Raw genomic sequence first — 113,281 nt, forward strand, 5'->3', positions numbered from 1 at the left:
GCAAAACCACATTTTGCGTTACGAAAATCTGCATTATCATTATTTTAAAATGAGAGAAAAGCAATTTGAAATTATTGAACGCCTTCTCCCTAAAGTGACATCGATCTCCATCACGGTAGATCAGGGAAAAATGATCGCTGAATTTATTCATGATTTGCGGGAGGCGATACACCCTGGGAATACAGCGTATAAATTTCTGAAAAGACTTGCTGACATGAGAAAAGAATTTGAGGAGATGCCGCTTCCTGCGACTAGAGAGGAATTTGAAGCGAGGGCCGCTCTCTTCCATCTTCTCGGCGAAATGGAACAATATTTAGTGATTAAAAGTTATTTTAAAGGAATAAAAGCGCAAAAATCACTCGGATGATTCGCATGAGCTCTTCCTTCATTGGTCAACCTAATGAAAAAGGAGGAGCTTATGCGTTTTTTCTTATGTTCGATTTTCATGATGATTTCACCGATTTGGCCGCTCGGCGAAAATCCGCTGCCAGGTGATCCGTATGTTATTGTCAACAAGCGAACAAATGAACTTGCTGTTATCCTCGACAACAAAGTAGAAGGCGTGTATAGTGTGGCGACTGGAAAAACAGATGATTTGACGCCTGAAGGAGAGTTTTCGGTAACGGTAAAAGCGGAAAATCCTTACTACAGAAAGAAAAATATTGAAGGGGGATCTCCTGATAACCCGCTTGGGGCAAGATGGATCGGATTTGACGCGAAAGGAACGGACGGGCGGATTTATGGAATTCATGGGACAAACCGAGAGGAATCAGTAGGAAAATTTGTGTCTAACGGCTGTATACGTATGCATAACGATGAGGTTGTTCATTTGTTTCAAACGATACCAGTAGGAACGAGAGTGCTGATCACGGACGACAACCGCTCTTTTGAGGAGATTGCCATCGAGCATAAAGCTCTGATAAAAAAGCAGGATATTCCCATTGAATAAGGCGCCTGCTTTTTTATCGTTATAGAAACATGACGATTCCTGAGAGTACAGTTGAAAGAATAAAAACTCCCAAAATCACGATCAAAACGCTTTTCATCAGTTTTTGAGACATGATTTTCACTCCTTAAACAATCTGTCTATATTTTAGCGTGTTTTGAATGGGCGGACAAGCGATATCTATTAGCGAAAGCAGGGATGAAAATGAACAGGCTTGACCATATCGGGATAGCCGTTTTTTCGATAAAAGATGCAAGAAGCTTTTATGAAAATGTATTGGGGCTTGCATTTCTTCATCAAGAAACGGTTGAAGAGCAAAAGGTGAATGTTGCTTTTTTTCAAGCTGGTAGCGTCAAACTTGAGCTGATAGAGCCGTTGACAGCTGATAGCCCCGTCCATTTATTTTTGGAGAAGAAAGGGCAGGGACTGCATCATATTGCGTTTTTGTGCAACGGCCTATCTGAACAGCTTCAAGCATTGTCTGACCGGCATGTTCAATTGATTGACAGGTTTCCAAGACAGGGGGCGAACGGGAAAAAGATCGCGTTTATTTCCCCTCGGGAAACAAACGGTGTTCTTGTAGAGCTTTGTGAACCGAAAGGAGATCAACAGAATGAACATGAATGAGCACATGGATCATTTATACACGAAACGCAAGCAGGCAGAAGAAGGCGGAGGACGGGAAAAGCTGGCTCAGCAGCGGCAAAAGGGCAAGCTCACTGCTCGGGAAAGGATCATATTTCTTCTAGATCAGGACAGCTTTATCGAATTACACCCCTTCATGGAAAGTCAAGTGTTAACAAGAGAACAGCGCATGTTAGGGGATGGGGTCGTGACAGGGTACGGCACAATTGACGGCCGCTCAGTTTATGTATTTGCGCAAGACTTCACAGTGTACGGAGGGGCGCTTGGCGAAACCCATGCCAGGAAAATCTGCGCTTTGATGGATCTGGCAGCAAAAAATAAGGCGCCGATTATCGGGCTGAATGACTCAGGTGGTGCGAGAATTCAAGAGGGTGTGTTATCATTAGATGGATACGGTCACATATTTTACCGAAACGTCTTATATTCCGGAGTCATTCCGCAAATATCGGTTATTTTAGGGCCGTGCGCTGGAGGCGCTGTATATTCTCCGGCACTCACAGATTTTATATTTATGGCTGAACAGACCGGCCGGATGTTTATTACCGGCCCGAAGGTGATTGAAAAAGTGACAGGGGAACAGGTTGATGCGGAGAGCTTAGGCGGAGCGGGGATACATAATGCCGTCAGCGGAAACGCCCACTTTTCCGGGCATACGGAGAAGGAGGTTCTGACAGGGGTGAGAAAACTGCTGTCTTATTTGCCGCTGAATGGCCGGACAACAGAGCCGAAGCCAGAGAAAGAGGCGTCCAGACCGTTATTAAACCGTCTTGTCCCTGCTGATACGACAAAGCCTTATGATGTTCGGAAGGTGATTAGGGAGCTGGCTGACCCGCAATCTTTTTTTGAGATTCAGCCATTTTTTGCGAAGAACATTGTCATTGGGTTTGCAAGGCTGGGTGAAAAAGCAATCGGCATCGTGGCGAGCCAGCCGAAGCATCTGGCGGGAAGCCTGACGATTGACGCTGCTGATAAAGCAGCAAGGTTCATCCGTTTTTGTGACGCATTTGATATCCCGCTATTGACTGTCGAAGATGTCCCGGGGTTTCTGCCGGGTATTCAGCAAGAGCACAATGGAATCATCAGGCATGGAGCAAAATTATTGTTTGCTTATGCTGAAGCGACTGTCCCAAAAGTCACACTCATCATTAGAAAAGCGTACGGAGGCGCCTATGTGGCCATGAACAGCAAAGCGATCGGAGCGGACCTTGTGTTTGCATGGCCGAATGCTGAAATCGCAGTGATGGGTCCAGAAGGTGCGGCATCGATTTTGTATGAAAAGGAAATCAAAGCTTCAGCTGACCCGCAAAAGACGAAACGCGAAAAAACAGCTGAATACAAAAAGCAAAACGCCGGCCCATACAAAGCGGCAGCTTGTGGAATGGTCGATGACATCATTTTGCCGGAAGAATCAAGGGGAAAACTGATTCAAGCTTTTCATATGCTTGCACATAAGACAGAAGAGAGACCGAAAAAAAAGCACGGTAACATACCGCTTTAATATGGAGGGACTTACAAATGGTGAATGAAAAACGCCTGCTGGAAGAATTTTTAGAGCTTGTCCAAATTGACTCAGAAACAAAGCACGAAGCTGAAATCTGCAAAGTGCTGAAACGAAAATTTTCTGATTTAGGTGTGGACGTTAAAGAAGACGATACAATGGATATCACGGGCCACAGAGCCGGTAACCTGATTTGCACGCTAAAAGGGACAAAACAAACAGATACGATCTATTTTACATCTCATATGGACACAGTTGTACCCGGAAACGGCGTAAAACCAGTTATAGAGAACGGTTACGTCAAAACTGACGGCACGACGATTTTAGGCGCTGATGATAAAGCGGGATTGGCTGCAATGTTTGAGGCGATTAAGGTGCTGAAAGAAGAAAACATTGAACACGGCACGATTGAATTCATCATCACAGTAGGGGAAGAATCGGGTCTGATCGGAGCGAAGGCGCTTGACCGTTCTATGATCACTGCATCCTACGGCTATGCTCTTGATTCAGACGGAAAAGTCGGAAATATCATTGTGGCCGCGCCGACACAGGCGAAGGTAAGAGCGGCAATTTTCGGGAAAACCGCTCACGCCGGGGTTGAACCTGAAAAAGGCATTTCAGCGATTACAATCGCTAGCAAAGCCATTTCAAAAATGCCATTGGGCCGTATCGATGAAGAAACAACAGCTAATATCGGCCGGTTTGAAGGCGGCACACAAACAAACATTGTGTGCGACGAAGTTCATATTCTTGCTGAAGCGCGCTCTTTAGTTCCTGAGAAAATGGAAGCTCAGGTTCAAAAAATGAAAGCTGCTTTTGAAGAGGCAGCTGCTGATATGGGCGGACGCGCAGAAGTCGAAATTGAGGTTATGTATCCGGGCTTTAAATATCAAGACGGCGACCAAGTTGTTGAAATCGCGAAAAAAGCGGCTGCTAAAATCGGACGTCCAAGCGAGCTGCAAACGAGCGGCGGCGGAAGCGACGCGAACGTAATCGCTGGTCATGGCATCCCGACGGTCAATCTTGCTGTCGGTTATGAGCAAATCCATACAAAAAATGAAAAAATGCCGATCGAAGAGCTCGTTAAAACGGCAGAAATGGTTGTTGCCATTATTGAAGAGGCGGCAAAATAAAAAAAGAAAACCCGAGTGCGATTTCCCGCATCGGGTTTTTTTAGCTCCATTTCCTAAGCGGCCAAAATAACACATCCTGTTTTTTAGCGTAATGAAGCAAGGGGTCTGACTCTGGCAATGTAATGCCGTGAGCATCAGTCACCGTATTGACTGAAATTTCCGCTTCGGCGTTTTGCAGCAGCCATGGATGATGATGGATGTCTTCGTAATAGAGTTTGTTTTGATTGGTAGTATAGAGTCTATACCGTTCTGTCAGCCAGTAATCGAGCGAATCCTTTTCTGCTGTAAAAGGCGCTGAAATGGGCCGGTATGCGGCGTGGAATGCTGCTTCTTTGTCATTTTTCCGCTTGCTGACATAGTCAATGGCATCACCGTTTTTTTCGGACTTCATATCCGCGTAAAAATAAGGCAGATGAAAGAATGTGCGAGCGCCAAGGACCGCCAGACGATGATCGGCATCTAAGCTAAAAAAATAAATGCCGGGCTTGCCTTTATACGTGACATAGGTGCGGAGGTTAAGCTCAGGAAATGCACGCGCACCGGGAATGGCAGGAAGATAACGCGCCCTCAGGTTCGTGAGCATAAAGGGAAGCATGCTGATCCAAGCTTGCCCGTTATATGTATCTAATTCTAAAACGGACGGTACCAAAGCGCGAAGGATAGAAACATCAACAGGCCAGTGGGCAAATAAGACATCATTCCAGGTTTGTCTCATAATCCAGATTCCATCAGGTACAGAAATATTTTTTTGCTGAAAGCGTTCCGTCAACGTATATGCTCCTTTCGGTTGGAGGTGAGTAAAGGTATTCCCGATTTCCTTCTTTTTAAACGATACGGCTATTTTTTAGGATGGCCATTTCTGCTTCAGCCATGATAAACAAGACTGTTTGGCGCGGTATGCTTTGCAAGTAACAAAAAACAACCCCGGCTTTTCGCACGGGGTTGCTTTTTTATTTCACCGACTCAGTAAGAGCGGCTGTTTTTTTGCTTTTATGATGCGTCATCTGAAGGACGATGTTTTGCACTGTCAAAAACAGTCCGCTTGTAAACCAGTACAGCGGAAGGGCTGCCGGAACATTAAGCGAGAAAATCGTCATCATCACAGGGAAGATGAACACCATCAATTTTGCGGATTGCTGTGCCGCAGGGTTTTGCGGGACAGCGGAATATTTCGCGCTCAGTTTTTGAGCGATATAGGCTTGGACAAAATACATAATCCCTGCACTAAGGGACATGAGAATATCAGATTGCCCTAAACTGAACCATAGAAACGAGTGTGACGCAATTTCAGGTGTTGAGCGAATCGCGTAATAAAGCCCAATCATAATCGGAGACTGAATCAGCATTGGAAGACAGCCCATCGCAAGCGGGTTGATATTATGCTCCTGATACAGCTTCATCATTTCCATTTGCAGCTCTTTTTGCTTTTCCGGGTCCTTCGTCTTTTTCAACTTAACCTGGATACTGTCAACCTGAGGTTTAATAACGGCCATTTTCTCTTGGAAGATGCGCTGTTTTTTGAACTGATTGACAAACAAAGGCAATACAACTATACGCACAATAATGGTTACGAGGATAATAGAGAGTCCGTATTCTCCGTGAAACAGCCCGGCAACACCCTTAAGCAGAGCGGAAAACGGTTCGATTAAATAATCGTGGAAAAAACCTACGTTGCTGAGGCCTCCCACCTGATTAGTCGCTGCAAATGCAGCATTGCCCGAGCATAATACGATCAAAAAGATACCCATAGCCAAAAGTTTTTGATATGTTTTTAACAATTTTGTTCTCCTCCTTTTTATAAATGCGGTTTATAAAAGAAGAGAACCGGCGTCTTCCTCATCGTTCACAGGCGAATTCATGCGGAAGACTTTACGTATCCAAGTTGTAATGCGATGATATATAATAATAAGAAAGTCTGTTCGGTTAATGTGAAAGACCGTCTGATGTTCATCTGTTCGTTTTGATTTCCATTGCTCGCCCGCACGGCACTCCCGTAAGAGAAATGCAATCCCGATTGCCGTTAGAGCAGGAAGAATAATTGTGAAAAAATCGACTAAGAATAAAACGTCATTTATCGATTCCACAAACATTGTCATCACATCCATTCAATAGCTTCATTTTACTATATGTACAAGCTGTTGTCTAATGACCGAAAAGGAGATTTGTTTATGCCGGGAAAGAGCCGAATTATTTTCCATATTGATATGAATAGCTTTTATGCGTCGGTTGAAATGGCATATGATCCGGCTCTCCGGGGAAAGCCGGTCGCAGTTGCCGGAAACGTAAAAGAGCGAAAGGGCATTGTGGTAACATGCAGCTATGAAGCAAGAGCGCGCGGCGTCAAAACAACGATGCCGGTTTGGCAAGCGAAGCGCCATTGCCCTGAGCTCATCGTTCTTCCGCCGAACTTTGACCGCTATAGAAACTCTTCACGAGCGATGTTTACCATTCTTCGTGAATATACTGACCTGGTGGAGCCTGTCTCCATCGACGAAGGCTATATGGACATGACCGATACACCATACAGCAGCCGCGCTCTGGAGACGGCAAAAGAAATCCAAAGCAGGCTGCAAAAAGAGCTGCTGCTCCCGTCAAGCATAGGGATTGCGCCGAATAAATTTCTCGCTAAGATGGCGTCTGATATGAAAAAACCGCTTGGAATCACGATTTTAAGAAAGAGGCAAGTGCCTGATATCCTGTGGCCGCTTCCTGTTGGAGAGATGCACGGAGTCGGCAAAAAGACAGCGGAAAAACTGAAGGGACTCGGCATCCATACAATCGGAGAGCTAGCTGCAGCTGATGAACACTCGCTGAAGCGCCTGCTTGGCATCAACGGTCCGCGCCTTAAAAATAAAGCAAATGGCATTCACCATGCGCCGGTTGACCCGGAGCGCATTTACGAATTTAAAAGCGTCGGCAACTCATCGACACTTTCCCATGATTCCAGTGATGAAGAAGAGCTGTTAGGCGTTTTTAGAAAGCTTGCCGCTTCTGTGAGTGACCGTTTACAGCGCAAGGAAGTCATGGCTTCGAAGCTTTTTATTATGATTAGATATGCGGATTGGAAAACCATCACAAGAAGCACTACGCTGAGAAACCCGATTGATCAAAAAAATGACATTTTGAAAGAAGCAGAGCACCTCTTTTTTAAACACTGGAATAAAAATCCTGTCAGACTGCTTGGCATTACCGGAACCGATTTGGTAGAAAAAGAGCAGGCCTATAAGCAGCTCGATTTGTTCAGCTTTAATGAAGATGCGAAGGATGAGCCCATTCAGCAGATGATGGAAAAGTTGAATAAAAAGTACGGTACCAAACTGATCAGAAAAGGGGCAACGTTAAAAAAAGAGGAGAGCAAAACAAAGGGAACAAGCTTTAATAAAGATTTTTTTCAAGATGAAAAGAAAAGCTGAATCGCTTGAAAAAAAGGGTGAATGTATGGTAATTTCTTTATTATAAATATCATTTTATTTTAATTTAAATTTTAAAATGATTAAACGTTTGCAGAAGGGACGTTAGAATATGTCAAAACAACAAATCGGCGTTATCGGACTTGCGGTCATGGGTAAAAATCTGGCTTTAAATATCGAAAGCCGGGGATTTTCTGTTTCTGTTTACAACAGATCAAGCAGTAAAACTGAGGAGTTTTTACAGGAGGCAAAAGGAAAAAATGTTGTTGGCACTTACAGCATTGAAGAATTTGTCCAATCCTTGGAAACACCGCGCAAAATCTTATTAATGGTTAAAGCGGGAACTGCAACAGATGCGACAATTCAATCTCTTCTTCCTCATCTAGAGAAGGATGATATTTTAATTGACGGCGGTAATACATACTATAAAGATACACAGCGCCGTAACAAAGAACTCGCTGAAAGCGGCATTCATTTTATCGGAACAGGCGTTTCCGGCGGAGAAGAAGGGGCGCTTAAAGGACCTTCTATCATGCCTGGCGGACAAAAAGAAGCACATGAGCTTGTAAAACCGATTCTTGAAGCCATTTCTGCAAAAGTTGACGGAGAACCTTGTACGACATATATCGGTCCGGACGGCGCCGGCCATTACGTAAAAATGGTGCACAACGGAATTGAATACGGAGATATGCAGCTGATCTCTGAATCATATTTCATTCTGAAACAGGTGCTGGGCCTTTCTGCTGATGAGCTTCATGAAGTTTTCGCTGAATGGAATAAAGGTGAGCTTGATAGCTACCTGATTGAGATTACGGCTGACATCTTCACAAAAAAAGACGAAGAGACAGGCAAACCGCTTGTTGATGTGATTCTTGATAAAGCAGGCCAAAAAGGAACAGGAAAATGGACAAGCCAAAGCGCACTTGACTTAGGCGTTCCGCTTCCGATTATTACTGAATCTGTATTCGCACGCTTTATCTCAGCTATGAAGGAAGAGCGTGTAAAAGCGAGCGGACTTCTTTCAGGACCAGAAGTGAAGCCTGTTACAGAAAATAAAGAAGAGCTGATTGAAGCGGTCAGAAAAGCGTTGTTCATGAGTAAAATCTGTTCATACGCGCAAGGATTTGCCCAAATGAAAGCTGCTTCTGAAGAATACAACTGGGATCTGAAATATGGTGAAATCGCTATGATCTTCCGCGGTGGTTGCATCATTCGCGCGGCATTCCTTCAGAAGATCAAAGAAGCTTACGATCGCGAGCCTGAGCTTGACAACCTGCTTCTTGACAGCTATTTCAAGAATATTGTAGAAAGCTATCAAGGAGCGCTTCGCCAAGTGATTTCACTTGCAGTTGCCCAAGGTGTGCCAGTGCCATCATTCTCAAGCGCATTAGCCTACTATGACAGCTACCGCACAGCCGTACTGCCTGCAAACTTAATCCAAGCACAGCGCGACTACTTTGGCGCTCATACTTATGAGCGTACTGACAAAGAAGGCATCTTCCATACTGAATGGATGAAGTAATCAATAGAAACCCCCGAAGCTCTTAAGCTTTGGGGGTTTTGTTATTAAGGAGATTGTTATACCTTTGTTCAGCGTAAAAAAGCCGAAAATGCTTGTAAACATTTTCGGCTTTTTTCTTCTTATTATATATTCCACCAGTGTAAGCCGTCTTTCGCCAAAAGATCATCAGATTCTTTCGGTCCCATTGAGCCTGATTCGTAGTTAGGAGATAAGGTTTTGTTTGCTGCCCATGTTTCAGAAATAGAGTCGACAAAGCTCCAAGAAAGGGCAACTTCATCCCAGTGTGCAAAGTTTGTTGCATCGCCAAGAAGACAGTCGTGAATTAGTTTTTCATATGCTTCAGGGGTGTTCAACTCGTCATTGCAATTGCTGCAATAATCGAGTTTGATTGGCTGTGCGTGTGCTGCTCCGCCAAGCTTTTTAGCATTTAAGTAAAGCGTAATGCCTTCGTCAGGCTGAATATGAATGACAAGCAAGTTCGGATTCATGTTGTTTTCATTACCGTAGTACAGGTTCATCGGAATGTCCTTAAATTGAACGACAATTTTTGTGGACTTTTCTTTCATTCGTTTTCCGGTTCTGATGTAGAATGGAACACCAGCCCATCTGAAGTTGTCGATCAAGAGCTTGCCGGCAACAAAGGTTTCTGTATTGGAGTCAGGAGCGACATTATCTTCATCTGTATAAGCAGGAACCGGTACACCGTCAATTTCACCAGCTTGATATTGTCCGCGCACAAAGTATTCATCCACTTCGTCTTTTGCAATAGGACGCAGTGCTCTCAGCACCTTCACTTTCTCGCTGCGGATTTCTTCTGTGTTCAATTTGATAGGCGGCTCCATTGCAAGAAGGGCAACCATCTGCATAATATGGTTTTGCACCATGTCGCGAAGGGCGCCTGATTTTTCGTAATATCTTGCGCGGTCTTCAACGCCTAGTGATTCGCTAGATGTGATTTGAATGTTTGAAATGTAGCGGTTTGTCCAAAGCGGTTCGAAAATCGCATTGGCAAATCGAATCACTTCAATGTTCTGAACCATTTGTTTGCCTAGATAATGGTCAATTCTGTAAATTTGATCTTCCGTAAATGCTTCGCGGATTTCTTTATTCAATGCCTGTGCGCTTGGCAGATCATGGCCGAACGGTTTTTCGATGACAAGGCGGGACCAGCCGGTTGTAGCTGTTACACCCTCTGATTTTAATGTTTTTGCAATCGTTCCGAAGAATTCAGGAGCCATTGCCAAGTAGAACATTCTGTTGTTAGGAATTTGATATGTATCTTCCAGCTGGTTAAGCAATACGTTTAGCTCTTGATAAGAACCAGGGTTTGTCACGTCAAACGGGTGATAGTAAAAATGAGACGTGAAATCATCTATATGCTTATCTGCAGATGAGGAAATGGATGTTTTAACAGTTTGGCGAAGATCCTCATTAGACCAAGGTCTTCTTCCAACTCCTACCACTGCAAACTCTTCTCCGATTTGTCCGTTTTGATATAAACGGTGAATAGACGGATACAATTTTCGTTTTGCTAAATCTCCAGTTGCACCGAATATGACAATTACTGCTTTTGGTTGTTGGTTTGTTTTCACTAAAAGTACCTCACTTTATTCGAAGCTTTATTTTAGTACACCCCGTATATTTCCTTCATTTTAAATCTAAAATTCAACGAAAGCAAACATTTAAGCCCTTTTTTAAGCAGAATGCTGAAAAAATGTTTCTAGCACGAAAGGATTGTTCTTTTCAGAGGCAAGATTCACATTTTCCGCTTGATCCTGTATTCTTGTAGGTATCTGGTTCTAGTAGGAGGAAGGAAACGTGGAATTACTTTTTTTAGGGACGGGAGCCGGCATCCCCGCCAAGGCGAGAAATGTAACGTCGGTGGCATTAAAATTGCTTGAAGAAAGGCGTTCGGTATGGCTTTTTGACTGCGGGGAAGCCACACAGCATCAAATTTTACATACAACGATTAAACCTCGTAAAATAGAGAAAATCTTTATTACACACATGCACGGCGATCATGTATACGGACTTCCGGGGCTTCTGGGGAGCCGTTCCTTTCAAGGCGGAGAGGACGAGCTGACAGTGTACGGACCTAAAGGGATCAAGGCGTTTATTGAAACAAGCCTTGCCGTCACGAAGACCCATTTGACATACCCGCTTGCGATCCAGGAAATTGAAGAAGGAATCGTGTTTGAGGACGATCAGTTTATTGTCACAGCGGTATCTGTTATTCATGGAGTGGAAGCTTTCGGGTACCGTGTGCAGGAAAAAGACGTACCGGGTTCCTTGAAGGCTGATGTATTAAAAGAAATGAACATCCCGCCCGGACCTGTATATCAGAAAATCAAAAAAGGCGAAACGGTAACGCTTGAAGACGGACGAATCATCAATGGGAATGATTTTCTGGAGCCTCCTAAAAAGGGAAGATCTGTTGTGTTCTCCGGTGATACGAGAGTAAGTGACAAACTAAAAGAGCTTGCGAGGGATTGTGATGTGCTTGTTCATGAAGCAACCTTTGCTAAGGAAGACCGTAAACTTGCTTATGATTATTATCACAGTACAACGGAACAAGCGGCTGTAACAGCGAAAGAAGCAAGAGCGAAGCAGCTCATTTTAACCCATATCAGCGCAAGATATCAGGGAGATGCTTCTTTGGAGCTTCAAAAAGAAGCGGTTGACGTTTTCCCCAATAGCGTGGCGGCATATGATTTCTTAGAGGTAAACGTCCCGCGAGGCTGAAGGCGGAGCTCTTATTTGACAATTTGTGATGACGTTGTATAATAAAACGTAATCATTACGCTTTATAAGGAGATGTTAATTATGAGAGTAAATGTTACTTTAGCCTGCACTGAAACGGGAGACCGAAATTACATCACAACAAAAAATAAACGCACCAATCCAGACCGTTTGGAGCTGAAAAAATATTCACCGCGTTTAAAGAAATATACCCTTCACCGTGAAACAAAATAATATAAAAGACCGGGAATCCCTTACGGCCCGGTCTTTTTTTACGTTAATTGACTGCCTGGTAAAGAGGAGCGGCCTGCTGGCACGCTGCGCACCATACGTCATAAATAGCCAAGTGAACGATATGAGGTTCATCATGATGGATGTTGTGGGAGCTGTTTTTAGCTTGAATCCAGCCGCTTTGGTTAGATAGAGACAATATGCTGCTGTGCAAGTTTTGCCACTCCTGTTCAGCAGCGAATTTCTCAGTCCGTTCTCCTGATGACAACACAAGAAGAGGCATGTTTCCTAAGTGGACTTGCCGCTTTTTGAGCTCCTGCAGACTTTTTGAAAACTCTGCATGTGTGCCCTCAAGCATCATCTTTCTCGTATGTGATCTGTGCATTTCTTCGGGTATAAAGGTAAAGCTAGCGCAATCGCCTAAAGCTGGGTCAAGAAGGACCATGCCGATAATATCATACTTGTTTTTGCAGGCCCATAAACCGGTGATGACAGCTCCGTATGAGTGTGAAACAGCCAAATAAGGAGGTTTTACATCTGCTGCTTTAAGCAAACTCTCCAATTCTTTCACTTGTTGATCAGCTGTTCGTTTAGCTCTGCTTTGCCCGCTTTTTCCTATGCCTGCCCGATCATATGTGAAAATGCCAAATTCATCATCAATGTCCGCCATTAATGGTTTCCACGTCTCAGAAGAAGTACCATAGCCGGCCTCAAAGACAATCGTTACACCGCTTGATCCTTTCCGGTGCTGTGTATGAAACGCACATCCGTCAATTGTATATGTCTTTTCCATCCAAGCTGATTTCATTGGAGTCATCTCCTCTAATTGGTTCTACTAGGGAGACGGAGAACCTTAGCCGATCGTTTCTCTAAAAATAAAAAAAGAGATATCCTCTACAGGATATCTCTTATGGGCATTACCAGCCTCTTTCGTATTGAACAGGGGCCGGAATCTCTGTATTGAGCTGTTTCGCAGCAGTTCTTGCAAAGAATGGATCCCGCAAAAGCTCTCTGCCGATAAAGATGAGGTCGGCACGTCCGTTTTGCAGAATTTCTTCAGCCATTGAACCGTCTGTAATCATGCCGACGGCACCAGTAGCCATGTCCGCCTGTTCACGGATTTTCTCAGCGAAGCTGACCTGATAGCCAGGGAATACGTTAATGTCTGCATGAACAAGGGCGCCTGAGCTGCAGTCAATTAAGTCAACACCCTGCTCCTTCATCCATTTTGCAAAACCGATGTGATCGGCAATGTCTAAGCCTTTATCAGTGTAGTCAGAAGCAGATACACGGACAAATAAAGGACCATCCCATACTTGTTTGACTTCATCAATGATCTCTCTCAAGAAACGATAGCGGTTTTCAGGTGAGCCGCCATATTCATCTGTGCGATGGTTGGAAAGCGGAGACAAAAATTCATGAATTAAATATCCGTGCGCCGCATGAATTTCAATCACATCAAAGCCGGCTTCTTTTGCGCGGGCAGCCGCTTGCTTGAACTCCTGTACTGTTTCTTTTACTTTTTCTGCTGACATTTCTACAGGTGTTGCTGATTGTTCGTCAAACGCAATCGCCGATGGAGCGAAGATATCTCCTTCAAGCTCTGCTTTACGTCCAGCATGGGCAAGCTGAATGCCGATTTTTGAGCCTTGTTCTTTGACCTGCTCAGTCAGTTTGGCAAAGCCTTCAATATGCTCGTCGCTCCAAATGCCTAAGTCTTGGTCAGTGATTCGTCCTTGAGGGTTAACCGCTGACGCCTCTACAATAATCAGTCCGACCTGGCCGATTGCGCGCGATATGTAATGTGCCATGTGGAACGGTGTTAATTTTCCGTCCTTTTCATGAGAAGAATACATGCACATTGGCGACATGACAATGCGGTTTTTTAACGTCATATCTTTAATTGTAATAGGTGTAAATAATTTTCTGGCCATTTCTTTCGCCTCCCGTAAGGTTTTTAGAGATTGATTATATCAAGTCATTTCTTTCCCGTCATATAAACTGCTCAAATGAACCGCTTTTGTCAAACATTTCTGTATAATAGACGAGAAATCAGTTTATTTTTCAGTATAGAAGCATTTTTATTCATAGGAGGGGCGGAATCAATGAATTGGCAGACGAAGGACGAATTGCTGGCACTTTTAACTTCTCTTGTGCAATACGAAAGCATCACCGGTTCAAAGGGCGAGGCAGCGCTTGCAGAGTATCTTTATTTTATTTTGAAGGACAAGCCCTATTTTCAAAAGCACCCTGATGATGTAACACTTCATCCGATGGACGATGGCAGATCTTTTCTTACGGCTCTAGTCAAAAAGAAGAATGTCAAAAAGACAGTGCTTCTGCTGAGTCATTTTGATGTCGTTGACATAGAAGATTACGGCGAATTTAAACATATGGCTTGCAAGCCTGCTGAGCTTTTGAGCTCCTTTTTAGAGAAAAAAGAGCTGCTCCCGGAACGTGTGAGAAGAGATGCCGAAAGCGGAGACTGGCTGTTCGGAAGAGGGACGATGGATATGAAAGCGGGGCTTTGTGTTCAACTGTCGATGCTGGAGAGGGCAATGAACGGGCATTTTGAGGGCAATCTGCTGTTGATAACGGTTCCGGACGAGGAAGTGAATTCAAGAGGCATGATTGAAGCGGTTCCTGCATTGAAGGAAATGGAGAAAAAGCATGATATCACATTAACCGCTTGCCTGAATGCCGAACCGATGTTTGAAAAATTTCCCGGCGATCAGCAGCAATATTTTTATACAGGAAGCATTGGCAAGGTGCTTGCGGGTTTTTTCTGCAAGGGGATTGAGACACATGTTGGAGAGCCGTTTTCAGGCCTAAACGCAAATTTAATGGTATCTGAGATTAACCGTTTGCTTGAACTGAATGCTGATTATTGCGAAAAGGTTGATGGCGAGGTCACTCCGCCGCCGGTAAACTTAATGCAAAAGGACTTGAAAGAGGCATATTCAGTCCAGACACCGCATACAGCTGTCACATTATTTAATGTGCTGTCAATGAAACGCTCAGCTAGTGAGCTGCATCAGATGCTGCTTAAAACAGCAGAACAGGCGGCGGAGGAAATCATGTCGAACGTTCGGAAGAAAACACAGGATTTTCAACAATTTGAGCCATTTCAGCCGATTGAGCGGGACGTCACTGTTTTGACATTTGATGAGCTGGTCTCGCGTGCAAAAAAGTGTGCGGGGATCTCGGAAACAGAGCGGGCTCTAAATTATGCCTTTGCTAACAGGGGCGAGCTTGGAGACAGGGATTTTTCGACGAAAATTGTTTCTGAGCTTGCTTCGCTTTGTAAGGAGGATGCGCCGCTCATCGTTCTGTTTTATAGTCCGCCGCTTTATCCAGCTGTTTCTTCAAAGGATGATCAATTGATCAGAAATACAGCTGATCAGCTTATGCAGTACGCGGCTGAGCGATACGGCATTGCATTACGGGAGGTTCAGTACTTCCCCGGACTTTCGGACTTGAGTTATCTTCAGCTGAAAAAGCAGGAGGTTGATGCATACACAAGCAATATGCCGCTCTTTAACAGAGGATATTCATTGCCAAGCGGTAAAAATCAGGCTTTATATGTCCCAGTTTTAAATGTCGGTCCGGCTGGTAAAGACCCGCATAAATGGACGGAAAGATTGTATATGCCTTATTCCTTTGAAGTGCTTCCCGATTTGCTTTCATTTACGATCTCCGCGCTATTAAAGCAATCAGAATCTGCCGGCCAGCTGCTGCGGGAAAAATAAAAAACAGAAGACACTGTGCCTTCTGTTTTTGTCCTTACATCTAAGAATGTCTCTCTAAGGCGGCACCGGCAAACTGTTCTTTGATTTCTGCGCTCCGTTTAGCTGTTTCTTCAATACAGTGAATAATTGCTTCTTCAAAGCGGGAGTCCTGTAAAGCGCGAAGACCTGCCTCTGTAGTGCCCCCAGGACTGGTGATTTCTTTACGCAGCTTTTCCGGCTGTTTGCCGCTTTGAAGGAGCATATCTGTTGCCCCTGCCATTGTCTGCAAAATGAGTGCTTTTGCCGTTTCTTTATCTAATCCTACTTTTTGTGCTGCTTTTTCCATCGCCTCAATATAACGATACACATAGGCCGGGCCGCTGCCTGCGATTGCAGTGACAGCGTCAAGATGCCGCTCCTCAACCAGTGTTGCATCACCGATTGTTTCCAATAGAGCTTTTGCGGCAATAATATCATTCTTGCTTGCTTCCGTGCTTACGGAAAATCCGGTTGCTGATTTTCTGATTGCCGCTGATGTATTAGGCATGACGCGAATGACTGCGAGCTTTCTGCCAAAATAATGCTGAATGGTTTCGATGGTAAGGCCTGCAAGTACTGAAATGACAAGCTGGTCCTTGATATACGGCCGGATGCTGTCGATGCTTTCCGCCGCGTCTTTCGGTTTGAAAGCGAGGATAATGATATTGGTGTGAGTGAAAAACTCATTTTTATCTCTGCATGGACGCACGCCGTACGTTTCCTTTAATTCAATCAGACGCTCGTCATTTGAGCGATTTGTAATATAGATATGTTCTGGTTTTGTGATGCCGCTTTGCAAAATGCCGTTGATCATTGCTTCTGCCATTGACCCGGCGCCGACAAATCCTATCTTTTTCATTGATATCCTCCTTCTATCAGAACAACAAAAAACCTTTTCATCACGTAAAGGACGAAAAGGTTCGCGGTACCACCCTCATTAGCACAAATTGTGCTCAGCTCAAATCCCCGTAACGCGGGAAACGTTTAGGTTTTCCTAACCGCGACTTGAGGGCAGGTTCTACAAACAAGCGGGCCGCAACACCTTTCAGCCGGGGGTATCGCTCTCTTAGGCCATTGCCTTGTATACTATTCCTCGTCATAGCGTTCCAATGGTTCTCGTTTTAGTTTGTTGTTCATTATGCAATGGCGGACAAGCTAATGTCAATAGCTTTTTCAAAAAGGTTTGTTCTCATTCTGCAATAATGACACAAGACCGAGAAAAAGCTAAAATATGAATAATGAATGAAGACAAGGAGCGAAAGGATGACAACTGAAGATGTAATTGCGATCCGCGTCCCGACGCCGTTTGCTGTCGGCGATGTTATCGTTTACCTCGTAAAAGGTGATGCGCTGACACTTATCGATGCCGGGCCGAATACAAAAGAGGCTGCCAGAGCCCTACAAGAGCAGCTTGCCGCTGTAAATGTGAAAATATCAGATATCGAGCAGGTTGTACTGACTCACCATCATGCTGACCATGCAGGCTTGCTTGATGTCTTTTCAGATGAAATCGAAGTGATTGGGCATGCGTTCAACGAACCTTATATCAGCCGAAATCAAGCCTTTATGGATTGGCAAAAACGTTTTTTTCAAAAGCTGCTGCCTGAATTAGGCGTTCCATTTGATACGGGGAAGGTAGAAAAGCTGATTCGATCAGCGTACGCATTTTCCTGTACGAGATCTCTGACAAAATCAATTAGAGAAGGTATGGGCATAGATGGGCTTGAGGGCTGGTCTGTATTGGAGATGCCTGGACATGCTGAATCGCATATCGTTCTGTTCCATGAAAAAAGCGGAAGGATGCTTGGCGGCGATCTACTGCTGGCAAACAGCTCGTCTAATCCGATTTTGGAAGCACCGAAAGCGGGTGACGTCAGGTCAAAGCCTTTAGTGGATTATCAGCGGTCATTGCGAAGGCTGTCTCAACTTGATCCAACAATCGTATTTCCTGGTCACGGCGAGCCTATCACCAGTGTACAAGCGCTGATTGAGAAGCGTTTTGACAAGCAGAGGAACAGGACGGAGGATGTGCGTCGCATGCTGGATGAAAAGCCGATGACCGCTTTTCAGGTCTGTCAGCAGCTTTTTCCTGCTGTATATGAAAAGGAATTGTTTTTAACGATGTCAGAAACGGCAGGTCACCTTGATGTGTTGGAGGCTGAAGAAGCCATCACGTCATATTGGGAAGGAAATACCGCATACTTTAAAACAATGAAGAGGTGAAATGGGTGAAACATATAGCGGGAAAAAGGATTTGGATAACCGGCGCTTCAGGAGGGCTTGGTGAAAGAATCGCATACTTATGCGCGGCTGAAGGAGCCCATGTCCTTCTGTCGGCTAGACGCGAGGATCGTTTGATAGAAATCAAAAGGAAAATAACCGAGGAATGGAGCGGACAGTGTGAGATTTTTCCTCTGGATGTCGGCCGCCTAGAGGATATCGCCCGGGTCCGCGATCAGATCGGCTCGGTTGATGTACTGATTAACAATGCGGGCTTCGGTATATTTGAAACGGTTTTAGACTCTACATTGGATGACATGAAAGCGATGTTTGATGTGAATGTCTTCGGCCTGATCGCCTGTACAAAAGCGGTGCTTCCGCAAATGCTTGAGCAAAAAAAGGGCCATATCATCAATATCGCCTCTCAAGCGGGGAAAATCGCAACACCGAAGTCGAGCCTGTATTCCGCGACCAAACATGCCGTGTTAGGTTACTCAAACGCTTTGCGGATGGAGCTTTCGGGAACCGGCATTTATGTGACAACAGTCAACCCGGGACCGATTCAGACGGACTTTTTTTCCATTGCTGATAAAGGCGGGGACTACGCCAAAAATGTCGGCCGCTGGATGCTTGATCCTGATGACGTGGCAGCTCAAATTACAGCTGCAATTTTTACGAAAAAGCGGGAGATCAATCTTCCGCGTTTAATGAATGCCGGCACTAAGCTGTATCAGCTGTTTCCAGCTCTTGTAGAAAAGCTGGCAGGACGCGCGCTCATGAAAAAATAATGATGGAACTGCCTGTGGTGGAGTGGCTTGTTTCTCACGAGGCAGCTTTTGATAGTGGAAGGGAGAGATTGTTGAATGTCAGTTCATTCAGAAGTCCTTCATGCTCTGCTTAAAGATCCGTTTATTCAGAAACTGATTGATGCAGAGCCTGTATTCTGGGCAAATTCAGGCAAGAAAGAGGGGCCAATACCCCGTGCAGATGATTGGGCAACCGAGATAGCGGAAGCGGAAAAAAGAATGCAGCGGTTTGCACCTTACATTGCCGAGGTGTTTCCTGAGACGAAAGGCGCTAAAGGAATCATCGAGTCTCCGCTTTTTGAGGTGCAGCATATGAAGGGAAAGCTGGAAGCGGCATATCAACAGCCATTTCCCGGAAGATGGCTTTTAAAGTGCGACCATGAGCTTCCGATTTCAGGATCGATTAAAGCGAGGGGCGGGATTTATGAAGTGTTAAAGCATGCTGAAAATCTCGCGCTTCAAGAAGGGATGCTTCAGGAAACCGATGATTACCGCATCTTACAGGAAGAGCGGTTTACCGGGTTTTTCTCCCGCTATTCGATTGCTGTCGGTTCGACAGGAAATCTAGGTTTAAGCATCGGCATCATCGGCGCGGCACTCGGCTTTCGCGTGACAGTGCATATGTCCGCCGATGCTAAGCAGTGGAAAAAGGATCTCCTCCGCCAAAAGGGAGTCACTGTTATGGAGTACGAAACAGATTACAGCGAAGCGGTGAACGAGGGGAGACGGCAGGCGGAACAAGATCCATTCTGTTATTTTATTGATGATGAACATTCTCGTCAGCTGTTCTTAGGATATGCTGTTGCCGCAAGCCGATTAAAAACACAGCTTGACTGTATGAATATAAAGCCAAGTCTTGAGACGCCCTTGTTTGTGTATCTGCCGTGCGGAGTCGGCGGAGGACCGGGCGGTGTAGCATTTGGGCTGAAGCTTTTATACGGAGATCATGTTCATGTGTTTTTCGCAGAACCAACTCATTCACCTTGTATGCTGTTAGGGCTTTATTCAGGACTTCACGAAAAGATCTCCGTCCAGGATATCGGCCTGGATAATCAGACTGCTGCTGACGGACTTGCCGTAGGGAGACCGTCAGGATTTGTCGGCAAGCTGATTGAACCGCTTCTGAGCGGCTGTTATACGGTAGAGGACAATACGCTTTATACTTTGCTTCATATGTTGGCTGTATCTGAAGATAAATATTTAGAGCCCTCGGCTCTTGCCGGCATGTTCGGGCCGGTTCAGCTTCTTACGACAGAAGAGGGAAGGCACTATGCTCAGAAATATAAGATGGAACATGCCGTACATGTCGTCTGGGGAACGGGAGGAAGCATGGTTCCAAAAGATGAAATGGCTGCGTATAACCGAATCGGTGCTGATTTGCTAAAAAAACGAAATGAAAAATAAGCAGACAGTGAAAAGGTTTTCCGTTACAATCTTTGTAAGGGTTTTAACCTACAGAGAGTCAGGTGTAAACAGTGAAAAATAAAGAACTTAACCTACATACTTTATATACACAGCACAATCGGGAGTCTTGGTCTGGTTTTGGGGGGCATTTGTCGATTGCTGTATCTGAAGAAGAGGCAAAAGCTGTGGAAGGATTGAATGATTATCTATCTGTTGAAGAAGTGGAGACGATCTATATTCCGCTTGTTCGCTTGCTTCATTTACATGTCAAGTCTGCGGCTGAACGCAATAAGCATGTCAATGTTTTTTTGAAGCACCCACATTCAGCCAAAATTCCGTTTATTATCGGCATTGCTGGCAGTGTCGCAGTCGGAAAAAGCACGACGGCGCGGATCTTGCAGAAGCTGCTTTCGCGTTTGCCTGACCGTCCAAAAGTGAGCCTTATCACGACAGATGGTTTTTTATTTCCTACTGCCGAGCTGAAAAAGAAAAATATGATGTCAAGAAAAGGATTTCCTGAAAGCTATGATGTAAAGGCGCTGCTCGAATTTTTGAATGACTTAAAATCAGGAAAGGACAGCGTAAAGGCCCCGGTGTATTCCCATCTAACCTATGACCGCGAGGAAGGTGTGTTCGAGGTTGTAGAACAGGCGGATATTGTGATTATTGAAGGCATTAATGTTCTTCAGTCGCCCACCTTGGAGGATGACCGGGAAAACCCGCGTATTTTTGTTTCCGATTTCTTTGATTTTTCGATTTATGTGGATGCGGAGGAAAGCCGGATTTTCACTTGGTATTTAGAGCGTTTTCGCCTGCTTCGGGAAACAGCTTTTCAAAATCCTGATTCATATTTTCATAAATTTAAAGACTTGTCCGATCAGGAGGCTGACGAGATGGCAGCCTCGATTTGGGAGAGTGTCAACCGGCCGAATTTATATGAAAATATTTTGCCGACTAAATTCAGGTCAGATCTCATTTTGCGTAAGGGAGACGGGCATAAGGTCGAGGAAGTGCTGGTAAGGAGGGTATGAAATTGTGCATCATATTGAACTGTATGTCTCTGATTTGGAGGCGTCTAGGCGGTTTTGGGGCTGGTTCTTAAAAGAACTTGGTTATAAAGAGTATCAAAAATGGAGCTCAGGCATCAGCTGGAAGAAAGATCGTTTTTACCTAGTGATTGTGCAGGCGAAAGAGTCATTTCTAGAGCCGAAATACCATAGATGCCGAGTCGGTCTGAACCATCTCGCATTTCATGCTGAATCCAAGCTTCAAGTCGATCAGATGACTGAAAAATTGACGGCAAAAGGTTATCGTGTGTTGTACCGAGACAGGCATCCTTTTGCCGGAGGAGACGGGCATTATGCAGTCTTTTGTGAGGATCCAGACCGGATTAAGGTAGAGCTCGTTGCCCCAAGCTGTTAATCGTGATCTTCGGACAGGCTGTTCAGCTTTTTCTCAATGCGATCCAGCTGCGCTTTTCGGTTTTTCGCATACTTGAAGCCTGTAACAGCCGCAAAGACGACAGCGGCAAATATAATAAATACAAACAGCTGAAACATCACATCACCTATATTCATGTTCTTCACCTCATGTTTGCGGGAGAGATTCATTCTCTTCCGTTTTTTATGTAAAGCGGCTTTTCCAGACGGGAACGGTGTTTTGTGGTCTCCATTTTCATTTGCCGATAGGCGAACGCTAAAAATGGCAGGCCGAGCAGGGTAATGCCGCTCAGGACAGAAAAAATATAAATCGGCCGGCCAGCGCCAAACAGGTCTATACATATCCCCCCGACCCAAGGGCCGATGACGTTTCCGAGCTGTGAAAAACCGATTGCCCCGAAATAAGTGCCTTTTAATCCTGGTTTTGCAATCTGGTCTACATACAAATCCATCATAGAGAATAAAAGCACTTCGCCGATTGTAAATGTGATGACAATCATCACAATTGATGGAACACCGTGTGATACGGTGAAAATGGCCATGCTGATGCTAACCATCACATTACCGAGCATCAGAGAACAAAGCGGCGAAAACCGTTTTGCAAAATGGACAATGGGAAATTGCGTCGCCAACACAACGATTGCGTTTAATGTCAGCATCAGCCCATACAGCTTCGTTCCATTGCCGATCAAGGGGTTCTGCGCCATATACTGAGGGAATGTGGAACTGAATTGTGAGTAGCCGAAGGTGCATAGCGTAATGCCGACCAAAGCAATGGTAAAAAGATAATCCTTTTGCGTGACCATAAACGCTTCCCGCACGCTCATATTTCGGGACTGGGCTGGTGCTGATAAGGATGGATGTTTTTTAAATTGGAGGGCAAGCACAATTCCGTATAGTCCGTAAATGACTGCAGGCACCAAAAAGGGCGTAGTCGATTGCGATGAGCCGAAATATAGGCCAAGCACAGGTCCGAAGACAACGCCGATATTAATAGCCGCATAGCGTAAATTAAAAACTAGCAGTCTCGTTTTTTCTTCTGTCATATCAGACAACAAGGCCTTTGAAGCGGGCTCAAACAGTGATTTGCAAAGACCGTTTAATGCGTTTACTACAAAAAACACCCAGAGATTAGATGCTGCCGCAAAGCCTGCAAATACCAGCATCCATCCGAAAATCGATACAAGCATCATGTTTTTTCTGCCGAATTTATCTGAGATATATCCGCCGTAAAAGCTTGCGAGGATGCCGACTGATGAGCTCGCGGCAATGACCAGCCCTGCATAGGAAGCTGATGCGCCTTGGACGGCTGTCAAATAAATCGCTAAAAAAGGAATGCTCATCGATGTTGCCATTCTGCCGAAAATGGTTCCGATTATAATTGTCCAGCTGATCGGGTGGATATCTTTCCATTTCTTCATGAATTATATTCTCTCCTGTATGTATGATCTTTCTCTATCATATATGAAAAAATTTCCTTCTCCAATAGATCGTTCAAAATATTTCGTTATTGACATGTAGTATGCCTGATTGTATGGATGGCAATATACTATGCGTTGAGGATGCGTGTGGCTGACGGAGTTTACATCTTGAAATTGAAGAAGGAAAATGACGGGATGTCCGATGAAAAGCAAAGCGATTGGTCAGTGAGAGTGTGTTAGTTTAAGCCGCCAGGACGTAGATCATATCGGCAGTGAAACCGGCTATGAGTCAAGATGTACGCTGAAAACCGGCATGGGCCGCATGACAGAACAAGAGAGCACATCTCTTCGAAAAAGTGTATACGCGTGATCATGGACAGCTTATTCCGTTTTGCGCGAGCACTGAGGGGAATTTTACGCCAGGCCATATGAATCTATGGAGCGTGAGAAAATCCTGCTTTTTTCTGTAAGCCTGAGACTGTTTATTTGTTTCAGGCGGTGTTTTCAAAGGGAAGCCGCATCAGCGGCTGAAAGAACTGACAGTCATGCGTTTAAGAGAACAGACCTTGGTTTGTGACATAGTCATAAATGATATCTTCTATATGCGCATGCAAATCCTCATCCGGTTCTTCATTCCGTCTCTCTTGTAGAGCCGCTTTCAGGCTTTGTTTTTCATACGGGCTTAACGGGTCTATAGCAACGTTTCTGCCGTATTGACGCAATGCCTGTCCCATCATTTTTTCGACAAATTTCTCCATCATGACTCTCCTATCCTTATGCTTCGCTTTTATTCTACTAAATGTTTTTCTTCTCTCAAACCCTTGGATCATATTTTCTGTCAGACAAGAATCATTTACCAGTATAAAACGAACATACTTTCGCATATAATGAAAAACGAACATAAGTTCTTTTTAGAGGTGTGTATGATGAAAGAAAAAGTGATTTTTCTCGTTGACATGCAATCGTTTTATGCATCTGTAGAGAAAGCGGAAAATCCACATTTGAAAAATAAGCCTGTCATTGTTTCGGGTGACCCTGAAAAAAGGGGCGGAGTGGTATTGGCTGCCTGCCCGCTGGCGAAACAAAAAGGTGTGGTGAATGCTTCACGGCTGTGGGAGGCGCAGGAAAAGTGTCCTGAGGCTGTTGTGCTCCGGCCGCGTATGCAACGGTATATTGATGTATCACTGCAAATTACGGCCATTCTCGAGGAGTATACAGACCTTGTGGAGCCTTATTCTATCGATGAACAGTTCATGGACATTACAGGCAGCCAGAAGCTGTTTGGGACGCCGATGGAGATCGCGAAAAGCATTCAGGGCAGAATCATGCGGGAGATCGGCGTTTATGCGCGGGTCGGAATCGGCCCTAACAAAGCGCTGGCCAAAATTGCGTGTGACAATTTTGCCAAAAAGAATAAGAACGGTATTTTTACCTTAACGAAAGAAAATATGAAAACCGAAATGTGGACGCTCCCGGTGGGCAGCATGTTTGGCGTCGGGAGCCGCATGAAGCATCATTTAAATCGAATGGGCATCAGCACGATCGGCGGGCTCGCGGCTTTTCCGCTCGATCTTTTAAAAAAGAAATGGGGCATTAACGGCCACGTGCTGTGGATGACGGCAAACGGAATCGACTATTCCCCTGTGTCAACTTCGTCTCTGGACGGGCAAAAGGCGATAGGCCATGGAATGACTCTCCCGAGAGACTACGAACACTTTGACAAAGAAATCAAGGTCGTATTGCTTGAGCTGAGTGAAGAAGTGTGCAGGCGAAGCCGAAACGCCGGGGTCATGGGGCAGACGGTGTCAGTGAGCTGCCGGGGTGCTGATTTTGATTGGCCGACGGGCTTCAACCGGCAAGTGAAGCTGGCAGAGCCGACTAATTCTACGCAGGATGTATATGAGGCTGTACGCCGGCTGTTTCTTACATTTTGGGACGGGAAACCTGTCCGCCGTCTCGGTGTCAATCTGTCTCAGCTCTCATCTGATGACATATGGCAGCTCAATTTATTTCAGGATTATGCAAAGAAAATGAGCCTAGGCTATGTGATGGATGGCATTAAAAATCGATTCGGCGACACAGCAATCATCAGGGCGGCGTCACTGACAGCGGCAGGCCAGGCATTTGAACGTGCGGCTAAAATAGGGGGGCATTATAAATGAACGACCATTTAAAAAGGGGCAACCTGCTGTGGGAAGGGAGCAGGATGTTTCTGCCGGAACATAAGCAAAACCTGCTGGAGAGAAAGCGACTTAAACAGAAGCTGCAAAAGCCGATCCTTGACCCCGATAAGCTGGAAGAGATGAATCAAACGCTTTGCGTCGCGATGGAGTTTGCTCAGGATATCACTGTCAGCTGCTTTCAGGACGGTGAAATTGTCCGCTGCACCGGGAAAATCTGCCGGTATGAAGAGTTTGAAAAAGCAGTATGGATAAAAGGAGACGAGGATCATCTTTATAAGCTGAAACTTGATCAAGTGCTTGATATTGTGCTGTAAAGTCTTTCCTCCTGCTTGGGGGAGAAATAGGCGTAAAATGATCAAACATTGTTCCCTCGGCAGTCTGGAAACGTATGATAAAGGAAAGAAGGCATTTACAATTCCAGCCAGGCAAAATATAATTTTTATATTGTGAGAAAAAGAGCTGACATTCGTTTTGCCAGACGGAGGGAGATCAAATCGTAATGGATATTCGAACAATCATGTCTTCAGATTATGAAATGGTAACGTCTGTACTGAATGAATGGTGGGGCGGCAGACAGCTGAAAGAAAAATTGCCGAGACTATTTTTTGAGCATTTTCAGGACACAAGCTTTATTACATCCGAACATAACAGCATGACGGGATTTTTAATCGGATTTCAATCGCAATCGGATCCTGAAACGGCGTACATTCATTTTTCCGGTGTGCATCCGGATTTCAGAAAAATGCAAATTGGGAAACAATTGTATGATGTATTTATCGAAACAGTAAAACAAAGAGGCTGCACCCGGGTAAAGTGCGTCACTTCACCTGTGAATAAGGTATCAATCGCATATCACACAAAATTGGGGTTTGATATTGAAAAGGGCACCAAGACGGTAAATGGCATCTCAGTGTTTGCAAACTATGATGGTCCGGGCCAAGACAGGGTACTGTTTGTCAAAAACATATGAGGGGGAAATATGATGGATTTTTTATCAAAAACACCTGAGCCTCCTTACTATGCAGTCATTTTTTCTTCTGTCAAAAGCGAAAATGACACAGGATATGGAGAAACAGCGGAGCGGATGGTATCACTTGCGGCGGATCAGCCTGGATTTTTAGGCGTGGAAAGCGTACGTGAAGCGGATGGAAGGGGCATCACAGTTTCCTATTGGGACAGTATGGACGCAATTAACCATTGGAAGCATCACACTGAACATCAAGCGGCAAAAGAAAAAGGAAAAAGCCTTTGGTACGAGTCGTATGCAGTCCGCGTCGCAAAAGTCGACAGACAGCGGCTGTTTCAGGAGAACACGAATGATTGAATTTCTCCAGCATAAGGAAGCCGCTATAGCGCGTGAGATTTTAGCCATACAGATCCCCGCCTACATAAAGGAAACAGAGATTATCGGTTTTGACGGTATTCCCGCTTTACAAGAGAAGGTGAAGGATATTCAAGCATCCCATGAACGGTTTGCGGGATATCGGAAAAACGGCAAGCTGATCGGTGTCATTTCATATGAGAAAAACATGCATCATCTCACCATTTGCAGGCTTGTTGTGCATCCTGACGGTTTCAGAAAAGGAATTGGACGAGCACTTCTGCAATTTGTCATTGATCATAATGAAGACGCTGAGAAAATCGAAGTAGTCACAGCCGAGAACAATACCCCGGCCGTGTCACTCTATACACAGGCTGGATTCCAAAAGGCAGAAACCGTCAAAGCAGCGCAGGGTCTATTGCTGTCGGTCTTTCATTTGTATCCGAAAAGAAAAGTTGAGGTCATTCTCTACAACGAAAAATGGGCAGAATGTTTCGATGAAGAAAAAGAACGGCTGAAACTTGTGTTCGGGCCGGAGATTATCGCTGTTCATCACATCGGAAGCACATCAATACCGAACATGGCAGCGAAGCCAATCATTGATATGTTAATTGAAGTCAGAAGCATTGAAGCCGTGAGCCAATTTGATGAACAAATGAAGGCTAACGGCTATACACCAAAAGGTGAGAACGGCATAGCGGGCAGGCGTTATTTCCAAAAGGGCGGAAATAAACGCACTCATCATGTCCATATGTACGAACAGGGAAACCCTGCTATTGAAAGGCATCTGTTATTCAGAGATTATCTCAGATCTCATCCAAACATAGCGAAAGAATACGCCGTTCTCAAAAAACGGCTGGCGGCCCAGCATCCTGACAGCATCAATCAGTACATACAAGGGAAAGATGAGTGGATCAAGACTGCAGAAGAAAATGCGAAGCGGTGGAAAAAAGGCAGAAACAATGCGAATGGCAGTGTTGTATGCTACAATAGCGAAAATGATGAAAACGGGGGTTTCACCTTATGAACATACATGTGACAGATGCAGCAAAACAGGCACTGCAGCAGGCGTTTGACGCCAACCCGGGGAAAAAAGCCCAGCTTCGTTACGATGCAGAAGGATGCGGCTGCGCGGTAAGCGGTGTCCCGACAATCTGGCTGGCAGAAGAATTAACGGGACAGTGCGAGCAGCTGGAAACGAACGGCATTCCGCTGTATATCCAATCGTCACAAAAAGTGTTTTTTGACGATCAAATGACGATCGATTACAATGAAAAAGCCAAAACATTGGCGCTGAAAAGCCCGGCTGAAATGCTCAGCCCCAGAATGAGCATATTAGTAAAGTAGGAGACGCGAAACGTGGAACAAAAGCTGAAGGCAATGAAGAACACAGCACAAAATAAAACGTGGGTATCCTTCCTGAATCAAAACCATCCCTATACCTTGCTTCACTGGTCAATTGGAGGAGCAGAGTCCATCAAGAAAGATGTCTGGCTATTGCAGGATGAAATGACCTTCGAGACGCAGGAGTTTACAACGATAGATCTTGCGATTGAATGGATCAGAGAAAATATGGATGGCATTACCGACGTTCTGTAACATAAAAAAGCGAAAGAGCCGAAGAGGCCTTTCGCTTTTTTATTCTGTTGAATCATTCATGTTGTCTAAAAACTCCTGCACTGTTTTTCGGTACGTATCCCGATTTTTGGTATATGACATGGCGTGTTCACCGTTCTCGGCAATGTACAGCGCTTTCGGCCCGCGTTTCTTTTCATAAAGCCGCTCGGTTGAAGAAACAGGAATGTAGTCATCATCCTTACTGTGAATAAAGAGGACCGGCTTTTCGATTTTATCAATGACAGCAAGCGGAGATACTTCACGTGCGCGATAGCCGCCTCTCAGCTTCAAAAAGAAGTCGGCGATAGGAAGCAGGGGCCAAGACGGGAGCCTGTATTCCGCTCTCAGCCGGTAGGCAAGCTGTTCATCAAAACATGCGAACGGACAATCGGCAATATAAAAATCAGCGCCATCGCTGCAGTGTGCACCAGCGTAAAGCAGGGCGGTCACAGCTCCCATCGACTCACCGTGAATTCCGATCAATCCGCGATGATTTGTTTTGTTTTTGAGCCAGCTGACAACTTTATTGAGATCATCCTTTTCGTAAAACCCGTAGCTGGTCGTCTTTCCGCCGCTTTGGCCATGCCGGCGGTGGTCGTAAATGAGCACATTCCAGCCGAGATCAAGAAATAAATGCATATACTTAAGAGAATTCAGCACATTCATGGTTACCCCGTGGCAGATGATGATGGTATTTGGTGTGTCATGCGGTGCGACATGGTATCCTTTTATGTCGTACCCGTAAGCGGAGGGTATCACAAAAGCGGTTTTCTCCATTTGCTCAAATGATTCAAACACATCATGTCCGTTGTCTGTCTCTCTTTTGATAATGTCTTCATCCGTTTTTTTCTTGATGAATAGAATCATATTTGAAAAAACAATTCCGATTGCGATGACAGCTGTTACGAGAGCGCCAATGGCCAAAAGGATTTTCTTCAAAAGTCACAGCACCTTTCAACTAAATATATAGGCAATTCGTGTTTGAAATCATTATACCTAAACACTGCTCCGCTGAGAAAGTGACCAGAAGAGAGTCTGCTTGTTCAGTGTATATGCTCCGTGATAAACTGTCTTCAAAACAAAACATGGGGGAAGTCTGAATGAAAAAACAAAAATCCGCTGACAAACACCAGCTAAAAGACGGCCTTCAATCCGATATCAAAGCAAAGCTTATGGAGATGAAGAGCCAATTGAAGGAAGAGGATGAAAAGAGGCAGGAAAGAGAAAAAGCAGAACAGATCAGAAAGAAAAAAGAGATCGAAAAAAATAAGAGCTTTGAAGAACTCCTAAATGAAAGCCAAATGGATTGGCATCAATATAAATAAACCAGCACCTGTACAGGTGCTGGTTTTTCTGCTATGAGCGATGAGTTTTGTAAATGTCTTGTTTCGTATGAGATTGGAGCGCTTTGATTTCCTCTTCGGTTAAACGCCGTGCATTTGCTGCCTGAATATTTTCCCGTAACTGCTCAATCTTACTGGCGCCTGTAATCACTGAAGCGACAGCCGGCTGTGCTAGCAGATACTGCAGCGACTTTTCTGTCATGGAAAGATCGGGAGCCACTTCCTCCATTGCCTTGCGTGCATTTGTCAGTTCCTCGAATGAATAGGACAAGTACCCGTTTTGTTTCATGCTGTCTGAAGCTTGATCAAGCGGTTTTTCAGTTAAGAGTCCTTTGGCAACAGGACCTCTGGCGACTACGCTGATTTGATGTTCCTCTAAAAGCGGGAGCCATTCCTCAGGGCGTCTGTCAAACAGGCTGAATTGCATCATAATGCTGACGATGTTTGATTTTTTCACATATTCTTTAATCACATTCGGGCGGATGGAAGAAATGCCGTAGTAGCGGATGACACCTTCTTGTTTTAATTCCTCAAACGCTTCGATCGTTTCATCAATGTTGTCCTCTATCGTGCCGCCGTGAAGCTGATAAAGGTCGATATAATCTGTTTTCAGACGTGTAAGGCTCTTTTTTACCGCCTCTTTTATGTAAGCTTTTGAAGGGTCCCAATACCAGCCCTCGCTTCCGTCATCCCAACGGTTTCCCGCTTTTGTTGCCAGAATAATATCCTGGCGTCTGTTTTGGATCGCATCACCGACCATTTCTTCGTTGCGTCCCCGGTCATACAAATCCGCTGTGTCCAAATAGTTGATGCCGAGCTCGATCGCTTCATCCAGAATGGACAATGCTTTGTTTTTTTCAGTTCCAAGAGACATACAGCCGAGTCCGACTTCACTAATGTCTAAATCAGATGTACCCAATTTGCGCTTTCTCATGTGCACACTCCTTTTTTAGGCTTTGTATTGACCGTAATATAAAGGAGCTAAAGTTTCAACTTTTATGGCTTTGAGATCCAATCTTTAACATATTGAAATGTGCGTCCATACTCTTTTAACTTCGCCCGAATTTCCCATGCTTTTCCGACTAAGACAACACCTTTTGGCATGCGGTGCACTTTCACGAAGAAGCCCCCTTTTGCTCTAGTATGATAAAATGTATGGGGCATCATATAGAGACAGAACGGGAGATGAAGAAATGAAATCATTAGAAGAAAAAACAATTGCCAAAGAACAGATCTTTTCGGGTAAAGTCATTGATCTTTATGTCGAGGATGTAGAGCTGCCAAACGGCAAAGCCAGTAAACGTGAAATTGTGAAACACCCTGGAGCAGTAGCGGTACTAGCCGTCACAGATGAAGGGAAAATCATCCTGGTCAAACAATTCCGTAAGCCGCTTGAGCGGACGATCGTTGAAATTCCGGCCGGTAAGCTTGAAAAAGGTGAGGAGCCGGAGTATACGGCACTTCGGGAACTTGAAGAGGAAACCGGTTATACAGCAAAAAAACTGACAAAAATAACTGCGTTTTATACATCACCCGGATTTGCAGATGAAATCGTTCACGTTTTTCTTGCTGAGGAGCTTTCTGTGCTTGAAGAAAAACGGGAGCTTGATGAGGACGAGTTTGTTGAAGTGATGGAGGTGACGCTTGAAGATGCGCTAAAGCTGGTTGAATCGCGTGAAGTATACGATGCTAAAACAGCCTACGCCATTCAGTATCTTCAGCTGAAAGAAGCGCTCCAAGCACAAAAATGAAAAAGATTTACGCGGATTTGCACATTCATATCGGCCGGACCTTTACAGGAAGGGCTGTCAAAATAACAGGCGCCAAAACATTAACACTGGACAGAATTTTGGTTGAAGCCAGTGAACATAAAGGAATTGAACTCCTCGGCATTATCGACTGTCATTCTCCGGAAGTCATTCTAGAGCTTGAGGAAGGCATTTCATCTGGAAAATATCGCGAGCTTGACGGGGGAGGAATCCGTTATCGCAGCACGACTCTTTTATTGGGGAGCGAGCTGGAGATTTATGATGAAGCCTGTAGCGGACCGATCCATGTGCTCGTATTTATGCCGACGCTGGCTGATATGAAACAGTTTTCAAACTGGCTGTCAGCCCGGCTGAAAAATATTCATTTAAGCTCGCAGCGGATTTATGAAACGGGCTTAAACCTGCAAAAAAAAGTGCAGGATATGGGCGGCCTGTTTATCCCCGCCCATATCTTTACGCCGCATAAAAGCTTATATGGAAAAGGGGTTAAATCAAGCTTAACTGAGGTTTTTGATCCATCTATGATAGACGCGGTGGAGCTTGGATTAAGCTGTGATACAGACATGGCATCACACGTATCGCAATTGAATCCGTATCCTTTTTTAACAAATTCTGATGCGCATTCGTTGGGGAAAATCGGCAGAGAATATAATGAACTATATGTGCAGTCAGCTGATTTTACTGAATTTGCTCTTGCATTAAAGGGACAAGATGACAGGAAAATTATCGCAAATTATGGCTTGGACCCGTTATTGGGGAAATATTATCAGACGGCTTGCGAAGCGTGCGGAGAGCCTGCTGTAAGCGGGGAAACAGCGTGCGCGAATTGCGGAAATGCCAGATTTACCAAGGGAGTCAGCGAAAGATTGCGTGAATTGAGTGATCAGCTTGAAGTTCGCGTCCCGCGTCCGCGATATGTACATCAGATCCCGCTGCAATTTGTTCCGGGTGTAGGCCCGAAAACGCTGGACAAACTAAAAAAAGCCTTCGGAACAGAAATGGCTGTTCTTCATGAGGCTGCAGAAGAAGATTTGGCTCGCGTTGTCCCGCCGAAAACCGCGGCGCTTATCGTAAAAGCGAGATCCGGAAAACTGGAATTGAAAGCCGGAGGAGGAGGAACCTACGGTAAAATTAAACCGTGAGCTAAAGATTAACTCAGTTCCTCCTGTACTTTTCTTTTTGTGCGTATAAAGGTAATCAGCTGGATGATTTCATCTTCACTCAGCGGCTGGCCATCAACAGAAATGGTAAAGTCAAGGCTGCTCCACGTGGCCAATTCTATGGCCTGAGGAGCAGTCTGCTTTTGTTTCTCGCGGCCTAAAAGTTCATCGCAGGTTGTGTCAAAGAGGTCAGCCAGCATGGCAAGCGCTTCAAGTGAAGGCCGTCGGTAGCCTGACTCGTAGCCGGCATATGTGCTTTTTGCGATACCGAGAAGGTCAGCTGTATATTGAAGCGACCAATTTTTCTTTTTTCTCAATTCAGTTAAACGATCTAGATTCATGAACTTCCGCTCCTTTTTCACCTTGAGCTGATTATATCATATAGGTATTAGGAAGTGTACGCGAATTGAATAATAATGTCTTGCGTATTTTATTTTCCGTGTCTATAATTGCATTAAAAGTATGCGAAAAGCGAATACCTTCTCGCAACCCATCTTTAGATACAGTGAAGAGGTGCATGGTATGAAAAAATTATTGATGTTGACAACTGGGGGAACGATTGCTTCAGTTGAAGGGGAAAATGGGCTGGCTCCCGGAGTCAAGGCTGATGAATTATTAAGTTACGTATCAAAACTTGATAACGATTACACAATGGAAACTCAGTCGCTTATGAATATAGACAGCACCAATATGCAGCCTGAATACTGGGTGGAAATAGCGGAAGCCGTTAAGGAAAATTATGATGCCTATGACGGGTTTGTTATTACTCACGGTACAGATACAATGGCCTATACATCTGCCGCACTATCGTATATGCTGCAGCATGCCAAAAAGCCGATTGTCATCACCGGCTCGCAGATTCCGATCACGTTCCAAAAAACCGATGCCAAAAAAAATATTACAGATGCCATTCGATTTGCCTGTGAAGGCGTGGGCGGCGTTTATGTTGTGTTTGACGGCAGAGTCATTCAGGGAACACGTGCGATCAAATTAAGAACGAAAAGCTACGACGCATTTGAAAGCATCAATTACCCATATATCGCTTTTATCAATGAAGACGGGATCGAATACAACAAACAAGTAACGGAACCTGAGAACGACACCTTCACAGTTGACACTTCACTATGCACAGATGTATGTCTGCTGAAGCTGCATCCAGGCTTAAAGCCCGAAATGTTTGATGCCCTGAAAAGCATGTACAAAGGAATTGTCATTGAGAGTTATGGCAGCGGAGGGGTGCCGTTTGAAGGCAGAGACATTTTGTCAAAAGTGAATGAACTGATCGAAAGCGGCATTGTCGTCGTCATTACGACTCAATGTCTTGAAGAAGGCGAAGACATGAGCATTTACGAGGTTGGCCGCAGAGTCAACCAAGACTTAATTATCCGATCAAGAAATATGAACACAGAAGCAATTGTGCCAAAATTGATGTGGGCGCTAGGTCAGTCTTCGGATCTTCCTGTCGTCAAGAGAATTATGGAAACGCCGATAGCTGATGACGTTGTCCTGTAAAATGTAAAAACGATAACCAGCAAAGAGAAAGAAGGTTAAAGATTATGTTAAACGGCCAAAAAGAATATCGCGTGGAAAAAGACTTCCTTGGGGAAAAACAAATTGAAGCAGATGTTTATTACGGAATTCAGACGCTCCGTGCTTCTGAAAATTTCCCGATCACAGGATACAAAATCCATGAGGAAATGATTAACGCACTGGCGATTGTGAAAAAAGCTGCGGCTCTTGCCAACATGGACGTGAAACGGCTGTATGAAGGAATTGGCCAAGCTATCGTACAAGCCGCTGACGAGATTCTGGAAGGCAAGTGGCACGATCAGTTTATCGTCGATCCGATTCAGGGCGGTGCCGGAACTTCTATGAACATGAACGCGAATGAGGTTATCGGAAACCGGGCGCTTGAAATCATGGGCCATAAAAAGGGAGATTATATCCATTTAAGTCCAAACACACATGTGAACATGTCACAGTCTACGAACGATGTGTTCCCGACTGCTATCCATATTTCCACATTGAAGCTCTTAGAAAAACTGCTGAAAACAATGGAAGATATGCATAGTGTGTTTAAGCAAAAAGCACAGGAGTTTGACTCTGTTATTAAAATGGGCCGGACACACCTTCAAGATGCGGTTCCGATCCGTCTTGGCCAGGAATTCGAAGCTTACAGCCGTGTTCTCGAGCGTGATATCAAACGAATCAAGCAATCGCGCCAGCACCTGTATGAAGTCAACATGGGCGCAACTGCTGTTGGTACAGGGCTGAACGCTGATCCTGAATATATCAAACAGGTAGTAAAGCACCTTGCTGATATTAGTGGGCTTCCTCTTGTCGGCGCTGACCATCTTGTTGATGCGACACAAAATACAGATGCCTATACAGAGGTATCAGCTTCATTAAAAGTCTGCATGATGAACATGTCGAAGATCGCAAACGACCTGCGCTTAATGGCGTCGGGACCGCGCGCCGGACTTGCGGAAATTTCTCTGCCTGCACGTCAGCCGGGTTCATCTATTATGCCGGGGAAAGTCAATCCGGTTATGGCGGAGCTGATCAACCAAATTGCGTTCCAGGTTATCGGAAATGACAATACAATCTGCCTTGCTTCAGAAGCCGGCCAGCTTGAGTTGAACGTCATGGAGCCCGTGCTTGTCTTTAATTTGCTTCAATCCATCAGCATCATGAACAACGGCTTCCGTTCGTTCACTGACAACTGCTTAAAAGGCATTGAAGCCAACGAAAAGCGGTTGAAGCAATACGTAGAAAAAAGCGCAGGCGTGATCACAGCTGTCAATCCGCATCTTGGGTATGAAGCGGCAGCTAGAATTGCCAGGGAAGCAATTATGACAGGGCAATCTGTCCGGGATCTTTGTCTGCAGCATGATGTGCTGACTGAAGAAGAATTGGATATTATTTTAAACCCATATGAGATGACCAAACCAGGTATCGCAGGGAAAGAACTATTAGAAAAATAAAATTTGTATAAAATACAGCTTATTCATCTCCGAATAGTCGGATGAATAAGCTGTTTACAACATAGGGATGAGGAAGTATAGTATACGTGTTGCACTATATATTGAAAGCGTTTTAGCTTTTACATGAAGGGGGACTTCTTTTGAAGGATGTAAGATTGCCAACACTATTTGAAATTATTATTGTACTAGGAGTATTTTTAGCACTTGTTCTATCGTTTACAGTCTTTCTCGACTTGCCGATACAGCTGGCGCTTTTTGTTTCATGGTTTATTGCAATGCTTTTAGGTATTAGACTCGGTTATTCTTATAAAGATTTACAAAATGCGATTGTACATGGGATATCAAATGGCCTTGAAGCCGTACTGATTCTCGTTTCAGTTGGGGCGCTCATCGGAACATGGATTGCCGGAGGCGTTGTGCCGACTTTGATTTATTACGGACTGGAATTTATTCACCCAAGTATCTTTTTACTGGCAACGTTAATTATTTGTTCCATTATGTCTGTGGCAACAGGAACGTCATGGGGAACAGTCGGAACTGCCGGCATTGCCATGATCGCAATTGGAGAGGGGTTAGGCATTCCGCTTCCTCTAGTAGCGGGAGCTATTCTTTCAGGTGCTTATTTTGGGGACAAGCTGTCTCCGCTGTCTGACAGTACAGTTCTAGCTTCTTCACTATCAAAAGTCGATGTATTGGCTCACGTGAGAGCAATGCTTTATTTATCAATACCTGCTTATGTCATTACAGCTATACTCTTTACAGTTGTTGGATTTATGTACGGCGGGAAAAATATTGATCTTGATAAAGTTGAATTCTTAAAATCATCTTTGCAAAACACGTTTGACATTCATATTTGGATGCTGATCCCGGCAGTTCTCGTCATAGTCTTATTGGCGATGAAAAAGCCATCTATGCCGGTTATCGTAATTGGCGCTTTACTCGGTGCAATCTGGGCTGTTGTTTTCCAAGGAATGGATATTGCCCATGCGATTGCAACTGCGTACAACGGCTTCTCTATTAAAACGGATGTTGAATTTTTGAACGGCTTGTTAAACCGCGGTGGAATTGTCGGTATGCTTGATTCTCTCGTCGTCATCATCTTTGGCCTTGGTTTTGGCGGTCTGCTTGAGAAACTCGGCGTGTTAAAAGTCATTGTTTCAACGTTTGAAAAGAAATTAACTTCAGCCGGCAATGTCACATTGTCTACACTGATCGTAGCGTTTTTAGCAAACATCTTCGGCTGTGCGATGTATGTATCTCTTATTTTGACTCCGAAAATTATGGAAGACAGCTATGATCGCTTACATCTGGACAGAAGAGTGTTATCACGTAACTCAGAGGTCGGGGGAACATTGACTTCGGGGATGGTTCCTTGGTCTGATAATGGGATTTACATGGCTGGTATTTTAGGTGTTTCTACCTTCTCTTATCTGCCGTTTATGTGGCTCAGTTTTGTAGCAATAGGTCTTGCAATTATCTATGGTTATACAGGAAAATTTATATGGTATACGAAAAACAATACAGTTAAAGCCGAAAAACTAGGCTAATAGGGGAGGATCACTGAATGATAGCGAAACACATGATTCGGACACTGATGATCGAAACGCCTTCGGTTCCCGGAAATCTTGGAAGGGTGGCTACGGCCATCGGCCTTCTGGGCGGGGATATTGGTGAAGTGGAGACGGTAAAAGTCGGACCCAATTACACAATGCGGAATATTACCGTTCAAGTGGAGAATGAAGAACAGCTTCAGGAAGTGATCGCGGCTGTACAGGCCCTCGGAGAAGGGATCAGGCTTCACACCGTATCTGATGAAGTCCTGTCCGCACATGAAGGCGGAAAAATCCAAATGAAAAGCAAAATGCCGATCCGTTCACTGGCAGAGCTGGGACGTGTCTACACACCAGGTGTTGCGGACGTGTGCCGACTGATCGAAAAAGAACCTGAAAAAGCTTCTATTTATACAACGATCAGCAATTCTGTTGCAATTGTAACGGATGGAACCGCAATTTTAGGCCTTGGGAATATCGGCTCTGTGGCTGGCATGCCTGTCATGGAAGGAAAGGCTGCTTTGTTTGATCAGCTGGCGGGTATTAGCGGCATTCCGATACTGCTTGATACGAGTGATCCTGAAGAAATCATCAAAACAGTAAAACATATTTCTCCGGGCTTTAGCGGCATCCTTCTTGAGGATATCGGTTCGCCGCATTGTTTTGAAATCGAGGATCGCCTAAAAGAGGAGCTGAACATCCCTGTTATGCACGATGACCAGCATGGTACAGCTGTAGTGACGCTGGCAGCTGCCATTTCGGCATGCAGGAGTGCGGGGGTTGACCTGAAGGAAGCGAAAGTGGGGCAAATCGGCCTTGGCGCAGCAGGCGTGGCCATCTGCCGGATGTTCATGGCTTATGGTGTGAATGCTGTGTACGGAACAGACAAATCAGAGTCAGCAATGAATCGTCTCGAACAATACGGCGGACAGGCAGTTTCCAGTATTGAGGAGCTCATGGAAACATGTGATATTGTCATTGCTACAACGGGCGTTCCGGGTTTAATAAAACCGGCATTTGTACGTTCTGGTCAAGTGATTTTGGCTTTATCGAATCCGAAGCCGGAAATTGAACCGGAGGCCGCGCTGCAGGCTGGCGCCGCATATGCAGCTGACGGGCGTTCTGTTAATAATGTACTCGGTTTTCCGGGGATTTTTAGAGGAGCGCTTAACGCAAAAAGCACGGAGATTAATCATGATATGCTTGTCGCAGCAGCAGAGGCCATCGCAGCTTGCACTAAACAAGGTGATGTTGTCCCTCAGCCGCTTGATTCAAAAGTCCATCATGCGGTAGCAGCAGCTGTCGAGCATGCAGCTCTTACAGCAGTGAAATAAATGTAGCTAAACAGCACCTGTCGTACTAGGTGCTGTTTTTTTCTTATCTGTGTTCAATTTTGTTATCATTACTATGAAAATAAAAAAGGGAGTGATCACATGGCAAAAAGCCAAGCGAAAAAGAAGCGGGAGCATCGATTGAGAAACGGCGGACGTGCCGTCTTATTATCAAGAGGCAGCACACCATCTTTCAGCACACATGAAAGAATGACAAAAAGCAAAAAAGAGATTTTGAATAAACGGAAGCATAAGAATCCTTATGATCATACAGCAGTTGATGATAAGGATTTTTTTGTGCCCCAAAAAGCCGCCTAGCACTCATCTCTATCGTTTCTTTTTGAAAAAGGGCATGTTTTTCTGTTTCTTTCATACAATCTATTAAATCAAATCACTAGAGCGGGCGGGAGGAAACGGTATGCGAAAAATCTCTTATAAGGACATGTTTCTCAGGCATGTCAAAGATCATCTCTCTCTTTATATATTTGTGTCAGTGCTGTTTTTCATGGGTGTCATCTTTGGCGCGATTATTGTCAACAGTATGACCATCAGCCAGAAAGAAGATTTATACTACTACTTAAGTCAATTTTTTGGACAGCTTTCGGATGGAAAACAGGCAAGTTCAGCTGATATGTTTGGGCAAAGTATCTTTCATAATGCAAAGTATTTAGGCCTGATGTGGATACTCGGAATTTCCGTCATTGGGATGCCGATTATTTTCATTATGATCTTTCTGAAAGGGATCGTCGTCGGCTTTACTGTCGGGTTCCTAGTCAATCAGATGGGAGTAAGCGGGTTTTTCCTATCATTTGTCTCCGTTTTGCCGCAAAATGTGCTGCTGATTCCGGCTTATCTCATTATGGGCACATGTGCAATTGCGTTTTCTTTAAAGTTAATCAGACAGCTGTTCGTGAAACGAAGCCTGCATGACGCGCCGATTCAATGGTTCGGGCGGTATGCCTTTGTGCTGCTGGTCATTCTGTTTTTAGCGCTGATCTCATCTCTGTTTGAAGCATACTTATCTCCTGTTTTAATGGAAAAGCTTACATCTAGACTTTTTTAAAATCATTATTAAAAGAAAACCATTTTATTTATCAGTTTATAATAATTATAGTTGGAACTCTGCGCGTATTTTGTTATAATGAGTCATGGAATGCGGCGTAGGAGGGAAAGACATGGAAAACCGTATTGATCGTATTAAGAAACAACTGCACTCATCCAGCTATAAACTTACGCCACAGCGTGAAGCGACAGTAAGAGTGCTGCTTGAAAACGAAGAAGACCATTTAAGCGCAGAAGATGTATACCTCCTCGTAAAAGAGAAATCTCCTGAGATCGGTCTCGCTACAGTATACCGTACGCTTGAATTATTAACTGAATTAAAAGTCGTAGATAAAATTAACTTTGGAGACGGTGTGTCCCGTTACGACCTTCGGAAAGAGGGAGCAGCTCACTTTCATCACCACTTGGTGTGCATGGAGTGCGGAGCCGTTGATGAAATTGAAGAAGATTTGCTTGAAGACGTGGAAGAAATCATTGAACGTGATTGGAAATTTAAGATTAAAGATCATAGATTGACGTTTCACGGCATTTGCCACCGCTGTAACGGAAAAGAAACTGAATAGACGGTGCCGAGCGCGAACCTTTTCTCATGGGGAAAGGGTTTTTTGCTGTTTCTATGTATAAAACCTTTCTGATTTGGCATATGGTTTATATAACTGGAACCATAGGGAAAGGATCGATTAGGACATGGGAAGATTCCTGAAAACAGCTGTCGATGCATTGAAAGTTTTCATCCTGTTTACCGGTTTTACCGCTTTGTTCTATTATGCTATGATATGGGTGAATCAAGAGTATGAAAACTATCATCGGTATGATAAACCGGAAGGCTCCGCTGTAAAAGTTGTTGAAATGGATCAGGATGAAAAAGGCGGATGGTTCGACCGGTTGATCTTTTTTTACCAAAACGGGGAGTAGATCAAGAGTGAAAGATCAAATAAAGGATTTCATCCACTACGTCATGGTAGAGAGAGGGCTCTCTCAAAATACGATCGTATCCTATGAACGTGACTTGAAAAGCTATTCTCTCTACTTAACAGAAACCCTTCATGTTACAGATTGGAATCACGTTACCCGCATACATATTATCCAATACTTAAAGCATTTGAAGGACTCGGGGAAATCCGGCAAGACATCGGCGCGGCATTTGGCATCCATTCGCTCTTTTCATCAATTTCTGCTCAGGGAAAAAGTAACGGATAAGGACCCTTCCGTTCATATCGAAACACAAAAGACGGAACGGGCGCTTCCGAAGGTGCTCGCACTCAATGAAGTCGAGCGATTATTGGACACGCCTAAGCTGACGAGCCCATTCGGCTATCGGGATAAAGCAATGCTGGAGCTGCTTTATGCGACAGGCATACGAGTCAGTGAAATGATTGAGTTGAAAACGGCAGATGTTCATTTATCTATGGGGTTTATCCGATGCTTTGGCAAAGGAAGAAAAGAACGGATTGTGCCAATTGGTGAAGCCGCCGCTTCCGCCATTGAGGAATATATGACAAAAGCCAGGGGAAAACTGTTAAAGAACAATGTGTCTGACGCCCTCTTTTTAAATCATCACGGCAAACAGATCAGCCGCCAGGGATTTTGGAAGAACCTGAAAAAAATCGCGTTGGAAGCCGGCATTAAGAAAGAGCTGACTCCGCATACGCTTAGGCATTCCTTTGCGACGCATCTGCTTGAGAACGGGGCAGATTTAAGAGCGGTGCAGGAAATGCTCGGTCATGCGGATATATCCACGACGCAAATTTATACGCATGTGACGAAAACAAGGCTGAAGGATGTGTACAAGCAGTTTCATCCGCGAGCATAGCCGCAGGTGGCTGCGGCTTTTTTGTTTAGAGCGACAGAAAATATTGAAGTTTCTCATTATTTCCAAATACATTGTCAACGGGAATGAAAACGGTTTATACTTGAGTTGTCAGACCTCTTAGCGATACAATAGACGTATAGAAAAAAAGGAGGCTTTCAAGATGCCTGCATACAAATATAATCGTGTGTTTTTAATTGTGATGGACTCAGTCGGAATCGGCGAAGCGCCGGATGCCGCTGACTTTAATGACGAAGGCGCTCATACGCTCGGTCATATTGCCGAGCATATGAACGGATTACATATGCCGAATATGGCAAAGCTCGGCCTTGGTCTTATCGAAGATATCAAAGGTGTAGAAAAAACAGAACATCCGCTTGCGTATTATGGAAAAATGCAAGAAGCGTCAAACGGAAAAGATACGATGACCGGCCATTGGGAGATTATGGGTTTATACATTGATAAACCATTTAAAGTGTTCCCGGAAGGCTTTCCTGATGAATTGCTTCAAGAGCTGGAAAAGAGATCTGGCCGCAAAATTATTGGAAACAAGCCGGCTTCCGGCACAGCGATTTTGGATGAGCTTGGTCAGGAGCACATGGAGACAGGGGCTTTAATTGTTTACACGTCTGCTGACTCTGTTCTGCAAATTGCCGCTCACGAAGAGGTTGTGCCGCTTGAGGAGCTGTATCGCATTTGCGAAACGGCGAGAGAGCTAACGCTTGATCCGAAATATATGGTTGGCCGCATTATTGCACGGCCGTTCGTCGGAGAGCCGGGTCAATTCAAACGGACGCCAAACCGCCATGATTATGCGCTGAAGCCGTTTGATCGCACTGTCATGAATGAATTGAAAGACAGCGGCTTAGATGTGATTTCAATCGGAAAAATCTCTGATATTTACGACGGAGAAGGCATTACTTCTTCACGCAGAACGGTTTCTAATATGGACGGAATGGACAAGGTGATCGATACGCTGGGAGAAGACTTTACGGGTCTGAGCTTTGCGAACCTTGTTGATTTTGACGCGTTATTCGGACACCGCCGTGACCCTGAAGGCTACGGACGCGCGCTTGAAGAATTTGATGCGCGGCTTCCGGAAGTGTTTGAAAAAATGAGAGAAGACGATCTGTTAATTATTACAGCCGACCACGGCAATGATCCGATTCATCATGGGACTGACCATACACGCGAGTATGTGCCGATTCTCGCTTACAGCAAAAAACATAAGAAAGCGCAAATGCTGCCGCTTGCAGATACATTTGCTGATATCGGTGCAACGATCGCTGATAATTTCCAAACGAATAAACCGAAATACGGGAAAAGCTTTTTATCTTTATTACAATAGGGGGACTGTTTCTTGAAGGACAGAATTGAACGCGCAGCCGCTTTTATTAAACAAAACCTGCCGGAATCTCCGAAGATCGGCCTTATTTTAGGCTCAGGTCTTGGCATTTTGGCTGACGAAATCGAAAATCCGGTCAAGCTGAAATATGAAGATATACCTGAATTCCCGGTATCTACTGTTGAAGGGCATGCCGGACAGCTTGTGCTTGGCACTCTTGAAGGAGTTTCCGTCATTGCAATGCAGGGCCGCTTTCATTTTTATGAAGGCTACTCAATGGAGAAAGTCACATTCCCTGTACGCGTGATGAAAGCGCTCGGTGTGGAAGCGTTGATCGTGACAAATGCCGCAGGCGGTGTCAACACTGAATTCCGTGCGGGAGACTTAATGATTATTACCGATCATATCAACTTTATGGGAACAAACCCGTTAATCGGGCCAAACGAAGCAGATTTCGGCGCCAGATTTCCAGATATGTCTTCAGCCTATGACAAAGATCTGTCCAGCCTGGCTGAAAAGATTGCGAAAGACCTTAATATCCCAATTCAAAAAGGCGTGTACACTGCTGTGACAGGACCTTCTTACGAAACACCGGCAGAAGTCCGTTTCTTAAGAACGATGGGCTCTGATGCTGTCGGCATGTCTACTGTTCCGGAAGTCATTGTGGCGAATCATGCGGGAATGCGGGTTCTTGGCATTTCCTGCATCTCTAACGCGGCAGCCGGAATTCTGGATCAGCCTTTAAGTCACGATGAAGTGATGGAAGTGACCGAAAAAGTAAAAGCTGGATTCTTAAAGCTTGTTAAAGCGATCGTCGCTCAGTACGAATAAAAATGAATCAATGCAGGACCAAAAGACAGCTGTGTCTGATATCACACAGCTGTCTTTTTTATGCCCAAAATTCGAAACATTTTCCATCAGTGGCGTATAAAACCATCCCGCTTGGAAAAAATAAAAAGGATTATGAAATGGAGGGCTTTTGAGATGAAACGTCTTTTATCCACTTTGTTGATTGGTATAATGCTGCTTACATTTGCACCGTCTGCATTTGCAAAACAAGACGGAAAACGTACATCGGAGCTTGCTCATGAAGCGAAGTCTGCGGTGCTGATAGAACGTGACACGGGAAAAGTGCTTTACAACAAGAACAGCAATGAGAGACTGGCGCCTGCAAGCATGACGAAAATTATGACGATGCTTTTGATTATGGAAGCTTTAGATAAAGGCAAAATCAAAATGAGTGATAAGGTCCGTACAAGCGAGCATGCGGCGTCAATGGGCGGCTCACAGATATTCCTTGAGCCCGGCGAAGAAATGACTGTCAAAGAAATGCTGAAAGGCATCGCAATCGCTTCGGGAAATGACGCTTCCGTCGCCATGGCTGAATTTATTTCCGGCTCTGAAGAAGAATTTGTGAAGAAAATGAATAAAAAAGCAAAAGAGCTGGGATTGAAAAATACATCCTTTAAAAACCCAACAGGACTGACCGAGGAAGGACACTACAGCTCTGCTTATGACATGGCAATCATGGCTAAGGAATTATTGAAATACGAATCAATTACGAAGTTTACCGGCACGTATGAAGATTATCTGCGTGAAAATACAGATAAAAAGTTTTGGCTTGTAAATACAAATCGCCTTATCAAATTTTATCCTGGTGTAGACGGCGTAAAAACAGGCTATACAGGCGAAGCGAAATATTGTCTGACTGCTTCGGCTAAAAAAGGAAACATGCGGGCCATAGCGGTTGTATTCGGAGCGAGCACGCCTAAAGAAAGAAACGCGCAAGTGACAAAAATGCTTGACTTCGCCTTTAGCCAATATGAAACGCATCCTTTATATAAACGAAATCAAACAGTAGCAAAAGTAAAGGTCAAAAAAGGGAAACAAAAATTGATCGAACTCACTACATCTGAGCCGATTTCAATATTGACGAAAAAAGGCGAGGATATGAACGATGTGAAAAAAGAAATCAAGATGAAGGACAATATTAGTGCTCCGATTCAAAAAGGCCAAGAGCTTGGCACTCTTGTTCTGAAAAAGGATGGAGAAGTACTCGCTGAAAGTCCTGTTGCTGCAAAAGAAGATATGAAGAAAGCCGGGTTTATCACATTCTTGAAGCGGACGATGGGAGACTGGACAAAATTTAAGTAATTATGCCGAATGACCACTAGTTTTGTCACGGTGAAGGAATTCATTCCGTCGAAATCGAAACACTCATTATCCGATCATATCAAGGAGGAATGAGCATGAGCCTTGGAATTGACATGAATGTCAAAGAATCTGTGCTTTGTATTCGATTAACAGGCGAACTCGATCACCATACGGCTGAAACCCTGAAACAAAAAGTGACTCAATCATTGGAGAAGGATGATATTCGCCATATCGTGCTGAACTTGGAGGACCTTTCCTTTATGGACAGCTCGGGGCTTGGCGTTATTTTAGGAAGATACAAGCAAATTAAGCAAATTGGCGGGGAAATGGTCGTTTGCGCTATCTCTCCTGCGGTGAAGCGATTGTTTGATATGTCGGGTCTGTTTAAAATTATCCGATTTGAACAATCTGAACAGCAGGCACTCCTGACACTGGGGGTGGCATCATGAAAAATGAAATGCACCTTGAGTTTTCTGCCCTCAGTCAGAATGAATCGTTCGCCCGTGTGACAGTTGCATCATTTATAGCTCAGCTGGACCCGACAATGGATGAACTGACTGAAATCAAAACAGTCGTGTCAGAGGCTGTCACGAATGCGATTATCCATGGATATGAAGAGAACTGTGAAGGAAAAGTTTACATTTCAGTGACGCTGGAAGATCATGTCGTATATATGACCATTCGTGATGAAGGCTTAGGCATTACAGATCTTGAAGAAGCCCGTCAGCCTCTATTTACGACTAAGCCTGAGCTTGAGCGCTCTGGAATGGGCTTTACCATTATGGAAAATTTCATGGATGATGTCAGTATCGATTCATCGCCTGAAATGGGAACAACGATTCGCTTAACAAAGCACTTATCAAAAAGCAAAGCGCTTTGTAATTAAGGAGATTTGTTATGGATGTGGAGGTTAAGAAAAACGGCAAAAACGCTCAGCTGAAGGATCATGAAGTAAAGGAATTAATCAAACAAAGCCAAAATGGCGACCAGCAGGCAAGAGACCTCCTCATAGAAAAAAACATGCGTCTTGTTTGGTCTGTCGTACAGCGGTTTTTAAACAGAGGATATGAGCCTGACGATCTCTTCCAGATCGGCTGCATCGGGCTGTTAAAATCTGTTGACAAATTTGATTTAACCTATGATGTGCGTTTTTCAACGTATGCAGTGCCGATGATTATCGGAGAAATCCAGCGATTTATCCGTGATGACGGAACTGTAAAGGTATCACGGTCATTAAAAGAGCTTGGAAACAAAATCCGGCGCGCGAAGGATGAGCTTTCGAAAACACTGGGAAGAGTGCCGACGGTGCAGGAGATCGCTGACCATTTGGAGATTGAAGCTGAGGATGTTGTACTGGCCCAAGAGGCGGTAAGGGCTCCATCTTCGATTCACGAAACCGTTTATGAAAATGACGGAGATCCGATTACCCTGCTCGATCAAATCGCTGACAACTCAGAAGAAAAATGGTTTGACAAAATTGCGCTGAAAGAAGCGATCAGCGATTTGGAGGAAAGGGAAAAATTAATCGTCTATCTCAGATATTATAAAGACCAGACACAGTCTGAGGTGGCTGAGCGGCTCGGGATCTCTCAGGTGCAGGTTTCCAGGCTTGAAAAGAAAATATTAAAACAGATCAAGGTTCAAATGGATCATACGGATGGCTAGTCTGCAGTGCAGGCTAGCTTTTTTGTGTGCAAAAGCGTGGTAATTTATGGTCTTTTCGAGCGGATGAATGAGAACAAAATCGAACCACATACTACATATATAACCACCGAAAGATGGTGATCAATGATGGAACGACGAATATTTATCCGGCTTCGCCACCGGGTGCTGGCACATCCAGGGGATATTATTACCGTTGGAGATGCCGCGCAAATAGAAGGGCAGCTTCAGCTGAAAAAGAAACTTTCGGCTATGCCGCTTTATCAGGTGAGCGAAAAAGATAAAAATATCGTAATTCTGGATATCATACAAGTCCTCAGAGCCATTCATTTACAAGATCCGACACTTGATGTTCAAACCGTAGGCGGAGCAGAAACCATTGTTGAAATTCAGTATCGAAAGCGAAATTTATCAACGGTTCTATTCATCGGTGTCTGGCTGCTTCTGTTTATTGGATCGTGTCTTGCCATCATGAACTTTCATGAGGATGTAAGCATGAGAGATGTTCATATCGCACTATATGAAATCATAACCGGAGAGAGGAATGACTATCCATATTTGCTTCAAATCCCATACAGCATCGGTTTGGGACTGGGGATGATCGTGTTTTTTAACCACATATTTAAAAAGCGCCTAAATGAAGAGCCCAGCCCGCTGGAGGTTGAGATGTTTAACTATCAGCTTGATCTCGATCAATATGTGGCCATGCATGAGAATCAAGAAACCATAAAGGATCTGCATGATCGTTAGTGTATTGTTCATTATTTTTGTCGGGCTCGGCGGAGGCATAACGGTGGGGGCGGGTTTCGTTGCTTTTTTAACCGTAATGGGAATCATTCCGCGGCTGATGCAGCTCACCAAAACAATGAGATTTGTTCAGGCTTATGAAGCGGCTGTTATTCTTGGCGCGGTTTGCGGGGGATGGGAGACGCTTCATATGAATCATCTTTATCTAACAAAATGGATAGCTGTGCCGGTCGGGCTTCTGGCAGGTTTGTTCGTCGGGATGCTAGCGGCTGCTCTTACAGAGGTTTTAAATGTCCTGCCGATTTTGGCGAAACGAATCGGGCTCAGAAGTAAAATCATTATTTTATTAATGGCCATCGTGATTGGGAAAATCGCGGGATCTTTATTTCACTGGCTGTACTTTATTGACCATTCATAAGGAGGTTTCAAGATGACAAACATAAAAGAAAATTACAAATCAAAAGTGAAAACATATCAGCCTAAGCCGCCTTACGTCTGGAACTGTGTAAAAGCCTTTTTAGTGGGCGGACTGATTTGTGCAATCGGGCAAGGTCTGCAAAATTTTTATATCCATTTTTTTGATTTCAATGAAAAAACTGCGGGGAATCCAACAGCTGCAACGCTGATATTAATCTCTGCCCTGCTTACAGGTTTTGGTATCTATGACAGAATCGGACAATTCGCAGGCGCAGGTTCAGCCGTACCTGTCACAGGTTTTGCCAACAGTATGGCAAGCGCGGCTCTTGAATATAAAAGCGAAGGATTAGTGCTTGGAGTAGCGACAAATATGTTTAAACTGGCAGGAAATGTTATTGTTTTCGGAGTTGTAGCTGCATACATCGTTGGAATGATTCGGTTTGCTTTTGAGAAACTGATGTCATAGGAGGAGAAGAAAATGAAATTAACAGGAAAGCAAACCTGGGTATTTGAACATCCCATATTTGTCAACTCAGCGGGAACGGCAGCAGGACCAAAGGAAAAAGACGGACCGCTCGGCTCTTTATTTGATAAAACCTATGACGAAATGCATTGTAATCAAAAAAGCTGGGAAATGGCGGAACGGCAGCTGATGGAAGACGCTGTTAATGTTGCACTTCAAAAAAACAATCTGACAAAAGATGATATTGACCTATTGCTGGCAGGCGACTTGCTGAACCAAAACGTGACGGCTAACTATGTCGCAAGACACTTGAAAATCCCATTTCTTTGTATGTTTGGCGCCTGTTCAACATCAATGGAAACAGTGGCTGTCGCATCAGCCTTAGTTGATGGCGGGTTTGCCAAAAGGGCACTCGCTGCCACTAGCAGTCACAATGCAACTGCGGAAAGACAGTTTCGCTATCCGACAGAATACGGAGGCCAAAAACCGGACACTGCTACCTCCACTGTAACCGGAAGCGGTGCAGTTGTCATCAGTCAGACAGCGGGTGATATCCAAATCACAAGTGCGACTGTCGGGAAGGTTTCTGATTTAGGAATTACAGATCCTTTTGATATGGGATCGGCTATGGCTCCGGCTGCAGCTGATACGATTAAGCAGCACTTTAAAGATCTCAACCGGACAGCGGATGACTATGATCTAATCCTGACAGGTGACCTGTCAGGCGTCGGTTCTCCAATCGTAAAAGACATTTTAAAAGAAGATGGATATCCAGTCGGCACAAAGCATGATGATTGCGGGCTTCTGATTTACACTCCGGATCAGCAGGTCTTTGCCGGGGGGAGCGGCTGTGCTTGTTCAGCGGTTGTCACCTACTCTCATATTTTTAAGCAGCTGAGAGAAGGAAAACTAAACCGTGTATTTGTCGTGGCGACCGGGGCGCTATTAAGCCCGACGATGATCCAGCAAAAAGAAACCATCCCGACTATCGCCCACGGGGTTGTATTTGAGCGTGCAGGAGGTGCATCTTAACATGGACTACCTTTTGGCTTTTGTCTGCGGCGGGGCCATTTGTATCGTCGGCCAGCTGCTCTTGGATATTTTTAAATTGACGCCAGCTCATGTCATGACATCATTTGTTGTAATCGGTGCAATATTAGATGGTTTCGGCATTTACGATAAATTTATTGAATTTGCCGGAGGAGGCGCCACCGTTCCGATCGTCAGCTTCGGTCACAGTCTTCTGCACGGTGCCATGCATCAGGCGCATATACACGGATTTATCGGAATCGGCATGGGGATTTTTGAGCTGACCTCGGCCGGTATCTCAGCCGCTATTCTCTTCGCCTTTATCGTAGCTGTTATTTTCAAACCGAAAGGATAATGCCGACATGACGACAAAACGCAAGGTCATACTGGTAACAGACGGGGATGTTTATGCCGCTAAAACAATTGAATACGCCGCAAGCAAAGTGGGAGGCCGATGCATTTCACAATCAAAAGGGAATCCTTCCACCCGCAGCGGCGCCGAGCTTGTCAAGCTGATCGCCTCAGCACCGTATGATCCTGTATTTGTCATGTTTGACGACTCCGGCCTTCAAGGAGAGGGTCCGGGAGAAGCCGCTCTAACCTATGTCGCAACCCATCCGTCTATTGAAGTGCTCGGTGTGATTGCGGTCGCGTCAAAAACACATCAGGCTGAATGGACCAGGGTCGATGTAAGCATTGACCGCAATGGAGAAATAACTGAATACGGCGTCGATAAAGTCGGGGAAAGGGAATTTGATGACCACAGAATGAGTGGAGATACAGTCTATTGCCTTGATAAACTTGATCTCCCGCTTATTGTCGGTATCGGGGATATCGGCAAAATGGGCAGAAAAGACGATATCTCAAAAGGGTCGCCAATCACCATGAAAGCGGTCGAGTTTATTTTAGAAAGGAGCGGGTATCATGCCGGACCACAAGGAAGAGAAAATTCGGGTTTATCGGAATCCAGCTAAAAATGAAGAGTATTTCAAAAACCGTGTTGGGATGGGGACGAGCTATGATGTAGGTGTTCGCAAGCTCACGATTTTAGATAAAGAGATCCAGCTTTACTATCTAAATGGATTATGCGATACAGCCTATATTATTCATTTAATGAGAGAGCTTGTTGCCATTAACAATCGGAAAGAAGACCCTGATGAGCTGGTCGACATCGTCGAAAACAGGCTGCTTAACGCCCAGGTCGAAAAAGTAAAAACCTTGGATGAAACCACCGACCAAGTGCTGTCCGGGCTCGTCGCTGTCATTGTTGAAGGTGCAGGCTTCGCATTTATAATTGACGTCAGAAGCTATCCGGGCAGAAACCCGGAAGAACCTGATACGGAAAAGGTAGTCAGGGGAGCCAGAGACGGATTTGTTGAAAATATCGTCGTCAATACGGCCCTTCTCAGAAGGCGGATCAGAGACGAACGCCTTCGAGTCAAGATGACTAAAGTTGGTGAGCGGTCAAAGACGGATTTAAGCATTTGTTATATAGAAGATATAGCTGATCCGGATCTGGTTGAGATCGTAGAAAAAGAAATTGCATCCATTGATGTCGATGGATTAACAATGGCAGACAAAACTGTCGAGGAATTCATTGTTAATCAAAGCTATAATCCTTTTCCGCTCGTGCGCTATACAGAAAGACCGGATGTGGCCGCAAATCATGTTCTAGAAGGCCATGTCATCATTATAGTGGACACATCGCCGAGTGTGATCATTACCCCGACGACTTTATTTCACCATGTGCAGCATGCTGAAGAATATAGGCAGGCGCCTTCAGTCGGGACCTTTTTAAGATGGGTAAGATTTTTCGGTATTCTTGCTTCTACTTTATTTCTTCCGATCTGGTTTCTCTTTGTGCTTCAGCCTGATCTGCTCCCGGACAACATGAAATTTATCGGTTTAAATAAAGATACGCATATCCCGATCATCCTGCAGATATTTTTAGCTGACTTAGGAATCGAGTTTCTCAGAATGGCTGCCATTCACACACCGACGGCTTTATCGACAGCAATGGGTTTAATTGCCGCTGTTCTGATCGGGCAGATTGCGATTGAGGTCGGCCTTTTTTCTCCTGAGGTGATTCTGTACGTCTCACTTGCGGCGATTGGAACCTTTACGACGCCTAGTTATGAATTAAGCTTGGCAAACAAAATGAGCCGTCTTGTCCTCATGATACTCGTTGCTTTATTTCATATAAAAGGGCTCGTCATCGGATTTACAGTGCTAATTATTGCCATGGCAAGCATCAAATCCCTTCAGACACCGTACTTATGGCCGCTGATTCCCTTTAACGGAAAGGCGCTGTGGCAGGTTCTTGTCCGCACAGCGAAACCTGGCGCAAAAGTAAGACCCAGCATCGTTCACCCCAAAAATCGCTTAAGGCAGCCTACCAATTCATAATCGCATTGAAACTGACTGAAGAGTATGATAATGTATGTCTTAATTATGAAGGGACAGTCCATAAAACTGTCCTTTCATCCATAAGCGGAGAAAGAGGGAATGACATTGTTCTTACACGGCACAAGCAGACAAAATCAACATGGTCATTTAGAAATCGGAGGTGTGGATGCTCTCTATTTAGCGGAGAAATATGGTACACCTCTTTACGTATATGATGTGGCTTTAATACGTGAGCGTGCTAAAAGCTTTAAGCAGGCGTTTATTTCTGCAGGGCTGAAAGCACAGGTGGCATATGCGAGCAAAGCATTCTCATCAGTCGCAATGATTCAGCTCGCTGAGGAAGAGGGACTTTCTTTAGATGTCGTATCCGGAGGAGAGCTATATACGGCTGTTGCAGCAGGCTTTCCGGCAGAACGCATCCACTTTCATGGAAACAATAAGAGCAGGGAAGAACTGCGGATGGCGCTTGAGCACCGCATCGGCTGCATTGTGGTGGATAATTTCTATGAAATCGCGCTTCTTGAAGACCTATGTAAAGAAACGGGTCACTCCATCGATGTTCTTCTTCGGATCACGCCCGGAGTAGAAGCGCATACGCATGACTACATTACAACGGGCCAGGAAGATTCAAAGTTTGGTTTCGATCTTCATAACGGACAAACTGAACGGGCCATTGAACAAGTATTACAATCGGAACACATTCAGCTGCTGGGTGTCCATTGCCATATCGGCTCGCAAATCTTTGATACGGCCGGTTTTGTGTTAGCAGCGGAAAAAATCTTCAAAAAACTAGACGAATGGAGAGATTCATATTCATTTGTATCCAAGGTGCTGAATCTTGGAGGAGGTTTCGGCATTCGTTATACGGAAGATGATGAACCGCTTCATGCCACTGAATACGTTGAAAAAATTATCGAAGCTGTGAAAGAAAATGCTTCCCGTTACGGTTTTGACATCCCGGAAATTTGGATCGAACCGGGCCGTTCTCTCGTGGGAGACGCAGGCACAACTCTTTATACGGTTGGCTCTCAAAAAGAAGTGCCGGGTGTCCGCCAATATGTGGCTGTAGACGGAGGCATGAACGACAATATTCGTCCTGCGCTTTACCAAGCTAAATATGAAGCTGCGGCAGCCAACAGGATCGGAGAAGCGCATGACAAAACGGTATCAATTGCCGGAAAGTGCTGTGAAAGCGGAGATATGCTGATTTGGGATATTGACCTGCCGGAAGTAAAAGAAGGCGATCTTCTTGCCGTTTTTTGTACAGGCGCTTATGGATACAGCATGGCCAACAATTATAACCGTATTCCGAGACCCGCCGTTGTATTTGTCGAAAACGGTGAGGCTCATTTAGTCGTGAAGCGAGAAACATACGAAGATATTGTAAAACTTGATCTGCCATTTAAAACAGGTGTAAAGCAATAAAAAAAGAAAGCGCCGATTTTTCGGCGCTTTTCCTATTTGAATATAGATACAATCGCATTCCAGATAGATACGAAGAAATCAATGACTTTCTGAATGAAGTTTTTGCCTTCATCTGATTCTATGAATTTCGTAATCTTATCTTTCGCTTTATCAAGCTGGTCACTGACCTGTCCCCAGTCAATGTCAGCGTTTTTCATCTTATTGAATAGGGAGACAAGCTGGTTCTTTTGGCTGTCAGTAAGTGTGACGTTTAAATCAGAAGCTGCGTCATCCACTTGTTTTTCGATGTCAGCTTTATTATCAGGCACCCCGTTTTTAGCAAACTCTTCTTTGATTTTTGCAATCAGGGCTGCCGCATTTTCGTTACCGATTTTGTCTCCAAGCTCTGATGTCGTGACAAGCTCTTGGTTGGCGACCTGCTTAACATCCTCCGAGATCGCTTCGTCTGAAGAAACTTCATACGCCTTAATCAATCCAGTTAAAGCCGCAGTCCCGGATACTTCAAACGGCGCTGTAACGTACACCTTCGCATCTTTAACACCGGCTGTCATTAGTGCATTCAGGTACATTTCATCCGTGATGCCGCTGATATTATGGGTCTCAACATTCAATCCGGAGCCTTTTTTGGCAATGGTGATTGACGATGAAGAAATCGCTCTCGATCCGATTTGCGCGTTCGATATATATTTTCCTAAATATTCATGTTCTTCCTTATTGGTCACGGTTACCGTTGTGGCATTATCAGGGACATTCATTTCATCAAGCACTTTTTGTTTGTCGGATTCTGATAAATCAGCACCCAGTGTTACAATGACATCTCCAACTGCGGCATCCGCGAGACTGACCTTCGGAACCGTCAGCAGCAAAACGGCCGCTGCCAGCATTCCAATCCAAATTTTCTTCAAAGCAGTTTGACCTCCTTCAATTTCACAAGCAGCTGGATAGTGCTGCTTTGTGAGGACCTGAATCATGAAAAATACAGTTCCGTTAGGTTAGACGGAGATAAAGAGATTCAGGTTTCATTTTTATTTTTTAGTAAAGCCCGGGAGATTCGTTTTCCCCCGAAAGGTGTGGTATAATAGCCGCGACAAGGAGAGACAGGCTATAACCTATCATACATAATCTCCTTTGAAAATTAAAATAAAGAAAGTAGGCATACAATTGAAAACAGGTTACTTTTTATTAGAAGACGGGAACAAAATTGAATTTGAACTTTATCCTGAAGCTGCACCTGGAACTGTTGCAAACTTTGAAAAGCTTGCGAACGAAGGCTTTTATGACGGGCTTACATTCCACCGAGTGATTCCTGGCTTCGTCAGCCAAGGCGGATGCCCGCACGGAACTGGTACTGGCGGTCCGGGATACACAATCAAATGTGAAACAGAAGGCAACCCGCATACACATGAGGCGGGCGCACTTTCTATGGCACATGCCGGAAAAGACACTGGCGGCAGCCAATTTTTCATCGTTCATGAGCCACAGCCTCATTTGAACGGTGTTCACACTGTATTCGGTAAAGTAACAAGCGGATTAGAATTCGCGAAAAACATGTCTAATGGCGACGTCATGAAAGAAGTTCGCGTAGAAGGCTAATTGGCAGGCAAAAGGCTTCCTCATATAGAGGGAGCTTTTTTATTGGGTAAAAATGTTCAATAAAAAACCGCCGAGTGCTGATGGCGGTTGGCAAAACCAGGTGTTTAGTTAGTGAGACATCGCAAGCCCCCGTAATGAATAGATTAAAAAGTTTTGGTGACGTTCTGATCAGTAAATTGATGATTAATCATTTTAGCCTTGCTTACAAAGTTATTTTCAAAGACAATTCCTGTGTTTAAACCTCCGGAGCCAAACACAGATTTCGACAAAGTTAAAGGCCTGATCATAAAAGCGCCGCCTACGTTAATTACACTGTTCCCGGAAACGTTGTTTATATTAATAGGATAATCAATCATACTATCAAGTCTCCTTTCATATCATTCTATTTTTTATATGTATTAGTGCTAGAGTTGATTAGCGTAAACTTATCGGCAAAAATATTTAGGAGATGCCTGTTTTCATTGATTTAAAAAAACTCGAAAAAAGCGCCTCCTTTAAAGCTTCCGGAAGACTAGCTATCTGTCTATTCTTTTAACTACTCTGAATGCGGCAGCTGCTTTTCTGGCGAATGTAATAGGATCATCCTGTGCTGACTCAAAATGCATATACATTGCACCCGGCTCACTAAATAACTAGTGGTTATGCAATGCAGTAATCGTCATGCGCCGCTATCCTAGTTCGGTGAGCAAAGAATTTACCTCTTCATGTACGAAACTAAGTGAAATACTTTATCATTTCGAACCTCAAACATGTTGTTGAACGACTGAAGGTGAAATTGTGCTGATTATACAAAAAGTGGATTGGGAATGATAAAAGAACAAAAAAGTTTAAGGGAAATCCGTGCAAGTTTTGACGGGTTTGCTCGAACAGTACGGATATGCCGTCTTGTTTATTGTCTTGATGTTAGAGCTTCTAACTTTACTTGGACCGGGAGAGTTTGCCGGTGTTCTCGTGTTTCAAGAAAAGTTAAACTGGGTGCTAAGCATGTTAGCGGCCGGATTGGGGAGCTGTGTGGGAGTGATGTCGTATTGGATCGGGTATAGACTGGGCCCAGCTGCAATTCAGAAAGCTTTTGCGTCGAGAGGTGTTCTATTAGCCGTTATTGTTCTAACTTTTCTTTGGACGGTATTCAAAGGGCAAGGTTGGAAAATCGAACTCTCTTTCTTATATTTCCTAGTCATTGGTGGAGAGCTTTATGAAGAGGGAATCAGACGGCTCTTTCATTCCCTTCATCCTGTTCACGCTCCTTTGGAAAGTCATGTATTATATCCATTCCCAAGCGAACAGACGTTAACGGCATTTGTCATTTTTGGTTTTTGTGCTTATCTTTTTGTTCGTCATTCTCACAAGGCGTGTCTGCAAACTGTTGCGTTTTTTTGTTTATTATCGTTTTATTCCTCATTGGGCTGAGCCGTGTGTACGTTAATGAGCAGTATCCGAGTGATGTTGCTGCGGGTTACGCCTTCGGCGGTGTTTGGCTGGGTTTAAATGTTTTGGTCATGGAGCTTTTCCGTTTCTCCAGAAGATTTACCAAGCTGAGAAACGAACCCAATTAGTATGTAATCAAAATTAAGTAAACTTTAAAGTAGTACGGGTCATTGGGATTGATATTTTGTAGTAAAATAAATCAAACAAACGTGATGTAATGAAAAGGAGATCGCGATATGAACAACAAAGGCTGTATAAAATGCGGTAGTACTGAAGCCGGACAAAAAGAAATAGCTACAACCGGCACGGGATTATCAAAGCTGTTTGACGTGCAGCATAACCGATTTCTAGTGGTTTACTGTAAGAACTGCGGATATTCAGAGTTTTATAATAAAGAGTCTTCAACTGCCGGGAATATATTGGATTTATTTTTTGGAGGCTGATCCATGTTTTTTTTCGAGCTTGAATGATTTTAAACATATCATGAAAGCAAAAACGGGATGCGGTTATCACCTGTGAAATAGGTTGCTGCAAACATTCCAGTAACCTTTATGACGTGAATTGTTTTTTGTCAAGTGCCATGGGTATCATGGACTGGGAGATCAATGGAATGCAGTAAATGAACAAACTGCTCGTAACCTCATGCTTTATATACGATCTAAAGATTTTGCATATGAGAACTCTCTTTCTTCTGAGTCCATCGCTTCTGAATTATGCGATTCATTTCTTTCAATATTTTCAGGCCTAGTTATGGTCGACAAGAAAAAAATAGGCATGATGTGGGTAGAAGATGAAGATTAACAGTTTGTAAAATCACTTCAATGGTCCTAATGGGATTTTTTTTCGATTCGTGATAACATAAATTGAAGACCGTTGTTTATTGGAGGAAATCAGTTGAAATCAGAAAATGTTTCGAAGAAAAAATCAATATTAGAATGGGCAAAAGCAATTGTGATTGCTGTCGTTCTCGCTTTGCTCATCCGCAACTTTATTTTTGCGCCGTATGTCGTTGATGGTGACTCTATGTATCCTACACTTCACAACCGTGAAAGGGTCTTTGTCAATATGACAGTCAAATACATCGGCGAGTTTGATAGAGGAGACATCGTCGTGTTAAACGGAGATGATGTTCACTATGTCAAACGTATTATCGGCCTTCCCGGCGATACGGTTGAGATGAAAAATGACCAGCTCTATATCAACGGGAAAAAGGTGGACGAACCTTATTTGGCGGCTAATAAAAAGAGAGCGAAACAGGACGGTTTTGACCATTTGACCGATGATTTCGGCCCGGTTAAAGTGCCTGATAACAAGTATTTTGTGATGGGCGACAACCGTCGGAATTCAATGGACAGCCGTAACGGTCTTGGCCTCTTCACGAAAAAACAAATTGCGGGTACGTCAAAGTTTGTTTTCTACCCGTTTAACGAAATGCGCAAAACAAATTAGGATCAAGCAGTTTCCCATTGGGGCTGCTTTTTTTATATCTTTTTTACGGTCATCCCCTAAAAACAGAACATAAATTCGTATATCTATAGAAAAGAAATTTTTGCAGAAATGTGAAACATATTCCCGTTATGCATCGTTATATTAATAATTTACGAGAATTTACGGTTTTTTATTCATGAAAAAAAGGAATAACTCATATGAATGAATAGATTCATATTGGCTGGAGGTTTAGAAATGGGAAGAATAAAAACCAAGATTACCATTCTGTTAGTGCTTTTGCTTTTACTTGCAGGCGGTTATATGTACATAAATGATGTTGAGCTGAAGGATGTTCCGACAGCAATTGGACAAACCTTGTCCTCGGAAGAAGAGGAATACACCATCCAGGAATATAAAGTGACGAGAATTGAGGGCTCAGAGTATCATGGAGTAGCAGAAAACGGAACGAAAATCATCTTCAACGGAAAAAAATTAAATCAGGATTTATCTGATATAAAAGAAGGTGACAAGATTAAGGCATACTTCAGCAAATCAAAGCGGATCGACGGATTAATCAAGGTTGCAAAAGTGAATGATTAAAAAACATCACCTTTCGGATCGAAGGGTGATGTTTTGTTTTTCTCAAATTGTAAGTTTATTTCATTGCGTACTTTAAAAAGGATCGCTATAATAGCCAATAAGGACAAATGAATAAAGATTGTATCCTTCGGGGCAGGGTGGAAATCCCGACCGGCGGTAGTAAAGCACATTTGCTTTAGAGCCCGTGACCCGTGTGCATAAGCACGCGGTGGATTCAGTTTAAGCTGAAGCCGACAGTGAAAGTCTGGATGGGAGAAGGATGATGAACCGCTATGCAAATGGTTCAAAAATGCATAGTGTTATTTCCTATTGCGTAAAATACCTAAAGCCCCGAATTTTTTATAAATTCGGGGCTTTTTTGACGGTAAATAACAAAAGAGGGGAGGGAAACAAATGGAAGAGTATTATATGAAGCTGGCCTTAGATCTTGCGAAGCAGGGCGAAGGACAGACCGAATCCAATCCGCTCGTCGGCGCTGTTGTCGTAAAGGACGGACAAATTGTCGGAATGGGCGCCCATTTAAAATATGGTGAAGCTCATGCAGAAGTTCATGCCATCCATATGGCTGGAGCACATGCAGAGGGTGCCGACATTTACGTTACACTCGAACCGTGCAGCCATTACGGAAAAACACCGCCATGTGCAGAATTGATTATCAACTCTGGCATCAAAAGAGTGTTCGTGGCGATGAGAGATCCTAATCCGCTTGTGGCTGGAAGAGGGATCAGCATGATGAAAGAAGCCGGCATTGAGGTAAGGGAAGGCATCCTGGCAGACCAGGCGGAGAGGCTGAATGAAAAATTTCTGCACTTTATGAGGACAGGCCTCCCGTACGTCACGCTAAAAGCGGCTGCCAGCCTTGACGGCAAGATAGCTACCAGCACGGGTGACAGCAAATGGATCACGTCAGAGGCTGCAAGACAGGATGCTCAGCAATACAGGAAAACACACCAAAGCATTTTAGTCGGAGTTGGCACAGTGAAAGCCGACAATCCGAGCTTAACCTGCAGACTGCCGAATGTAACAAAACAGCCGGTTCGGGTCATACTTGATACCGTACTCTCGATTCCTGAGGACGCTAAAGTGATTTGCGATCAAATAGCGCCGACATGGATTTTTACGACGGCACGCGCAGAAGAGGAAAAGAAAAAACGGCTTTCAGCTTTCGGAGTGAACATATTTACACTTGAAACCGAGCGCATTCAAATTCCCGATGTTTTGAAGATCCTAGCGGAAGAAGGCATCATGTCGGTGTATGTGGAAGGCGGTTCAGCTGTTCACGGAAGCTTTGTCAAAGAAGGCTGTTTTCAAGAAATCATCTTCTATTTTGCCCCTAAACTAATCGGAGGAACGCATGCTCCCAGCTTAATCTCCGGTGAAGGTTTTCAATCAATGAAAGATGTCCCCTTATTACAATTCACTGATATAACCCAAATCGGCCGTGATATCAAACTGACGGCAAAACCGACAAAGGAATAGGATGGTGACCATGTTTACAGGAATTATCGAAGAAACAGGCACAATCGAATCCATGAAAAAAGCAGGGCATGCAATGGCCTTAACTATTAAATGCTCAAAGATTTTAGAGGATGTTCATCTTGGCGACAGCATTGCAGTGAACGGCATTTGTCTGACTGTCACTGATTTTACAAAAAATCAATTCACAGTGGATGTTATGCCTGAAACAGTCAAAGCTACGTCACTGAATGATTTAACAAAAGGAAGCAAAGTAAATCTGGAAAGAGCGATGGCGGCAAACGGCCGTTTCGGAGGCCATTTCGTCTCAGGCCATGTCGACGGAACTGCGGAAATCACACGAATTGAAGAGAAAAGCAACGCAGTTTACTATGATTTAAAAATGGACCCGTCATTAACAAAAACATTGGTTTTAAAGGGATCAATTACTGTGGATGGCGTGAGCTTAACCATATTCGGCCTGACAGAAGACACAGTGACGATCTCCTTAATACCGCATACGATCAGCGAAACGATCTTTTCAGAAAAAACGATCGGCTCTAAAGTGAATATCGAATGCGATATGATCGGAAAATATATGTATCGATTTTTGCATAAAGCCAATGAAAATAAGACCCAACAAACCATTACAAAAGCCTTCTTAAGCGAAAACGGCTTTTAGAGAGGAAGATTTGCATGTTTCATCCGATAGAAGAAGCACTGGACGCTTTAAAAAAAGGCGAAGTCATCATCGTTGTAGATGGTGAAGACAGAGAAAATGAAGGAGACTTTGTGGCTCTTGCCGAGCATGCAACGCCGGAAGTCATTAACTTTATGGCGACACATGGGAGAGGACTGATCTGCACGCCGCTCAGTGAGGAAATCGCAGACAGGCTTGATCTTCACCCTATGGTTGAGCATAATACAGACTCTCACCACACTGCATTTACCGTAAGCATAGACCATCGTGAAACGAAGACAGGTATCAGCGCTCAAGAAAGATCTTTTACCGTTCAAGCATTGCTGGACAGCAAATCCGTGCCATCTGATTTTCAGCGTCCGGGGCACATTTTTCCACTGATTGCGAAAAAAGGAGGTGTCCTGAAAAGAGCGGGCCATACAGAAGCTGCTGTTGATCTTGCTGAAGCTTGCGGATCTCCAGGAGCCGGCGTCATTTGTGAAATTATGAATGAAGACGGAACGATGGCGAGAGTGCCTGAGCTCATTGAAATTGCGAAAAAGCATCAATTAAAAATGATCACCATTAAGGATTTGATTCAATACCGTTACAATCTGACAACACTTGTCGAGCGTGAAGTTGACATTACGCTGCCTACTGATTTTGGGACATTTAAGGTTTATGGATACACAAATGAGGTAGATGGAAAAGAGCATGTCGCATTTGTGATGGGAGAGGTGCCGTTCGGAGAAGAACCGGTATTGGTCCGGGTGCATTCAGAATGTCTCACAGGTGACGTGTTTGGGTCTCATCGCTGTGACTGTGGACCGCAGCTGCACGCCGCGCTGAACCAAATTGCCGCAGAAGGCCGTGGAGTGCTTCTGTACTTGCGCCAAGAAGGACGAGGCATCGGTTTAATCAATAAATTAAAAGCTTATAAGCTTCAGGAACAAGGTTATGACACCGTAGAAGCCAATGAGGCGCTTGGATTCTTGCCGGATCTTCGCAACTATGGCATCGGAGCACAAATTTTACGCGACCTCGGTGTCCGGAATATGAAGCTTTTGACGAATAATCCGCGAAAAATCGCAGGCCTTGAAGGCTACGGACTCAGTATTTCAGAAAGAGTGCCGCTTCAAATGGAGGCGAAAGAACACAATAAAAAATATTTGCAAACCAAAATGAACAAGCTAGGTCATTTACTTCATTTCTAATCACAAATATCACAAAAAAGGATGGGAATCATATGAATATCATACAAGGAAATTTAGTTGGTACAGGTCTTAAAATCGGAATCGTAGTAGGAAGATTTAATGATTTTATTACGAGCAAGCTGCTGAGCGGAGCAGAAGATGCGCTGCTCAGACATGGCGTAGACACAAATGACATTGATGTGGCTTGGGTTCCAGGCGCATTTGAAATACCGTTTGCTGCGAAAAAAATGGCGGAAACAAAAAAATATGATGCTATTATCACATTGGGCACTGTCATCAGAGGCGCGACGACACATTACGATTATGTCTGCAATGAAGCTGCAAAAGGCATCGCGCAAGCAGCAAACACTACTGGTGTACCTGTCATCTTTGGAATTGTAACAACTGAAAACATCGAACAGGCTATCGAGCGTGCCGGCACAAAAGCGGGCAACAAAGGTGTAGATTGTGCTGTTTCTGCCATTGAAATGGCAAATTTAAACCGCTCATTTGAATAATTTGCTGAAAACAGTTTAAAAATATGGCGAAAATGATATAATGTGAGAAAACGGATCACCTATTCGTATCCGTTAATAGCAGACTGGACATTTTGGATATAGAGGGGTTTTTATGTTAATTCGTTATAAAAAATCGTTTGAAAAGATTGCGATGGGGCTTCTTTCGTTTATGCCGAATGAAAAAGACCTTAAGCAGCTTCAGCAGACAATTAAGGACTACGAAACGGATACAGACCGCCAGCTCTTTCTTTGGAAAGAGGACGAGGATATCGTCGGAGCAATCGGAGTCGAAAAAAAGGATTCTGAGGTTGAGATCCGGCATATCAGTGTGAATCCTTCTCATCGCCATCAAGGAATCGGAAAACAGATGATGGATGCTTTAAAGCATTTATTCAAAACGCAAGTACTGGTTCCAAATGAATTAACGCAGAGCTTTTTCGAACGTTGTCAAGGTCAGCAGGATCAAGACATTTCATACAATAATTAAGCAGAGGCTGTCATCAGCCTCTGCTTTTTTTTCTGCGTTCTATTTCTCTTTCACGTTCACGGATGACGTCAGTCCGATCCCGCAAACGGTGTTTGTCGATCAGAAATATGTTCCTGAGTGCACTGGGCTGCCCCCATGTATACTTTTTTTTCCTGCATTCGATCCTGCATGCTTCCTCCAGTTTCTCATCTTTGATTGGCAGCATAATGCTTTTATAGGCAGAGCCGGTTTCGATTTGTTCGTAAACCGATTGCATAAGTTCGAGCAAACGGCCATGATCGAGCCCTAAGTCTTCGACTGCCCGATGTTCTGCTTGAAGAATCCGGATGCTGTTCGCCATCAGTCTTTTTGCCCCGGCTGTATTCTGCCTTCTGTGATGATATAAAGCAACTGCAAGCTGAATAAAGCCGACCCAATAGCGTTTTCGTTTCTTTGGCGGATCTTCCTTCCAATATTCTTCTAATATTTCATGGCATTCAAAATAATCCCGTGTCGCATGAAACTCAACGAGATAATCTATATAAGCTTTCGGATACAAGGTGCTTCCTCCTTTAATGTGCTTTTAGTGTACCATAGAAGGGATAAAAGGAAAAAAGAACGCCCGGCCTCTAGTGCTTCTTAGAAAGGAAAACCAGAAGCAAAGGCTTTTTCTCCCGCTTCTGCGCTCCGAGCAAACACCTCTTGTGTTTTGAATATTCTGTACAAACTCCTTCAAAACAGGATATGAAATAGTATTGGACGAGAGCTTTTTGGTGGCTTATACTATAGGGTAGCCAGTTTTTCCGGCAATGAGAGTGATACTTGAAAATGGTGAGATGATGGAAGAATATCAAGTGAAAATTGATACGTTTGAGGGCCCATTGGACCTGCTGCTTCATTTAATCAATCGTCTTGAAATTGACATATATGATATACCTGTGGCGAAGATCACTGAACAATATTTATTATATGTACATACGATGCGCGTGCTTGAGCTCGACATTGCCAGCGAGTATTTGGTTATGGCTGCCACGCTGCTCAGCATTAAAAGCAGAATGCTGCTCCCGAAGCAAGAGGAGGAGCTTTTTGAAGATGAATTACTTGAAGAAGAAGATCCGCGGGAGGAACTGATTGAAAAGCTGATTGAGTACCGAAAATATAAAGATGCGGCGAAGGATTTAAAAGAACGGGAAGAAGAAAGACAAAAATCGTTCACGAAACCGCCGAGTGATTTGAGTGAATATGCAAAAGAAGTAAAACAGTCTGAGCAAAAGCTCTCTGTCACGGTCTATGATATGATCGGAGCTTTTCAAAAAGTGCTGAAACGCAAAAAAATAAACAGGCCGATGGAAACAACAATTACAAGACAGGACATACCAATCGAAGCCAGAATGAACGAAATCGTGCACAGCTTGAAATCTAGAGGAACGAGAATTAACTTTATGGATCTGTTTCCATATGAGCAAAAAGAACATTTAGTAGTGACCTTTCTAGCTGTTCTTGAGCTGATGAAAAATCAGCTGGTCCTCATTGAACAGGAGCACAATTTTTCAGATATTTACATTACGGGGAGTGAATCCATTCATGGGGCTTGATATCGTGAATTGGAAAGCTATTGTGGAAGCCCTTCTTTATGCGGCAGGCGATGAAGGGCTTACAAAAAAGCAGCTGTTAACAGTGCTTGAAATCGAAGAGCCTGAACTGAACACGATCATGGCGGATGTGGCGGACGAATACCGCGGAGATACACGAGGGATTGAACTTATTGAGTATGCAGATACGTACATGCTCTCTACCAAAAAAGACTTTGCGCCTTACTTGAAAAAACTGATTGAAGTGCCGTCAAAGGGCCTTTCTCAAGCATCTTTAGAAGTACTGGCCATTGTTTCATACAAACAGCCAATTACGAGAGCAGAAATTGAAGAAATCAGAGGAGTAAAATCAGAGCGGATTTTACACAGTCTTGTCGCGAAGGCGCTATTGTGTGAAGTAGGGCGTGCCGATGGTCCGGGGCGGGCCATTTTATACGGTACTACGCCGACTTTTCTTGAACAATTCGGTCTGAAAACGCTGGACGAGCTTCCGCCGCTGCCTGAAAATGCGGAAGAAGACGTTCTTCAAGAAGAAGCAGATTTATTTTTTGAAAACTTTAACCAAACCTTCGAAGATATAAAATAGAAGTTTAATGAATCGCGCTTTTTCATCATCATAAGATATAAGGAAGAAGCTATCATGAAAGAAGCAAAATGTGAGAGACAAATACATGAGGGGAAGATACCAAACGAAATGGGACATTCGATTGTGCGAGCGCAGACTCAAAAAACAGGCGAATTCTTATCAATGGTTGTCAATACCGTGAACGATTACCTAAATCAAACGACGCTTGAGTCCTTACAGGCTGAATTGCCTATTGAAAAAGGATACTGCTGTGATGTGCTTAGCACTCTGAGAAGAATGGCAGTATTTTGTGAAGGAGGCGCAGAAGCGTGCCGCCGTCTCCTGATGCAGGAGCCTTTTCAGGAAGCCAGAGCGGAAAAAACACTTTATAATGTGTATCACCAATGCATTGAAGAGTTCTTTATGCCGAAAAAAGACACGTGGTGTGAAAATAGCCGGGCGTCTTATACCGGGGTCAGCGCAATTGAGTTTTATCATGCTGTTCCTGCGTCGCTTGAGCAATTATTATTGCCGTTGAGCGCGGCCTTTCTGAAGATGAGGGAAGAGCTGGCTCATTACGAAGCGTCCGGATCAAGCATGGCGCCAATCAGATAACGTTTACTCTCCCTTTTTCAGGGAGAGTTTTTTTATGTTTGCTTCCAGAAATATAATTGTTATTCATAACTGATGGACATGCGCATAAACTTGTACAAACCACCACAAGGACGTGAGCAAACATGCGCATTTTCAAAAAAGCAGTATTCGTGATCATGATTTCTTTTCTTATTGCAACCGTAAATGTGAATACAGCACATGCTGCTATAGATGTCAGTGCAAAAAGCGCGATCATTATTGACGGTGCGTCAGGCAGAGTGTTATATGCCAAGGATGAGCATCAAAAAAGGCGGATCGCGAGCATCACAAAAATTATGACCGCCGTCCTCGCCATCGAATCCGGCAAAATGGATCAAACAGTGACGGTTTCGGCAAATGCTGTCAGAACAGAAGGCTCCGCCATTTATTTAACAGAAGGTCAAAAAGTGAAGCTGAAAGATCTTGTGTATGGCCTGATGCTAAGATCAGGAAACGATGCCGCTGTCGCGATTGCTGAGCATGTCGGTGGGAGCCTCGATGGGTTTGTTTATATGATGAATCAAAAAGCCGAGCAGCTTGGTATGAAAAACACCCGTTTTCAAAACCCGCACGGATTGGACGACCATGAAAATCATTATTCAACAGCCTATGACATGGCCATTTTAACTAAGTATGCTATGAAGCTGAAAGACTATCAAAAGATTTCAGGCACAAAAATATACAAAGCGGAAACGATGGAAAGCGTATGGAAAAACAAAAACAAACTGCTGACCATGCTTTATCCGTACAGCACAGGAGGAAAAACAGGCTATACAAAACTTGCAAAACGGACACTGGTCTCTACGGCTTCAAAGGACGGCATTGACCTGATAGCCGTCACCATTAATGACCCTAATGATTGGGATGACCATATGAAGATGTTTAACTATGTGTTTGAGCATTATCAAACCTATTTAATTGCAAAAAAAGGGGATATTCCAAAGCTGAAAGGCACATTTTATGAATCGAAGGCTTTTATCAAACGTGATATCACCTATTTGCTGACCGAAGAGGAAAAAGAAGATGTGAAAATTAATACCACACTGCTCAAGCCGAAAAAAGCATGGGAAAAAGATGCCTCGAAAATCCCTGACATCGTAGGGCACATGGAGATCATGTTCAACGATGCAACCATCGCAAAAGTGCCGATCTATTATGAAAATGAGCGGCATCAAAAACCGAAGAAACAATTTTTTGAAACGTTTAAATCAATCTTTCTGAATGCGGCAGGCGGAGCAAAATGGTCAATATAATTTGGGTCAGTTTAACCGTGATCGGACTCGTTTTTGCGATGTGCAACGGAACTCTGCAAGATGTAAATGAAGCCGTGTTTAAGGGTGCGAAAGAAGCGATTACGATCTCATTTGGATTGATGAGCGTGCTTGTTTTCTGGCTTGGCTTAATGAAAATCGCCGAGCAGTCAGGGCTTTTGGATATTTTCAGCCGGATGTGCAGGCCTTTTATATCTAAACTGTTCCCTGATATACCGCCGGATCACCCGGCGATGGGCTATATTTTATCTAATCTTATGGCGAATTTCTTCGGCCTCGGAAATGCAGCAACTCCGCTTGGCATTAAAGCAATGGAACAAATGAAAAAGCTGAACGGAAACCGATCGGAAGCAAGCCGGTCGATGATTACTTTTTTAGCTGTTAATACGTCCTGCATCACACTCATCCCGACAACGGTGATCGCTGTCCGAATGGCTTATTCCTCCAAAACGCCGACAGATATCGTCGGGCCAAGCATTTTGGCAACGCTTATTTCCGGAATCGGTGCCATTATCATTGATCGGTATTTTTATTACCGCCGCAAAAAGAAGGGAAGGTGAGCGGATGGAAATCATCAACTGGCTGTCTTTAGCCATGATTCCAATCATTATTGCCGGAATTCTTCTTTATGGAACGATCAAAAAGGTTCCGACATATGAATCGTTTGTCGAAGGCGGAAAAGAGGGGATAGAAATCGCCTTTTCCATTATCCCCTATTTAGTCGGAATGCTTGTCGCTATAACTGTTTTCAGATCATCAGGCGCGCTTGATTTTATAATGGATCTTTTAAAACCGGCTTTCTCCGCTATCGGCCTCCCTGCTGAAGTAGTGCCGCTTGCTCTGATCCGCCCGATCTCCGGTACGGCCGCACTCGGAATGACGACCGATTTAATTGCAGTATACGGGCCCGATTCCTTTATCGGCAGGCTGGCTTCCGTCATGCAGGGATCTACAGATACAACGCTTTACGTACTGACTGTGTATTTCGGAGCAGTCGGCATTAAAAAAATGGGTGATGCATTAAAGGTGGGACTTCTTGCAGATTTAATCGGCGTAGTTGCATCTATCATCATCGTTACGTTATTATTTGGGAGCGCCTGAAAACGGCGTTTTTTTTAGATTTGGCATAGGAATTTGAAAAAGCTTGTTTGTTAAGGTTGAAAAAAGTAAGATAATACTTGAGGTGAAAGACATGGAAAGACTGCAAAAAGTGATTGCTCATGCCGGAGTTGCGTCGCGCAGAAAGGCAGAAGAGCTGATTAAAGAAGGAAAAGTAAAGGTGAATGGCAAAGTAGTAACAGAGCTAGGTGTTAAGGTCACCGGTTCTGATCAGATTGAGGTAAACGGGTTAAAGGTTGAACGCGAAGAGCCGGTTTACTTTCTCTTATATAAACCAAGAGGCGTTATTTCCGCAGCGCAAGATGATAAAGGACGCAAAGTGGTGACGGACTTTTTTAAAAATATTCCGCAGCGCATTTATCCGATTGGGCGTCTGGACTATGATACGAGCGGTCTTTTGCTTTTAACCAATGACGGCGAATTCGCCAATAAGCTAATGCATCCTAAGTATGAAATAGACAAAACATACGTGGCGAAGGTGAAAGGAATCCCGCCTAAAGAGCTGCTCAGAAAGCTGGAGCGCGGAATTAGGCTGGAGGAAGGCAAAACAGCGCCTGCTAAAGCGAAGCTGCTGTCTTTGGATAAGAAAAAGCAGACAAGCATTATTCAGCTGACGATCCATGAGGGACGCAACAGACAGGTGCGCCGCATGTTTGAAGCGATCGGACATGAGGTAATCAAGCTGAAGCGTGAGGAATACGCGTTTTTAAACCTGCGAGGCCTGCACACGGGCGATGCCAGAGAGCTTACGCCTCACGAAGTAAAAAGGCTCAGAGCACTGGCGGATCACGGTAAAAACGCTTTCTAAATTTCACATAACCTTCAAAAAGTAAGAAATGTGAAATGAACGTGCAATGATATAATTGAATGGATCTGCAATAGGGGGAAGGGGGCAGTGGACAATGAAGAAAAAAAGGCGTTTATTCATTCGGACCGGCATCCTTCTCGTTTTAATCTGCGCACTCGGCTATACCATTTACAACGCTGTATTTGCCGGCAAAGAGAGTATATCCGAAGGGTCCGACGCACCGAATTTTGTCCTAGAGGATACGAATGGGAAACGTATCGAGCTCAGTGACTTAAAAGGGAAAGGTGTTTTTTTGAATTTCTGGGGTACATGGTGTGAACCGTGCAAAAAAGAGTTTCCTTATATGGCAAACCAATATAAGCATTTTAAAAGCCAAGGTGTTGAAATTGTCGCTGTAAATGTTGGGGAGTCAAAGATAGCAGTACATAATTTTATGAAATCCTACGGAGTCAATTTCCCGGTTGTTCTGGATACAGATCGCCAAGTGCTTGATGCCTATGACGTATCTCCGCTTCCGACAACCTTTTTGATCAATCCGGAAGGAAAAGTTGTCAAGGTGGTGACCGGCACTATGACAGAAAGCATGATACACGATTATATGAATCTCATAAAACCCGGAGAGACTTCGGGATGAAGCAAGTCAAATGTGAATGCGGACATATAAACCCGGTCGGAACCGTTTTATGCGAATCGTGCGGAAGAGCTCTTCAGGAAACTCAACCTCCGCTCGCTGATATGAGATATGACGGAAGCGCAAGACGTTCGCAAACCTATAACAAAACGATCATCGACAAAATTTGGAATTTCTTTTCCTCGGTTAAGGTGGGAATATGGCTTATCGTCATAACCCTTGCCGCATCAGCGTTCGGCACCATTTTTCCCCAGGAAGCCTATCTGCCTCCGGGCGCACAGGCTGATACTTATTACAAGGAGCAGTACGGCACGTTTGGCCAGCTTTATTATTTGCTCGGGTTTCATCATTTATATGGTTCTTGGTGGTATTTGCTGCTCATTGCCTCGATCGGCATTTCACTCGTGATTTGCAGCCTTGATCGGGTCATTCCGTTGTACAGAGCGTTAAAAAACCAAGGCGTCAGAAGGAGCCCGGCTTTTTTAAGAAGGCAGCGCTTGTTCAGTGAAACAGTTACTGTACTGAACGGGGAATCGAAAGAAAAGATAGTTGCTCTATTAAAGAAAAAACATTATAGAATCAGAGAAAAAGAGGGCAGCATTCTTGCTGAAAAAGGACGCTTTTCCCGCTGGGGCCCGTATGTCAACCATATTGGATTGATCATCTTTCTGATTGGTGCGATGCTGAGATTTGTGCCTGGCATGTACGTCGATGAGACGCTTTGGGTCAGAGAAGGCGAAACCGCAGCAATTCCGGGTACAGACGGAAAATATTATTTGAAAAACAATCAATTCAGTGTAGAGACCTATAACAGCAAAACAGAAAAAAAGGTATTTGCAGATGCCATTGACAGAGTCGGGGACGGTAGAGTGGCAAAGAACTTTCAAACCGATGCCGTACTCTACAAGAGAGAAGGAAAAATTGTTTATGGCGAGAAGCCGAAGCTGAAAAAAGTAACAGAAGAAGACATCCGTGTCAATCAGCCGCTGCGTTTTGATTCTTTTTCCGTTTACCAGGTGGATTACAAAGAGAATCAGCTTGACCAAATGGTGTTCCAGCTGATTGATAAAAAAACAAAAAAATCCTTTGGGAGCCTGAAGATCAACCTTCTGGATCCAGATTCGGTCTATGATCTTGGCAACGGTTACAAGGTGGAAATCGCCAGCTACCTGCCAGACTTCTATTTTAATCAGGACGGAGAGCCGAGCACAAAAACAAAGATCCCTAACAATCCGGCTTTTGTCTTTAATATTATAACGCCGGACAAACCGAAAGGCGAAAAGAGCTTTGTCGCCATCCAAGAAACCATCGAAGGATCAGGCAATAATAAATACAAGCTGAAATTTGACCATGTCGAAACGAAAAACATTACTGGACTTACAGTCAGAAAGGATCTGACACTCTGGGTGCTTGCTGTCGGCGGAGCCATTTTTATGATCGGTGTCATTCAAGGTATGTACTGGCAGCATCGAAGAATTTGGCTGCACTCACAGGACGGCGCAGTTATGGTGGCAGGGCATACCAATAAAAACTGGTTTGGCCTGAAGAAGGATTTAGCATTTATACTGGCTGATTCCGGACTGACTGAACCGGCGGACCAAAAAGAATTAATCAAAACACAGAAATAGGCGAAAAGGGAGTGATGTCATGGCAGAGCTGAGCGGAAATTTTCTTTATGCGGCCTTTCTTGTGTATTTAATCGCTGTCCCAATCTTCGGCGGGGCCATACGCGGGAATAAAGATAAAAAGGGCAGGCCAAACCGATGGGCCAACATTGGAATCACCCTTTCTATTGTCGGTTTTTTCTGCCACCTTGGATATTTCATCACAAGGTGGGCTGCCAGCGGCCATGCGCCTGTCAGCAATATGTTTGAATTCACCACCGCTTTTGGCATGATGCTTGTTTTGGCGTTTATCATTCTTTATTTTCTCTATAGATTGCCTTCATTAGGCCTGTTTACGCTGTCAATTGCTTTATTGCTGATTGCCTACGCCAGCATGTTTCCGACAGATATCTCGCCTTTAATTCCTTCGCTCCAAAGCAACTGGCTGTATATTCATGTAACAACGGCCGCGCTTGGGCAAGCTATACTTGCCATCAGCTTTGTCGCTGGTGTCATCTTTCTTTTGAAGCATGTAGACCAGACAAAGCCAAGCAAAAAGACCTTCTGGCTTGAAGCGATTATGTTTATCCTGGTCACAACCGTCGCCTTTATTGCAATCACATCAGCATTTCGTCTTGCAGGCTATGAAGCGGAGTTTAACTGGGTGGACAAAAATAAAGAAAAAAGCGTGATGGTGTACGAAATGCCCGCGCTTGTCGGTCCGCATCAGGGAGAGCTTTTGACCGAAGGAAGAATGGAACCGCTTGTTGATCTTCCCGCGCTTTTCTCAGGCAGAAAAGTGAACACTGTCATTTGGTCATTTGGAGCAGGTCTTGTGTTGTATGGGGCTCTCCGTCTGATCATCAGAAAAAGAATCAGCGCTCTATTACATCCGCTGGTGAAAAACGTCAATCTTGATCTGGTGGATGAGGTTGGGTACAGGGCCGTATCAATCGGATTTCCGATCTTTACACTCGGCGCGCTGATCTTTGCAATGATTTGGGCTCAGCTCGCCTGGACCAGATTTTGGGGCTGGGACCCTAAGGAAGTATGGGCGCTGATCACGTTTTTGTTCTATGCCGCTTACTTGCACTTAAGACTGTCAAGAGGCTGGCACGGTGAGAAGTCAGCATGGCTGGCCGTAATCGGTTTTGCTATTATTATGTTTAATTTAATATTTGTAAATCTTGTGCTTGCCGGACTTCATTCTTATGCATAGTCCTTTGAAAGCGACACAGTTCTCAAACTTTCTCACGATTTGATAAAATGAAAGTAACAGAAGGAAAGCAGGGGGAAAACATGGACCAAACGAACGAAACAAAAATATTAGTAGTTGATGACGAAGCCAGAATTCGCCGCCTTTTAAGAATGTATCTTGAACGTGAAAATTATGCTATAGATGAAGCGGAAAATGGTGATGAGGCCATTGCCAAAGGGCTTGAAGCCAATTATGACTTAATTTTGCTTGATCTGATGATGCCGGGGACTGATGGAATTGAAGTGTGCCGGCAAATTCGTGAAAAAAAAGCGACACCCATTATTATGCTGACCGCAAAAGGAGAAGAAGCAAACCGGGTGCAGGGGTTTGAAGCGGGAACAGATGATTATATTGTTAAGCCGTTCAGCCCGAGAGAAGTCGTGCTGCGTGTAAAGGCCCTTTTGAGAAGAGCATCCCAAACCTCTTATTTCAATGCCAATACACCGACGAAAAATGTGCTCGTGTTTTCACATCTGTCCATAGACCATGACGCTCACCGCGTAACAGCTGATGGTACAGAAGTGAGCCTGACGCCAAAAGAGTATGAGCTTCTATATTTCTTAGCGAAAACGCCTGACAAGGTGTATGATCGGGAAAAGCTTCTGAAAGAAGTGTGGCAATATGAGTTTTTTGGTGATTTACGGACAGTGGACACTCACGTCAAACGCTTGAGAGAGAAGCTGAACAAGGTTTCTCCGGAGGCTGCGAAAAAAATTGTCACCGTATGGGGTGTAGGTTATAAATTTGAGGTCGGCGCTGAATGAAATTTTGGAAAAGCGTAGTAGGCAAGCTGTGGTTTACGATCCTTTCACTCGTCTTGATCGTATTGTTCATTTTAACGGTTCTTTTGCTGGAGTTTATTGAAAACTACCATGTGGAAGAAGCCGAGAATGATTTAACACAGCTTGCGAATAAAGTTGCTGTCATCCTAGAAAATCACGAGGACCAGGCACTGGCAAGGTCAATCACTTGGGAGCTCGCTGATAACTTAACAAGCATTGCCATCATCCAGGATGAGAAGAACCACTGGTATTCTCCGAATGATAAAAATCGCCTGTCGTCTATTACGGTTGAGCAAATACAGCATGACAAAGACTTAAATAAAGCTCTCAAAGACCATAAAAAAGTAAGCAAACGGACGGGACTGAGCGATACAGACACGGATAATGAACGCCTGATTGTAGGTGTCCCGTATGAAAAAGACGGAAAGAAAGGCATGGTCTTTTTATCCCAGTCTTTGCTTGCCGTTAAAGATACAACAAAACATACGACCCGCTATATTTTTCTTGCCGCTGGAATTGCGATTGTGCTGACCACATTTTTCGCATTCTTTTTATCAAGCAGGGTCACGTACCCTCTCCGAAAAATGAGAGAAGGCGCGCAGGATTTGGCGAAGGGCAAGTTCGATACAAAAATCCCGATTTTAACTCAGGATGAAATCGGTGAACTGGCGACCGCTTTTAATCAAATGGGCCGGCAGCTTAACTTTCATATCAATGCGCTCAATCAAGAAAAAGAGCAGCTTTCTAACATTTTGAGCAGTATGGCTGACGGGGTTATTACCATTAATATTGACGGTACGATTCTTGTGACCAACCCGCCGGCTGAACGTTTTCTTCAGGCTTGGTATTATGAACAGAACATGAATATCAAAGAAGGCGACAACCTTCCGCCTGAAGCAAAAGAGCTGTTTCAAAACGCTGTCAGCACTGAAAAAGAACAAATGATTGAGATGACGCTGCAAGGCAGATCATGGGTGCTTTTGATGTCGCCGCTTTATGCGGAATCGCACGTAAGAGGAGCGGTTGCCGTACTGCGTGACATGACAGAAGAACGCCGCCTTGATAAGCTGCGGGAGGACTTTATCGCAAATGTCAGTCATGAGCTGAGAACACCGATCTCCATGCTTCAGGGATACAGTGAAGCAATTGTTGATGACATTGCAAGCTCTGAAGAAGACCGGAAAGAAATTGCCCAAATCATTTATGACGAATCACTCCGAATGGGCCGTTTAGTTAATGATTTGCTTGATTTAGCCCGAATGGAATCAGGCCATACAGGCTTACATTATGAAAAAATCAATGTGAATGAGTTTTTAGAAAAGATCATCCGGAAGTTTTCCGGTGTTGCGAAAGAAAAAACTATTGCTTTAGATCATGACATTTCTCTCACAGAAGAGGAATTTATGTTTGATGAAGACAAGATGGAGCAGGTATTTACCAATTTGATTGATAACGCGCTGCGGCATACTTCAGCCGGCGGCAGTGTCTCCATTTCAGTCCATTCTGTGAAGGATGGATTGAAAATTGATATCAAAGACTCCGGGTCCGGCATACCGGAAGAAGATCTGCCATTTATCTTTGAGCGGTTTTATAAGGCAGATAAAGCGCGGACAAGGGGCAGAGCAGGAACCGGGTTAGGGCTGGCTATCGTTAAAAATATCGTGGAAGCCCACAACGGATCAATCACTGTGCACAGCCGAATAGATAAAGGAACAACATTTACTTTTTATATTCCGACAAAACGGTAAAATCGAGTCTGAATTTGCCGAAGAATCTTGTTCCATAAGAAACACCCGCTGACTGAGCGGGTGTTTTTTTAATAGCCAACATTAATAAAATTTAAGGATATGTTAATATAAATTCCCTTCCAAATTCCAGTTACTCGTAATATAGTTGTAATGTAACTTTTCAAGCTATTCATACGACAAAAAAGTGAACGGAGGGGTTTCAAATGGAAGAAACCTTTCAATTATTATATGATACATATCATCAAGATTTGTACCAATTTTTATTTTATATGGTAAAGGATAAAAACCAGACAGAAGACCTTCTTCAAGAGGTTTATATCCGGGTATTAAATTCTTATCATACGTTTGAAGGAAGAAGCAGTGAAAAAACATGGCTATTGTCTATCGCACGCCATGTTGCGATAGACTGGTTCCGTAAACAGCAAACAATCAGACAGCGTATACTCGGTACATTTGACTGGGATACACAGGATGTCAGGGATCAGCAATTGCTACCGGACGAACTTGCGGTTCAACATGAAAATGTCCGGGAAATTTATGCTGCGCTTGATCAATGTACAATCGATCAAAGAGCTGTGATTATCTTGCGGTTTATTCAGGGATATTCAATACAGGAAACAGCCAAGGCTCTGCGCTTCTCGGAAAGCAAAGTAAAAACGACCCAACACAGAGGGCTCAAAGTACTTCGGAAACATATGGAGCTTTTGAGGGAGGAGCTAATGGATGATGAAGTCAGAATGGAACGAAGAACAGATAAAGGAGTTGTTAAGTCAACTTCCGGCAGTTAAAGACCATCGTTCGCCTCAGGATATTTACAAGCGGCTGACGATGGCAAAGCGTAAAAATAAGCCCGCTGTCAGGTGGATTGGCCCCGCGTGTGCCGCTGCAATTGCGGTTTATATCGCCTTCATTATTTCTCCTCATTTCTTTGATCAGGCACAGCCTCAACAAAAAGAAGCGTCCCAAGAGAACGCAGTAACGAAAACTGAGACAGAAGACAGCCCAAAAGCTGCATCGTCCTTGGATCATACATCGTTTGTTGTACCTGAAAAGGAACAAGACAATTACATCACTGTAGCAGTTGCTGATGCCGATACATCCGCAATCATACCCGTCAGCATCCAAAAAACAAATGCAGACCAAACGATCCAGGATATGCTGTTTGAAAGTAGTGAATTGGGCATCCTTGATCATGCCATTACAATTCCAACCTTCATAGATGAAGTAGAAATAAAGGAAAAACCAAAGCAGAAGGAATTAAGTATACGAGTCCATCAGCCAGCTACGGCATTTTCTGTAAAAGATGATACACTGTTAAAAAAATTGCTTAAAGAATCCTTAAAATGGAGTCCTTATGAAAAAGTCAAATTTTTATCGGATCAAAATGAGACTGGGGTTCGGATTGGCTCATATGGCACTTTTACGGAAATTTCGATTCCCAAACAGTCAAAACGATCCTACTACTTGTACCAAAATAAACAAGGACAAGACTTTCTCGTTCCGTCAAATCATTCTTTTGATACAGTAAAAGAAGCGATTAAGGAAATGGAATCGAGCAGCCAAGAAGATACGACACCTCTTATTCAAGCGGGTGCTGTCCAATCTGTAACGAAGAAACAGAAACACTTATATATCCGCTTTTCAAAGGACTCAGAAGTTGAGGATTCTATTGCCGGTATTTTAATGATTGAGGGACTTCTTTTAACCGCAAAAGAGTTTGGCTTCACAGAAGTGACCTTTGCGGAAACCAGAACGAAAAAAATCGGCAAATATGACGTATCAGATGCAATTCCGGTGCCAGCTGCTCCAAATCCGATTTCCTTAAACTAAAAAGAGCCCTTTAAGGCTCTTTTTTAGTTGCTATTCATATAATAGAAATTTTCAAAAAAAAGTTGTACGTGTATAATAAAACAAGGTAACGATTGAAAGGATTTGAGATGAGTGAACGTGTTAACGATTAAAGGAGTTTCCATTGGGGAAGGGATGCCGAAAATCATCGTTCCGCTGATGGGAAAGACGGAAAAACAAATTCTGAATGAAGCAGAGGCTGTAAAATTACTGAATCCGGACATTGTTGAATGGAGAGTCGACGTATTTGAAAAAGCTAATGACAGAGAAGCGGTCACAAAGCTCATTTCTAAGCTTCGTAAATCTTTAGAAGACAAGCTATTTCTATTTACATTCAGAACCCACAAAGAGGGCGGGAGCATGGAGATGGACGAAAGCTCCTATCTTGCTTTGCTGGAATCGGCAATCCAAACAAAAGACATCGATCTGATAGACATCGAATTATTTTCAGGAGATGCAAATGTAAAGGCGTTAGTATCGCTGGCGGAAAAAAACAACGTCTATGTGGTGATGTCAAATCACGACTTTGAAAAAACACCTGTAAAAGATGAAATTCTTTCCAGACTTCGAAAAATGCAGGACTTAGGCGCGCATATTCCAAAAATGGCTGTTATGCCGAATGATACTGGAGATCTCCTAACACTGCTTGATGCGACGTATACAATGAAAACAAAATATGCAGACCGCCCCATTATTACAATGTCAATGGCTGCAACAGGGCTCATCAGTAGGCTGAGCGGTGAGGTTTTTGGATCGGCTTGTACTTTTGGAGCTGGAGAAGAGGCGTCCGCACCAGGTCAAATACCTGTTTCTGAGCTAAGGAGTGTCTTAGATATTTTGCATAAAAACACACGGGGATAGAAATAAAAAAACTCAAGCTATATAGATAGCTTGAGTTTTTTTGATTATGGCAGATCAATGAGTTTCACAGACACAATATCAGGGACATTTGTTAGTTCTTTCACAATTTTATCTTCCAGATGTCTGTCAAAGGAAAGCATCATGATGGCTTCTCCGCCTTTTTCCTTACGGCCAACCTGCATAGTTGCAATGTTAATATCGTTATCTCCGAGAATACGTCCTACTCGGCCAATGACACCTGTTGTATCTTGATGCTGGATATACACCAAGTGACCTGTCGGATAAAAATCAATATTAAATCCATTGATCTCGACAATTCGTTCTCCGAAATGAGGAATATACGTAGCCGTTACAGTAAAGGTGCTGCGGTCTCCTGTCACTTTTACGCTGATGCAGTTATCGTATCCAGATTCAGAAGAGGAAATTTTTTCACTGAAGCTGATGCCGCGTTCTTTTGCGACACCCCCGGCATTGACCTCATTAACAGTAGAGTCAACGCGCGGTTTTAAAAAGCCTGACAGAAGGGCTTTTGTAATGAACGATGTTTCAAGTTTAGCAATTGTGCCTTCATATTGAATGGCAACATCCTGTACTGGTTCTTTCATGCACTGTGATACAAGGCTGCCAATTTTTCCTGCAATTTGATGGTAAGGCTTAATTTTAGCAAATTCATCTTTTGTCATGGCAGGCAGGTTGATAGCTGACATGACAGGCAGGCCTTTTGCGAACTGCAGAACTTCTTCTGACACTTGGGCGGCGACATTGAGCTGTGCTTCTTTCGTTGATGCTCCCAAGTGAGGAGTGGCAATGACTAATGGATGATCAACAAGTTTGTTGTCAACTGGCGGTTCGACTTCGAAAACGTCAAGAGCCGCTCCCGCAACATGCCCGTTTTCCAAAGCTTCGAGAAGTGCTGCTTCATCGATAATTCCGCCTCGCGCACAGTTAATTAAGCGAACGCCTTTTTTCGTTTTTGCAATCGTTTCTTTATTCAATAAGCCTTTTGTTTCTTTTGTTAAAGGCGTGTGAACGGTAATGATATCCGCACTTTCAAGCACTTCTTCAAATGTACGGCTGTTTACGCCGATTTTTTTCGCTCTTTCTTCCGTTAAGAAAGGATCAAAAACGTGCACTGTCATACCGAACGCTCTCGCACGCTGTGCAATTTCACTTCCGATTCGGCCTAATCCTACAATACCAAGCGTTTTTCCATAGAGCTCTGAACCCACATAAGCTGTGCGGTTCCACTCTCTGGATTTCACTGAGATATTAGCCTGCGGAATGTGTCTCATTAAAGAAGAGATCATTGCAAATGTATGCTCAGCTGTCGAAATGGTGTTGCCGTTCGGAGCATTGATCACGATTACCCCGTGTTTCGTAGCCTCATCAATATCGATATTATCGACACCGACACCGGCTCTTCCGACAATTTTTAAAGAAGTCATTTTGTTGAAAAGGTCTTCTGTTACTTTTGTCGCACTTCGCACCAAAAGAGCATCAAAAGTATGTAATTCATCTTCTGCATCTGCTACGTTTTTTTGAACGATTTCAATAAAGTCTGATTCAATAAGTGGCTGTAAACCGTCGTTGCTCATTTTGTCTGAGACCAATACTCGAAACATCGTTAGATTTCCTCCTAAATTGACAAACTAAATATCTGATAATTTAACATATTCTCAAAAGAGTGTCAACGTGTATTGACGCAGTAAAGGATAAAAGTAAAGCCTAATAAATCAATGATCTGACAGCTTGCAGGTAATATATTTAATTTGAAGCAATTCTCTATACAGCCAACCAGTTATCGTTTATAATGTAATTAAATTTCATATGATCAATCTTCGGGGCAGGGTGAAATTCCCTACCGGCGGTGATGAGCCAATGGCTCTAAGCCCGCGAGCTGTCTTTACAGCAGGATTCGGTGAGATTCCGGAGCCGACAGTACAGTCTGGATGGGAGAAGATGGAGGTTCATAAGCGTTTTGAAATTGAATTTTTCAAACGTTTCTTTGCCTAGCCTAATTTTCGAAACCCCGCTTTTATATATGAAGCGGTTTTTTTATTGGCTGGAAAAGAACCTTTCCGTTTTCGAGTAAGATGTGATCGAAAAGGAGAGAATGAAGTGAAAGTAAAAAAATTAGTTGTGGTCAGCATGCTGAGCAGCATTGCATTTGTTTTGATGCTGTTAAATTTCCCGTTTCCGGGTCTTCCGGATTATTTAAAAATCGATTTTAGCGACGTTCCCGCAATTATTGCCATTCTGATTTACGGACCTTTGGCGGGTATTGCCGTAGAAGCGATAAAAAATGTTCTTCAGTATATCATTCAGGGAAGCATGGCCGGAGTTCCTGTAGGGCAAGTTGCGAATTTTATTGCAGGAACACTCTTTATATTACCGACTGCTTTCTTATTTAAAAAACTCAACTCAGCAAAGGGCTTGGCTGTCAGCCTGCTTTTGGGAACTGCAGCGATGACCATTTTAATGAGTATTTTAAATTATGTTCTGATTCTTCCGGCATACACGTGGTTTTTACATTCACCGGCATTATCCGACAGCGCGCTAAAAACAGCAGTCGTCGCAGGTATCCTGCCGTTTAACATGATAAAAGGTATTGTAATTACGGTTGTATTCTCACTAATTTTTATCAAGCTTAAGCCATGGATTGAGCAGCAGCGAAGTGCACATATCCATTAAATAAAAAAGCTCCCGTTCGGGAGCTTTTTTTAGTTACTTCTATTCAAATTTAAGCGGGTCGCCTTCAAATGGCTCATCCGCCACTTTGATGGAATCAGTAGGGCATCCTTCAAATGCGTCAATCATATCTTCTTCCAGTACCTCAGGAACTTCGACAACACCTTTGTTTTCATCAAGCGTTACGAACGCGATGCCTTCATCATCGTAATCGTAAATGTCTGGTGCAGCAGCTCCGCAAGCGCCGCATGCAATACATGTATCTTTGTCTACGATTGTGTACTTTGCCATGAATAAAACCTCCCAGATTGTTCTTGGTGGAACAAATGGATCAATCTTTATATTTAATCAATTTAACACCTATTCCTCTTACTTATTGTAATGATGTTGCTGCCACATTTCAACAGAAAAATGATTGAGAATGCTTATCACATAAGGGGTTATCTACATAACATCCCCCTTAATGATGACTTTAAACGTCGATTTCTGTTTGAAATCTGTTAAAATAAAAAGAGCAAATCAACGATTTTTGTCAGGAAGAATGTAGGTGGATAGGTTGTCATTAAATTACTTCGATATTATGGTTCTCGATTGTCTTTGCAAAATAAACGGGGAACGGTCGGGAAGCGCTGTTTTTCACCTATTCAAAGGCAAGAGATCGTCACAGACCATTCAAGATGCCGGCTTATTTCAGACTGCAAAATACTTTGGAATGGCGGCAAAATGTTCGAGAAGCGATATTTCTGCGTCGCTTGACAAGCTTGAAAAGCATTCATATCTCGCGCCAATGTCTGAATCAGATACATACAAAGTGACAGCCAGCGGCGCAGCAGTTTTGAGACATGCCCTTAGCGAGCGGCCTTGGCCCGTTCATTGTCACGGCGCTCATTATCAGCAGGCTGCCGGCGTGCTTTGGAAAAGGCTTTCGCTGCTTGTGCAGGTCCTATCCCATAAACAGCAAGGGAGCAGGCAGTATATCCCTGTCACAAAGGATCATAAGACACTTCACTGGGTAAAGAAATACCTGTCCCGGCATACGGATCATATAGAGATGGCAAAAAGCCTTTTTGCCATGCTTGAGGCGCATTTGAAAAAGATTGAAAACAAAGCAGCGCAAATTTTTGTCTACTCCTTAACCTCGCACCATCGGATCGGTTATACGAGCAGGCAGCTTGCTGATACGCTGAAAGAAGACGAATGGTATGTCTATATCATGTTTTGGGCTTCGGTACATTATTTTATTCATTCTCTTCCGGAGTGTGAAGATGCTTTGTTAAAGGATCTCCTTTCTGATGTGCACTTAGATAATGCCCTGACAGAGTCGACGAGGAAAACATGGCAGATGGTCAAACAAGGGTTTCCGATACAGCGAATTGCTGAAATCAGAAAGCTGAAAACAGCGACGATTGAAGACCACATTGTCGAGATTTCTCTCCATGAGCCTGCGTTTATGATTAATGACTATGTATCAGCAGAAGACCAGCTTCAAATCGCAGAGTTTGCCAAACGGATGCGGACGAATAAAATCAAACAAATTCGCGACGGGCTGGAACAGCGGTTCAGCTACTTTCAAATCAGACTGGCATTGACAAAGCAGGTGCAGCAATATGACTAAATTACAGCAAACGTTATATCAGTTTTTTGGTTTTACTTCCTTTAAAAAAGGGCAGCAGGACATTATTGAAAGCATACTCAGCGGGAAGGATACCATTGCAATGCTCCCGACTGGGGGAGGGAAATCGCTTTGCTACCAGCTGCCTGGTTATATGCTTGACGGCATGGTATTAATCGTTTCTCCACTGCTTTCTTTAATGGAGGATCAGGTGCAGCAGCTGAAAGCCCGGGGGGAAAAGCGTGCTGCAGCTTTGAACAGCATGCTTAACAGGCAGGAAAGACAATTTGTTTTAGAACATATTCATCGATATAAATTTTTGTACTTGTCTCCTGAAGCTTTACAGTCTCCATATGTATTGGAAAAATTGAAAAGCGTCCCGATCAGCCTATTTGTTATTGACGAAGCGCATTGTATTTCTGAATGGGGACACGACTTCAGGCCTGATTATTCAAAGCTCGGACAGCTGAGAAAAAAACTTGGACACCCGCCCGTTCTGGCATTGACCGCCACGGCTACAAAGGAAACGCTGCAAGATGTCATGAACCTGCTGGAGCTGCAGCATGCTGTACGCCATCTCAACTCAGTCAACCGCCCAAACATCGCACTGAGGGTTGAAAATGCGGCGGATACTGCCGAAAAAATAGATAGGGTCATTCAGCTGGTTGAAAACCTGCAAGGTCCGGGAATTGTTTATTGTCCGACACGGAAATGGGCTGAGGAATTAGCGGGTGAAATTAAAAGCAAAACGAGCAGCAGAGCCGACTTTTACCATGGCGGTTTGGAGTCAGGGGACAGGATTTTAATTCAGCAGCAGTTTATTCATAACCAGCTTGATGTGATATGTTGTACGAATGCGTTTGGAATGGGTGTCGATAAACCCGATATCAGATATGTGATTCATTTTCACCTCCCGCAGACGGCAGAAGCTTTTATGCAGGAAATCGGCAGAGCGGGCCGCGACGGAAAGCCGAGTGTCAGCATTTTGCTGCGGGCGCCAGGGGATTTTGAATTGCAGGAACAGATTATCCAGATGGAGAGTGTCACAGCTGAAGAAATCGCCGACGTGATCCGTGTGCTAGAGAAGACGGAGGAGCGGGATGAGAGAAGGCTTCGTGACGTATTACTTCAGTATGGCGTCGGAGAGACACAGGCCCGTATGATGATTCATCTCTTTATGCAGGGGAAAACATCAGTTGAACTGATGAAGAAAGAAATTTCATATCGCATGGAGCTGAAGCTGGAAAAAATGCACCGTGCATCATTTTTGCTTCAGCGTGATGGCTGTTTAAGGCAGGCACTATTAACCTACTTTGATGAATCATACGAGCCTGATGACGGAAACCTCCCGTGCTGTTCACATTGCGGTTTTGATTTATCCTTGTATGAACAAAAAGGGGAACGGAGTAAAATGGCGCCATTAGACAGCTGGAGTTCGGAATTGCACCGGATATTCAGCTTGCAGACTGTAGGTGAGCTGAACTGAAACAGCAAAAAGATTATATTCAGCATATGACTGACCGTGATATGCTGAAGCAGTTATATTTGACGCAGCTACTCATCATCTTTGCCGCTGCTGCAGCAGGACTGTTCTTTTTTGAGGATGTACGGGACGTATTAAAGCTCTGGGACATTCGCGATATGCGAATCATCTGGTATGGTGTTTCTATAGCTGTTATTGTTATTTTAGCCGATATGGCAGTAATGAAATGGTTTCTGTCTCATTTATATGATGACGGCGGAATCAATAAAAAAATATTCAGTAAGAGGTCAATCCCTCATATTATATTTTTAACGCTTCTGATTGCTTTCGCGGAAGAAATGTTATTCAGAGGAGTGCTGCAGACTCATATCGGTTTATGGGCGGCCAGCCTTATATTTGCCGCTCTGCACTTTCGGTATTTGTCAAAATGGCTGTTATTTATTATGGTGACAGCAATCAGCTTTTTGCTCGGTCTGATGTATGAATGGACCGGCAACTTATTTGTTCCGATGACGGCGCATTTTATCATTGATGCCGTGTTTGCCTGTCAGATTCGTTTTGAACATGTGAGGAGGGATAAACATGACGAACATGTCGAGAGTAGAGAGAAGAAAAGCCCAGAATCTTTATGAAGATCAAAACGCCGCATTGGCGGACGATTATGTCGATGATGGAGAAAGCCTTCCGACAAGACAATCTGTAAAAAATCAAAGAGAACAGAAAAAAAAGCAAGGCAAAACAAAAACGCCATTATTCACAGTACTCGCAGTAATATTTGTATTTGTGCCGGTTATCGTTTTAGTCACCTTATTTTATCTAAAGAGCCACCCGGATAATCATGACGATTATGAAGATGTTTTTATTGACAGCAGCCAAAGCAAATATGAGGTTGTCCCGAAATCAGAGGATAAAAACGATACCGCAGACACTAAAGAGACCGCACTGCAGAAGGAGTCAAAAAAAGAGCTTAAAGATTCCAAGCCAAAAGAGCCGGCAAAAACCGCTGATGATAAGAAACAGACTGCTGTAGCAGAAAAAGAAGACTCGGCAAATAAGGAGGAAGCAACCGCCGCGGCTGCTTCCTCTTCCCAATCAACAGTACAACAGCAAGAACAGCCGGCTGAGCCAGTTCAAAATGTGCCGAATCGCGTTGTCAAGCACACCGTCCAAAAGAAAGAAACGCTATACCGCATTTCCATGAAGTATTATAAAAGCCGGACAGGAGAAGAAAAAATTCGAGCGTATAATCATCTGAATGGAAATGATGTTTACACCGGACAAGTTTTGGACATCCCCTTAATGGATGAATAGGGTATTATTTTTATTTTACGTTCATATATTGTAGCAATGAAAATGGACAAGGTGTGAAGCGTATGGAATCCTTATGGAATCAGCTGGATCAGTTTACAGACGCGCCGACCAAACAGATGCTCCAAGCGCTGGTAAAACGAAAACAAAAATTCGAAAATTATGCAGCACAATGCCGCAGATGGCGATGGGCTTCACTTATCTGCCTAGGCTTATTATGTGTTATGATCATGATCAAAAGCCCGGAGCCTCAGCTTATACTTCAAGAAATACTTAGCCATACCTTTTATTTATTTTGGATGCTGGCAACCGCTTTTGCCTACTGCACTTCATATTATTTCAAGAAAAAGGAAGAAAAATCCGAGACTGATTTCCATAAACTGAGATGTGAAATTATTCAGAAAAGCACTGATCTCTGGCCGCAGCCCGATAAATGGAAGGCGAGAGAGTCTGTTTTTCATATGATGAAGCACAAATATGACATTAATCTATATTTTGAAAGTAAATAAAATGGGGCGTTTTCTCAAACGATAGAAACGTCTTTTTTTTATTGTCCGTCTTATTGATAAGTTCTAAAAAGAATGGAGAGTTTTTTATGAAGCTATCAGTGAAAATTGCCGGTGTACTAACTGTTGCGGCAGCGGCAATGACGGCAAAAATGTATGCAACAGCAAAAGGCAATCATTTGAAGACACATACGTTTCCTTTATCAAAGATGAAGGGCAAGCCGCCTCTGACAATCTTTTTTATTTCAGACATTCACAAACGTCTCATCGATCAAGACCTTTTAGAAAAAGCGCGAAGCCATGCCCCCCACTTGGTTATAATCGGCGGTGATTTAGCTGAGGGCGGGGTGCCCAGTGCGAGAATCGAGGAAAACATCAAAAGGCTCGTACATTTCGGGGTCCCTATCGTGTTTGTGTGGGGGAATAATGATTATGAAGTCAGGCAGCATAAGCTGTATTCCATATTTAAAGCGCACGGCGTCATCGCTCTGAGAAATGAGTCAGTCCCGTTTTCATACAATGGGCATACGATTGCGATTGCGGGGGTTGATGATATCAGGATGGAGATGGATCATTATGAGGAAGCCATCAAAGAACTTGATGAAAGCCAGCTGAATATTCTGGTTTGCCATAATCCGGAGATTCATGAACAAATCAATGAAGATGACGGTATTGATGTGATATTCAGCGGACATACCCATGGAGGCCAGATCAGGTTTGGAAAATTCGGTCCTTATGAACTGGGGAAAACAGGTATTGTTAAAAACGCGGCATATCTGATCAGCAACGGCTACGGCACGACAAAAGTGCCTCTTCGTTTAGGTGCTGAGCCTGAAACTCACATTGTGACTCTTTGCGGGCCAGAATAACTTCTAAAAAGCAAAAATCCGTATGGCAATAAAAACTGCATTGTGCTTGTCTTACTAGTGAACTCAGTGTAAACTGATAACAATTAAGAACCTATGACTCATCATCTCATATAATGTGTTATATGATTTGTGTGCAAGTAGAGGCAGGAGGGAACGTTATGCGGCTTGAGCGTCTGAATTATAATAAGATCAAAATCTTTTTAACCCTCGATGATTTGACAGACCGGGGATTGACAAAAGAAGACCTCTGGAAGGACTCATTCAAAGTCCACCAGTTATTTAAAGATATGATGAATGAAGCAAATACAGAGCTCGGCTTTGAAGCGAATGGACCGATTGCAGTGGAAGTGTATTCTCTCCAAGCACAAGGGATGGTCGTGATCGTAACAAAGAACCAAGACGCCGATTCAGAAGACGATGAGTATGATGATGATTACATCGAAATGCAAGTCAAGCTTGATGAAAGCGCGGACATCATATATCAATTCCATTCCTTTGAAGATATCATTCAGCTTTCAGAAAGCTTACAGCGAATCGGTATCACAGGGGGAACTGTCTACCACTATGACGGGCAGTACTTTTTAAGCCTTGAAGATCTAGGGTCACATACGGCTGAAGGGGTTGTGGCGGTTCTGGCTGAATACGGCAATCCGACAACTTTAACGATTTATCGCCTGCAAGAGTATGGTAAGCTCATTATGGACGGTAATGCCGTAGAAACGATACAAACTCATTTTTCATAAGAATGCAACGGAAAACTGCTGATTTCAGCAGTTTTTTTTCGTTAAAAAACATGGAAAAACATAACGTTTATTCTATGCACAGATCATATGAAGGTGTATACTATTCTCTGAAAGGGAGCATGTGAGAAACAGAAGATTCTAGGAGGTTAACTCAAATGGCAGCCGATCGAAACACCGGTCATACAGAAGAGGACAAACTTGATGTATTAAAATCAACCCAAACCGTAATACATAAGGCTCTGGAAAAATTGGGATATCCCGAAGAGGTATACGAATTGTTAAAAGAGCCGATGAGATTATTAACGGTAAAAATACCTGTTCGTATGGACGACGGTTCAGTAAAGATTTTCACAGGATATCGTGCGCAGCACAATGACTCTGTCGGTCCAACGAAAGGCGGGATACGTTTTCACCCGAACGTAACAGAAAAAGAGGTGAAGGCGCTTTCAATTTGGATGAGTTTAAAATGCGGCATAATTGATCTTCCATATGGCGGTGGTAAAGGCGGAATTGTTTGTGATCCAAGGGATATGTCGTTTAGAGAGCTGGAGCGTCTGAGCAGAGGGTATGTCAGAGCGATCAGCCAAATTGTCGGCCCGACAAAAGACGTGCCGGCACCGGATGTATTTACAAACTCACAAATCATGGCTTGGATGATGGATGAGTATTCAAGAATTGATGAATTTAATTCGCCTGGATTTATTACAGGCAAACCGCTTGTGCTTGGCGGATCTCACGGGAGAGAATCTGCGACAGCAAAAGGTGTTACCATCTGTATTAAAGAAGCGGCTAAGAAGAGAGGCATCGATATTAAAGGTGCGCGTGTCGTTGTCCAAGGCTTCGGAAACGCGGGAAGCTATTTGGCAAAATTTATGCATGATGCGGGGGCAAAAGTTGTCGGCATCTCAGATGCGTATGGCGGACTTTATGATCCGGAAGGCCTTGATATCGATTATTTACTCGACCGACGCGACAGCTTCGGTACCGTAACAAAGCTTTTCAACGATACCATTACCAACCAAGAGCTGCTGGAGCTGGATTGTGATATTCTCGTTCCTGCTGCGATTGAAAATCAAATTACAGAAGAAAATGCCCATAATATCCGGGCTAAAATTGTCGTTGAAGCAGCGAACGGACCAACAACGCTTGAAGGAACAAAAATTCTTTCAGACCGGGACATTCTGCTTGTACCAGACGTGCTGGCAAGTGCCGGTGGCGTAACAGTTTCTTATTTTGAATGGGTTCAGAATAACCAAGGCTTCTACTGGAGTGAAGAAGAGGTAGAAGAAAAATTAGAAAAAATGATGGTCAAATCATTTAACAATATTTACGAAATGGCTAACAACCGAAGAATTGACATGAGGCTCGCTGCATATATGGTCGGCGTTCGCAAAATGGCTGAAGCTTCGCGTTTTAGAGGCTGGATATAAGTTGATGATTTGCATAAAAATAAAAAATCTCCTATGATAAAATAGGAGATTTTTTTATTCGGAAATAGAAAATATGAAGTGAAATGCCAATCGCAGGAGTTGACAGAAATGATTCAAGAAAAAGCAATTATTATAGGCGGAGGACCTTGTGGACTATCTGCTGCCATTCACCTAAAACAAATTGGCATTGATGCCCTCGTCATCGAAAAAGGCAATGTCGTTAACAGTATTTACAATTACCCGACGCATCAAACCTTTTTCAGTTCAAGTGAAAAGCTCGAAATCGGAGATGTGGCATTTATTACAGAGAACAGGAAGCCTGTCAGAATTCAGGCTTTATCGTATTACCGGGAAGTCGTTAAACGGAAAAACATCCGTGTTAATGCGTTTGAAATGGTGCGTAAAGTGACGAAAACGCAAAATAACACATTCGTTATTGAGACGTCAAAAGAGACCTACACGACGCCATATTGTATCATCGCCACAGGCTATTATGATCATCCAAACTATATGGGCGTACCCGGTGAGGATTTGCCGAAAGTATTTCATTATTTTAAAGAAGGCCACCCGTATTTTGATAAAGATGTTGTTGTCATCGGCGGGAAAAATTCAAGCGTGGACGCCGCCCTTGAACTCGTGAAATCTGGGGCGCGTGTCACAGTTTTATATAGGGGCAATGAGTATTCTCCGAGCATTAAGCCGTGGATTCTGCCGGAATTTGAAGCTCTCGTCAGAAACGGTACAATCCGTATGGAATTTGGAGCTTGTGTCGAAAAAATCACCGAGAATGAAGTTGTGTTTCGCTCCGGAGAGAAAGAACTCATTACCATTAAAAATGATTTTGTATTTGCCATGACAGGCTATCATCCCGATCATCAATTTCTTGAAAAAATTGGTGTTGAAATTGATAAAGAAACAGGGCGTCCATTTTTCAACGAAGAAACGATGGAAACGAACGTTGAAGGTGTCTTTATTGCCGGTGTTATTGCTGCGGGAAACAATGCAAATGAAATATTTATTGAAAACGGCAGGTTTCACGGGGGGCATATCGCAGCGGAAATCGCCAAAAGAGAAAACCATTAAAGATGAGGAGCATATGATGCATTCGTATGCTCTTTTTGTTTTTTTAAGTGCAGACAGATGTAAAATTTTAAACAACATGGTAGGATAGATGTAGGAATATAAAGGAAAGAGGTTGCCTGATGTTTGCAATCATCTCTGCAGGAATTGCCCCCGGCATCGCGTTATTAAGTTATTTTTATTTAAAAGATCAGTATGATAATGAACCTGTACATATGGTGCTACGGTCGTTTTTTCTCGGGGTTGTTCTTGTATTTCCCATCATGTTTATCCAGTATGTACTTGAAAAAGAGAATGTAGGAGGCGGAAGCTTTTTCGTTTCTTTTTTATCTTCGGGGTTTTTGGAGGAATCATTAAAATGGTTTATACTGATGATCAGTGTTTACCCGCACGCCCACTTTGATGAGCATTATGACGGGATTGTGTACGGTGCAAGTGTATCACTCGGTTTTGCAACCCTCGAAAATATTCTTTATTTAATTGGCCACGGCGTGGAGCATGCGTTTGTCAGGGCGCTGCTGCCTGTTTCATGCCATGCCTTGATTGGCGTTATAATGGGATTTTACCTTGGAAAAGCCCGTTTTTCCGCTGATAAGGCGCGTGTAAAGTGGCTTACTCTTTCTTTAGTTGTCCCATCCCTTTTGCATGGATCATATGATTTTATCCTAACAGCGCTTAGCAATTGGATTTATTATATGCTTCCATTTATGGTATTTTTATGGTGGTTTGGTTTGCGTAAAGCGAAAAAAGCCCGTTCCGTTAATATGATGCAAGTATAGAAGCCGCACAGCAACCGTGCGGCTTTTTTGTGTGCAGTTTTTATGTTCTGAGGGATAACAAGGAAAGAGTGTATAAAAATAACCTCGTTACAGAAAATACGATTACACTTAAAAATTTGCAGTAGGAGGCTTGAAAAGATGAAGTCCAAAGGATCGATTATGGCATGTCTCATCCTTTTTTCCTTTACAATAACGACGTTTATTAATACTGAAACGATCTCTGCCTTTTCGAATCAGGTCATTCAAAGAGGGGCAACAGGGGATGATGTGGTCGAGCTTCAGGCGCGTCTTCAATACAACGGATATTATAACGGAAAAATTGACGGGGTTTATGGATGGGGGACGTACTGGGCAGTTCGAAATTTTCAGGATCAATTCGGGTTAAAAGAGGTTGACGGCCTTGTAGGAGCTAAAACAAAGCAAACCTTAATATGTAAATCAAAATACTATCGTGAATATGTCATGGAACAGCTCAATAAAGGGAATACATTCACGCATTACGGAAAAATTCCGCTAAAGTATCAGACGAAACCATCAAAAGCAGCAACACAAAAGGCAAGACAACAAGCAGAAGCACGGCAGAAACAGCCTGCGGAAAAAACAACGCAGAAGCCTAAAGCGAATGCGAATAAACAGCAAAACAATACACCAGCAAAAGCAAGAAAACAGGATGCGGTAGCAGCGAACATGCCTGGTGGATTTTCCAACAACGATATCAGGCTGCTTGCTCAAGCGGTTTATGGCGAAGCCCGGGGCGAGCCGTACGAGGGGCAGGTTGCTATTGCAGCAGTCATTTTAAACCGTTTGAACAGCCCGTTATTTCCAAATTCAGTAGCGGGGGTTATTTTTGAGCCGCTTGCCTTCACAGCAGTAGCCGACGGACAAATTTACATGCAGCCGAATGAAACGGCACGAGAAGCAGTGCTGGATGCCATCAATGGCTGGGACCCATCAGAGGAAGCACTTTACTACTTTAATCCGGATACGGCTACAAGTCCGTGGATTTGGGGGCGTCCGCAGATTAAAAGAATCGGTAAACACATTTTCTGTGAGTAGCAGATATGAGAAAGCATAAAAAGAGGTGTGATAAATGATCAGAGGAATTTTAATCGCCGTGCTTGGTATTGCAATAGTCGGTACAGGCTACTGGGGATACAAAGAACACCAGGAAAAAGACGCAGTTCTTCTTCATGCTGAAAATAACTATCAGCGGGCGTTTCATGAGCTTACCTATCAGGTGGATCAGCTTCATGATAAAATCGGAACAACACTTGCCATGAACAGCCAAAAATCACTGTCGCCTGCATTGATCGATGTGTGGAGGATTACATCAGAAGCTCATAACAGCGTCAGTCAGCTGCCGCTTACATTAATGCCGTTTAATAAAACTGAAGAGCTATTATCAAAGATCGGCGATTTCAGCTATAAAACGTCAGTCAGAGATTTGGACCAAAAGCCGCTTGATAAAAACGAGTATACATCACTAAATAAGCTATATCAGCAGTCCGAAGATATACAAAATGAATTGCGTCATGTTCAGCACCTTGTCATGAGCAAAAACCTTCGCTGGATGGACGTAGAAATGGCTCTGGCTTCTGACGAAAAACAAAGTGATAATACGATTATCAACAGCTTTAAAACAGTCGAAAAAAATGTTGGTGCATTCTCCACTGGCACTGATCTTGGCCCGAGTTTCACCAGTACGAAAAAAGAAGAGAAAGGCTTCAGCCATCTGAAGGGAAAACAAATTTCCGAACAGGAAGCAAAACAAATTGCTGAGCGCTTTGCCCCAGATGACAATTATTCAATTAAAGTGGTAAAGAGCGGAAAAAAAACAAATCGCGATGTATATAGCATCAGCATGAAAGACCCAGACCATAAAGCAGTGATTTATATGGATATTACGAAGAAGGGCGGGCATCCGGTATACTTGATCCAAAACAGAGAAGTGAAAGATCAGAAAATCAGTTTAAATGACGGATCGAACCGAGCGCTTGCATTTTTAAAGAAAAACGGATTTGAAACAGATGATTTGGAAATTGATGAAAGTGCCCAATATGATAAAATCGGTGTATTTTCATATGTTCCTGTTGAAAATAAAGTCCGGATGTACCCCGAGGCAATTCGTATGAAAGTGGCCTTGGATGACGGTGAGGTTGTCGGCTTTTCAGCAAGAGACTTCCTCACATCTCACAGAAAAAGAACCATACCTAAGCCTGCAATTACTGAAGCAGAGGCAAAGTCTAAATTAAATAAAAATGTACAAGTGAGAGAAACAAGGCTCGCTTTGATTACAAATGAACTAGGTCAAGAAGTGTTATGCTACGAAATGCTTGGGACAATTGAAAATGACACATTCAGAATGTATATCAATGCCAAAGACGGATCGGAAGAAAAGGTTGAAAAACTAAAAAATGCAGAACCTATATATAAAGACCTATAAAAACAGGAGGAAAGGACTAAATGTCTTTTCCTTTTTTTCATTACGTGCTTTAATAAAAACGTGAGTATATTGAATGCGAAAGAGTGAAGTCAATGATAGAGATTGGAGAAAATGTACTTTTAGAATATATAGAAGAAAATGAATTGAAAAAGGCAAAAAGCAAGGCGGTCAGCATCGAAAACAATGAACTTTTGATCGCGTATCCTGTTGATGTAGTTACAGGGCGAACTGTGATTTTACATAACGATATGGAAGTAACGGTAGAGTTTGTGGGAAAAGACGAAGTTCCTTATCGCTTTATAAGCCGTATAAAAGGTAAAGTGAAGGACAAACTTCAAATGATCTGTCTTGAAATGCCTCCCCGTGAAAAAATGAAAAGAATCCAGCGCCGCCAATATGTAAGAACTGATGCGGTATTAGATGTGCAAATTCAGCCGGGAAATGAAGAAGAGATCCGCACACTATCCTATAACATCAGTGCAGGCGGCATCGCCGTGGTTTTAGCTGATGGCCTTTCTTTTCAATCGGGGGAATCATTGCGCCTGATCATCCGTCTTCCTGAAGAGGAGCACACACGTCAAATAGAAACAGAAGCAGTTGTCAGACGAATCTTTAATGACCCCAAGTCAGAAAAACGAAAAATGACTTTAGAGTATTCAGAAATTGCAGCAGGTGACCAGCAGGCTTTGCTTCAATACTGCATCAGGCGCCAGTTAAATAAGAGAAGAAAGGCCCGAATGGAATAAACATCGGCAAACACTTCCATACTATTTGTAATGGAGGTGCTCCAATGAAAACATTTGAACGGCTGCTGATCAAATTATTGTTCATTCAGGCCATCATTTTACTTGGTGTCCAATTTCTTTTTCACTATCAGCATATTGAACCATACGTATCAAAAGTGATTCAATATGAAGGGGTGGATAAAATGGAGGAAAACAATAGGATTGAAACCTTCAAACATTAATTATTCATCAATTTTTCACCCTTTTTCATAAAGTTCGTGATACAATCCTTAGAGGAGAAAAGAGCAAGGAGAGGAATTATGGAAAAGAAATTATCGATTGCAATCGACGGCCCGGCAGCTGCGGGGAAAAGCACCGTTGCCAAAATTGTGGCTGAGAAAAAATCGTACATATATATTGATACAGGAGCGATGTATCGGGCGATTACGTACGCGGCTTTACAGGAAAACGTTGATCTGACAGATGAAGAAAAACTGGCTGAGCTGCTAAAGCGGACAGACATTGAGCTGATTACAACAAAAGATGGACAAAAAGTGTTTGTAAACGGCACCGATGTAACTGAGGCGATCAGAACAGATGAAATCAGCAACCAAGTTTCAATTGCGGCCAAGCACAGAAGTGTCAGAGAAGAAATGGTGAAACGCCAGCAGCAGCTTGGGGAAAAAGGCGGCGTCGTCATGGATGGTCGTGACATCGGGACGCATGTGCTGCCAAATGCAGAAGTAAAAATCTTTCTTTTGGCATCTGTGGAAGAGAGAGCGAAACGCCGTTATGAAGAAAATGTGAAAAAAGGCTTTGATGTCAACTACGAAACATTAATTGAGGAAATTGCAAGAAGAGACAAGCTTGATTCAGAGCGCGAAGTATCTCCGCTGCGTAAAGCAGAAGACGCTCTTGAAATCGACACGACATCGCTTTCCATTCAAGAGGTAGCTGATAAAATCCTCGAGGCTGTGGAGCAAAAGTCCCGCTGAGGATGGCAAATGCCACTTTTTTTGAATTTTTCAACGAAGATAGAATGTTATTGCTTGACAAACCTGTCCTTTTATTAGAAGTTAATACTAATAAAACTTTTTATTGATCATTCAAAAAACTTTTTTGGATGATTCTTTAATACATATTCGGCTAAAAGCGGGCATGTTATATGTTCAGCTTTCAAACCGTTTTAATTAAGCTGTGTAGGTTTGGACCAAGGAGGTTATTCAAATGACAGAGGAAATGAATCAAATTGATGTTCAAGTGCCAGAGGTTGGAGATGTAGTTAAAGGGATTGTGACAAAGGTAGAAGACAAACATGTAGATGTAGAAATTATCAATGTCAAACAATCCGGTATTATTCCAATCAGTGAATTATCAAGTCTTCATGTAGAGAAAGCATCGGATGTTGTTAAAGTAGACGACGAGCTTGACCTGAAAGTAACAAAAGTGGAAGACGATGCTTTGATTTTATCTAAACGTGCTGTTGATGCAGACCGCGCTTGGGAAGACCTTGAGAAAAAATTTGAAACAAAAGAAGTGTTTGAAGCTGAAGTGAAAGATGTCGTGAAAGGCGGCCTTGTCGTTGATATCGGCGTTCGCGGTTTTATTCCGGCATCACTTGTTGAAGCACATTTCGTTGAAGACTTCACTGACTATAAAGGAAAAACACTGTCACTGCTCGTTGTAGAGCTTGACCGTGATAAAAACCGCGTGATCCTTTCACACCGTGCTGTTGTTGAAAGTGAACAAGCGAATAAAAAACAAGAACTTCTTCAGTCTCTTGAAGTTGGAAGTGTACTTGATGGCAAAGTACAGCGCCTGACTGACTTTGGCGCGTTTGTTGATATTGGCGGCATCGACGGACTTGTACACATTTCACAGCTTTCCCACTCTCATGTAGAGAAGCCGTCTGACGTTGTTGAAGAGGGACAAGAAGTAAAAGTGAAAGTGTTATCGGTTGACCGTGATAATGAACGTATTTCTTTATCGATCAAAGATACACTGCCTGGACCTTGGAACCAAATCGGCGAAAAAGTGAAGCCTGGCGATGTGCTTGAAGGAACTGTACAGCGTCTTGTAAGCTTCGGTGCCTTTGTTGAAATCCTTCCAGGTGTTGAAGGTCTCGTTCATATTTCTCAAATTTCCAATAAACACATCGGCACGCCGCATGAAGTCCTTGAAGAAGGACAGACTGTAAAAGTGAAGGTTCTTGATGTGAATGAAAATGAGGAGCGCATTTCATTAAGCATGCGTGAACTTGAAGAAACGCCTAAAGCTGACCAGGAAGATTACCGTCAATATCAAGCGAAGGAAGAAACAAGCACTGGCTTCCAGCTTGGAGATCTGATCGGAGATAAGCTGAATAAACTAAAATAATTGGTGATAAACGTGACTCGAGCAGAACGAAAAAGACAACACATCAATCATGCCTTGTCCATCGGCCAGAAGCGGGAAACAGGTCTTGATGATATTACGTTTGTTCACGTCAGTCTGCCCGATCTTGCATTAGAACAAGTAGATATTTCCACAAAAATCGGCGAACTTTCAAGCAGTTCGCCGATTTTTATCAATGCAATGACTGGCGGCGGCGGAAAACTTACATATGAGATTAATAAATCGCTTGCGCGAGCGGCTTCTCAGGCTGGAATTCCCCTTGCTGTGGGATCGCAAATGTCAGCATTAAAAGATCCATCAGAGCGTCTTTCCTATGAAATTGTTCGAAAGGAAAACCCAAACGGGCTGATTTTTGCCAACCTGGGAAGCGAGGCAACGGCTGCTCAGGCAAAGGAAGCCGTTGAGATGATTGGAGCAAACGCACTGCAGATCCACCTCAATGTGATTCAGGAAATTGTGATGCCTGAAGGGGACAGAAGCTTTAGCGGCGCATTGAAACGCATTGAACAAATTTGCAGCCGGGTCAGTGTACCGGTCATTGTGAAAGAAGTCGGCTTCGGTATGAGCAAAGCATCAGCAGGAAAGCTGTATGAAGCTGGTGCTGCAGCTGTTGACATTGGCGGTTACGGGGGAACAAATTTCTCGAAAATCGAAAATCTCCGAAGACAGCGGCAAATCTCCTTTTTTAATTCGTGGGGCATTTCGACAGCTGCAAGTTTGGCGGAAATCCGCTCTGAGTTTCCTGCAAGCACCATGATCGCCTCTGGCGGTCTGCAAGATGCGCTTGACGTGGCAAAGGCAATTGCGCTGGGGGCCTCTTGCACCGGAATGGCAGGGCATTTTTTAAAAGCGCTGACTGACAGCGGTGAGGAAGGACTGCTTGAGGAGATTCAGCTGATCCTTGAGGAATTAAAGTTGATTATGACCGTGCTGGGTGCCAGAACAATTGCCGATTTACAAAAGGCGCCCCTTGTGATCAAAGGTGAAACCCATCATTGGCTCACAGAGAGAGGGGTCAATACATCAAGCTATAGTGTGCGATAAATGATAAAAGCCCAAAACCATATGTGGTTTGGGCTTTTTGTATTATGATTTTCGCTTTTTGAATCTTCCGTTTTGTTCAAGGCTTGTCGCTCCGTCATAGTGAATGGACTGGTCGCGATCTGATTCGACTCTGCCTGAAGCTTTGAGTTTTTTCTCTTGTCTGTCTTTTCCCATGATCATACTCCTTAATGTGAGATCGATTGTTTAAAAAATGTGCTTGAACTCCATACTGGGAATATGGAGGAAGTAAAATGGAACAATTTTATTACTATTGGTCAATGTGGTTTCTGTGGGTTCTGACAACATTTATTTTTGAAAAGACGAAAAGACGAATTGCCGTCTCTGTCTTTATTTTAACTAATATTATTCTAAGCATACATGACATCGCTTTATATTTTTCCCTGAATGCTGCATATTTGATGTTTTTCGTTTGCGGATGTGTCTATGCCGGGTATTTGGGAATGTATCGTTTTCGTTACATCATGGTCTATCTGACGCTTGTTGCCGCGTATGCGTTTGTTTATCTTTTTGCATTATATGACCCGGTTTGGTTCATCATAAAACCTGAGTGGGCTGCTGTTATATTAATAGTGCTTTTAACAGCTTCTGTTGAAAGGAATTTTGAGAAGCAGCTTGTCTTATTTGTCCTAGGGATGTGCCAAGGCGAACTGGTGTATTCATTTGTGATCCAGAAGTTGGCCGGGGCTATGGCTGTCGGCGGCTTTCAATGGCTGAATGCGTGTTCTGCGGGGATGATATTGCTGTTTGGCATATCTAAATACGAACACCTCGCAAGCCAGATTGGTCAGAAAAGCAAAAGATCAAACAAAGGAGCTACCAAAATGTCATGAGTGATTACATCTATCCGATTATTGCTGGGGTCATTGCCGGAATTGCGACAAGGCTTTATATGCTGAAAACGGATTACCGCCAGTATCCGACCTATGTTCATGGGAAAGTGATTCACATCGCACTGGGGTTGATAGCGGCTGGTTTAGGTGCAATTATTATGCCGGCGCTTTTGCAGGAGGAATTTACGGCCATCACATTTTTAACATTGGCAGCGACGCAATTTAGAGATGTCCGAAACATGGAGCGGAACACATTGACGCAAATGGATTCGTATGAACTTGTCTCAAGGGGAAGCACATATATTGAGGGGATTGCCATTGCGTTTGAAAGCAGAAATTATATTGTGATCTTTACAGCGCTTTTGACAACCTCTGCGTATGTGTTTTTATCCATCTGGGCTGCAGTCATAGCGGCTGTCGTTTGTTTTTTACTGGCCATGAAGTTTATGTCGGGCAGTGTGTTGAAGGATATTGTAGATATCGAGTACATAAAGCCGCGCTTTGACGGTCCGGGACTGTTTGTTGATAATATTTATATGATGAATATCGGGCTTCCAGAGAAACAGGAACTGATTTTAAAGCATGGCATGGGCTTTATTTTGACGCCGAAAAACTTTAATTCAGCAGCGACGATAGCAAATTTAGGGCAGCGTCAGGCCATTTTATTTGATGTTTCCAATGTGCTCGGGGTTTATCGGGATTCAGGAGAGCCATCTTTGACACCAATTGCAAAACGGGATTTAAATGATGGGAGAGTGGCAGTATTTGTTCTCCCGCAAATTCACCATCCCGAAACGGCTGTTCAAATTATTAGCAATGTTCCAACCCTGGAAAATGCGATTAGAATGCCGACTGAATTTATCAAGAATCAGGATAAGGTGATAGGATGAGTGAATCTCTTACGAAAGTGATTTTGTCTGTAATCACGACAAATCGAAATCGGGTTGCAGGGGGAGCACCTGTCTTTTTTTGCAATGACCAAAAGGAGATGGAGCTTTTCGCTAAAAATCTTGAGGCGATCCTTGATGGAATAGCTCACAGAATCGGAGATGACGTGTATTTGATCGTGAAACATTTTTAAGAATAGTTGTGATCCCAGTAAAAACTGATATAATAAATGAGTTAAGCCCTTCCTCTGAAGGGTTTCTTTTCATAAAAGTGAATGAAATGATTTTAATAACCGGTTGAAAATTTATGTAAAAATGAAAGCGGCTGGATTGAAAGGAAGGGTACTATGGGTAAACCTGTCGTAGCCATTGTCGGGAGACCAAATGTAGGAAAATCCACAATCTTTAACCGGATTGCGGGAGAAAGAATTTCAATAGTAGAAGATACCCCTGGCGTGACAAGGGATCGGATATACAGCTCGGCTGAATGGCTGAATTATGATTTTAATTTGATTGATACGGGCGGTATTGATATCGGTGATGAGCCGTTTTTAGCGCAGATTCGCCAGCAAGCTGAAATCGCCATGGATGAAGCGGACGTGATTATTTTTATGGTGAACGGCCGTGAAGGCGTGACAGCTGCTGATGAAGAAGTGGCGAAAATTTTGTACCGCACAAAAAAGCCTGTTGTTTTAGCGGTTAATAAACTGGATAACACAGAAATGAGAGCGAATATTTATGATTTTTATTCGCTAGGCTTTGGCGAGCCGTATCCAATTTCGGGAACACACGGACTCGGACTGGGTGATTTACTGGATGCCGTTGCAGAGCATTTTAAAAACATTCCTGAAACGAAATACAATGAAGAAGTTATTCAATTCTGTCTGATCGGACGTCCAAATGTCGGAAAGTCCTCACTTGTGAATGCGATGCTCGGCGAAGAACGCGTTATTGTCAGCAACGTGGCTGGAACGACAAGAGATGCTGTTGATACGTCATTTACTTACAACCAGCAGGAGTTTGTCATTGTCGATACTGCAGGTATGCGAAAAAAAGGGAAAGTCTATGAAACGACTGAGAAGTATAGTGTACTGCGGGCGCTGAAAGCGATTGACCGCTCAGAAGTCGTGGCGGTTGTGCTGGATGGCGAAGAAGGCATTATTGAACAGGATAAGCGCATCGCCGGCTATGCACACGAAGCGGGCAAGGCCGTCGTCATCGTCGTAAACAAATGGGATGCTGTTGACAAAGATGAGAGCACGATGAAAGAATTTGAAGAAAATATTCGCGATCATTTTCAATTTCTGGATTATGCGCCAATCCTATTTATGTCTGCCTTAACGAAAAAACGGATCCATACTCTGATGCCTGCGATTATCAAAGCTAGTGAAAATCATTCACTTCGAGTTCAAACAAACGTCTTAAATGATGTCATCATGGACGCTGTGGCAATGAATCCGACACCGACTCATAACGGTTCTCGTTTGAAAATTTACTATGCGACTCAAGTGTCGGTAAAGCCGCCAAGCTTCGTTGTGTTTGTAAACGATCCGGAATTGATGCATTTTTCATACGAACGGTTTTTAGAAAACCGAATCAGAGACGCGTTCGGTTTTGAGGGGACACCAATCAAAATATTTGCAAGAGCTAGAAAATAAAAAGGTGTGAAGCAAATATGAAAAAAGTCACAATGCTCGGAGCGGGGAGCTGGGGAACAGCACTGGCTTTAGTGTTAGCTGATAATCATCACGATGTAACCATGTGGGGGCACCGTGCAGATCTGATCCATCAAATCAATGATCAGCATGAAAATAAAGATTATTTGCCGAACGTCAAGCTTCCAGAATCAATAGAGGCAACAACGGATATGAAGACAGCTGTTTCAGACGCAGATTTCATTATCGTTGCGGTCCCGACAAAAGCAATTCGGGAAGTGCTGAGACAGGCTGTCCCTTTTATAACGAAAAAGGCAGTCTTTGTTCATGTCAGCAAGGGTATTGAGCCAGATTCACTTCTGCGCATTTCTGAAATTATGGAAATTGAGCTCCCGAGTGATGTCAGAAAAGATATCGTTGTCCTTTCCGGCCCGAGTCATGCGGAAGAAGTAGGGCTGCGGCACCCCACAACTGTTACTGCATCTTCAAAGAGCATGAGGGCAGCAGAAGAGGTGCAGGATCTATTTATTAATCACAATTTTCGGGTGTACACAAATCCTGACATTATCGGAGTTGAAATCGGAGGGGCTTTAAAAAATATTATTGCCCTTGCTGCAGGGATTACAGATGGTTTAGGGTACGGCGACAATGCCAAAGCTGCTTTGATTACACGCGGACTTGCCGAAATCGCGAGACTCGGAACGAAAATGGGCGGAAATCCTTTGACGTTCTCTGGATTGACAGGAGTAGGCGATCTGATTGTGACGTGCACAAGTGTTCATTCCAGAAACTGGCGTGCGGGCAATTTGCTCGGAAAAGGGTACAAGCTTGAAGATGTTCTTGAAGAGATGGGAATGGTAGTCGAAGGCGTCCGCACGACGAAAGCGGCTTACCAGCTTTCGAAGAAATATGATGTTAAAATGCCGATTACAGAAGCTCTCCATCAGGTCCTGTTCAACGGACAAAAAGTGGAAACCGCTGTTGAATCTTTAATGGCGAGAGGGAAAACCCACGAGATGGAGGATTTGGTAAATACGTTTGAAAATCAAGTGAAGTAAAAGTATCAATCGTATGGTGAAACGCATATCTTAATTGAACGAAAGCCCGAAAAACAGAAGAACACCCAAGTCTTGGGATCTCCTGAAACATTTTGCCGATTTAGGCAATAGAGGATGCATCTGTATACCAAGTCGCATACTATAGCATCGAAGTCCAAGAGAGTGTTTCTTAAACGTGCAGGTGAATATAGTCAAGTTGACTGAAGCGAAGGTCCCCCTCTTTGCTTCAGTTTTTTTGTTCTATCAATGGATGGAAAATCTGGTTGATCTTTTCCGGCGCTGTATATTAAAATATAATATAACGCTTACATCATACATATCGGGGAGGCGCACGTCATTGAATCTGGCATTGATGAAAATGTGGTTTGCTCTAGGGTCCATGGGTCTGATGTTTCTGGCTGTAGCTTCCATCTATTTAAGCCGCTTTAAGTGCCAAAACCGTTTTTTGAAGATTGCGATTTCATCATTCGCATACATGTGTATGCTCATATCTGGAATTATTGTGTTTGTCGTGGTTTTTAGCGGCCCTGTCAATGAATAAAGCTGTAAAAGGAAGTGCTGTATGGGTAAACTGAAGTGCGCAATCATTTTTGCGGCAGTCGTGTTTTTATCCGGATGTTTATATCCAAATGAACGGAAAAGCAGTGTGCATGCCATTCCTTATCAAGACCAGCTAAAGCAGGTTCAATCTGCTGTTGATGAATTTCAAAAGGCAAATGGAGGGCTGCTTCCCATTCAAACCAAAGATATGTCGACACCGCTATATCAAAAATATCCGATAGACTTTAACCGGTTAGCGCCAAGATACATAGCTGAACCTCCAAGTACGGCATTTGAAAGCGGGGGAGACTATCAATACGTGCTTGTTGACGTAGAGAACGATCCGACTGTTAAATTAATTGATCTAAAGATGGCAGAAAAAATTCGCGATGTGAAATTGCGCATCCAAATGTATCGTCAGGAGCATCAATATCCACCTTACAAGGATGTGCTATCTCGTGATTTATTTACACTAGATGAGAAGAAGCTTGGGGATGGCAGCTCTCTTACAGTGACAAGCCCAATCTCAGGGAATTCCTTGCCGCTTATGATTGACGGAGACGGAGAAATATATGCCGATTACCGGACTGAGCTGGCTTCTTGCCTCAAAAAAAGCAAGAAAACGTTTAAACCCGGGACTGAAATCCAGGATATGATTTGGCAGGAAACCCCCTTTGTCCCCGTGTTTTCTGTAAAATATACGGTAAATGACAAACAGGAACCTGTTTTTTTAGAAAATGATATGAAAAAGGAATGAACCTTTCTCCCTTGCATACAAATAGGGAGAAAGGTTTTTTTATACTTTAATAGATTGAGGATGAGAAATTTTCTAAAGATGTCATATTCAAATAGGACAACGTCATACACATATAGTGTCCTGTGTTTGATTGAAAGAGCTTAATAAAATTGAAAAGGATAGGAAGTCCGGGAGGGGATCACTTGGAAAAGGTCGATATTTTCAAGGATATCGCTGAACGAACAGGAGGCGATATATACTTAGGAGTCGTAGGTGCTGTCCGTACAGGAAAATCCACGTTCATTAAAAAATTTATGGAGCTTGTGGTGCTCCCGAATATCAGTAACGAAGCAGACCGGGCCCGAGCGCAGGATGAACTGCCGCAGAGCGCAGCCGGCAAAACCATTATGACTACAGAGCCTAAATTTGTTCCGAATCAGGCGATGTCTGTTCATGTGTCAGACGGACTCGATGTGAATATAAGATTAGTAGATTGTGTAGGTTACACAGTGCCCGGGGCTAAAGGATATGAAGATGAAAACGGGCCGCGGATGATCAATACGCCTTGGTACGAAGAACCGATCCCATTTCATGAGGCTGCTGAAATCGGCACTCGAAAAGTCATTCAAGAACACTCGACCATCGGAGTTGTCATTACGACAGACGGCACCATTGGAGATATCGCCAGAAGTGACTATATAGAGGCTGAAGAAAGAGTCATTGAAGAGCTGAAAGAGGTTGGCAAACCTTTTATTATGGTCATCAACTCAGTCAGGCCGTATCACCCGGAAACGGAAGCCATGCGCCAGGATTTAAGCGAAAAATATGATATCCCCGTATTGGCAATGAGTGTAGAGAGCATGCGGGAATCAGATGTGCTGAGTGTGCTCAGAGAGGCCCTCTACGAGTTTCCGGTGCTAGAAGTGAATGTCAATCTCCCAAGCTGGGTAATGGTGCTGAAAGAAAACCATTGGCTGCGTGAAAGCTATCAGGAGTCCGTGAAGGAAACGGTTAAGGATATTAAACGGCTCCGGGACGTAGACAGGGTTGTCGGCCAATTCAGCGAGTTTGAATTCATTGAAAGTGCCGGATTAGCCGGAATTGAGCTGGGCCAAGGGGTGGCAGAAATTGATTTGTACGCGCCTGATCATCTATATGATCAAATCCTAAAAGAAGTTGTGGGCGTCGAAATCAGAGGAAGAGACCATCTGCTTGAGCTCATGCAAGACTTCGCCCATGCGAAAACAGAATATGATCAAGTGTCTGATGCCTTAAAAATGGTCAAACAGACGGGATACGGCATTGCAGCGCCTGCTTTAGCTGATATGAGTCTCGATGAGCCGGAAATTATAAGGCAGGGCTCGCGATTCGGTGTGAGGCTGAAAGCTGTCGCTCCGTCGATCCATATGATCAAAGTCGATGTCGAAAGCGAATTCGCCCCGATTATCGGAACGGAAAAACAAAGTGAAGAGCTTGTACGCTATTTAATGCAGGACTTTGAGGATGATCCGCTCTCCATCTGGAATTCCGATATCTTCGGAAGGTCGCTGAGCTCAATTGTGAGAGAAGGGATTCAGGCAAAGCTGTCATTAATGCCTGAAAACGCACGGTATAAATTAAAAGAAACATTAGAAAGAATCATAAACGAAGGCTCTGGCGGCTTAATCGCCATCATCCTGTAATACCGGTAGACCTCTTTATAGAATGGGAGGTCTTTTTTCTTTGCTCTTAATAATGGAAAAGGATCAAGGAATAGGATGAAAAAAGGAAAAAAAGGAATATTTGTTCGGTAAATCACCTTAAATCCTTGACGAGCAAGGGATTGACGCTTTAAAATGCTTGATATGGCTTTTTATATGTGTTACTCTACATACAGAAATTCTTCACTTTGTTGGACAAACATTCCTCAGAGTGCAGTTTTTCTTAAAAAGCCGTTTAATTGTCTTTCTCTTACTTGCTCTCATTTTTTTCTGAGACAGGTTTAGAATCAGACTGAACTGTGAAGAAATGATAATAAACGAACTGAATGTATCCTTTTGGGAGGAGGTGAAAGGCATGAACAAAACAGAACTTATCAATGCGGTTGCAGAAGCAAGCGAATTGTCTAAAAAAGACGCTACAAAAGCAGTTGACTCTGTTTTTGATACGATCTTAGATGCACTTAAAAACGGTGATAAAATCCAACTGATCGGTTTTGGTAACTTCGAGGTGCGTGAACGTTCTGCACGTAAAGGACGCAATCCTCAAACAGGTGAAGAAATCGAAATTCCAGCAAGCAAAGTACCTGCTTTCAAACCAGGTAAAGCGCTTAAAGACGCAGTTGCCGGAAAATAATTGTGAATATAGATCGTGTATGCATCTAGCTTACATACACTTTATTTCTTCACAGAAAAGCCCCTTTCTAAGGGGCTTTTCATATTTCAAGAGCATGGGCTTCCTGACAGGGCATTCACTTTGCTTTTAGCGGGGCATATGTGCTAGAATCGAAATTAAATGTATTCATTGGTGGAGGACATAGAACATGAAAGAAGTTAATAAAGAGCAAATCGAACAAGCTGTTCGTCAAATTTTAGAAGCGATCGGAGAAGACCCGAATAGAGAAGGGCTTCTTGATACTCCGAAAAGAGTCGCAAAGATGTATGCCGAAGTATTCTCCGGCTTGAATGAAGATCCAAAAGAACATTTCCAGACTATCTTCGGTGAAAACCATGAGGAGCTTGTTCTTGTAAAAGATATCGCGTTTCATTCTATGTGTGAGCATCACCTTGTTCCCTTTTATGGAAAAGCACATGTTGCATATATCCCGCGAGGCGGAAAGGTCACAGGACTCAGCAAACTGGCACGTGCCGTTGAAGCCGTTGCAAAGCGCCCGCAGCTTCAGGAACGCATCACTTCTACAATTGCAGAAAGCATCGTAGAAACGCTTGATCCGCATGGCGTAATGGTAGTGGTTGAAGCGGAACACATGTGCATGACGATGCGCGGTGTAAGAAAACCGGGTGCGAAAACTGTGACTTCAGCAGTCAGAGGCGTTTTTAAAGATGATGCCGCTGCCCGTGCAGAAGTATTGGAACATATTAAACGCCAGGACTAATAAAGATAGAGGGTGCTATAAATGAACCAAAAGCATTCAAGTGATTTTGTCGTCATTAAAGCCGTTGAGGACGGAGTGAATGTGATCGGCCTGACAAGAGGAACAGACACAAAGTTTCACCATTCCGAAAAACTCGACAAGGGAGAAGTGATCATCGCTCAGTTTACAGAGCATACTTCTGCCATTAAAGTCAGAGGAGAGGCACTGATTCAAACCGCGTACGGAGAAATGAAAAGCGAAAAAAAATAAGCTGGCTGTCCCCGCTGTTAAAAGCAAATGCTCGCAAACAGCGGGAGGATACAGCCAATTTCTTTTTTTTATGCTATAATGATACCTGCGTAAGCGAATGAAAAGATAAAACTCATACATAGATTAAGAAATAAATGTGAATTTGGGGACAAGGGTGATATTTTTGCAAGACATCTACGGAACTTTAGCCAATCTGAACACGAAATTAAAACAAAAGCTGTCTCATCCTTATTTAGCGAAGCATATTTCCGCGCCGAAAATTGATGAGGATAAGCTTCTTCTTTTTCATGCTTTATTTGAAGAAGCTGACATAAAAAACAACGACAGAGAAAATTATATTGTAACAGCGATGCTTGTACAAAGCGCCCTTGATACCCATGATGAAGTGACGACAGCTAGAGTCATAAAACGAGACGAAAACAAAAACCGCCAATTGACTGTTCTCGCGGGCGATTATTTCAGCGGGCTGTACTACTCTTTACTATCTGAAATGAAGGATATCTACATGATTCGGACGCTTGCTACAGCCATTAAAGAAATCAACGAACATAAAATTCGTCTGTATGACCGTTCTTTCAAGGACGAAAACGATTTTTTCGAAAGTGTCGGCATCGTTGAATCAGCTTTATTCCATCGTGTGGCGGAACACTTCAACCTTCCGCGCTGGAAAAAGCTGTCGAGTGATTTTTTTGTATTTAAGCGGCTTATGAACGGAAATGATGCATTTCTGGATGTGATCGGCAGTTTTATACAGCTGGGAAAAACAAAAGAAGAGATATTAGAAGATTGTTTTAAAAAAGCGAAAAACAGCATTGAGTCACTTCTGCCTCTAAATTCACCTATTCAGAACATTTTAATAAACCGTCTGAAGACAATCAGCCAAGATCAAACCTATCATCAGAAAGTGGAAGAAGGGTAAACCATTATGCAGGACTCAAAAGAACAGCGCGTACACGGAGTATTTGAAAAAATATATAAAAACTATGACCAAATGAACTCTGTCATCAGTTTTCAGCAGCATAAAAAATGGCGCGACAAAACGATGCGCATCATGAATGTAAAAGAAGGCGCAAAAGCACTTGATGTCTGCTGCGGAACGGCTGACTGGACGATCGCTCTTGCAAAAGCGGCCGGCAAAAGCGGCGAGATCAAGGGCTTGGATTTCAGTGAAAATATGCTGAGTGTCGGCGAGCAGAAAGTAAAAGACGGCGGATTCAGCCAAATTGAACTGCTGCACGGAAATGCGATGGAGCTTCCTTTTGATGATGATACATTTGATTATGTCACCATTGGCTTCGGACTCCGCAATGTCCCTGATTACTTGACTGTACTGAAAGAGATGAGACGTGTAGTGAAGCCGGGCGGGCAGGTGGTATGTCTGGAAACGTCCCAGCCGGAAATGTTCGGATTCAGACAGGCTTACTTTATGTACTTTAAGTATATTATGCCGTTTTTCGGGAAACTGTTTGCGAAGAGCTATAAAGAATATTCTTGGCTTCAAGAATCAGCCAGAGATTTCCCTGGAATGAAGGAACTGGCAGGCCTGTTTGAAGAGGCGGGCCTGAAAAATGTTAAATATCATTCGTTTACTGGCGGAGTCGCTGCCACGCATATCGGATGGAAATGAAAACACAGATGTTTGGGTGAATGATATGAAATTTAAAATGGCCTACTCTTTTTTAAATGACGATATTGATGTAATCGAAAGAGAACTTGAACAAACCGTACGTTCCGATTACCCGCTTTTAAGCGAGGCAGGTCTTCACCTGCTGCAGGCCGGAGGGAAACGTATTAGGCCTGTTTTCGTGCTGCTTTCCGGCATGTTTGGCGATTACGATATTAATAAGATTAAATATGTCGCCGTCACTCTGGAAATGATTCACATGGCATCTTTGGTTCATGATGATGTCATTGATGATGCGGAGCTTCGCCGAGGAAAACCGACAATCAAAGCAAAGTGGGACAATCGTATTGCGATGTACACAGGCGATTATATGCTTGCGGGATCTCTTGAAATGATGACGAGAATTAACGAACCGAAAGCCCATAGGATTTTGTCACAGACGATCGTTGAAGTTTGTCTAGGAGAAATTGAGCAGATCAAAGACAAATACAACATGGAACAAAATCTCAGAACGTATCTCCGGCGTATCAAAAGAAAAACGGCTCTCTTGATCGCGGTCAGCTGCCAGCTTGGTGCTATTGCGTCGGGAGCTGATGAGAAGATTCATAAGGCATTGTACTGGTTTGGGTATTACGTCGGCATGTCTTATCAGATTATTGATGATATTCTTGATTTTACTTCAACTGAAGAAGAGCTGGGTAAACCCGTTGGAGGAGATTTGCTTCAAGGAAACGTCACATTGCCAGTGCTGTATGCCCTGAAAAATCCTGCATTAAAAAACCAGCTTAAATTGATTAACAGTGAGACAACGCAGGAACAGCTTGAACCAATCATTGAAGAAATCAAAAAAACAGATGCAATTGAAGCATCTATGGCAGTAAGCGAAATGTATCTGCAGAAAGCTTTTCAGAAATTAAACACGCTTCCTCGAGGGCGCGCACGCTCGTCTCTTGCAGCCATCGCAAAATATATCGGTAAAAGAAAATTTTAATTTTTGTAGATATTAAGAAATTTCTCCGCCCCGGATTGATTAATTATCAGAAAGATGTTACGATTTCGGTGTGCAGTGTGAAAGCCTATACATACATAATGATGGGGTGGAGAATATGATGGAAAAGACTTTTATCATGGTGAAACCAGACGGTGTCCAACGTCAGCTCATTGGGGACATTTTATCTAGATTCGAACGTAAGGGCTTACAATTAGCTGGCGCCAAGTTAATGAGAGTGACTGAACAAATGGCTGAGAAACACTACGCCGAACATCAAGGTAAGCCTTTCTTCGGAGAGCTCGTTGAGTTTATTACTTCAGGACCTGTATTCGCAATGGTGTGGGAAGGCGAAAATGTCATTGAAGTGACGAGACAGCTGATCGGGAAGACAAACCCTAAAGAAGCTTTACCTGGTACGATTCGTGGGGATTATGGCATGTTTGTCGGAAAAAACATCATCCACGGCTCTGATTCTCTCGAAAGTGCAGAACGCGAGATTAACATTTTCTTTAAGAATGAAGAATTAGTATCATATCAGCAACTTATGGCAGGCTGGATCTATTAATCATTGTGAAAATAAGCAACAGAGCCGGCAACATATAACGCCGCCGGTTTTTGTTCTGTTTTGTAAAGGTTTACATTAAAGTGAATAAAGGGTTGAATGGCAGTGTGCATCAGACCTCTGCCTTTCCCAACGATCTAAAATCAGCTGAAAAGCTGATTTTTTTATTGAAACAATACAATTTCCTGATAAAACAAGCTATACTAGGACAAAAAGACAGCGAGACTGGGAGAGTAGAGATGGATACATACAGCGTATTTACAACGAAATGGAAACAATTAACCGGAGTCGATTTGACACTATATAAAGAAGCACAAATGAAGAGAAGGCTAACGTCACTTTATGAGAAAAAGGGGTTCCAAAGCTTTAAGGACTTTGCGGCGGCATTGGAAGAGGATCAAGCTCTCTTAAATGAAACATTGGACAGAATGACGATCAATGTTTCAGAATTTTATCGTAATTATAAAAGGTGGGAAGTTCTTGAGACTGCAATTCTGCCGTTAATCAAGACCTCTAGGCCTTTAAAGATTTGGAGTGCCGCCTGCTCAACGGGGGAGGAGCCATACACGCTTGCCATGCTTTTGGACCAGCAAAAAGGTCTTCCGGGCTATCAGATTTTAGCGACGGATATTGATGAAAAAGCATTGGAAAAAGCGAAAAAAGGCGTTTATCAGGAGCGGTCTTTACAGGAAGTGCCGCTATCTGTGAAAGATCGTTATTTTACGCAAAACGCAAATAGAAGTTATGAAGTGAAAACGGAAATCAAAAAGAATATTACATTCAAAAAGCACAATTTGCTGGCGGATCGTTATGAACAAGACTTTGACTTAATCGTGTGCCGCAATGTATTTATTTATTTTACAGAAAGCGCGAAGGAAGAGCTGTATTTAAAAATGGCACATAGCTTGAAGAAGAATGGAGTTCTTTTTGTCGGCAGCACCGAGCAAATCTTCAATCCCGAGAAATTTGGCCTAGTCCCAGCCGATACATTCTTTTATCAAAAAAGATAGACTGACTTTTTGCTGAAAAATATGTTATAGTAGTCTTACTTAAAAGCGTTAATGCGATGAAGGGAGAAGAAGTCATGAGATATTTAACAGCCGGAGAATCACACGGCCCCCAACTGACAACCATTATTGAGGGTGTACCTGCCGGGCTTTACATAACGGAGGAAGATATCAATTTTGAGCTTGCCAGACGCCAAAAAGGCCACGGCCGCGGCCGCCGCATGCAGATCGAAAAAGACCAGGCCAAAATTATGAGCGGGGTGCGCCATGCACGTACACTCGGTTCACCAATTGCTCTCGTAGTTGAAAATAACGATTGGAAGCATTGGACAAAAATCATGGGTGCCGCTCCAATTACAGAAGATGAAGAAAAGGAAATGAAGCGCCAGATTTCCAGACCTAGACCTGGGCACGCTGACTTAAACGGTGCAATTAAATATAATCATCGTGATATGAGAAATGTGCTTGAGCGTTCTTCAGCAAGGGAAACAACTGTCAGAGTGGCGGCAGGGGCTGTAGCTAAAAAGATTCTTTCTGAGCTTGGCATTAAGGTGGCGGGCCACGTGTTGCAAATTGGCGCTGTTAAAGCTGAAAAAACAGAATATACGTCAATTGAAGACCTGCAGCGCGTAACGGAAGAGTCTCCTGTCAGATGCTACGATGAAGAGGCAGGCAAAAAAATGATGGCTGCCATTGATGAAGCAAAGGCAAACGGAGATTCCATCGGCGGAATAGTAGAAGTCATTGTCGAGGGAATGCCGGTAGGCGTGGGCAGCTATGTCCATTATGACCGCAAACTGGATAGCAAGCTTGCTGCCGCTGTACTGTCAATTAATGCATTTAAAGGTGTGGAATTCGGGATCGGATTTGAGGCGGCAGGCCGAAATGGAAGCGAAGTCCATGACGAGATCATTTGGGACGAGGAAAAAGGATACACCCGTGCTACTAACAGACTTGGCGGACTGGAAGGCGGCATGACGACAGGGATGCCAATCGTTGTCCGCGGAGTCATGAAGCCGATTCCGACTTTGTATAAACCGCTGAAAAGTGTCGATATTGAAACGAAAGAACCGTTTTCCGCCAGCATTGAACGTTCAGACAGCTGTGCTGTTCCTGCAGCAAGTGTAGTCGCTGAAGCGGCTGTCGCTTGGGAAATTGCGAACGCAGTCGTTGAACAATTCGGATTAGATCAAATTGACCGCATTAGAGAAAATGTGGAGAATATGAGAAAACTGTCGAGGGAATTTTAATGAAGACACTGCATGTTCAAACTGCTTCCTCGTCATATCCTGTTTTTATCGGACAAGGTATCAGAAAAAAGGCTTGCGAACTATTAACCTCTTTAAACAGGCCTTTAACAAGGATTATGCTTGTCACGGATGAAGAAGTGGACCGCCTGTATGGTGATGAAATGCTCCATTTGCTGCAAGATAAATGGCCTGTGAAAAAAGTGACGGTACCGAGTGGAGAGCAGGCAAAATCCATGGACATGTACACAAAATTGCAGAGTGAAGCGATTCGTTTTCATTTGGATCGCTCCTCATGCATCATCGCATTCGGTGGCGGTGTTGTAGGGGATCTTGCCGGTTTTGTGGCTGCCACTTTTATGCGCGGCATTGATTTCATCCAAATGCCTACGACGCTCTTGGCGCATGACAGCGCAGTCGGAGGAAAAGTAGCCGTGAACCATCCGCTTGGAAAAAATCTAATCGGTGCGTTTTATCAGCCGAAAGCCGTGCTCTATGATACAGATTTCCTGCGTTCTCTGCCTGAAAAAGAGCTTAGGTCCGGAATGGCAGAAGTGATTAAACACGCTTTTATCTATGACAGAGCGTTTCTGGAGGAGCTGCTGAATATCCACTCACTGCGTGATATCACTAATGATCAGCTGAATGACATGATTTTTAAAGGCATTTCAATTAAAGCGTCTGTCGTTCAGCAGGATGAAAAAGAAGAGGGGATAAGAGCTTACTTAAACTTCGGGCATACGCTCGGTCATGCCGTTGAGGCGGAATATGGATACGGGCAGATCACTCACGGTGATGCCGTAGCCCTCGGAATGCAGTTTGCTTTATATATAAGCGAAAAGACTGTAGGCTGTGAAATGGACAGAAAACGTTTGGTCAGCTGGCTAAAAAGCCTGGGTTATCCAAGTCAAATCAGAAAAGAGACGGAAACTTCGGTTCTCTTGGACCGTATGATGAATGATAAGAAAACCCGTGGCGGGAAGATTCAGTTTATTGTGCTCAACGAATTAGGGAAAGTTGCTGATCATACATTTTCCAGAAATGAACTTGAGAGCTGGCTGAACAAATGGCGATTGGAGGAGACATCATGATGATTCGCGGAATTCGCGGAGCAACTACAGTTGAACGGGATACTGAAGAAGAAATTTTACAAAAAACTAAACAGCTGTTAGAGAAAATCATAGAAGAAAATCATACAAAACCGGAAGATGTTGTTCAAATGCTTCTGTCGGCTACACCTGATTTGCACGCTGTTTTCCCGGCAAAAGCTGTTCGCGAGCTTTCAGGATGGCAGTATGTACCGGTAACATGTATGCAGGAAATGGACGTAACAGGCGGTCTGAAAAAGTGCATAAGAGTCATGATGACGGTCCAGACAGATGTCCCTCAGGATCAGATCAGACATGTATATTTAGAAAAAGCTGTCGTATTGAGGCCCGATTTATCATTGACAAAAAATACTGAATTGTAATACGATAAGAACAGCTTAGAAATACACAAGAGTGTGTATAAAGCAATTAGAATGAGTTGAGTTAGAGAATAGGGTAGCAGAGAATGAGTTTAGTTGAGCTGAGACATTATGTTTATTCTACCCAAAAGAAGTCTTTCTTTTGGGTTTATTTGTTATATAGTATTTTATCCTCTCATGCCATCTTCTCATTCTCCTTGCCATAAGGAGTGAGAGCAATGAATTTCCAATCAAACATTTCCGCATTTTTAGAGGACAGCTTGTCCCACCACACGATACCGATTGTGGAGACCTTCACAGTCGATACACTGACACCCATTCAAATGATAGAGAAGCTTGACAGGGGGATTACGTATCTTCTTGAAAGCAATGACGATACATCCACTTGGTCCAGATATTCGTTTATCGGCCTGAATCCATTTCTCACAATTAAAGAAGAGCAGGGCCGTTTTTCGGCCGCTGATCAGGACAGCAAATCTCTTTACACAGGAAATGAACTAAAAGAAGTGCTGAACTGGATGAATACCACATACAAAATCAAAACACCTCAGCTTGGCATTCCTTTTGTCGGCGGAGCTGTCGGGTACTTAAGCTATGATATGATCCCGCTGATTGAGCCTTCTGTTCCTTCGCATACAAAAGAAACAAACATGGAAAAGTGCATGCTGTTTGTTTGCCGGACATTAATTGCGTATGATCATGAAACCAAAAACGTCCACTTTATCCAATATGCAAGGCTTAATGGAGAGGAAACAAAAAACGAAAAAATGGATGTATTCCATCAAAATCATCTGGAGCTTCAAAATCTCATTGAAAAAATGATGGACCAAAAAAACATAAAAGAGCTGTTTCTCTCTGCTGATTCATACAAGACGCCCAGCTTTGAGACGGTATCTTCTAATTATGAAAAATCGGCTTTTATGGCTGATGTAGAAAAAATCAAAAGCTATATAAAAGCAGGCGATATCTTCCAGGGTGTTTTATCACAAAAATTTGAGGTGCCGATAAAAGCAGATGCTTTTGAGTTATACCGAGTGCTTAGGATCGTCAATCCTTCGCCGTATATGTATTATATGAAACTACAAGACAGAGAAATAGTCGGCAGCTCTCCGGAACGGTTAATACACGTTCAAGACGGGCACTTAGAAATCCATCCGATTGCCGGTACG

132 protein-coding genes, 2 pseudogenes and 2 riboswitches (2 of these 136 running past the window's edge) are annotated in these 113,281 nt (G+C 43.5%); of the genes and pseudogenes, 112 read left to right on the top strand and 22 right to left on the bottom strand.

Annotated elements, in window-relative coordinates:
- Together MKY10_RS09770 and MKY10_RS09775 are read left to right on the top strand one after the other, a co-directional pair.
- Positions 1–367, top strand: the 3' end of a protein-coding gene (locus MKY10_RS09770) for an aromatic acid exporter family protein (protein WP_015251753.1). 602 nt of this gene lie to the left of the window's left edge; 367 of the gene's 969 nt are visible here — the last part of the coding sequence; the start codon falls outside the window, past its left edge; the stop codon is at positions 365–367.
- 51 nt (positions 368–418) lie between these two features.
- A complete protein-coding gene (locus MKY10_RS09775; RefSeq protein WP_004398604.1) occupies positions 419–949 on the top strand; it encodes a L,D-transpeptidase in 531 nt (176 codons plus the stop codon).
- A gap of 19 nt (positions 950–968) precedes the next feature.
- On the opposite strand, the gene prli42 is transcribed toward MKY10_RS09775, so the two are convergent.
- Positions 969–1,061, bottom strand: coding sequence for a stressosome-associated protein Prli42 (gene prli42 / locus MKY10_RS09780; protein WP_003226489.1), 93 nt, complete (start codon positions 1,059–1,061; stop codon positions 969–971).
- Between the two features lie 89 nt (positions 1,062–1,150).
- Here prli42 and mce point away from each other — a divergent pair, with 89 nt between their 5' ends.
- Genes mce through MKY10_RS09795 form a run of 3 tightly spaced genes read left to right on the top strand, consistent with a single transcriptional unit; the run spans position 1,151 to position 4,222 of the window.
- Positions 1,151–1,573, top strand: coding sequence for a methylmalonyl-CoA epimerase (gene mce / locus MKY10_RS09785; protein WP_044052502.1), 423 nt, complete (start codon positions 1,151–1,153; stop codon positions 1,571–1,573).
- Positions 1,566–3,089 carry an acyl-CoA carboxylase subunit beta gene (locus MKY10_RS09790; protein WP_074794484.1) on the top strand — a complete coding sequence of 508 codons (1,524 nt, stop codon included), beginning with the start codon at positions 1,566–1,568 and terminating at the stop codon, positions 3,087–3,089. Before mce ends, MKY10_RS09790 begins: the two co-directional genes overlap by 8 nt.
- A gap of 17 nt (positions 3,090–3,106) precedes the next feature.
- Positions 3,107–4,222 (top strand): tripeptidase T, encoded by a 1,116-nt coding sequence (locus MKY10_RS09795; protein ID WP_048655113.1) that lies wholly within the window; start codon positions 3,107–3,109, stop codon positions 4,220–4,222.
- Between the two features lie 40 nt (positions 4,223–4,262).
- Here MKY10_RS09795 and MKY10_RS09800 read toward each other — a convergent pair whose 3' ends face one another.
- The 3 genes from MKY10_RS09800 to mifM form a co-directional block, all read right to left on the bottom strand.
- Complete coding sequence (locus MKY10_RS09800) at positions 4,263–4,991, bottom strand: DUF2071 domain-containing protein (protein ID WP_048655114.1); 729 nt, start codon at positions 4,989–4,991, stop codon at positions 4,263–4,265.
- A 181-nt stretch (positions 4,992–5,172) separates the two neighbouring features.
- Positions 5,173–6,000, bottom strand: coding sequence for a membrane protein insertase YidC (locus MKY10_RS09805; RefSeq protein WP_003230359.1), 828 nt, complete (start codon positions 5,998–6,000; stop codon positions 5,173–5,175).
- Positions 6,001–6,030: 30 nt separating this feature from the next.
- Positions 6,031–6,318 carry a membrane protein insertion/folding monitor MifM gene (mifM, locus tag MKY10_RS09810; RefSeq protein ID WP_010886563.1) on the bottom strand — a complete coding sequence of 96 codons (288 nt, stop codon included), beginning with the start codon at positions 6,316–6,318 and terminating at the stop codon, positions 6,031–6,033.
- A 72-nt stretch (positions 6,319–6,390) separates the two neighbouring features.
- On the opposite strand from mifM, the gene MKY10_RS09815 reads away from it, so the two are divergent.
- Together MKY10_RS09815 and gndA are read left to right on the top strand one after the other, a co-directional pair.
- Positions 6,391–7,635 carry a DNA polymerase IV gene (locus tag MKY10_RS09815; protein WP_015251756.1) on the top strand — a complete coding sequence of 415 codons (1,245 nt, stop codon included), beginning with the start codon at positions 6,391–6,393 and terminating at the stop codon, positions 7,633–7,635.
- 109 nt (positions 7,636–7,744) lie between these two features.
- A complete protein-coding gene (gene gndA, locus MKY10_RS09820) occupies positions 7,745–9,154 on the top strand; it encodes an NADP-dependent phosphogluconate dehydrogenase (protein ID WP_003230365.1) in 1,410 nt (469 codons plus the stop codon).
- Between the two features lie 122 nt (positions 9,155–9,276).
- Here gndA and zwf read toward each other — a convergent pair whose 3' ends face one another.
- Positions 9,277–10,746, bottom strand: a complete 1,470-nt coding sequence (gene zwf, locus MKY10_RS09825; protein ID WP_014114310.1) for a glucose-6-phosphate dehydrogenase — start codon at positions 10,744–10,746, stop codon at positions 9,277–9,279.
- Between the two features lie 226 nt (positions 10,747–10,972).
- On the opposite strand from zwf, the gene rnz reads away from it, so the two are divergent.
- Complete coding sequence (gene rnz / locus MKY10_RS09830) at positions 10,973–11,896, top strand: ribonuclease Z (protein WP_004398681.1); 924 nt, start codon at positions 10,973–10,975, stop codon at positions 11,894–11,896.
- Between the two features lie 81 nt (positions 11,897–11,977).
- Positions 11,978–12,127 carry a 50S ribosomal protein L33 gene (rpmG, locus tag MKY10_RS09835; protein ID WP_003226511.1) on the top strand — a complete coding sequence of 50 codons (150 nt, stop codon included), beginning with the start codon at positions 11,978–11,980 and terminating at the stop codon, positions 12,125–12,127.
- 43 nt (positions 12,128–12,170) lie between these two features.
- Here rpmG and MKY10_RS09840 read toward each other — a convergent pair whose 3' ends face one another.
- Positions 12,171–12,932: an alpha/beta hydrolase gene (locus MKY10_RS09840; protein WP_014480195.1), complete on the bottom strand. Its 762-nt coding sequence runs from the start codon at positions 12,930–12,932 to the stop codon at positions 12,171–12,173.
- A 109-nt stretch (positions 12,933–13,041) separates the two neighbouring features.
- Positions 13,042–14,058, bottom strand: coding sequence for an NADPH dehydrogenase NamA (namA, locus tag MKY10_RS09845; protein WP_003230377.1), 1,017 nt, complete (start codon positions 14,056–14,058; stop codon positions 13,042–13,044).
- A 171-nt stretch (positions 14,059–14,229) separates the two neighbouring features.
- Here namA and MKY10_RS09850 point away from each other — a divergent pair, with 171 nt between their 5' ends.
- Positions 14,230–15,873 (top strand): M20/M25/M40 family metallo-hydrolase, encoded by a 1,644-nt coding sequence (locus MKY10_RS09850; RefSeq protein ID WP_048655115.1) that lies wholly within the window; start codon positions 14,230–14,232, stop codon positions 15,871–15,873.
- Between the two features lie 40 nt (positions 15,874–15,913).
- On the opposite strand, the gene proC is transcribed toward MKY10_RS09850, so the two are convergent.
- Entirely contained in the window at positions 15,914–16,750 is an 837-nt protein-coding gene (proC, locus tag MKY10_RS09855) for a pyrroline-5-carboxylate reductase (RefSeq protein ID WP_029317946.1), read from the bottom strand.
- A gap of 404 nt (positions 16,751–17,154) precedes the next feature.
- Between proC and MKY10_RS09860 the strand changes: the two genes are divergently transcribed.
- The 5 genes from MKY10_RS09860 (at position 17,155) to MKY10_RS09880 (ending at position 21,743) form a co-directional block, all read left to right on the top strand.
- A complete protein-coding gene (locus MKY10_RS09860) occupies positions 17,155–18,114 on the top strand; it encodes an MBL fold metallo-hydrolase (protein ID WP_029726748.1) in 960 nt (319 codons plus the stop codon).
- A 5-nt stretch (positions 18,115–18,119) separates the two neighbouring features.
- Positions 18,120–18,899, top strand: coding sequence for an SDR family oxidoreductase (locus MKY10_RS09865; protein ID WP_015483409.1), 780 nt, complete (start codon positions 18,120–18,122; stop codon positions 18,897–18,899).
- 75 nt (positions 18,900–18,974) lie between these two features.
- Positions 18,975–20,321 carry a D-serine ammonia-lyase gene (gene dsdA / locus MKY10_RS09870; protein ID WP_048655116.1) on the top strand — a complete coding sequence of 449 codons (1,347 nt, stop codon included), beginning with the start codon at positions 18,975–18,977 and terminating at the stop codon, positions 20,319–20,321.
- Between the two features lie 71 nt (positions 20,322–20,392).
- Positions 20,393–21,352, top strand: a complete 960-nt coding sequence (gene coaA, locus MKY10_RS09875) for a type I pantothenate kinase (RefSeq protein ID WP_003245966.1) — start codon at positions 20,393–20,395, stop codon at positions 21,350–21,352.
- A gap of 4 nt (positions 21,353–21,356) precedes the next feature.
- Positions 21,357–21,743 carry a VOC family protein gene (locus tag MKY10_RS09880; RefSeq protein WP_003230391.1) on the top strand — a complete coding sequence of 129 codons (387 nt, stop codon included), beginning with the start codon at positions 21,357–21,359 and terminating at the stop codon, positions 21,741–21,743.
- Here MKY10_RS09880 and MKY10_RS09885 read toward each other — a convergent pair.
- The 3 genes from MKY10_RS09885 to MKY10_RS09895 all read right to left on the bottom strand — a co-directional run bounded on the left by MKY10_RS09885 (position 21,740) and on the right by MKY10_RS09895 (position 23,939).
- A complete protein-coding gene (locus tag MKY10_RS09885) occupies positions 21,740–21,898 on the bottom strand; it encodes a hypothetical protein (RefSeq protein WP_004398585.1) in 159 nt (52 codons plus the stop codon). The two genes, MKY10_RS09880 and MKY10_RS09885, sit on opposite strands and share 4 nt — an antisense overlap.
- Positions 21,899–21,927: 29 nt before the next feature.
- Positions 21,928–23,181 carry an MFS transporter gene (locus MKY10_RS09890; RefSeq protein ID WP_015714218.1) on the bottom strand — a complete coding sequence of 418 codons (1,254 nt, stop codon included), beginning with the start codon at positions 23,179–23,181 and terminating at the stop codon, positions 21,928–21,930.
- A gap of 551 nt (positions 23,182–23,732) precedes the next feature.
- Positions 23,733–23,939 (bottom strand): YqzH family protein, encoded by a 207-nt coding sequence (locus MKY10_RS09895; RefSeq protein WP_015251766.1) that lies wholly within the window; start codon positions 23,937–23,939, stop codon positions 23,733–23,735.
- 165 nt (positions 23,940–24,104) lie between these two features.
- Between MKY10_RS09895 and MKY10_RS09900 the strand changes: the two genes are divergently transcribed.
- From MKY10_RS09900 to MKY10_RS09930, 7 genes are all read left to right on the top strand, one after another.
- Positions 24,105–25,343, top strand: a complete 1,239-nt coding sequence (locus tag MKY10_RS09900; protein WP_080019516.1) for a DNA polymerase IV — start codon at positions 24,105–24,107, stop codon at positions 25,341–25,343.
- Positions 25,340–25,678: a YolD-like family protein gene (locus tag MKY10_RS09905; protein WP_015251767.1), complete on the top strand. Its 339-nt coding sequence runs from the start codon at positions 25,340–25,342 to the stop codon at positions 25,676–25,678. Before MKY10_RS09900 ends, MKY10_RS09905 begins: the two co-directional genes overlap by 4 nt.
- A gap of 185 nt (positions 25,679–25,863) precedes the next feature.
- Positions 25,864–26,334 (top strand): GNAT family N-acetyltransferase, encoded by a 471-nt coding sequence (locus MKY10_RS09910; protein WP_015251768.1) that lies wholly within the window; start codon positions 25,864–25,866, stop codon positions 26,332–26,334.
- A 9-nt stretch (positions 26,335–26,343) separates the two neighbouring features.
- Positions 26,344–26,688 (top strand): antibiotic biosynthesis monooxygenase, encoded by a 345-nt coding sequence (locus tag MKY10_RS09915; RefSeq protein ID WP_015251769.1) that lies wholly within the window; start codon positions 26,344–26,346, stop codon positions 26,686–26,688.
- Positions 26,681–27,712 carry a bifunctional GNAT family N-acetyltransferase/GrpB family protein gene (locus MKY10_RS09920; protein WP_015251770.1) on the top strand — a complete coding sequence of 344 codons (1,032 nt, stop codon included), beginning with the start codon at positions 26,681–26,683 and terminating at the stop codon, positions 27,710–27,712. The genes MKY10_RS09915 and MKY10_RS09920 overlap by 8 nt, the downstream gene beginning before the upstream one ends.
- A complete protein-coding gene (locus MKY10_RS09925; protein ID WP_003226552.1) occupies positions 27,709–28,032 on the top strand; it encodes an iron-sulfur cluster biosynthesis family protein in 324 nt (107 codons plus the stop codon). Before MKY10_RS09920 ends, MKY10_RS09925 begins: the two co-directional genes overlap by 4 nt.
- A 12-nt stretch (positions 28,033–28,044) precedes the next feature.
- On the top strand, positions 28,045–28,284 hold the full coding sequence (locus MKY10_RS09930; RefSeq protein WP_003230411.1) for a YqkC family protein: 240 nt from the start codon (positions 28,045–28,047) through the stop codon (positions 28,282–28,284).
- Between the two features lie 39 nt (positions 28,285–28,323).
- On the opposite strand, the gene MKY10_RS09935 is transcribed toward MKY10_RS09930, so the two are convergent.
- The gene (locus MKY10_RS09935; RefSeq protein ID WP_003230413.1) at positions 28,324–29,241 is read right to left on the bottom strand and encodes an alpha/beta hydrolase; all 918 of its coding nucleotides are present in this window, start codon (positions 29,239–29,241) and stop codon (positions 28,324–28,326) included.
- A 161-nt stretch (positions 29,242–29,402) separates the two neighbouring features.
- Here MKY10_RS09935 and MKY10_RS09940 point away from each other — a divergent pair, with 161 nt between their 5' ends.
- Positions 29,403–29,627 (top strand): YqkE family protein, encoded by a 225-nt coding sequence (locus tag MKY10_RS09940; protein WP_003230416.1) that lies wholly within the window; start codon positions 29,403–29,405, stop codon positions 29,625–29,627.
- Positions 29,628–29,658: 31 nt separating this feature from the next.
- Here the strand turns inward: MKY10_RS09940 and MKY10_RS09945 are convergent, their stop codons facing one another.
- Both MKY10_RS09945 and mciZ read right to left on the bottom strand, forming a co-directional pair.
- The gene (locus MKY10_RS09945) at positions 29,659–30,579 is read right to left on the bottom strand and encodes an aldo/keto reductase (protein ID WP_014480181.1); all 921 of its coding nucleotides are present in this window, start codon (positions 30,577–30,579) and stop codon (positions 29,659–29,661) included.
- 62 nt (positions 30,580–30,641) lie between these two features.
- Positions 30,642–30,764, bottom strand: coding sequence for a Z-ring formation inhibitor MciZ (gene mciZ, locus MKY10_RS09950; protein ID WP_003230420.1), 123 nt, complete (start codon positions 30,762–30,764; stop codon positions 30,642–30,644).
- A 74-nt stretch (positions 30,765–30,838) separates the two neighbouring features.
- On the opposite strand from mciZ, the gene nudF reads away from it, so the two are divergent.
- Both nudF and MKY10_RS09960 read left to right on the top strand, forming a co-directional pair.
- The gene (gene nudF / locus MKY10_RS09955; RefSeq protein WP_015251772.1) at positions 30,839–31,396 is read left to right on the top strand and encodes an ADP-ribose pyrophosphatase; all 558 of its coding nucleotides are present in this window, start codon (positions 30,839–30,841) and stop codon (positions 31,394–31,396) included.
- Positions 31,393–32,556, top strand: a complete 1,164-nt coding sequence (locus MKY10_RS09960) for a TIGR00375 family protein (protein ID WP_033884655.1) — start codon at positions 31,393–31,395, stop codon at positions 32,554–32,556. Before nudF ends, MKY10_RS09960 begins: the two co-directional genes overlap by 4 nt.
- Before the next feature lie 8 nt (positions 32,557–32,564).
- On the opposite strand, the gene ansR is transcribed toward MKY10_RS09960, so the two are convergent.
- Entirely contained in the window at positions 32,565–32,915 is a 351-nt protein-coding gene (ansR, locus tag MKY10_RS09965; protein ID WP_004399024.1) for an HTH-type transcriptional regulator AnsR, read from the bottom strand.
- A gap of 181 nt (positions 32,916–33,096) precedes the next feature.
- Here ansR and ansA point away from each other — a divergent pair, with 181 nt between their 5' ends.
- The 23 genes from ansA (at position 33,097) to lysA (ending at position 52,959) form a co-directional block, all read left to right on the top strand.
- Positions 33,097–34,086 carry an asparaginase gene (gene ansA / locus MKY10_RS09970; RefSeq protein WP_004399032.1) on the top strand — a complete coding sequence of 330 codons (990 nt, stop codon included), beginning with the start codon at positions 33,097–33,099 and terminating at the stop codon, positions 34,084–34,086.
- Positions 34,087–34,130: 44 nt separating this feature from the next.
- Positions 34,131–35,558, top strand: a complete 1,428-nt coding sequence (gene aspA / locus MKY10_RS09975; protein WP_014477246.1) for an aspartate ammonia-lyase — start codon at positions 34,131–34,133, stop codon at positions 35,556–35,558.
- Positions 35,559–35,698: 140 nt separating this feature from the next.
- Positions 35,699–37,105: a malate-H+/Na+-lactate antiporter MleN gene (mleN, locus tag MKY10_RS09980; RefSeq protein WP_003230432.1), complete on the top strand. Its 1,407-nt coding sequence runs from the start codon at positions 35,699–35,701 to the stop codon at positions 37,103–37,105.
- 17 nt (positions 37,106–37,122) lie between these two features.
- Entirely contained in the window at positions 37,123–38,442 is a 1,320-nt protein-coding gene (locus MKY10_RS09985; protein ID WP_004398731.1) for an NAD-dependent malic enzyme, read from the top strand.
- Positions 38,443–38,541: 99 nt separating this feature from the next.
- A complete protein-coding gene (locus MKY10_RS09990; protein WP_015251774.1) occupies positions 38,542–38,757 on the top strand; it encodes a hypothetical protein in 216 nt (71 codons plus the stop codon).
- Between the two features lie 100 nt (positions 38,758–38,857).
- Positions 38,858–39,502 carry a stage II sporulation protein M gene (spoIIM, locus tag MKY10_RS09995; protein WP_004398593.1) on the top strand — a complete coding sequence of 215 codons (645 nt, stop codon included), beginning with the start codon at positions 38,858–38,860 and terminating at the stop codon, positions 39,500–39,502.
- Between the two features lie 112 nt (positions 39,503–39,614).
- Positions 39,615–40,064: a ferric iron uptake transcriptional regulator gene (gene fur / locus MKY10_RS10000; RefSeq protein WP_003223972.1), complete on the top strand. Its 450-nt coding sequence runs from the start codon at positions 39,615–39,617 to the stop codon at positions 40,062–40,064.
- 124 nt (positions 40,065–40,188) lie between these two features.
- A complete protein-coding gene (locus MKY10_RS10005; protein WP_003230440.1) occupies positions 40,189–40,416 on the top strand; it encodes a YqzK family protein in 228 nt (75 codons plus the stop codon).
- 7 nt (positions 40,417–40,423) lie between these two features.
- The gene (gene xerD, locus MKY10_RS10010; protein WP_004398985.1) at positions 40,424–41,314 is read left to right on the top strand and encodes a site-specific tyrosine recombinase XerD; all 891 of its coding nucleotides are present in this window, start codon (positions 40,424–40,426) and stop codon (positions 41,312–41,314) included.
- Between the two features lie 160 nt (positions 41,315–41,474).
- On the top strand, positions 41,475–42,659 hold the full coding sequence (gene deoB / locus MKY10_RS10015; protein ID WP_015251776.1) for a phosphopentomutase: 1,185 nt from the start codon (positions 41,475–41,477) through the stop codon (positions 42,657–42,659).
- Between the two features lie 12 nt (positions 42,660–42,671).
- The gene (locus MKY10_RS10020; RefSeq protein WP_003230447.1) at positions 42,672–43,487 is read left to right on the top strand and encodes a purine nucleoside phosphorylase I, inosine and guanosine-specific; all 816 of its coding nucleotides are present in this window, start codon (positions 42,672–42,674) and stop codon (positions 43,485–43,487) included.
- A 153-nt stretch (positions 43,488–43,640) separates the two neighbouring features.
- Positions 43,641–44,810, top strand: a complete 1,170-nt coding sequence (gene dacF / locus MKY10_RS10025; protein ID WP_014480174.1) for a D-alanyl-D-alanine carboxypeptidase DacF — start codon at positions 43,641–43,643, stop codon at positions 44,808–44,810.
- A gap of 95 nt (positions 44,811–44,905) precedes the next feature.
- Entirely contained in the window at positions 44,906–45,259 is a 354-nt protein-coding gene (gene spoIIAA, locus MKY10_RS10030) for an anti-sigma F factor antagonist (protein WP_004398633.1), read from the top strand.
- The gene (gene spoIIAB / locus MKY10_RS10035) at positions 45,256–45,696 is read left to right on the top strand and encodes an anti-sigma F factor (RefSeq protein ID WP_003230452.1); all 441 of its coding nucleotides are present in this window, start codon (positions 45,256–45,258) and stop codon (positions 45,694–45,696) included. The genes spoIIAA and spoIIAB overlap by 4 nt, the downstream gene beginning before the upstream one ends.
- An 11-nt stretch (positions 45,697–45,707) precedes the next feature.
- A complete protein-coding gene (sigF, locus tag MKY10_RS10040) occupies positions 45,708–46,475 on the top strand; it encodes an RNA polymerase sporulation sigma factor SigF (protein WP_003230458.1) in 768 nt (255 codons plus the stop codon).
- A 126-nt stretch (positions 46,476–46,601) separates the two neighbouring features.
- Entirely contained in the window at positions 46,602–47,222 is a 621-nt protein-coding gene (gene spoVAA, locus MKY10_RS10045; protein ID WP_015714205.1) for a stage V sporulation protein SpoVAA, read from the top strand.
- The gene (gene spoVAB / locus MKY10_RS10050) at positions 47,212–47,637 is read left to right on the top strand and encodes a stage V sporulation protein SpoVAB (protein ID WP_003230463.1); all 426 of its coding nucleotides are present in this window, start codon (positions 47,212–47,214) and stop codon (positions 47,635–47,637) included. The genes spoVAA and spoVAB overlap by 11 nt, the downstream gene beginning before the upstream one ends.
- Positions 47,638–47,649: 12 nt before the next feature.
- Complete coding sequence (spoVAC, locus tag MKY10_RS10055) at positions 47,650–48,102, top strand: stage V sporulation protein AC (RefSeq protein ID WP_003223947.1); 453 nt, start codon at positions 47,650–47,652, stop codon at positions 48,100–48,102.
- A gap of 12 nt (positions 48,103–48,114) precedes the next feature.
- Positions 48,115–49,131 carry a stage V sporulation protein AD gene (spoVAD, locus tag MKY10_RS10060; protein ID WP_015251779.1) on the top strand — a complete coding sequence of 339 codons (1,017 nt, stop codon included), beginning with the start codon at positions 48,115–48,117 and terminating at the stop codon, positions 49,129–49,131.
- Position 49,132: 1 nt separating this feature from the next.
- Positions 49,133–49,483 carry a stage V sporulation protein AE gene (spoVAE, locus tag MKY10_RS10065; RefSeq protein WP_003230467.1) on the top strand — a complete coding sequence of 117 codons (351 nt, stop codon included), beginning with the start codon at positions 49,133–49,135 and terminating at the stop codon, positions 49,481–49,483.
- Positions 49,484–49,490: 7 nt separating this feature from the next.
- Positions 49,491–50,102, top strand: coding sequence for a stage V sporulation protein SpoVABEA (spoVAEA, locus tag MKY10_RS10070; protein ID WP_003230469.1), 612 nt, complete (start codon positions 49,491–49,493; stop codon positions 50,100–50,102).
- The gene (gene spoVAF / locus MKY10_RS10075; RefSeq protein ID WP_003230471.1) at positions 50,053–51,534 is read left to right on the top strand and encodes a spore germination protein SpoVAF; all 1,482 of its coding nucleotides are present in this window, start codon (positions 50,053–50,055) and stop codon (positions 51,532–51,534) included. Before spoVAEA ends, spoVAF begins: the two co-directional genes overlap by 50 nt.
- 105 nt (positions 51,535–51,639) lie before the next feature.
- Positions 51,640–52,959: a diaminopimelate decarboxylase gene (gene lysA, locus MKY10_RS10080; protein ID WP_004398851.1), complete on the top strand. Its 1,320-nt coding sequence runs from the start codon at positions 51,640–51,642 to the stop codon at positions 52,957–52,959.
- Positions 52,960–52,991: 32 nt separating this feature from the next.
- On the opposite strand, the gene MKY10_RS10085 is transcribed toward lysA, so the two are convergent.
- On the bottom strand, positions 52,992–53,864 hold the full coding sequence (locus tag MKY10_RS10085) for a DUF1002 domain-containing protein (RefSeq protein WP_014480169.1): 873 nt from the start codon (positions 53,862–53,864) through the stop codon (positions 52,992–52,994).
- Between the two features lie 256 nt (positions 53,865–54,120).
- Here MKY10_RS10085 and MKY10_RS10090 point away from each other — a divergent pair, with 256 nt between their 5' ends.
- The gene (locus MKY10_RS10090) at positions 54,121–54,552 is read left to right on the top strand and encodes a peptidylprolyl isomerase (protein ID WP_003223931.1); all 432 of its coding nucleotides are present in this window, start codon (positions 54,121–54,123) and stop codon (positions 54,550–54,552) included.
- Positions 54,553–54,695: 143 nt separating this feature from the next.
- On the opposite strand, the gene MKY10_RS10095 is transcribed toward MKY10_RS10090, so the two are convergent.
- A complete protein-coding gene (locus MKY10_RS10095; protein WP_003230479.1) occupies positions 54,696–54,908 on the bottom strand; it encodes a spore germination protein in 213 nt (70 codons plus the stop codon).
- Positions 54,909–55,392: 484 nt separating this feature from the next.
- Here MKY10_RS10095 and MKY10_RS10100 point away from each other — a divergent pair.
- The 3 genes and pseudogenes from MKY10_RS10100 to MKY10_RS10110 all read left to right on the top strand — a co-directional run bounded on the left by MKY10_RS10100 (position 55,393) and on the right by MKY10_RS10110 (position 56,423).
- Positions 55,393–55,595, top strand: a pseudogene (locus MKY10_RS10100) (hypothetical protein).
- A gap of 309 nt (positions 55,596–55,904) precedes the next feature.
- Positions 55,905–56,108 carry a phosphatase PAP2 family protein gene (locus tag MKY10_RS10105; RefSeq protein ID WP_231940261.1) on the top strand — a complete coding sequence of 68 codons (204 nt, stop codon included), beginning with the start codon at positions 55,905–55,907 and terminating at the stop codon, positions 56,106–56,108.
- Between the two features lie 108 nt (positions 56,109–56,216).
- The gene (locus MKY10_RS10110; RefSeq protein WP_003223929.1) at positions 56,217–56,423 is read left to right on the top strand and encodes a zinc ribbon domain-containing protein; all 207 of its coding nucleotides are present in this window, start codon (positions 56,217–56,219) and stop codon (positions 56,421–56,423) included.
- Here the strand turns inward: MKY10_RS10110 and MKY10_RS10115 are convergent.
- A pseudogene (locus tag MKY10_RS10115) lies at positions 56,366–56,607 on the bottom strand (hypothetical protein). The gene MKY10_RS10110 and the pseudogene MKY10_RS10115 overlap by 58 nt on opposite strands.
- A 267-nt stretch (positions 56,608–56,874) precedes the next feature.
- Between MKY10_RS10115 and lepB the strand changes: the two are divergent.
- The 7 genes from lepB to ribT all read left to right on the top strand — a co-directional run bounded on the left by lepB (position 56,875) and on the right by ribT (position 62,340).
- Positions 56,875–57,429, top strand: a complete 555-nt coding sequence (lepB, locus tag MKY10_RS10120; RefSeq protein ID WP_003246166.1) for a signal peptidase I — start codon at positions 56,875–56,877, stop codon at positions 57,427–57,429.
- A gap of 234 nt (positions 57,430–57,663) precedes the next feature.
- A complete protein-coding gene (locus MKY10_RS10125) occupies positions 57,664–58,008 on the top strand; it encodes a hypothetical protein (RefSeq protein ID WP_032722053.1) in 345 nt (114 codons plus the stop codon).
- 119 nt (positions 58,009–58,127) lie between these two features.
- Positions 58,128–58,272: riboswitch (FMN riboswitch) on the top strand.
- 129 nt (positions 58,273–58,401) lie between these two features.
- Entirely contained in the window at positions 58,402–59,487 is a 1,086-nt protein-coding gene (ribD, locus tag MKY10_RS10130; protein ID WP_032722052.1) for a bifunctional diaminohydroxyphosphoribosylaminopyrimidine deaminase/5-amino-6-(5-phosphoribosylamino)uracil reductase RibD, read from the top strand.
- A 10-nt stretch (positions 59,488–59,497) separates the two neighbouring features.
- Entirely contained in the window at positions 59,498–60,145 is a 648-nt protein-coding gene (gene ribE / locus MKY10_RS10135) for a riboflavin synthase subunit alpha (protein ID WP_004398505.1), read from the top strand.
- 14 nt (positions 60,146–60,159) lie between these two features.
- Positions 60,160–61,356: a bifunctional 3,4-dihydroxy-2-butanone-4-phosphate synthase/GTP cyclohydrolase II gene (locus tag MKY10_RS10140; protein ID WP_048655117.1), complete on the top strand. Its 1,197-nt coding sequence runs from the start codon at positions 60,160–60,162 to the stop codon at positions 61,354–61,356.
- Between the two features lie 32 nt (positions 61,357–61,388).
- Entirely contained in the window at positions 61,389–61,853 is a 465-nt protein-coding gene (ribH, locus tag MKY10_RS10145; protein WP_003223915.1) for a 6,7-dimethyl-8-ribityllumazine synthase, read from the top strand.
- A 112-nt stretch (positions 61,854–61,965) separates the two neighbouring features.
- Positions 61,966–62,340 carry a GNAT family N-acetyltransferase RibT gene (gene ribT, locus MKY10_RS10150; protein ID WP_003223910.1) on the top strand — a complete coding sequence of 125 codons (375 nt, stop codon included), beginning with the start codon at positions 61,966–61,968 and terminating at the stop codon, positions 62,338–62,340.
- Positions 62,341–62,353: 13 nt separating this feature from the next.
- Here the strand turns inward: ribT and MKY10_RS10155 are convergent, their stop codons facing one another.
- On the bottom strand, positions 62,354–62,878 hold the full coding sequence (locus MKY10_RS10155; protein ID WP_032722049.1) for a DUF309 domain-containing protein: 525 nt from the start codon (positions 62,876–62,878) through the stop codon (positions 62,354–62,356).
- 280 nt (positions 62,879–63,158) lie between these two features.
- Between MKY10_RS10155 and scpA the strand changes: the two genes are divergently transcribed.
- The 15 genes from scpA to aroD all read left to right on the top strand — a co-directional run bounded on the left by scpA (position 63,159) and on the right by aroD (position 77,039).
- Positions 63,159–63,914 (top strand): segregation/condensation protein A, encoded by a 756-nt coding sequence (gene scpA, locus MKY10_RS10160; protein ID WP_003246108.1) that lies wholly within the window; start codon positions 63,159–63,161, stop codon positions 63,912–63,914.
- Positions 63,904–64,497, top strand: coding sequence for an SMC-Scp complex subunit ScpB (gene scpB / locus MKY10_RS10165; protein ID WP_003223904.1), 594 nt, complete (start codon positions 63,904–63,906; stop codon positions 64,495–64,497). The genes scpA and scpB overlap by 11 nt, the downstream gene beginning before the upstream one ends.
- Before the next feature lie 54 nt (positions 64,498–64,551).
- Complete coding sequence (locus MKY10_RS10170) at positions 64,552–65,091, top strand: YpuI family protein (protein ID WP_004399065.1); 540 nt, start codon at positions 64,552–64,554, stop codon at positions 65,089–65,091.
- Between the two features lie 122 nt (positions 65,092–65,213).
- A complete protein-coding gene (gene dacB / locus MKY10_RS10175; RefSeq protein ID WP_014480157.1) occupies positions 65,214–66,362 on the top strand; it encodes a D-alanyl-D-alanine carboxypeptidase DacB in 1,149 nt (382 codons plus the stop codon).
- Positions 66,350–66,940, top strand: a complete 591-nt coding sequence (gene spmA, locus MKY10_RS10180) for a spore maturation protein SpmA (RefSeq protein ID WP_004398980.1) — start codon at positions 66,350–66,352, stop codon at positions 66,938–66,940. The genes dacB and spmA overlap by 13 nt, the downstream gene beginning before the upstream one ends.
- Positions 66,941–66,944: 4 nt before the next feature.
- On the top strand, positions 66,945–67,481 hold the full coding sequence (gene spmB, locus MKY10_RS10185) for a spore maturation protein SpmB (protein ID WP_048655118.1): 537 nt from the start codon (positions 66,945–66,947) through the stop codon (positions 67,479–67,481).
- A 91-nt stretch (positions 67,482–67,572) separates the two neighbouring features.
- Positions 67,573–68,307, top strand: coding sequence for a 23S rRNA pseudouridine(2605) synthase RluB (gene rluB / locus MKY10_RS10190; protein WP_004398815.1), 735 nt, complete (start codon positions 67,573–67,575; stop codon positions 68,305–68,307).
- 94 nt (positions 68,308–68,401) lie between these two features.
- Positions 68,402–68,941 (top strand): thiol-disulfide oxidoreductase ResA, encoded by a 540-nt coding sequence (gene resA / locus MKY10_RS10195; protein WP_003230513.1) that lies wholly within the window; start codon positions 68,402–68,404, stop codon positions 68,939–68,941.
- Complete coding sequence (gene resB, locus MKY10_RS10200) at positions 68,938–70,566, top strand: cytochrome c biogenesis protein ResB (protein ID WP_014477216.1); 1,629 nt, start codon at positions 68,938–68,940, stop codon at positions 70,564–70,566. Before resA ends, resB begins: the two co-directional genes overlap by 4 nt.
- A 19-nt stretch (positions 70,567–70,585) precedes the next feature.
- On the top strand, positions 70,586–71,761 hold the full coding sequence (gene resC / locus MKY10_RS10205) for a cytochrome c biogenesis protein ResC (protein ID WP_015714189.1): 1,176 nt from the start codon (positions 70,586–70,588) through the stop codon (positions 71,759–71,761).
- A gap of 80 nt (positions 71,762–71,841) precedes the next feature.
- The gene (gene resD / locus MKY10_RS10210) at positions 71,842–72,564 is read left to right on the top strand and encodes a DNA-binding response regulator ResD (RefSeq protein ID WP_003246107.1); all 723 of its coding nucleotides are present in this window, start codon (positions 71,842–71,844) and stop codon (positions 72,562–72,564) included.
- Positions 72,561–74,330: a sensor histidine kinase ResE gene (resE, locus tag MKY10_RS10215; RefSeq protein WP_015251795.1), complete on the top strand. Its 1,770-nt coding sequence runs from the start codon at positions 72,561–72,563 to the stop codon at positions 74,328–74,330. Before resD ends, resE begins: the two co-directional genes overlap by 4 nt.
- Positions 74,331–74,533: 203 nt before the next feature.
- Positions 74,534–75,118, top strand: a complete 585-nt coding sequence (gene sigX / locus MKY10_RS10220; protein WP_003230521.1) for an RNA polymerase sigma factor SigX — start codon at positions 74,534–74,536, stop codon at positions 75,116–75,118.
- On the top strand, positions 75,054–76,160 hold the full coding sequence (gene rsiX / locus MKY10_RS10225; protein ID WP_015251796.1) for an anti-sigma-X factor RsiX: 1,107 nt from the start codon (positions 75,054–75,056) through the stop codon (positions 76,158–76,160). Before sigX ends, rsiX begins: the two co-directional genes overlap by 65 nt.
- A gap of 111 nt (positions 76,161–76,271) precedes the next feature.
- Complete coding sequence (gene aroD, locus MKY10_RS10230; RefSeq protein ID WP_046381154.1) at positions 76,272–77,039, top strand: type I 3-dehydroquinate dehydratase; 768 nt, start codon at positions 76,272–76,274, stop codon at positions 77,037–77,039.
- Positions 77,040–77,083: 44 nt separating this feature from the next.
- On the opposite strand, the gene serA is transcribed toward aroD, so the two are convergent.
- A complete protein-coding gene (serA, locus tag MKY10_RS10235) occupies positions 77,084–78,661 on the bottom strand; it encodes a phosphoglycerate dehydrogenase (RefSeq protein ID WP_004398713.1) in 1,578 nt (525 codons plus the stop codon).
- A gap of 208 nt (positions 78,662–78,869) precedes the next feature.
- A riboswitch (FMN riboswitch) is annotated at positions 78,870–79,004 on the top strand.
- Between the two features lie 153 nt (positions 79,005–79,157).
- Between serA and fmnP the strand changes: the two genes are divergently transcribed.
- Positions 79,158–79,730 carry a riboflavin transporter FmnP gene (fmnP, locus tag MKY10_RS10240; RefSeq protein WP_004399159.1) on the top strand — a complete coding sequence of 191 codons (573 nt, stop codon included), beginning with the start codon at positions 79,158–79,160 and terminating at the stop codon, positions 79,728–79,730.
- Between the two features lie 39 nt (positions 79,731–79,769).
- On the opposite strand, the gene MKY10_RS10245 is transcribed toward fmnP, so the two are convergent.
- Positions 79,770–80,018: a ferredoxin gene (locus MKY10_RS10245; RefSeq protein WP_003225461.1), complete on the bottom strand. Its 249-nt coding sequence runs from the start codon at positions 80,016–80,018 to the stop codon at positions 79,770–79,772.
- 265 nt (positions 80,019–80,283) lie between these two features.
- On the opposite strand from MKY10_RS10245, the gene MKY10_RS10250 reads away from it, so the two are divergent.
- The 17 genes from MKY10_RS10250 to fni all read left to right on the top strand — a co-directional run bounded on the left by MKY10_RS10250 (position 80,284) and on the right by fni (position 96,143).
- Positions 80,284–81,342: a helix-turn-helix domain-containing protein gene (locus tag MKY10_RS10250; RefSeq protein WP_004398594.1), complete on the top strand. Its 1,059-nt coding sequence runs from the start codon at positions 80,284–80,286 to the stop codon at positions 81,340–81,342.
- The gene (locus MKY10_RS10255) at positions 81,335–82,825 is read left to right on the top strand and encodes an ATP-dependent DNA helicase RecQ (protein ID WP_048655119.1); all 1,491 of its coding nucleotides are present in this window, start codon (positions 81,335–81,337) and stop codon (positions 82,823–82,825) included. The genes MKY10_RS10250 and MKY10_RS10255 overlap by 8 nt, the downstream gene beginning before the upstream one ends.
- A 26-nt stretch (positions 82,826–82,851) precedes the next feature.
- On the top strand, positions 82,852–83,454 hold the full coding sequence (locus tag MKY10_RS10260) for a CPBP family intramembrane glutamic endopeptidase (RefSeq protein WP_339226433.1): 603 nt from the start codon (positions 82,852–82,854) through the stop codon (positions 83,452–83,454).
- Positions 83,405–84,133, top strand: a complete 729-nt coding sequence (locus MKY10_RS10265) for a LysM peptidoglycan-binding domain-containing protein (protein ID WP_114523461.1) — start codon at positions 83,405–83,407, stop codon at positions 84,131–84,133. Before MKY10_RS10260 ends, MKY10_RS10265 begins: the two co-directional genes overlap by 50 nt.
- Before the next feature lie 62 nt (positions 84,134–84,195).
- A complete protein-coding gene (locus MKY10_RS10270) occupies positions 84,196–84,639 on the top strand; it encodes a YpbF family protein (RefSeq protein ID WP_003230531.1) in 444 nt (147 codons plus the stop codon).
- 86 nt (positions 84,640–84,725) lie between these two features.
- Entirely contained in the window at positions 84,726–85,505 is a 780-nt protein-coding gene (locus MKY10_RS10275; RefSeq protein ID WP_015251802.1) for a metallophosphoesterase, read from the top strand.
- Positions 85,506–85,663: 158 nt separating this feature from the next.
- A complete protein-coding gene (locus MKY10_RS10280) occupies positions 85,664–86,248 on the top strand; it encodes a genetic competence negative regulator (RefSeq protein ID WP_003230533.1) in 585 nt (194 codons plus the stop codon).
- A 155-nt stretch (positions 86,249–86,403) separates the two neighbouring features.
- A complete protein-coding gene (gene gudB / locus MKY10_RS10285) occupies positions 86,404–87,678 on the top strand; it encodes an NAD-specific glutamate dehydrogenase (RefSeq protein WP_003230536.1) in 1,275 nt (424 codons plus the stop codon).
- A 108-nt stretch (positions 87,679–87,786) separates the two neighbouring features.
- Positions 87,787–88,761, top strand: coding sequence for a YpdA family putative bacillithiol disulfide reductase (locus MKY10_RS10290; protein WP_004399008.1), 975 nt, complete (start codon positions 87,787–87,789; stop codon positions 88,759–88,761).
- A 119-nt stretch (positions 88,762–88,880) separates the two neighbouring features.
- The gene (gene prsW, locus MKY10_RS10295) at positions 88,881–89,537 is read left to right on the top strand and encodes a glutamic-type intramembrane protease PrsW (RefSeq protein WP_003230542.1); all 657 of its coding nucleotides are present in this window, start codon (positions 88,881–88,883) and stop codon (positions 89,535–89,537) included.
- A 138-nt stretch (positions 89,538–89,675) separates the two neighbouring features.
- Positions 89,676–90,593 carry a spore cortex-lytic enzyme gene (gene sleB / locus MKY10_RS10300; RefSeq protein ID WP_004398523.1) on the top strand — a complete coding sequence of 306 codons (918 nt, stop codon included), beginning with the start codon at positions 89,676–89,678 and terminating at the stop codon, positions 90,591–90,593.
- Positions 90,594–90,627: 34 nt separating this feature from the next.
- Positions 90,628–91,980, top strand: coding sequence for a germination protein YpeB (ypeB, locus tag MKY10_RS10305; RefSeq protein WP_003230547.1), 1,353 nt, complete (start codon positions 90,628–90,630; stop codon positions 91,978–91,980).
- A 92-nt stretch (positions 91,981–92,072) separates the two neighbouring features.
- Positions 92,073–92,726 (top strand): cyclic di-GMP receptor DgrA, encoded by a 654-nt coding sequence (gene dgrA, locus MKY10_RS10310; protein ID WP_003230551.1) that lies wholly within the window; start codon positions 92,073–92,075, stop codon positions 92,724–92,726.
- A gap of 44 nt (positions 92,727–92,770) precedes the next feature.
- A complete protein-coding gene (locus MKY10_RS10315) occupies positions 92,771–92,947 on the top strand; it encodes a YpfB family protein (RefSeq protein WP_003230553.1) in 177 nt (58 codons plus the stop codon).
- Between the two features lie 78 nt (positions 92,948–93,025).
- Positions 93,026–93,700: a (d)CMP kinase gene (gene cmk, locus MKY10_RS10320; protein ID WP_003230555.1), complete on the top strand. Its 675-nt coding sequence runs from the start codon at positions 93,026–93,028 to the stop codon at positions 93,698–93,700.
- A gap of 232 nt (positions 93,701–93,932) precedes the next feature.
- Positions 93,933–95,081, top strand: coding sequence for a 30S ribosomal protein S1 (rpsA, locus tag MKY10_RS10325; protein WP_003230556.1), 1,149 nt, complete (start codon positions 93,933–93,935; stop codon positions 95,079–95,081).
- 12 nt (positions 95,082–95,093) lie between these two features.
- Positions 95,094–96,143 (top strand): type 2 isopentenyl-diphosphate Delta-isomerase, encoded by a 1,050-nt coding sequence (fni, locus tag MKY10_RS10330; protein WP_004399098.1) that lies wholly within the window; start codon positions 95,094–95,096, stop codon positions 96,141–96,143.
- Between the two features lie 42 nt (positions 96,144–96,185).
- Here the strand turns inward: fni and MKY10_RS10335 are convergent, their stop codons facing one another.
- Positions 96,186–96,317, bottom strand: a complete 132-nt coding sequence (locus tag MKY10_RS10335) for a YpzI family protein (protein WP_003225499.1) — start codon at positions 96,315–96,317, stop codon at positions 96,186–96,188.
- A 77-nt stretch (positions 96,318–96,394) separates the two neighbouring features.
- Here MKY10_RS10335 and MKY10_RS10340 point away from each other — a divergent pair, with 77 nt between their 5' ends.
- The 20 genes from MKY10_RS10340 to trpE all read left to right on the top strand — a co-directional run.
- Complete coding sequence (locus MKY10_RS10340; RefSeq protein WP_003230560.1) at positions 96,395–96,994, top strand: hypothetical protein; 600 nt, start codon at positions 96,395–96,397, stop codon at positions 96,992–96,994.
- On the top strand, positions 96,991–97,884 hold the full coding sequence (locus MKY10_RS10345) for a YIEGIA family protein (protein WP_003230562.1): 894 nt from the start codon (positions 96,991–96,993) through the stop codon (positions 97,882–97,884). The genes MKY10_RS10340 and MKY10_RS10345 overlap by 4 nt, the downstream gene beginning before the upstream one ends.
- Positions 97,881–98,075: a hypothetical protein gene (locus MKY10_RS10350; protein ID WP_003230563.1), complete on the top strand. Its 195-nt coding sequence runs from the start codon at positions 97,881–97,883 to the stop codon at positions 98,073–98,075. Before MKY10_RS10345 ends, MKY10_RS10350 begins: the two co-directional genes overlap by 4 nt.
- A 153-nt stretch (positions 98,076–98,228) precedes the next feature.
- Positions 98,229–99,539, top strand: coding sequence for a ribosome-associated GTPase EngA (gene engA / locus MKY10_RS10355; RefSeq protein ID WP_003230565.1), 1,311 nt, complete (start codon positions 98,229–98,231; stop codon positions 99,537–99,539).
- Positions 99,540–99,556: 17 nt separating this feature from the next.
- Positions 99,557–100,594, top strand: coding sequence for an NAD(P)H-dependent glycerol-3-phosphate dehydrogenase (locus MKY10_RS10360; protein ID WP_015251807.1), 1,038 nt, complete (start codon positions 99,557–99,559; stop codon positions 100,592–100,594).
- Between the two features lie 337 nt (positions 100,595–100,931).
- The gene (locus tag MKY10_RS10365) at positions 100,932–101,135 is read left to right on the top strand and encodes a DUF2768 domain-containing protein (RefSeq protein ID WP_004399143.1); all 204 of its coding nucleotides are present in this window, start codon (positions 100,932–100,934) and stop codon (positions 101,133–101,135) included.
- Positions 101,136–101,156: 21 nt separating this feature from the next.
- Complete coding sequence (locus MKY10_RS10370; protein WP_015251808.1) at positions 101,157–101,891, top strand: hypothetical protein; 735 nt, start codon at positions 101,157–101,159, stop codon at positions 101,889–101,891.
- A 182-nt stretch (positions 101,892–102,073) separates the two neighbouring features.
- Complete coding sequence (gene spoIVA, locus MKY10_RS10375) at positions 102,074–103,552, top strand: stage IV sporulation protein A (protein WP_003230572.1); 1,479 nt, start codon at positions 102,074–102,076, stop codon at positions 103,550–103,552.
- Between the two features lie 373 nt (positions 103,553–103,925).
- Positions 103,926–104,204 (top strand): non-specific DNA-binding protein Hbs, encoded by a 279-nt coding sequence (hbs, locus tag MKY10_RS10380; protein WP_003153447.1) that lies wholly within the window; start codon positions 103,926–103,928, stop codon positions 104,202–104,204.
- A gap of 187 nt (positions 104,205–104,391) precedes the next feature.
- Positions 104,392–104,964 (top strand): GTP cyclohydrolase I FolE, encoded by a 573-nt coding sequence (gene folE / locus MKY10_RS10385; protein ID WP_003225516.1) that lies wholly within the window; start codon positions 104,392–104,394, stop codon positions 104,962–104,964.
- A 21-nt stretch (positions 104,965–104,985) separates the two neighbouring features.
- Positions 104,986–105,213, top strand: a complete 228-nt coding sequence (gene mtrB, locus MKY10_RS10390; protein WP_003230576.1) for a trp RNA-binding attenuation protein MtrB — start codon at positions 104,986–104,988, stop codon at positions 105,211–105,213.
- Positions 105,214–105,376: 163 nt separating this feature from the next.
- A complete protein-coding gene (gene hepS / locus MKY10_RS10395; RefSeq protein WP_004398550.1) occupies positions 105,377–106,132 on the top strand; it encodes a heptaprenyl diphosphate synthase component 1 in 756 nt (251 codons plus the stop codon).
- A 6-nt stretch (positions 106,133–106,138) separates the two neighbouring features.
- Positions 106,139–106,840, top strand: coding sequence for a demethylmenaquinone methyltransferase (menG, locus tag MKY10_RS10400; protein ID WP_003230580.1), 702 nt, complete (start codon positions 106,139–106,141; stop codon positions 106,838–106,840).
- A gap of 25 nt (positions 106,841–106,865) precedes the next feature.
- Complete coding sequence (gene hepT, locus MKY10_RS10405) at positions 106,866–107,828, top strand: heptaprenyl diphosphate synthase component II (RefSeq protein WP_003246013.1); 963 nt, start codon at positions 106,866–106,868, stop codon at positions 107,826–107,828.
- Between the two features lie 115 nt (positions 107,829–107,943).
- Positions 107,944–108,393: a nucleoside-diphosphate kinase gene (gene ndk / locus MKY10_RS10410; RefSeq protein WP_010886554.1), complete on the top strand. Its 450-nt coding sequence runs from the start codon at positions 107,944–107,946 to the stop codon at positions 108,391–108,393.
- Positions 108,394–108,629: 236 nt separating this feature from the next.
- Entirely contained in the window at positions 108,630–109,400 is a 771-nt protein-coding gene (gene cheR, locus MKY10_RS10415) for a protein-glutamate O-methyltransferase CheR (protein ID WP_015251811.1), read from the top strand.
- Positions 109,401–109,474: 74 nt separating this feature from the next.
- Positions 109,475–110,647: a chorismate synthase gene (gene aroC / locus MKY10_RS10420; RefSeq protein ID WP_004398727.1), complete on the top strand. Its 1,173-nt coding sequence runs from the start codon at positions 109,475–109,477 to the stop codon at positions 110,645–110,647.
- Positions 110,647–111,735 carry a 3-dehydroquinate synthase gene (gene aroB, locus MKY10_RS10425; protein ID WP_014480126.1) on the top strand — a complete coding sequence of 363 codons (1,089 nt, stop codon included), beginning with the start codon at positions 110,647–110,649 and terminating at the stop codon, positions 111,733–111,735. The genes aroC and aroB overlap by 1 nt, the downstream gene beginning before the upstream one ends.
- The gene (gene aroH, locus MKY10_RS10430) at positions 111,732–112,115 is read left to right on the top strand and encodes a chorismate mutase (RefSeq protein WP_004398675.1); all 384 of its coding nucleotides are present in this window, start codon (positions 111,732–111,734) and stop codon (positions 112,113–112,115) included. The genes aroB and aroH overlap by 4 nt, the downstream gene beginning before the upstream one ends.
- Positions 112,116–112,330: 215 nt before the next feature.
- Positions 112,331–113,281, top strand: the 5' portion of a protein-coding gene (trpE, locus tag MKY10_RS10435) for an anthranilate synthase component I (protein WP_015251813.1). It continues 597 nt past the right edge of the window; the window shows 951 of its 1,548 coding nt (coding positions 1–951); the start codon lies at positions 112,331–112,333; its stop codon lies off the right edge, out of view.

Source organism: Bacillus sp. FSL P4-0290, assembly GCF_037975435.1.
Taxonomy (GTDB): domain Bacteria; phylum Bacillota; class Bacilli; order Bacillales; family Bacillaceae; genus Bacillus; species Bacillus subtilis.

Excerpts from the sequence above, each read along its gene's own strand:
- MKY10_RS10280 (WP_003230533.1), top strand. The coding sequence starts at position 85,664 with ATGCGGCTTGAGCGTCTGAATTATAATAAGATCAAAATCTTTTTAACC.
- spoVAC (WP_003223947.1), top strand. The coding sequence starts at position 47,650 with ATGACAAACATAAAAGAAAATTACAAATCAAAAGTGAAAACATATCAG.
- serA (WP_004398713.1), bottom strand. The coding sequence starts at position 78,661 with ATGTTTCGAGTATTGGTCTCAGACAAAATGAGCAACGACGGTTTACAG.
- MKY10_RS09890 (WP_015714218.1), bottom strand. The coding sequence starts at position 23,181 with ATGAAGAAATGGAAAGATATCCACCCGATCAGCTGGACAATTATAATC.
- MKY10_RS10350 (WP_003230563.1), top strand. The coding sequence starts at position 97,881 with ATGAGTGAATCTCTTACGAAAGTGATTTTGTCTGTAATCACGACAAAT.
- ribE (WP_004398505.1), top strand. The coding sequence starts at position 59,498 with ATGTTTACAGGAATTATCGAAGAAACAGGCACAATCGAATCCATGAAA.
- MKY10_RS09840 (WP_014480195.1), bottom strand. The coding sequence starts at position 12,932 with ATGAAATCAGCTTGGATGGAAAAGACATATACAATTGACGGATGTGCG.
- MKY10_RS10245 (WP_003225461.1), bottom strand. The coding sequence starts at position 80,018 with ATGGCAAAGTACACAATCGTAGACAAAGATACATGTATTGCATGCGGC.
- dgrA (WP_003230551.1), top strand. The coding sequence starts at position 92,073 with ATGATAGAGATTGGAGAAAATGTACTTTTAGAATATATAGAAGAAAAT.
- spoIIM (WP_004398593.1), top strand. The coding sequence starts at position 38,858 with ATGCGAAAAATCTCTTATAAGGACATGTTTCTCAGGCATGTCAAAGAT.
- MKY10_RS09960 (WP_033884655.1), top strand. The coding sequence starts at position 31,393 with ATGAAAAAGATTTACGCGGATTTGCACATTCATATCGGCCGGACCTTT.
- MKY10_RS09910 (WP_015251768.1), top strand. The coding sequence starts at position 25,864 with ATGGATATTCGAACAATCATGTCTTCAGATTATGAAATGGTAACGTCT.
- spoVAEA (WP_003230469.1), top strand. The coding sequence starts at position 49,491 with ATGACGACAAAACGCAAGGTCATACTGGTAACAGACGGGGATGTTTAT.
- MKY10_RS09775 (WP_004398604.1), top strand. The coding sequence starts at position 419 with ATGCGTTTTTTCTTATGTTCGATTTTCATGATGATTTCACCGATTTGG.
- scpB (WP_003223904.1), top strand. The coding sequence starts at position 63,904 with ATGGGGCTTGATATCGTGAATTGGAAAGCTATTGTGGAAGCCCTTCTT.
- aroB (WP_014480126.1), top strand. The coding sequence starts at position 110,647 with ATGAAGACACTGCATGTTCAAACTGCTTCCTCGTCATATCCTGTTTTT.
- MKY10_RS10005 (WP_003230440.1), top strand. The coding sequence starts at position 40,189 with ATGGGAAGATTCCTGAAAACAGCTGTCGATGCATTGAAAGTTTTCATC.
- ribD (WP_032722052.1), top strand. The coding sequence starts at position 58,402 with ATGGAAGAGTATTATATGAAGCTGGCCTTAGATCTTGCGAAGCAGGGC.
- ansA (WP_004399032.1), top strand. The coding sequence starts at position 33,097 with ATGAAAAAATTATTGATGTTGACAACTGGGGGAACGATTGCTTCAGTT.
- MKY10_RS10335 (WP_003225499.1), bottom strand. The coding sequence starts at position 96,317 with ATGGGAAAAGACAGACAAGAGAAAAAACTCAAAGCTTCAGGCAGAGTC.
- resB (WP_014477216.1), top strand. The coding sequence starts at position 68,938 with ATGAAGCAAGTCAAATGTGAATGCGGACATATAAACCCGGTCGGAACC.
- MKY10_RS09815 (WP_015251756.1), top strand. The coding sequence starts at position 6,391 with ATGCCGGGAAAGAGCCGAATTATTTTCCATATTGATATGAATAGCTTT.
- resC (WP_015714189.1), top strand. The coding sequence starts at position 70,586 with ATGGCAGAGCTGAGCGGAAATTTTCTTTATGCGGCCTTTCTTGTGTAT.
- mtrB (WP_003230576.1), top strand. The coding sequence starts at position 104,986 with ATGAACCAAAAGCATTCAAGTGATTTTGTCGTCATTAAAGCCGTTGAG.
- dsdA (WP_048655116.1), top strand. The coding sequence starts at position 18,975 with ATGTCAGTTCATTCAGAAGTCCTTCATGCTCTGCTTAAAGATCCGTTT.
- MKY10_RS10290 (WP_004399008.1), top strand. The coding sequence starts at position 87,787 with ATGATTCAAGAAAAAGCAATTATTATAGGCGGAGGACCTTGTGGACTA.
- ribH (WP_003223915.1), top strand. The coding sequence starts at position 61,389 with ATGAATATCATACAAGGAAATTTAGTTGGTACAGGTCTTAAAATCGGA.
- ndk (WP_010886554.1), top strand. The coding sequence starts at position 107,944 with ATGATGGAAAAGACTTTTATCATGGTGAAACCAGACGGTGTCCAACGT.
- MKY10_RS10270 (WP_003230531.1), top strand. The coding sequence starts at position 84,196 with ATGGAATCCTTATGGAATCAGCTGGATCAGTTTACAGACGCGCCGACC.
- mifM (WP_010886563.1), bottom strand. The coding sequence starts at position 6,318 with ATGACAATGTTTGTGGAATCGATAAATGACGTTTTATTCTTAGTCGAT.
- MKY10_RS09790 (WP_074794484.1), top strand. The coding sequence starts at position 1,566 with ATGAATGAGCACATGGATCATTTATACACGAAACGCAAGCAGGCAGAA.
- MKY10_RS10360 (WP_015251807.1), top strand. The coding sequence starts at position 99,557 with ATGAAAAAAGTCACAATGCTCGGAGCGGGGAGCTGGGGAACAGCACTG.
- sigF (WP_003230458.1), top strand. The coding sequence starts at position 45,708 with ATGGATGTGGAGGTTAAGAAAAACGGCAAAAACGCTCAGCTGAAGGAT.
- MKY10_RS10315 (WP_003230553.1), top strand. The coding sequence starts at position 92,771 with ATGAAAACATTTGAACGGCTGCTGATCAAATTATTGTTCATTCAGGCC.
- prli42 (WP_003226489.1), bottom strand. The coding sequence starts at position 1,061 with ATGTCTCAAAAACTGATGAAAAGCGTTTTGATCGTGATTTTGGGAGTT.
- MKY10_RS09990 (WP_015251774.1), top strand. The coding sequence starts at position 38,542 with ATGGCAAAAAGCCAAGCGAAAAAGAAGCGGGAGCATCGATTGAGAAAC.
- dacF (WP_014480174.1), top strand. The coding sequence starts at position 43,641 with ATGAAACGTCTTTTATCCACTTTGTTGATTGGTATAATGCTGCTTACA.
- MKY10_RS10140 (WP_048655117.1), top strand. The coding sequence starts at position 60,160 with ATGTTTCATCCGATAGAAGAAGCACTGGACGCTTTAAAAAAAGGCGAA.
- spoVAF (WP_003230471.1), top strand. The coding sequence starts at position 50,053 with ATGCCGGACCACAAGGAAGAGAAAATTCGGGTTTATCGGAATCCAGCT.
- hbs (WP_003153447.1), top strand. The coding sequence starts at position 103,926 with ATGAACAAAACAGAACTTATCAATGCGGTTGCAGAAGCAAGCGAATTG.
- aspA (WP_014477246.1), top strand. The coding sequence starts at position 34,131 with ATGTTAAACGGCCAAAAAGAATATCGCGTGGAAAAAGACTTCCTTGGG.
- MKY10_RS09920 (WP_015251770.1), top strand. The coding sequence starts at position 26,681 with ATGATTGAATTTCTCCAGCATAAGGAAGCCGCTATAGCGCGTGAGATT.
- spmA (WP_004398980.1), top strand. The coding sequence starts at position 66,350 with ATGGTCAATATAATTTGGGTCAGTTTAACCGTGATCGGACTCGTTTTT.
- MKY10_RS10370 (WP_015251808.1), top strand. The coding sequence starts at position 101,157 with ATGGGTAAACTGAAGTGCGCAATCATTTTTGCGGCAGTCGTGTTTTTA.
- resD (WP_003246107.1), top strand. The coding sequence starts at position 71,842 with ATGGACCAAACGAACGAAACAAAAATATTAGTAGTTGATGACGAAGCC.
- cmk (WP_003230555.1), top strand. The coding sequence starts at position 93,026 with ATGGAAAAGAAATTATCGATTGCAATCGACGGCCCGGCAGCTGCGGGG.
- MKY10_RS09850 (WP_048655115.1), top strand. The coding sequence starts at position 14,230 with ATGAATTGGCAGACGAAGGACGAATTGCTGGCACTTTTAACTTCTCTT.
- MKY10_RS09915 (WP_015251769.1), top strand. The coding sequence starts at position 26,344 with ATGATGGATTTTTTATCAAAAACACCTGAGCCTCCTTACTATGCAGTC.
- dacB (WP_014480157.1), top strand. The coding sequence starts at position 65,214 with ATGCGCATTTTCAAAAAAGCAGTATTCGTGATCATGATTTCTTTTCTT.
- ribT (WP_003223910.1), top strand. The coding sequence starts at position 61,966 with ATGTTAATTCGTTATAAAAAATCGTTTGAAAAGATTGCGATGGGGCTT.
- ansR (WP_004399024.1), bottom strand. The coding sequence starts at position 32,915 with ATGAATCTAGATCGTTTAACTGAATTGAGAAAAAAGAAAAATTGGTCG.
- MKY10_RS09900 (WP_080019516.1), top strand. The coding sequence starts at position 24,105 with ATGATGAAAGAAAAAGTGATTTTTCTCGTTGACATGCAATCGTTTTAT.
- spoVAE (WP_003230467.1), top strand. The coding sequence starts at position 49,133 with ATGGACTACCTTTTGGCTTTTGTCTGCGGCGGGGCCATTTGTATCGTC.
- aroH (WP_004398675.1), top strand. The coding sequence starts at position 111,732 with ATGATGATTCGCGGAATTCGCGGAGCAACTACAGTTGAACGGGATACT.
- folE (WP_003225516.1), top strand. The coding sequence starts at position 104,392 with ATGAAAGAAGTTAATAAAGAGCAAATCGAACAAGCTGTTCGTCAAATT.
- rpmG (WP_003226511.1), top strand. The coding sequence starts at position 11,978 with ATGAGAGTAAATGTTACTTTAGCCTGCACTGAAACGGGAGACCGAAAT.
- namA (WP_003230377.1), bottom strand. The coding sequence starts at position 14,058 with ATGGCCAGAAAATTATTTACACCTATTACAATTAAAGATATGACGTTA.
- rsiX (WP_015251796.1), top strand. The coding sequence starts at position 75,054 with ATGATGAAGTCAGAATGGAACGAAGAACAGATAAAGGAGTTGTTAAGT.
- resA (WP_003230513.1), top strand. The coding sequence starts at position 68,402 with ATGAAGAAAAAAAGGCGTTTATTCATTCGGACCGGCATCCTTCTCGTT.
- MKY10_RS10095 (WP_003230479.1), bottom strand. The coding sequence starts at position 54,908 with ATGATTGATTATCCTATTAATATAAACAACGTTTCCGGGAACAGTGTA.
- ypeB (WP_003230547.1), top strand. The coding sequence starts at position 90,628 with ATGATCAGAGGAATTTTAATCGCCGTGCTTGGTATTGCAATAGTCGGT.
- rluB (WP_004398815.1), top strand. The coding sequence starts at position 67,573 with ATGGAAAGACTGCAAAAAGTGATTGCTCATGCCGGAGTTGCGTCGCGC.
- MKY10_RS10265 (WP_114523461.1), top strand. The coding sequence starts at position 83,405 with ATGACGAACATGTCGAGAGTAGAGAGAAGAAAAGCCCAGAATCTTTAT.
- spoVAD (WP_015251779.1), top strand. The coding sequence starts at position 48,115 with ATGAAATTAACAGGAAAGCAAACCTGGGTATTTGAACATCCCATATTT.
- spoIIAA (WP_004398633.1), top strand. The coding sequence starts at position 44,906 with ATGAGCCTTGGAATTGACATGAATGTCAAAGAATCTGTGCTTTGTATT.
- rpsA (WP_003230556.1), top strand. The coding sequence starts at position 93,933 with ATGACAGAGGAAATGAATCAAATTGATGTTCAAGTGCCAGAGGTTGGA.
- spoIIAB (WP_003230452.1), top strand. The coding sequence starts at position 45,256 with ATGAAAAATGAAATGCACCTTGAGTTTTCTGCCCTCAGTCAGAATGAA.
- MKY10_RS09985 (WP_004398731.1), top strand. The coding sequence starts at position 37,123 with ATGATAGCGAAACACATGATTCGGACACTGATGATCGAAACGCCTTCG.
- MKY10_RS10260 (WP_339226433.1), top strand. The coding sequence starts at position 82,852 with ATGACTGACCGTGATATGCTGAAGCAGTTATATTTGACGCAGCTACTC.
- MKY10_RS10255 (WP_048655119.1), top strand. The coding sequence starts at position 81,335 with ATGACTAAATTACAGCAAACGTTATATCAGTTTTTTGGTTTTACTTCC.
- sleB (WP_004398523.1), top strand. The coding sequence starts at position 89,676 with ATGAAGTCCAAAGGATCGATTATGGCATGTCTCATCCTTTTTTCCTTT.
- MKY10_RS09925 (WP_003226552.1), top strand. The coding sequence starts at position 27,709 with ATGAACATACATGTGACAGATGCAGCAAAACAGGCACTGCAGCAGGCG.
- MKY10_RS09795 (WP_048655113.1), top strand. The coding sequence starts at position 3,107 with ATGGTGAATGAAAAACGCCTGCTGGAAGAATTTTTAGAGCTTGTCCAA.
- spmB (WP_048655118.1), top strand. The coding sequence starts at position 66,945 with ATGGAAATCATCAACTGGCTGTCTTTAGCCATGATTCCAATCATTATT.
- MKY10_RS09895 (WP_015251766.1), bottom strand. The coding sequence starts at position 23,939 with ATGGAGAAATTTGTCGAAAAAATGATGGGACAGGCATTGCGTCAATAC.
- MKY10_RS10110 (WP_003223929.1), top strand. The coding sequence starts at position 56,217 with ATGAACAACAAAGGCTGTATAAAATGCGGTAGTACTGAAGCCGGACAA.
- MKY10_RS10170 (WP_004399065.1), top strand. The coding sequence starts at position 64,552 with ATGAAAGAAGCAAAATGTGAGAGACAAATACATGAGGGGAAGATACCA.
- gudB (WP_003230536.1), top strand. The coding sequence starts at position 86,404 with ATGGCAGCCGATCGAAACACCGGTCATACAGAAGAGGACAAACTTGAT.
- MKY10_RS09905 (WP_015251767.1), top strand. The coding sequence starts at position 25,340 with ATGAACGACCATTTAAAAAGGGGCAACCTGCTGTGGGAAGGGAGCAGG.
- mce (WP_044052502.1), top strand. The coding sequence starts at position 1,151 with ATGAACAGGCTTGACCATATCGGGATAGCCGTTTTTTCGATAAAAGAT.
- engA (WP_003230565.1), top strand. The coding sequence starts at position 98,229 with ATGGGTAAACCTGTCGTAGCCATTGTCGGGAGACCAAATGTAGGAAAA.
- MKY10_RS09885 (WP_004398585.1), bottom strand. The coding sequence starts at position 21,898 with ATGAATATAGGTGATGTGATGTTTCAGCTGTTTGTATTTATTATATTT.
- resE (WP_015251795.1), top strand. The coding sequence starts at position 72,561 with ATGAAATTTTGGAAAAGCGTAGTAGGCAAGCTGTGGTTTACGATCCTT.
- aroC (WP_004398727.1), top strand. The coding sequence starts at position 109,475 with ATGAGATATTTAACAGCCGGAGAATCACACGGCCCCCAACTGACAACC.
- menG (WP_003230580.1), top strand. The coding sequence starts at position 106,139 with ATGCAGGACTCAAAAGAACAGCGCGTACACGGAGTATTTGAAAAAATA.
- prsW (WP_003230542.1), top strand. The coding sequence starts at position 88,881 with ATGTTTGCAATCATCTCTGCAGGAATTGCCCCCGGCATCGCGTTATTA.
- hepT (WP_003246013.1), top strand. The coding sequence starts at position 106,866 with ATGAAATTTAAAATGGCCTACTCTTTTTTAAATGACGATATTGATGTA.
- MKY10_RS09945 (WP_014480181.1), bottom strand. The coding sequence starts at position 30,579 with ATGAGAAAGCGCAAATTGGGTACATCTGATTTAGACATTAGTGAAGTC.
- deoB (WP_015251776.1), top strand. The coding sequence starts at position 41,475 with ATGCCTGCATACAAATATAATCGTGTGTTTTTAATTGTGATGGACTCA.
- MKY10_RS09940 (WP_003230416.1), top strand. The coding sequence starts at position 29,403 with ATGAAAAAACAAAAATCCGCTGACAAACACCAGCTAAAAGACGGCCTT.
- MKY10_RS10340 (WP_003230560.1), top strand. The coding sequence starts at position 96,395 with ATGGAACAATTTTATTACTATTGGTCAATGTGGTTTCTGTGGGTTCTG.
- MKY10_RS10125 (WP_032722053.1), top strand. The coding sequence starts at position 57,664 with ATGGGAAGAATAAAAACCAAGATTACCATTCTGTTAGTGCTTTTGCTT.
- scpA (WP_003246108.1), top strand. The coding sequence starts at position 63,159 with ATGGAAGAATATCAAGTGAAAATTGATACGTTTGAGGGCCCATTGGAC.
- nudF (WP_015251772.1), top strand. The coding sequence starts at position 30,839 with ATGAAATCATTAGAAGAAAAAACAATTGCCAAAGAACAGATCTTTTCG.
- MKY10_RS10275 (WP_015251802.1), top strand. The coding sequence starts at position 84,726 with ATGAAGCTATCAGTGAAAATTGCCGGTGTACTAACTGTTGCGGCAGCG.
- sigX (WP_003230521.1), top strand. The coding sequence starts at position 74,534 with ATGGAAGAAACCTTTCAATTATTATATGATACATATCATCAAGATTTG.
- MKY10_RS10345 (WP_003230562.1), top strand. The coding sequence starts at position 96,991 with ATGAGTGATTACATCTATCCGATTATTGCTGGGGTCATTGCCGGAATT.
- cheR (WP_015251811.1), top strand. The coding sequence starts at position 108,630 with ATGGATACATACAGCGTATTTACAACGAAATGGAAACAATTAACCGGA.
- proC (WP_029317946.1), bottom strand. The coding sequence starts at position 16,750 with ATGAAAAAGATAGGATTTGTCGGCGCCGGGTCAATGGCAGAAGCAATG.
- spoVAB (WP_003230463.1), top strand. The coding sequence starts at position 47,212 with ATGATCGTTAGTGTATTGTTCATTATTTTTGTCGGGCTCGGCGGAGGC.
- fur (WP_003223972.1), top strand. The coding sequence starts at position 39,615 with ATGGAAAACCGTATTGATCGTATTAAGAAACAACTGCACTCATCCAGC.
- spoVAA (WP_015714205.1), top strand. The coding sequence starts at position 46,602 with ATGGAACGACGAATATTTATCCGGCTTCGCCACCGGGTGCTGGCACAT.
- gndA (WP_003230365.1), top strand. The coding sequence starts at position 7,745 with ATGTCAAAACAACAAATCGGCGTTATCGGACTTGCGGTCATGGGTAAA.
- MKY10_RS09860 (WP_029726748.1), top strand. The coding sequence starts at position 17,155 with ATGACAACTGAAGATGTAATTGCGATCCGCGTCCCGACGCCGTTTGCT.